Annotated in this window: 118 protein-coding genes and 1 tRNA gene (2 of these 119 only partly in view); 67 read left to right on the plus strand and 52 right to left on the minus strand. The window is 57.5% G+C overall.

Going from position 1 to position 112,261, the window contains the following annotated elements:
* The 3 genes from lptB to WCY31_RS04935 form a co-directional block, all read left to right on the plus strand.
* Window positions 1-695 carry the 3' portion of an LPS export ABC transporter ATP-binding protein gene (gene lptB / locus WCY31_RS04925; RefSeq protein ID WP_345973417.1) on the plus strand. It extends 28 nt beyond the left edge of the window, so 695 of the gene's 723 nt are visible here — the last part of the coding sequence; the start codon falls outside the window, past its left edge; it ends in the stop codon at window positions 693-695.
* Between the two features lie 157 nt (window positions 696-852).
* Window positions 853-1,578, plus strand: coding sequence for a TIGR02757 family protein (locus WCY31_RS04930; RefSeq protein ID WP_345973419.1), 726 nt, complete (start codon window positions 853-855; stop codon window positions 1,576-1,578).
* A 138-nt stretch (window positions 1,579-1,716) separates the two neighbouring features.
* A complete protein-coding gene (locus tag WCY31_RS04935; protein WP_345973421.1) occupies window positions 1,717-2,178 on the plus strand; it encodes a YbjN domain-containing protein in 462 nt (153 codons plus the stop codon).
* 123 nt (window positions 2,179-2,301) lie between these two features.
* Here WCY31_RS04935 and WCY31_RS04940 read toward each other — a convergent pair whose 3' ends face one another.
* Window positions 2,302-2,502, minus strand: coding sequence for a hypothetical protein (locus tag WCY31_RS04940; RefSeq protein WP_345971175.1), 201 nt, complete (start codon window positions 2,500-2,502; stop codon window positions 2,302-2,304).
* A gap of 133 nt (window positions 2,503-2,635) precedes the next feature.
* Here WCY31_RS04940 and WCY31_RS04945 point away from each other — a divergent pair, with 133 nt between their 5' ends.
* From WCY31_RS04945 to lpxD (WCY31_RS04980), 8 genes are all read left to right on the plus strand, one after another.
* Window positions 2,636-2,926, plus strand: a complete 291-nt coding sequence (locus WCY31_RS04945) for a hypothetical protein (RefSeq protein WP_345971177.1) — start codon at window positions 2,636-2,638, stop codon at window positions 2,924-2,926.
* 80 nt (window positions 2,927-3,006) lie between these two features.
* Window positions 3,007-3,438, plus strand: a complete 432-nt coding sequence (locus tag WCY31_RS04950; protein ID WP_345973423.1) for a CoA-binding protein — start codon at window positions 3,007-3,009, stop codon at window positions 3,436-3,438.
* A gap of 5 nt (window positions 3,439-3,443) precedes the next feature.
* The gene (ilvA, locus tag WCY31_RS04955) at window positions 3,444-4,655 is read left to right on the plus strand and encodes a threonine ammonia-lyase (protein ID WP_345971181.1); all 1,212 of its coding nucleotides are present in this window, start codon (window positions 3,444-3,446) and stop codon (window positions 4,653-4,655) included.
* A 5-nt stretch (window positions 4,656-4,660) separates the two neighbouring features.
* Window positions 4,661-5,581, plus strand: a complete 921-nt coding sequence (locus WCY31_RS04960) for a phosphatase (protein ID WP_345973424.1) — start codon at window positions 4,661-4,663, stop codon at window positions 5,579-5,581.
* Between the two features lie 150 nt (window positions 5,582-5,731).
* The gene (locus WCY31_RS04965) at window positions 5,732-7,426 is read left to right on the plus strand and encodes an acetolactate synthase large subunit (RefSeq protein WP_345973426.1); all 1,695 of its coding nucleotides are present in this window, start codon (window positions 5,732-5,734) and stop codon (window positions 7,424-7,426) included.
* Window positions 7,423-7,896, plus strand: a complete 474-nt coding sequence (gene ilvN / locus WCY31_RS04970; RefSeq protein ID WP_231020966.1) for an acetolactate synthase small subunit — start codon at window positions 7,423-7,425, stop codon at window positions 7,894-7,896. Before WCY31_RS04965 ends, ilvN begins: the two co-directional genes overlap by 4 nt.
* Window positions 7,897-8,892 (plus strand): UDP-3-O-(3-hydroxymyristoyl)glucosamine N-acyltransferase, encoded by a 996-nt coding sequence (lpxD, locus tag WCY31_RS04975; protein WP_345973428.1) that lies wholly within the window; start codon window positions 7,897-7,899, stop codon window positions 8,890-8,892.
* Window positions 8,879-9,829, plus strand: a complete 951-nt coding sequence (lpxD, locus tag WCY31_RS04980) for a UDP-3-O-(3-hydroxymyristoyl)glucosamine N-acyltransferase (protein ID WP_345973430.1) — start codon at window positions 8,879-8,881, stop codon at window positions 9,827-9,829. Before lpxD (WCY31_RS04975) ends, lpxD (WCY31_RS04980) begins: the two co-directional genes overlap by 14 nt.
* Window positions 9,830-9,848: 19 nt before the next feature.
* On the opposite strand, the gene WCY31_RS04985 is transcribed toward lpxD (WCY31_RS04980), so the two are convergent.
* The 13 genes from WCY31_RS04985 to mqnF all read right to left on the minus strand — a co-directional run bounded on the left by WCY31_RS04985 (window position 9,849) and on the right by mqnF (window position 21,272).
* Entirely contained in the window at window positions 9,849-10,343 is a 495-nt protein-coding gene (locus tag WCY31_RS04985) for a DUF4395 domain-containing protein (protein WP_345971192.1), read from the minus strand.
* 73 nt (window positions 10,344-10,416) lie between these two features.
* Window positions 10,417-11,235: an AraC family transcriptional regulator gene (locus WCY31_RS04990; protein ID WP_345973432.1), complete on the minus strand. Its 819-nt coding sequence runs from the start codon at window positions 11,233-11,235 to the stop codon at window positions 10,417-10,419.
* A 185-nt stretch (window positions 11,236-11,420) separates the two neighbouring features.
* On the minus strand, window positions 11,421-12,587 hold the full coding sequence (locus tag WCY31_RS04995) for a pyridoxal phosphate-dependent aminotransferase (protein ID WP_345973434.1): 1,167 nt from the start codon (window positions 12,585-12,587) through the stop codon (window positions 11,421-11,423).
* A gap of 98 nt (window positions 12,588-12,685) precedes the next feature.
* Window positions 12,686-13,033 (minus strand): VanZ family protein, encoded by a 348-nt coding sequence (locus WCY31_RS05000; RefSeq protein ID WP_345973435.1) that lies wholly within the window; start codon window positions 13,031-13,033, stop codon window positions 12,686-12,688.
* Window positions 13,030-13,728 carry a serine O-acetyltransferase gene (gene cysE, locus WCY31_RS05005; RefSeq protein WP_345971200.1) on the minus strand — a complete coding sequence of 233 codons (699 nt, stop codon included), beginning with the start codon at window positions 13,726-13,728 and terminating at the stop codon, window positions 13,030-13,032. Before cysE ends, WCY31_RS05000 begins: the two co-directional genes overlap by 4 nt.
* 11 nt (window positions 13,729-13,739) lie before the next feature.
* Entirely contained in the window at window positions 13,740-15,572 is a 1,833-nt protein-coding gene (speA, locus tag WCY31_RS05010; RefSeq protein ID WP_345973437.1) for a biosynthetic arginine decarboxylase, read from the minus strand.
* A gap of 17 nt (window positions 15,573-15,589) precedes the next feature.
* Window positions 15,590-16,801 (minus strand): histidine--tRNA ligase, encoded by a 1,212-nt coding sequence (gene hisS, locus WCY31_RS05015; protein ID WP_345973439.1) that lies wholly within the window; start codon window positions 16,799-16,801, stop codon window positions 15,590-15,592.
* Window positions 16,798-17,385, minus strand: a complete 588-nt coding sequence (tmk, locus tag WCY31_RS05020; RefSeq protein WP_231020974.1) for a dTMP kinase — start codon at window positions 17,383-17,385, stop codon at window positions 16,798-16,800. The genes hisS and tmk overlap by 4 nt, the downstream gene beginning before the upstream one ends.
* Window positions 17,370-17,861 (minus strand): pantetheine-phosphate adenylyltransferase, encoded by a 492-nt coding sequence (gene coaD / locus WCY31_RS05025; RefSeq protein WP_231020975.1) that lies wholly within the window; start codon window positions 17,859-17,861, stop codon window positions 17,370-17,372. The genes tmk and coaD overlap by 16 nt, the downstream gene beginning before the upstream one ends.
* Window positions 17,854-18,381 carry a UbiX family flavin prenyltransferase gene (locus tag WCY31_RS05030; RefSeq protein ID WP_345973441.1) on the minus strand — a complete coding sequence of 176 codons (528 nt, stop codon included), beginning with the start codon at window positions 18,379-18,381 and terminating at the stop codon, window positions 17,854-17,856. Before WCY31_RS05030 ends, coaD begins: the two co-directional genes overlap by 8 nt.
* A gap of 313 nt (window positions 18,382-18,694) precedes the next feature.
* Entirely contained in the window at window positions 18,695-19,111 is a 417-nt protein-coding gene (locus WCY31_RS05035; RefSeq protein ID WP_231020977.1) for a PAS domain-containing protein, read from the minus strand.
* Between the two features lie 71 nt (window positions 19,112-19,182).
* The gene (gene sppA, locus WCY31_RS05040; RefSeq protein WP_345973443.1) at window positions 19,183-20,052 is read right to left on the minus strand and encodes a signal peptide peptidase SppA; all 870 of its coding nucleotides are present in this window, start codon (window positions 20,050-20,052) and stop codon (window positions 19,183-19,185) included.
* 2 nt (window positions 20,053-20,054) lie between these two features.
* Window positions 20,055-21,272 carry an aminofutalosine deaminase family hydrolase gene (gene mqnF, locus WCY31_RS05045; protein ID WP_345973444.1) on the minus strand — a complete coding sequence of 406 codons (1,218 nt, stop codon included), beginning with the start codon at window positions 21,270-21,272 and terminating at the stop codon, window positions 20,055-20,057.
* Window positions 21,273-21,351: 79 nt separating this feature from the next.
* On the opposite strand from mqnF, the gene aroQ reads away from it, so the two are divergent.
* From aroQ to WCY31_RS05155, 22 genes are all read left to right on the plus strand, one after another.
* A complete protein-coding gene (aroQ, locus tag WCY31_RS05050; RefSeq protein WP_345971212.1) occupies window positions 21,352-21,831 on the plus strand; it encodes a type II 3-dehydroquinate dehydratase in 480 nt (159 codons plus the stop codon).
* Between the two features lie 5 nt (window positions 21,832-21,836).
* Window positions 21,837-22,328, plus strand: a complete 492-nt coding sequence (folK, locus tag WCY31_RS05055) for a 2-amino-4-hydroxy-6-hydroxymethyldihydropteridine diphosphokinase (RefSeq protein WP_345973446.1) — start codon at window positions 21,837-21,839, stop codon at window positions 22,326-22,328.
* On the plus strand, window positions 22,325-23,152 hold the full coding sequence (locus WCY31_RS05060) for a P-loop NTPase (protein ID WP_345971216.1): 828 nt from the start codon (window positions 22,325-22,327) through the stop codon (window positions 23,150-23,152). The genes folK and WCY31_RS05060 overlap by 4 nt, the downstream gene beginning before the upstream one ends.
* The gene (locus WCY31_RS05065) at window positions 23,152-23,700 is read left to right on the plus strand and encodes a hypothetical protein (RefSeq protein WP_345973447.1); all 549 of its coding nucleotides are present in this window, start codon (window positions 23,152-23,154) and stop codon (window positions 23,698-23,700) included. The genes WCY31_RS05060 and WCY31_RS05065 overlap by 1 nt, the downstream gene beginning before the upstream one ends.
* Entirely contained in the window at window positions 23,684-23,998 is a 315-nt protein-coding gene (locus WCY31_RS05070) for a cupin domain-containing protein (protein ID WP_345973448.1), read from the plus strand. The genes WCY31_RS05065 and WCY31_RS05070 overlap by 17 nt, the downstream gene beginning before the upstream one ends.
* 20 nt (window positions 23,999-24,018) lie before the next feature.
* On the plus strand, window positions 24,019-24,534 hold the full coding sequence (locus tag WCY31_RS05075; protein WP_345973450.1) for a shikimate kinase: 516 nt from the start codon (window positions 24,019-24,021) through the stop codon (window positions 24,532-24,534).
* On the plus strand, window positions 24,531-24,959 hold the full coding sequence (locus tag WCY31_RS05080; protein WP_345973451.1) for a thioredoxin family protein: 429 nt from the start codon (window positions 24,531-24,533) through the stop codon (window positions 24,957-24,959). Before WCY31_RS05075 ends, WCY31_RS05080 begins: the two co-directional genes overlap by 4 nt.
* Window positions 24,956-26,155, plus strand: coding sequence for an NAD(P)/FAD-dependent oxidoreductase (locus WCY31_RS05085; RefSeq protein WP_345973452.1), 1,200 nt, complete (start codon window positions 24,956-24,958; stop codon window positions 26,153-26,155). The genes WCY31_RS05080 and WCY31_RS05085 overlap by 4 nt, the downstream gene beginning before the upstream one ends.
* A 108-nt stretch (window positions 26,156-26,263) precedes the next feature.
* On the plus strand, window positions 26,264-27,562 hold the full coding sequence (gene hisD, locus WCY31_RS05090; protein WP_345973453.1) for a histidinol dehydrogenase: 1,299 nt from the start codon (window positions 26,264-26,266) through the stop codon (window positions 27,560-27,562).
* Between the two features lie 448 nt (window positions 27,563-28,010).
* A complete protein-coding gene (locus WCY31_RS05095) occupies window positions 28,011-28,529 on the plus strand; it encodes a 4Fe-4S dicluster domain-containing protein (protein ID WP_231020989.1) in 519 nt (172 codons plus the stop codon).
* On the plus strand, window positions 28,529-29,428 hold the full coding sequence (gene nrfD / locus WCY31_RS05100; protein ID WP_231020990.1) for an NrfD/PsrC family molybdoenzyme membrane anchor subunit: 900 nt from the start codon (window positions 28,529-28,531) through the stop codon (window positions 29,426-29,428). The genes WCY31_RS05095 and nrfD overlap by 1 nt, the downstream gene beginning before the upstream one ends.
* A 14-nt stretch (window positions 29,429-29,442) precedes the next feature.
* Entirely contained in the window at window positions 29,443-32,862 is a 3,420-nt protein-coding gene (locus WCY31_RS05105) for a molybdopterin-dependent oxidoreductase (RefSeq protein ID WP_345971232.1), read from the plus strand.
* A 78-nt stretch (window positions 32,863-32,940) separates the two neighbouring features.
* Entirely contained in the window at window positions 32,941-33,558 is a 618-nt protein-coding gene (locus WCY31_RS05110; protein ID WP_231020992.1) for a TorD/DmsD family molecular chaperone, read from the plus strand.
* Complete coding sequence (locus tag WCY31_RS05115) at window positions 33,558-34,661, plus strand: 4Fe-4S binding protein (RefSeq protein WP_345973455.1); 1,104 nt, start codon at window positions 33,558-33,560, stop codon at window positions 34,659-34,661. Before WCY31_RS05110 ends, WCY31_RS05115 begins: the two co-directional genes overlap by 1 nt.
* Window positions 34,662-34,800: 139 nt before the next feature.
* Window positions 34,801-35,562: a hypothetical protein gene (locus WCY31_RS05120; protein WP_345973456.1), complete on the plus strand. Its 762-nt coding sequence runs from the start codon at window positions 34,801-34,803 to the stop codon at window positions 35,560-35,562.
* Window positions 35,559-36,068, plus strand: coding sequence for a hypothetical protein (locus WCY31_RS05125; protein ID WP_345971238.1), 510 nt, complete (start codon window positions 35,559-35,561; stop codon window positions 36,066-36,068). Before WCY31_RS05120 ends, WCY31_RS05125 begins: the two co-directional genes overlap by 4 nt.
* Before the next feature lie 88 nt (window positions 36,069-36,156).
* On the plus strand, window positions 36,157-36,468 hold the full coding sequence (locus WCY31_RS05130) for a hypothetical protein (RefSeq protein WP_345971240.1): 312 nt from the start codon (window positions 36,157-36,159) through the stop codon (window positions 36,466-36,468).
* A 79-nt stretch (window positions 36,469-36,547) separates the two neighbouring features.
* The gene (locus WCY31_RS05135) at window positions 36,548-37,444 is read left to right on the plus strand and encodes a VWA domain-containing protein (RefSeq protein ID WP_345973458.1); all 897 of its coding nucleotides are present in this window, start codon (window positions 36,548-36,550) and stop codon (window positions 37,442-37,444) included.
* On the plus strand, window positions 37,441-38,346 hold the full coding sequence (locus WCY31_RS05140; protein WP_345973460.1) for a VWA domain-containing protein: 906 nt from the start codon (window positions 37,441-37,443) through the stop codon (window positions 38,344-38,346). The genes WCY31_RS05135 and WCY31_RS05140 overlap by 4 nt, the downstream gene beginning before the upstream one ends.
* Window positions 38,339-39,106, plus strand: coding sequence for a tetratricopeptide repeat protein (locus tag WCY31_RS05145; protein ID WP_345973461.1), 768 nt, complete (start codon window positions 38,339-38,341; stop codon window positions 39,104-39,106). Before WCY31_RS05140 ends, WCY31_RS05145 begins: the two co-directional genes overlap by 8 nt.
* A complete protein-coding gene (locus tag WCY31_RS05150; protein ID WP_345973463.1) occupies window positions 39,087-40,205 on the plus strand; it encodes a hypothetical protein in 1,119 nt (372 codons plus the stop codon). Before WCY31_RS05145 ends, WCY31_RS05150 begins: the two co-directional genes overlap by 20 nt.
* A gap of 64 nt (window positions 40,206-40,269) precedes the next feature.
* Window positions 40,270-40,512, plus strand: a complete 243-nt coding sequence (locus WCY31_RS05155; RefSeq protein WP_231021001.1) for a hypothetical protein — start codon at window positions 40,270-40,272, stop codon at window positions 40,510-40,512.
* 1 nt (window position 40,513) lies between these two features.
* Here WCY31_RS05155 and WCY31_RS05160 read toward each other — a convergent pair whose 3' ends face one another.
* Genes WCY31_RS05160 through WCY31_RS05170 form a run of 3 tightly spaced genes read right to left on the minus strand, consistent with a single transcriptional unit; the run spans window position 40,514 to window position 44,259 of the window.
* Window positions 40,514-41,257 (minus strand): CHAD domain-containing protein, encoded by a 744-nt coding sequence (locus WCY31_RS05160; protein ID WP_345973464.1) that lies wholly within the window; start codon window positions 41,255-41,257, stop codon window positions 40,514-40,516.
* Between the two features lie 33 nt (window positions 41,258-41,290).
* Window positions 41,291-42,301 carry an endonuclease/exonuclease/phosphatase family protein gene (locus WCY31_RS05165; RefSeq protein ID WP_345973465.1) on the minus strand — a complete coding sequence of 337 codons (1,011 nt, stop codon included), beginning with the start codon at window positions 42,299-42,301 and terminating at the stop codon, window positions 41,291-41,293.
* On the minus strand, window positions 42,298-44,259 hold the full coding sequence (locus WCY31_RS05170) for a M3 family metallopeptidase (RefSeq protein WP_345973466.1): 1,962 nt from the start codon (window positions 44,257-44,259) through the stop codon (window positions 42,298-42,300). The genes WCY31_RS05165 and WCY31_RS05170 overlap by 4 nt, the downstream gene beginning before the upstream one ends.
* Window positions 44,260-44,363: 104 nt before the next feature.
* Between WCY31_RS05170 and WCY31_RS05175 the strand changes: the two genes are divergently transcribed.
* Together WCY31_RS05175 and WCY31_RS05180 are read left to right on the plus strand one after the other, a co-directional pair.
* A complete protein-coding gene (locus WCY31_RS05175) occupies window positions 44,364-44,933 on the plus strand; it encodes a YceI family protein (protein ID WP_345971256.1) in 570 nt (189 codons plus the stop codon).
* The gene (locus WCY31_RS05180; protein ID WP_231021006.1) at window positions 44,930-45,550 is read left to right on the plus strand and encodes a DUF502 domain-containing protein; all 621 of its coding nucleotides are present in this window, start codon (window positions 44,930-44,932) and stop codon (window positions 45,548-45,550) included. Before WCY31_RS05175 ends, WCY31_RS05180 begins: the two co-directional genes overlap by 4 nt.
* On the opposite strand, the gene WCY31_RS05185 is transcribed toward WCY31_RS05180, so the two are convergent.
* Entirely contained in the window at window positions 45,534-46,007 is a 474-nt protein-coding gene (locus WCY31_RS05185; RefSeq protein WP_345973468.1) for a CYTH domain-containing protein, read from the minus strand. The genes WCY31_RS05180 and WCY31_RS05185 overlap by 17 nt on opposite strands.
* Window positions 46,008-46,275: 268 nt before the next feature.
* Window positions 46,276-46,824, minus strand: a complete 549-nt coding sequence (locus tag WCY31_RS05190; protein ID WP_345973470.1) for a DUF4136 domain-containing protein — start codon at window positions 46,822-46,824, stop codon at window positions 46,276-46,278.
* 87 nt (window positions 46,825-46,911) lie between these two features.
* On the opposite strand from WCY31_RS05190, the gene WCY31_RS05195 reads away from it, so the two are divergent.
* Both WCY31_RS05195 and WCY31_RS05200 read left to right on the plus strand, forming a co-directional pair.
* On the plus strand, window positions 46,912-49,311 hold the full coding sequence (locus WCY31_RS05195) for a fatty acid cis/trans isomerase (protein ID WP_345973471.1): 2,400 nt from the start codon (window positions 46,912-46,914) through the stop codon (window positions 49,309-49,311).
* Window positions 49,312-49,379: 68 nt separating this feature from the next.
* Window positions 49,380-49,667: a hypothetical protein gene (locus WCY31_RS05200; protein WP_231021010.1), complete on the plus strand. Its 288-nt coding sequence runs from the start codon at window positions 49,380-49,382 to the stop codon at window positions 49,665-49,667.
* On the opposite strand, the gene WCY31_RS05205 is transcribed toward WCY31_RS05200, so the two are convergent.
* Window positions 49,664-50,209, minus strand: coding sequence for a macro domain-containing protein (locus tag WCY31_RS05205; protein ID WP_345973473.1), 546 nt, complete (start codon window positions 50,207-50,209; stop codon window positions 49,664-49,666). The genes WCY31_RS05200 and WCY31_RS05205 overlap by 4 nt on opposite strands.
* A 255-nt stretch (window positions 50,210-50,464) precedes the next feature.
* Here WCY31_RS05205 and WCY31_RS05210 point away from each other — a divergent pair, with 255 nt between their 5' ends.
* The gene (locus WCY31_RS05210; RefSeq protein ID WP_345973475.1) at window positions 50,465-52,030 is read left to right on the plus strand and encodes an EAL domain-containing protein; all 1,566 of its coding nucleotides are present in this window, start codon (window positions 50,465-50,467) and stop codon (window positions 52,028-52,030) included.
* The gene (locus WCY31_RS05215) at window positions 52,020-52,694 is read left to right on the plus strand and encodes a hypothetical protein (RefSeq protein ID WP_345973477.1); all 675 of its coding nucleotides are present in this window, start codon (window positions 52,020-52,022) and stop codon (window positions 52,692-52,694) included. The genes WCY31_RS05210 and WCY31_RS05215 overlap by 11 nt, the downstream gene beginning before the upstream one ends.
* On the opposite strand, the gene WCY31_RS05220 is transcribed toward WCY31_RS05215, so the two are convergent.
* Window positions 52,673-52,756 (minus strand) — tRNA-Leu (locus tag WCY31_RS05220). The genes WCY31_RS05215 and WCY31_RS05220 overlap by 22 nt on opposite strands.
* A 146-nt stretch (window positions 52,757-52,902) precedes the next feature.
* Here WCY31_RS05220 and WCY31_RS05225 point away from each other — a divergent pair.
* Window positions 52,903-55,107: a DNA translocase FtsK gene (locus WCY31_RS05225; RefSeq protein ID WP_428837498.1), complete on the plus strand. Its 2,205-nt coding sequence runs from the start codon at window positions 52,903-52,905 to the stop codon at window positions 55,105-55,107.
* A gap of 156 nt (window positions 55,108-55,263) precedes the next feature.
* Entirely contained in the window at window positions 55,264-57,816 is a 2,553-nt protein-coding gene (gene acnB / locus WCY31_RS05230; RefSeq protein WP_345973479.1) for a bifunctional aconitate hydratase 2/2-methylisocitrate dehydratase, read from the plus strand.
* A 53-nt stretch (window positions 57,817-57,869) separates the two neighbouring features.
* Here acnB and WCY31_RS05235 read toward each other — a convergent pair whose 3' ends face one another.
* Both WCY31_RS05235 and WCY31_RS05240 read right to left on the minus strand, forming a co-directional pair.
* Window positions 57,870-58,991, minus strand: coding sequence for a DUF2235 domain-containing protein (locus tag WCY31_RS05235; RefSeq protein WP_345973481.1), 1,122 nt, complete (start codon window positions 58,989-58,991; stop codon window positions 57,870-57,872).
* A 1-nt stretch (window position 58,992) separates the two neighbouring features.
* Window positions 58,993-61,464 (minus strand): EAL domain-containing protein, encoded by a 2,472-nt coding sequence (locus tag WCY31_RS05240; RefSeq protein WP_345973483.1) that lies wholly within the window; start codon window positions 61,462-61,464, stop codon window positions 58,993-58,995.
* Between the two features lie 105 nt (window positions 61,465-61,569).
* On the opposite strand from WCY31_RS05240, the gene WCY31_RS05245 reads away from it, so the two are divergent.
* Window positions 61,570-61,914 carry a zinc ribbon domain-containing protein YjdM gene (locus tag WCY31_RS05245; RefSeq protein ID WP_231021018.1) on the plus strand — a complete coding sequence of 115 codons (345 nt, stop codon included), beginning with the start codon at window positions 61,570-61,572 and terminating at the stop codon, window positions 61,912-61,914.
* Window positions 61,915-61,973: 59 nt separating this feature from the next.
* Here WCY31_RS05245 and WCY31_RS05250 read toward each other — a convergent pair whose 3' ends face one another.
* The 4 genes from WCY31_RS05250 to WCY31_RS05265 all read right to left on the minus strand — a co-directional run bounded on the left by WCY31_RS05250 (window position 61,974) and on the right by WCY31_RS05265 (window position 64,001).
* On the minus strand, window positions 61,974-62,810 hold the full coding sequence (locus WCY31_RS05250) for a transglutaminase-like domain-containing protein (RefSeq protein WP_345973485.1): 837 nt from the start codon (window positions 62,808-62,810) through the stop codon (window positions 61,974-61,976).
* Window positions 62,807-63,037, minus strand: a complete 231-nt coding sequence (locus tag WCY31_RS05255; protein ID WP_231021020.1) for a DUF350 domain-containing protein — start codon at window positions 63,035-63,037, stop codon at window positions 62,807-62,809. The genes WCY31_RS05250 and WCY31_RS05255 overlap by 4 nt, the downstream gene beginning before the upstream one ends.
* Window positions 63,038-63,175: 138 nt before the next feature.
* A complete protein-coding gene (locus WCY31_RS05260; protein ID WP_345973487.1) occupies window positions 63,176-63,829 on the minus strand; it encodes a hypothetical protein in 654 nt (217 codons plus the stop codon).
* A 40-nt stretch (window positions 63,830-63,869) separates the two neighbouring features.
* Window positions 63,870-64,001, minus strand: a complete 132-nt coding sequence (locus tag WCY31_RS05265) for a hypothetical protein (protein ID WP_345973489.1) — start codon at window positions 63,999-64,001, stop codon at window positions 63,870-63,872.
* A gap of 297 nt (window positions 64,002-64,298) precedes the next feature.
* On the opposite strand from WCY31_RS05265, the gene WCY31_RS05270 reads away from it, so the two are divergent.
* A complete protein-coding gene (locus tag WCY31_RS05270) occupies window positions 64,299-65,246 on the plus strand; it encodes a hypothetical protein (RefSeq protein ID WP_345973491.1) in 948 nt (315 codons plus the stop codon).
* Window positions 65,247-65,253: 7 nt separating this feature from the next.
* Here WCY31_RS05270 and WCY31_RS05275 read toward each other — a convergent pair whose 3' ends face one another.
* From WCY31_RS05275 to WCY31_RS05285, 3 genes are all read right to left on the minus strand, one after another.
* Complete coding sequence (locus WCY31_RS05275) at window positions 65,254-66,408, minus strand: DUF2235 domain-containing protein (RefSeq protein WP_345973492.1); 1,155 nt, start codon at window positions 66,406-66,408, stop codon at window positions 65,254-65,256.
* Window positions 66,409-66,500: 92 nt separating this feature from the next.
* On the minus strand, window positions 66,501-67,571 hold the full coding sequence (locus tag WCY31_RS05280; RefSeq protein WP_345973494.1) for an alkene reductase: 1,071 nt from the start codon (window positions 67,569-67,571) through the stop codon (window positions 66,501-66,503).
* A gap of 119 nt (window positions 67,572-67,690) precedes the next feature.
* Window positions 67,691-68,608, minus strand: coding sequence for a DUF3137 domain-containing protein (locus WCY31_RS05285; RefSeq protein ID WP_345973495.1), 918 nt, complete (start codon window positions 68,606-68,608; stop codon window positions 67,691-67,693).
* Window positions 68,609-68,793: 185 nt separating this feature from the next.
* On the opposite strand from WCY31_RS05285, the gene WCY31_RS05290 reads away from it, so the two are divergent.
* Window positions 68,794-69,432 (plus strand): hypothetical protein, encoded by a 639-nt coding sequence (locus WCY31_RS05290; RefSeq protein WP_345973497.1) that lies wholly within the window; start codon window positions 68,794-68,796, stop codon window positions 69,430-69,432.
* Window positions 69,433-69,483: 51 nt separating this feature from the next.
* Here WCY31_RS05290 and WCY31_RS05295 read toward each other — a convergent pair whose 3' ends face one another.
* Window positions 69,484-70,026, minus strand: coding sequence for an ester cyclase (locus WCY31_RS05295; protein ID WP_345973499.1), 543 nt, complete (start codon window positions 70,024-70,026; stop codon window positions 69,484-69,486).
* A 234-nt stretch (window positions 70,027-70,260) separates the two neighbouring features.
* On the opposite strand from WCY31_RS05295, the gene WCY31_RS05300 reads away from it, so the two are divergent.
* Window positions 70,261-71,457, plus strand: coding sequence for an amidohydrolase family protein (locus WCY31_RS05300; protein ID WP_345973501.1), 1,197 nt, complete (start codon window positions 70,261-70,263; stop codon window positions 71,455-71,457).
* Window positions 71,458-71,599: 142 nt separating this feature from the next.
* Here the strand turns inward: WCY31_RS05300 and WCY31_RS05305 are convergent, their stop codons facing one another.
* Window positions 71,600-72,010: a DUF3617 domain-containing protein gene (locus tag WCY31_RS05305; RefSeq protein ID WP_345973503.1), complete on the minus strand. Its 411-nt coding sequence runs from the start codon at window positions 72,008-72,010 to the stop codon at window positions 71,600-71,602.
* A gap of 185 nt (window positions 72,011-72,195) precedes the next feature.
* Here WCY31_RS05305 and WCY31_RS05310 point away from each other — a divergent pair, with 185 nt between their 5' ends.
* Window positions 72,196-73,251, plus strand: a complete 1,056-nt coding sequence (locus tag WCY31_RS05310; RefSeq protein WP_345973505.1) for a hypothetical protein — start codon at window positions 72,196-72,198, stop codon at window positions 73,249-73,251.
* A 263-nt stretch (window positions 73,252-73,514) separates the two neighbouring features.
* Window positions 73,515-73,862, plus strand: coding sequence for a TraR/DksA family transcriptional regulator (locus WCY31_RS05315; protein ID WP_345971283.1), 348 nt, complete (start codon window positions 73,515-73,517; stop codon window positions 73,860-73,862).
* Between the two features lie 9 nt (window positions 73,863-73,871).
* Here the strand turns inward: WCY31_RS05315 and WCY31_RS05320 are convergent, their stop codons facing one another.
* The 6 genes from WCY31_RS05320 to WCY31_RS05345 form a co-directional block, all read right to left on the minus strand.
* The gene (locus WCY31_RS05320; protein ID WP_345973507.1) at window positions 73,872-74,684 is read right to left on the minus strand and encodes a sulfite exporter TauE/SafE family protein; all 813 of its coding nucleotides are present in this window, start codon (window positions 74,682-74,684) and stop codon (window positions 73,872-73,874) included.
* A gap of 165 nt (window positions 74,685-74,849) precedes the next feature.
* On the minus strand, window positions 74,850-75,275 hold the full coding sequence (locus WCY31_RS05325; RefSeq protein ID WP_345973509.1) for a GNAT family N-acetyltransferase: 426 nt from the start codon (window positions 75,273-75,275) through the stop codon (window positions 74,850-74,852).
* A gap of 8 nt (window positions 75,276-75,283) precedes the next feature.
* Complete coding sequence (locus tag WCY31_RS05330) at window positions 75,284-75,907, minus strand: NAD(P)H-dependent oxidoreductase (RefSeq protein ID WP_345973511.1); 624 nt, start codon at window positions 75,905-75,907, stop codon at window positions 75,284-75,286.
* Between the two features lie 3 nt (window positions 75,908-75,910).
* Entirely contained in the window at window positions 75,911-76,363 is a 453-nt protein-coding gene (locus WCY31_RS05335) for a DMT family transporter (protein WP_345973513.1), read from the minus strand.
* A gap of 162 nt (window positions 76,364-76,525) precedes the next feature.
* Window positions 76,526-77,116: a Crp/Fnr family transcriptional regulator gene (locus WCY31_RS05340; protein WP_345973515.1), complete on the minus strand. Its 591-nt coding sequence runs from the start codon at window positions 77,114-77,116 to the stop codon at window positions 76,526-76,528.
* An 81-nt stretch (window positions 77,117-77,197) separates the two neighbouring features.
* Window positions 77,198-77,893, minus strand: coding sequence for a CDGSH iron-sulfur domain-containing protein (locus WCY31_RS05345; RefSeq protein ID WP_345971288.1), 696 nt, complete (start codon window positions 77,891-77,893; stop codon window positions 77,198-77,200).
* 180 nt (window positions 77,894-78,073) lie between these two features.
* Here WCY31_RS05345 and WCY31_RS05350 point away from each other — a divergent pair, with 180 nt between their 5' ends.
* Both WCY31_RS05350 and WCY31_RS05355 read left to right on the plus strand, forming a co-directional pair.
* Complete coding sequence (locus WCY31_RS05350; RefSeq protein ID WP_345973516.1) at window positions 78,074-78,724, plus strand: DUF5671 domain-containing protein; 651 nt, start codon at window positions 78,074-78,076, stop codon at window positions 78,722-78,724.
* A complete protein-coding gene (locus WCY31_RS05355; RefSeq protein WP_345973518.1) occupies window positions 78,721-79,152 on the plus strand; it encodes a hypothetical protein in 432 nt (143 codons plus the stop codon). Before WCY31_RS05350 ends, WCY31_RS05355 begins: the two co-directional genes overlap by 4 nt.
* A 202-nt stretch (window positions 79,153-79,354) precedes the next feature.
* On the opposite strand, the gene WCY31_RS05360 is transcribed toward WCY31_RS05355, so the two are convergent.
* Window positions 79,355-79,585: a hypothetical protein gene (locus WCY31_RS05360; RefSeq protein ID WP_345971291.1), complete on the minus strand. Its 231-nt coding sequence runs from the start codon at window positions 79,583-79,585 to the stop codon at window positions 79,355-79,357.
* Window positions 79,586-79,828: 243 nt separating this feature from the next.
* Between WCY31_RS05360 and WCY31_RS05365 the strand changes: the two genes are divergently transcribed.
* The gene (locus WCY31_RS05365; protein ID WP_345973519.1) at window positions 79,829-80,512 is read left to right on the plus strand and encodes a hypothetical protein; all 684 of its coding nucleotides are present in this window, start codon (window positions 79,829-79,831) and stop codon (window positions 80,510-80,512) included.
* Between the two features lie 10 nt (window positions 80,513-80,522).
* Here WCY31_RS05365 and htpG read toward each other — a convergent pair whose 3' ends face one another.
* The 12 genes from htpG to WCY31_RS05425 all read right to left on the minus strand — a co-directional run bounded on the left by htpG (window position 80,523) and on the right by WCY31_RS05425 (window position 94,064).
* On the minus strand, window positions 80,523-82,421 hold the full coding sequence (gene htpG, locus WCY31_RS05370; RefSeq protein WP_345973521.1) for a molecular chaperone HtpG: 1,899 nt from the start codon (window positions 82,419-82,421) through the stop codon (window positions 80,523-80,525).
* 153 nt (window positions 82,422-82,574) lie between these two features.
* The gene (truA, locus tag WCY31_RS05375) at window positions 82,575-83,300 is read right to left on the minus strand and encodes a tRNA pseudouridine(38-40) synthase TruA (protein WP_345973522.1); all 726 of its coding nucleotides are present in this window, start codon (window positions 83,298-83,300) and stop codon (window positions 82,575-82,577) included.
* A gap of 3 nt (window positions 83,301-83,303) precedes the next feature.
* Window positions 83,304-84,323, minus strand: a complete 1,020-nt coding sequence (locus tag WCY31_RS05380; RefSeq protein ID WP_231021047.1) for an LptF/LptG family permease — start codon at window positions 84,321-84,323, stop codon at window positions 83,304-83,306.
* On the minus strand, window positions 84,316-85,152 hold the full coding sequence (locus WCY31_RS05385) for a prepilin peptidase (RefSeq protein ID WP_345973523.1): 837 nt from the start codon (window positions 85,150-85,152) through the stop codon (window positions 84,316-84,318). Before WCY31_RS05385 ends, WCY31_RS05380 begins: the two co-directional genes overlap by 8 nt.
* On the minus strand, window positions 85,149-85,826 hold the full coding sequence (locus WCY31_RS05390; protein WP_345973525.1) for a di-trans,poly-cis-decaprenylcistransferase: 678 nt from the start codon (window positions 85,824-85,826) through the stop codon (window positions 85,149-85,151). The genes WCY31_RS05385 and WCY31_RS05390 overlap by 4 nt, the downstream gene beginning before the upstream one ends.
* Entirely contained in the window at window positions 85,823-87,091 is a 1,269-nt protein-coding gene (gene coaBC, locus WCY31_RS05395) for a bifunctional phosphopantothenoylcysteine decarboxylase/phosphopantothenate--cysteine ligase CoaBC (RefSeq protein WP_345973527.1), read from the minus strand. The genes WCY31_RS05390 and coaBC overlap by 4 nt, the downstream gene beginning before the upstream one ends.
* A complete protein-coding gene (glmU, locus tag WCY31_RS05400) occupies window positions 87,088-88,398 on the minus strand; it encodes a bifunctional UDP-N-acetylglucosamine diphosphorylase/glucosamine-1-phosphate N-acetyltransferase GlmU (RefSeq protein ID WP_345973528.1) in 1,311 nt (436 codons plus the stop codon). Before glmU ends, coaBC begins: the two co-directional genes overlap by 4 nt.
* A 14-nt stretch (window positions 88,399-88,412) precedes the next feature.
* Window positions 88,413-89,030 carry a phosphatase PAP2 family protein gene (locus tag WCY31_RS05405; protein ID WP_345973529.1) on the minus strand — a complete coding sequence of 206 codons (618 nt, stop codon included), beginning with the start codon at window positions 89,028-89,030 and terminating at the stop codon, window positions 88,413-88,415.
* Window positions 89,027-90,466, minus strand: a complete 1,440-nt coding sequence (locus WCY31_RS05410) for a glycosyltransferase family 39 protein (protein ID WP_345973531.1) — start codon at window positions 90,464-90,466, stop codon at window positions 89,027-89,029. The genes WCY31_RS05405 and WCY31_RS05410 overlap by 4 nt, the downstream gene beginning before the upstream one ends.
* A 14-nt stretch (window positions 90,467-90,480) precedes the next feature.
* The gene (locus tag WCY31_RS05415) at window positions 90,481-91,701 is read right to left on the minus strand and encodes a glycosyltransferase family 9 protein (protein WP_345973533.1); all 1,221 of its coding nucleotides are present in this window, start codon (window positions 91,699-91,701) and stop codon (window positions 90,481-90,483) included.
* On the minus strand, window positions 91,698-92,630 hold the full coding sequence (locus tag WCY31_RS05420; protein WP_345971302.1) for a lysylphosphatidylglycerol synthase transmembrane domain-containing protein: 933 nt from the start codon (window positions 92,628-92,630) through the stop codon (window positions 91,698-91,700). Before WCY31_RS05420 ends, WCY31_RS05415 begins: the two co-directional genes overlap by 4 nt.
* A gap of 54 nt (window positions 92,631-92,684) precedes the next feature.
* Window positions 92,685-94,064 (minus strand): ArnT family glycosyltransferase, encoded by a 1,380-nt coding sequence (locus WCY31_RS05425; protein ID WP_345973535.1) that lies wholly within the window; start codon window positions 94,062-94,064, stop codon window positions 92,685-92,687.
* A 58-nt stretch (window positions 94,065-94,122) separates the two neighbouring features.
* Between WCY31_RS05425 and WCY31_RS05430 the strand changes: the two genes are divergently transcribed.
* The 7 genes from WCY31_RS05430 (at window position 94,123) to WCY31_RS05460 (ending at window position 99,064) form a co-directional block, all read left to right on the plus strand.
* Complete coding sequence (locus WCY31_RS05430) at window positions 94,123-94,803, plus strand: phosphatase PAP2 family protein (RefSeq protein WP_345973536.1); 681 nt, start codon at window positions 94,123-94,125, stop codon at window positions 94,801-94,803.
* A gap of 82 nt (window positions 94,804-94,885) precedes the next feature.
* Window positions 94,886-95,554 carry a phosphatase PAP2 family protein gene (locus WCY31_RS05435; protein WP_345971306.1) on the plus strand — a complete coding sequence of 223 codons (669 nt, stop codon included), beginning with the start codon at window positions 94,886-94,888 and terminating at the stop codon, window positions 95,552-95,554.
* Complete coding sequence (locus WCY31_RS05440) at window positions 95,551-96,180, plus strand: fused DSP-PTPase phosphatase/NAD kinase-like protein (protein ID WP_345973538.1); 630 nt, start codon at window positions 95,551-95,553, stop codon at window positions 96,178-96,180. The genes WCY31_RS05435 and WCY31_RS05440 overlap by 4 nt, the downstream gene beginning before the upstream one ends.
* 2 nt (window positions 96,181-96,182) lie before the next feature.
* Window positions 96,183-97,298 carry a tRNA (uridine(54)-C5)-methyltransferase TrmA gene (gene trmA, locus WCY31_RS05445; RefSeq protein WP_345973540.1) on the plus strand — a complete coding sequence of 372 codons (1,116 nt, stop codon included), beginning with the start codon at window positions 96,183-96,185 and terminating at the stop codon, window positions 97,296-97,298.
* Between the two features lie 131 nt (window positions 97,299-97,429).
* Window positions 97,430-97,867, plus strand: a complete 438-nt coding sequence (locus WCY31_RS05450; RefSeq protein ID WP_345973542.1) for a DUF4395 family protein — start codon at window positions 97,430-97,432, stop codon at window positions 97,865-97,867.
* Window positions 97,867-98,271, plus strand: a complete 405-nt coding sequence (locus WCY31_RS05455; RefSeq protein WP_345971310.1) for an Rrf2 family transcriptional regulator — start codon at window positions 97,867-97,869, stop codon at window positions 98,269-98,271. The genes WCY31_RS05450 and WCY31_RS05455 overlap by 1 nt, the downstream gene beginning before the upstream one ends.
* Before the next feature lie 118 nt (window positions 98,272-98,389).
* Window positions 98,390-99,064 carry a hypothetical protein gene (locus WCY31_RS05460; RefSeq protein WP_345973544.1) on the plus strand — a complete coding sequence of 225 codons (675 nt, stop codon included), beginning with the start codon at window positions 98,390-98,392 and terminating at the stop codon, window positions 99,062-99,064.
* On the opposite strand, the gene recO is transcribed toward WCY31_RS05460, so the two are convergent.
* Window positions 99,061-99,681: a recombination protein RecO gene (recO, locus tag WCY31_RS05465; protein ID WP_345973546.1), complete on the minus strand. Its 621-nt coding sequence runs from the start codon at window positions 99,679-99,681 to the stop codon at window positions 99,061-99,063. The two genes, WCY31_RS05460 and recO, sit on opposite strands and share 4 nt — an antisense overlap.
* A gap of 156 nt (window positions 99,682-99,837) precedes the next feature.
* On the opposite strand from recO, the gene gltB reads away from it, so the two are divergent.
* The 10 genes from gltB to WCY31_RS05515 form a co-directional block, all read left to right on the plus strand.
* Window positions 99,838-104,277: a glutamate synthase large subunit gene (gene gltB, locus WCY31_RS05470; RefSeq protein WP_345973548.1), complete on the plus strand. Its 4,440-nt coding sequence runs from the start codon at window positions 99,838-99,840 to the stop codon at window positions 104,275-104,277.
* A 2-nt stretch (window positions 104,278-104,279) separates the two neighbouring features.
* The gene (locus tag WCY31_RS05475; RefSeq protein ID WP_345973549.1) at window positions 104,280-105,662 is read left to right on the plus strand and encodes a glutamate synthase subunit beta; all 1,383 of its coding nucleotides are present in this window, start codon (window positions 104,280-104,282) and stop codon (window positions 105,660-105,662) included.
* 121 nt (window positions 105,663-105,783) lie between these two features.
* Complete coding sequence (gene accD / locus WCY31_RS05480; RefSeq protein ID WP_345973550.1) at window positions 105,784-106,647, plus strand: acetyl-CoA carboxylase, carboxyltransferase subunit beta; 864 nt, start codon at window positions 105,784-105,786, stop codon at window positions 106,645-106,647.
* Entirely contained in the window at window positions 106,634-107,257 is a 624-nt protein-coding gene (locus tag WCY31_RS05485) for a thiamine phosphate synthase (RefSeq protein WP_345973552.1), read from the plus strand. Before accD ends, WCY31_RS05485 begins: the two co-directional genes overlap by 14 nt.
* On the plus strand, window positions 107,248-107,706 hold the full coding sequence (locus WCY31_RS05490) for a 23S rRNA (pseudouridine(1915)-N(3))-methyltransferase RlmH (protein ID WP_231021069.1): 459 nt from the start codon (window positions 107,248-107,250) through the stop codon (window positions 107,704-107,706). The genes WCY31_RS05485 and WCY31_RS05490 overlap by 10 nt, the downstream gene beginning before the upstream one ends.
* An 8-nt stretch (window positions 107,707-107,714) precedes the next feature.
* Window positions 107,715-108,071, plus strand: a complete 357-nt coding sequence (gene dksA / locus WCY31_RS05495) for an RNA polymerase-binding protein DksA (protein ID WP_231021070.1) — start codon at window positions 107,715-107,717, stop codon at window positions 108,069-108,071.
* Between the two features lie 9 nt (window positions 108,072-108,080).
* Entirely contained in the window at window positions 108,081-109,130 is a 1,050-nt protein-coding gene (locus WCY31_RS05500; protein WP_345973553.1) for a hypothetical protein, read from the plus strand.
* Window positions 109,131-109,385: 255 nt separating this feature from the next.
* Window positions 109,386-110,384 carry a tRNA dihydrouridine synthase DusB gene (gene dusB / locus WCY31_RS05505; protein WP_345973555.1) on the plus strand — a complete coding sequence of 333 codons (999 nt, stop codon included), beginning with the start codon at window positions 109,386-109,388 and terminating at the stop codon, window positions 110,382-110,384.
* 71 nt (window positions 110,385-110,455) lie between these two features.
* On the plus strand, window positions 110,456-111,109 hold the full coding sequence (locus WCY31_RS05510; protein WP_345973557.1) for a response regulator transcription factor: 654 nt from the start codon (window positions 110,456-110,458) through the stop codon (window positions 111,107-111,109).
* Between the two features lie 13 nt (window positions 111,110-111,122).
* On the plus strand, window positions 111,123-112,261 hold the 5' portion of the coding sequence (locus WCY31_RS05515) for a hypothetical protein (protein WP_345973558.1). It continues 85 nt past the right edge of the window; 1,139 of the gene's 1,224 nt are visible here — the first part of the coding sequence; it begins with the start codon at window positions 111,123-111,125; its stop codon lies off the right edge, out of view.

Raw genomic sequence — 112,261 nt, forward strand, 5'->3', positions numbered from 1 at the left:
TCAAGACGATCAAACAGACGGAAATCGTCCGCGGAGTCTCTTTGGAGGTCAACACCGGCGAGGTCGTCGGCCTGCTCGGTCCCAACGGGGCGGGCAAAACCACGACCTTCTATATGATCTGCGGCCTTGTCGAAGCGACGGGCGGCGAAGTCTTCATCGACGAGAAAAACATCTCGAGCTATCCGATGCACGCCCGGGCCCGAGCGGGGATAGGCTACCTGCCGCAGGAAGCCTCCATCTTCAAAGACCTCACCGTCGAGGAGAACCTGATGGTCGCGGCGCAGGCGGTGATCAAGAGCAAGAAGGAGCAGCGCGAGCGTATCGACGAGATGCTCGATATCTTCAACATCGAACCGATCCGCTACCGCAAGGGGATCAGCCTCTCGGGCGGGGAGCGCCGCCGCGCCGAGATCGCCCGCGCCCTCGTTGCCCGTCCCCGCTTCTTATTGCTCGACGAACCCTTTGCCGGCGTCGACCCGCTGGCGGTCCTTGATATCCAGAAGGTCGTCGAGCAGCTGGTCAAGCACGACATCGGCGTGCTGATCACCGACCATAACGTCCGCGAGACCCTCGACGTCTGCGATCGCGCCTACGTCATCAAGAGCGGTACGCTCCTCGCGTCGGGCACAAGCGCCGAGATCATGGTCAACGAAGATGTCCGGCGGCACTACCTTGGCGAGTCGTTTAAATTTTAACGGCATAGGGGCAAAGCTCCTATGCCTACGTTAACACTTAGTTTGTCCTTGCGGAGCTGCGAAATTCCGCTTCGCTACATGCTTCAGCAGCAGGCTCGCGCGCAGGTAAACCGCGCTTTTTTCTTTTCCAATGAACGAATATGATCTAAAAACACTTTTGGATGCGGAGATGGGGCAGCGCAACCATGCGCAGGAGATCTCCTATGAACGTCCCGATCCCATTCTCGTCGCACAGCGTTACCAGGAGCCCTACAGCGCGCTCGTATGCGCGCTGTTCGCTTACGGGCGCGCCGATCTGATCGTCCGTTTCCTCGACGGTCTCGATTTCAGGCTGCTGGATGCGGAGGAGAGCGCTATCCGCAGGGCATTCGAAGGGCAATACTACCGTTTCCAGAATCGGACGGACATCATCGAATTCTTTATCACCCTGCGGCGTCTGAAGCTCGAAGGCGATATCGAAGCGCTGTTCACGGAGGCGTACCGTCCCAATCGTTCCGTGATTGACGGCGTGAATGCCGTGATAGCGAAGATGCAGGCGCTCAACGGTTATGAGAGCCGCGGATACCGCTTTCTCGTCGGCCGTGAAGTGACCAAGTACAAAGGGGGCGCGCCGATGAAGCGGTGGCTGATGTTCCTGCGCTGGATGGTCCGCAGCGACGCCATCGATTTTGGGCTCTGGCAGGGTGTCGGCACCTCCGATCTGCTGATGCCCCTCGATACCCATACGTTTAACGTGTCGCGCCGGCTGGGACTTCTGCAACGAAAGAGCTACGACTTGCAGGCCGTCGCGGAGTTGACGGAGAGCCTCAAACGTTTTGATCCGGATGACCCCGTAAAGTATGACTTCGCCCTCTACCGCCTCGGCCAGGAGAAACAGTACTGATCCCTGCCCATTAATATTGATACAATGTTTATTTATGTTTTTATAAAATTTATTGTGTTTCATTTGCTTTAAGCTCATAAGAGTACAATGCTGCGTATCCGGACGACAAAGGGAACGCAAATGAAACGGAACGAAACAGTGGCTTTGTCACTCCTTACCGCCTGTGTGTTCATGCCAAACATCCAACTGCTGCACGCTGAGGATCTGCTCTGGGCAGAGGGGGCAAAGGCGATCGAAAGCATGGCAAAGGGGTTCGGCAGCGCGACGCTTAAAACGAGCAGTAACGGTGCCCCCTACATTATCGGGCGCATTGACGGGACAAAGTACGGCATCTACTTTTACGGGTGCGAGGATGACGGTTCGGCGTGCAAAAGCATTCAATTTACCGTAGGGTGGAGCGAAGCGAAGATGACGATGGAGACGATTAACCGGTGGAACCGGGATACACGTTTCGGAAAGGCCTATCTCGACGAAGAGGGTGACCCGTGCCTGGAGATGGACGTCAACCTGGATTACGGCGTGACGTCGCGCAACGTCGAAGACTCTTTCGACCTCTGGACGCGTGCGCTCAAAAGTTTTAAAACGGATTACCTGGACTAGGACGGGTACTTTCGTAGGGAAAAGAGGGGAAGGCCTCTGTCGGCAGAGCGCGAACCGTCTGCGCGCTCCGTGCGTCGATGGGCCGTTGGGGTGATGCCGCCGCTTTGTTGCGGCGGAGGGGTGTCAGGCCGCTTTCTTGACCGCTTTTTTGGCCGCTTTCTTGGCGACTTTCATCTTTGCCGGTTTATCCTTCAGGACGATCTTTGTCACTTTTTTTGCGACTTTTTTCATTGCCTTCTTCTTCAGCACTTTTTTCGCCACGGCTTTCTTGGCCGCTTTTTTCGCCACTTTCGCTACCGCTTTTTTCTTCAGGACCTTTGCCATTTTTTTCTCCCTTTGGATTGTTTTTATTACTAAATTTAGTAATAAATTATTACCATCATACATTTTTTATATTATCATGTCAATAGAGCATAGCGAAAGGAAACATTATCATTCGGGATCGAAAGGACGCAAGATGACGTTTATAGAGTTCAAAAAACTGCTGCTGGACGCGGAGATCACGCTGCCGAAATTCAGCAAGCTGATCAAAGTGAGCGAAAAGAACCTGCAGTCGTACAAGAAGAAGGGCGAAGTACCCAATACGATCGCCGTCATCGCCGCCTGTTTCGCCGAGATGAAAAAAAGCGGGATGGCGTATGCATCCGTGGTGGAGGCGTTGGAACTGAAGGCCAAAACAAAGAAAGGGGCGGGGTTCGCCAAGAAGAAAAAATCGGATGCATCGGAAGAGGCGGAAAAGACGGAGTGAATCGTGCCGTACGGCGGGGAAGGGGGCTTTTACCGAAGGGGCAGGAGAAAGTGTTATAATTCCCGAAAAAAAGGAACGATATGGAGTGCGAATTCCCGACGGTAAACGCCAATAACGATGAGATCAAGGCGATGTTCGAAGCGACCAAGACGATCGCCGTTCTCGGGCTCTCCCCCGATGAGAGCAAGGACAGCCACCGTGTAGCGAAATACCTCAAAGAGGCGGGCTATAAGATCGTTCCTGTCTACCCCAAAGAGGAGGAGATCCTCGGCGAAAAGGTCTACCGCTCCCTGGCCGAGATCCCCTTTCCGGTCGATATGGTCGATATCTTCCGCAAGCCGGCAGCACTGGATGCCGTCGCGGACGCCTGCATCGCGCGCGGTGATGTGAAGTTCTTCTGGGCCCAAAAGGGGATCGTCAACAACGCGGCCGCCGAAAAAGCGGAGCAGGCGGGGATGAAAGTTGTTCAGAACCACTGCACGATGGTCGAACACCGCCATCTTTTGGGGTAACACCGTTGTTTCCTTTCAGCAAGATCGAACAGGCCGCCGAACGCATCGGCGGCGTCGTGACGAAAACCCCCTATGCCTTTGCGCCCTATCTCAGTGAAATGAGCGGCTGCGAGGTCTACCTCAAGAAGGAGAACCTCCAGATCACGGGTGCGTTCAAGATCCGGGGTGCTTACAACAAGATCGCTTCGCTGAGCGACACGGAACGCGCACGCGGCGTTGTCGCGGCGAGTGCGGGCAATCATGCCCAGGGGGTTGCCTACTCCGCGTCGCAGTTCGGGATCCGTGCCGTCATCGTCATGCCCGAATCGACGCCGCTGACCAAGGTGGACGGTGTGCGCCATTTCGGGGCGGAAGTCATCCTGCACGGCAACAACTACGACGAAGCCTATGCCCATGCCGTCGCCTACGGTACGGAGCACGGGCTGGAGTTCGTCCACCCCTTTGAAGATGACGAGGTCATCGCCGGACAGGGAACATTGGGCCTGGAACTGTTGGCGGCGGGTGAACGTCCTGACGCGGTGGTCGTCCCCGTCGGCGGCGGCGGCCTGATCAGCGGCGTTGCGGCTGCCATTAAGCATCTAGACCCCTCCATCGAGGTGATCGGCGTCAGCGCGACCGGCGCGCCGGCGATGCGTCAATCTTTTGAAGCAAAGCGGCCGATCGATACGACCTCGGTCCGTACCATTGCCGACGGGATCGCCGTGCGCGACACGTCGCCGAAGACCCTGGCATACATCCTGGAGAGCGTCGACCGTTTTATCGGCGTCGACGACGAAGAGATCGCCAACGCGATCCTCTTTCTGCTGGAAAAACAGAAGCTCTCAGTCGAAGGGGCCGGTGCCGTCGGTGTCGCGGCGCTGCTGCACAAAAAACTGCCGCACCTTGTCGGCAAAAGGGTCGCCGTGGTGCTTTCGGGCGGGAACGTGGACGTCACGCTGCTCTCCGTCATTATCGAGAAGGGTCTGCTCAAATCGTTCCGGAAAATGAAACTGACCGTTACCCTGGTCGACCGTCCGGGATCGCTGATGCAGCTAACAGAACTGCTCAAGTCCCTCAACGCGAACATTGTGCATATCGCTTACGACCGCACCTCGACGGATCTTGACTACGGGGATGCCAACGTGACGATCCATCTGGAGACGAAGGGCGAGGCGCACCAGAACGAGATCCGCGACCTCCTTCACCGCCACGGCTATCTCAGCCAGGAAGGGCACTGACCTCTATGGCCAAAGTCGTTGCGATCGACCTGGGGTCGAACACCTGCCGCGCCATCGAATACGATTGTGCGACGGGCAGCTTCGGCCGCGAATGCGAACGGATCGTCAAGACCGCAGACCGGATGCACGAGACGGGCCTGATAGACGAGGGCGCGGTCGAGCGGGTGATCGCCGCGCTGAAAGAGGCCGATGCGCTGTTCGATCTGAAAAAAACGCCCTACCACGCCGTCACGACCGCGGCGATGCGTATGGCGAAGAACAGTGACGAAGTGCTTGACCGGATTGCCGGGGAGACGGGGGTGCGGTTCGAGGTGATCGATGCCGACCGGGAGGCGTTTTACGCCCTGACGGCGGCCCGTGCCCGCCTGGCGGAACTCGGGATGTCAGCGGAATCGCTCTGCATGATCGACATCGGCGGCGGCTCGACGGAGGTAATCTTCTATCAAAAGGGCGAGACGGTCTCAAAGAGTTTTCCCATCGGCATCGTGACGGTGGCCCAGCAGTGCGAAGATCCCGAGGAGATCAGGACCTTCGTGCAGCTTCAACTGCTGCGTGAGGTGTACATCTTTGTGGATACGTACATCATTACCAAAGGGCGCCCCCTGACCTTCGTGATGACGGCCGGGACCCCGACGACCATTGCCGCGTTTCTGCAGGGAATGACCTACGACAGCTACGACCCGACGAAGATCAACGGCTACAGACTCAGCAGGCCCGATTGCGAGAAGGCGCTGCAGGAACTGCTGGCGCTGGACGAAATGACACGCACGCTTTATGTCGGTGTGGGACGCGAGGCGCTGATCGTCGCGGGGATCGTTATTGTCGAGCTCTTCTACGAAGTGCTTGACTACAATGACGCGATCGTGATCGACGACGGAGTGCGCGAAGGGGTGGCAATCGCTTTTTGCGAAGAGGGGGAGCACTAAATCCCTCTTTCCCCCTTATTTAAGCGAAAAACTTACCCCTGTTTAACGATTAATCGACTATAATTACCCCATTTTTATCTGATTTAGATAGAGTCTCGGAACCGATAGAACACTGTGCTATCTACGGGACGTTTTTACGAGGAGAAAGCCATGCAGATGAGTGGCGCACAGATGGTCATTGAGGCACTGAAACACGAAGGGGTTGATACCGTATTCGGTTACCCCGGCGGTGCCATCATGAACGTCTATGACGAAATATACAAACAAGACGATTTCCAACATATCCTGACCCGGCACGAGCAGGCGGCCGTGCATGCAGCGGAGGGGTATGCGAAGGTAACGGGCAAGGTCGGCGTGGCGATGGTCACCTCCGGACCGGGCTTTACCAACGCCGTGACGGGAATCGCCGATGCGTATATGGACTCCATCCCTCTCGTCGTTATCAGCGGGCAGGTCCCGATGTCGCTGATCGGGACGGATGCGTTCCAGGAGATCGACTCCGTCGGTATCAGCCGCTCGTGTACGAAGCATAACTACCTTGTCACCGACGCGGCGGACCTTCCGCGCGTCCTGAAAGAGGCCTTTTACCTCGCCGCGACCGGGCGGCCGGGACCGGTCCACGTCGACATTCCCAAAGACGTTACGGCACAGATCGCCGAGTTCGACTACAGCAGACCGGTAGAGATGGAGACCTACAAGCCGACGACCAAAGGGAATGCACGCCAGATCAAAAAGGCGATCGAGGCTATTGCCGCGGCCAAGCGTCCGCTGCTCTACCTCGGCGGCGGTATCATCAGCGCCAATGCGGCGGACGAAGTCCGTGCTTTCGCGAAAATGACGGGCATTCCGGCGGTTGAAACCTTCATGGCCCGCGGCACGATGGGGGCGGACAACCCGCTCGTGATCTCCATGCTGGGGATGCACGGCTCCTATGCCGCGAACATGGCGATGAGCGAAACTGACCTGGTCATCGGTCTGGGGGCGCGTTTCGATGACCGCGTGACCGGGAAACTGAGCGAGTTCGCGAAAAATGCCGACGTTATCCATGTCGACATCGACCCCGCGAGCATCTCCAAGCTCGTCAACGCGGAGTACCCGATCGTCGGGGATGTAAAGTACGTCGTCGAAGAGATGACGACCCTGGCCAAGGGTAAAGTCGATCCGGAACGTTATGCACCGTGGCTGGAGACGATCGACCACTTCAACAAACTGCATCCGCTGGGCTATGAAGAGGAAGCGGGTACGATCAAACCGCAGTGGGTCATCGAGCGCATCGGGCAGCTGCTGGGCGAAAAGGCTAATATCAGCACCGACGTCGGCCAGCATCAGATGTGGACGGCCCAGTTCTACCCCTTCACGCGGCCGCGTCAGTTCATCAGCTCCGGCGGACTGGGCACGATGGGCTTTGGTTTCCCGGCGGCGATGGGGGTCAAGCGCGGCGATATGGAGCGCGTCAGCATCAACGTCACGGGCGACGGCTCGATCCTGATGAATATCCAGGAGCTGATGACGTCGGTCGAGTACAAACTGCCGGTCATCAACGTCATCCTGAACAACCATTTCCTGGGGATGGTCCGCCAGTGGCAGACGCTCTTTTACGACAAGCGCTATTCGGAGACGGACCTCTCCATGCAGCCCAACTGGGTCGGGCTCGTCGAGAGCTTCGGCGGAGTCGGCTACAACGTCGAGACGAAAGAGGAGTTCGACGCCGCGCTCAAAGATGCGGTCGAGAAGAACGTCGTGGCGATGATCAACGTCAGCGTTTCGCGTTTCGAGAACGTTCTGCCGATGGTCCCGGCCGGCGGTTCGCTGTTTAATATGATGTTGGAATACAAGGATAAATGATGCAAAACGAAAGAAGAGTTGTATCGGTCATCTTACAGAACGAAGCCAGTGCCCTGTCGCGGATCACGGACCTCTTTTCGGCCCGCGGCTACAATATCGAGTCGTTGACCGTCGCGCCGATCCCGGAATCGAAATATTCCCGCCTGACGATCGCGACCTCCGGCTCCGTCCGGGTGATCGAACAGATCATCAAGCAGCTGCACAAGCTCATCCCCGTTCTGCGGGTCTATGAACACGCCGATCTCGTCGAGAAGGAGATGGCGATGGTCAAGTTCCCGATCGGGGAGAACCTCTCCGATATCGAAACGCTGAGCAAGGCCTACAACGGCAAGATCGTCAATGTCGGCAACGACATGATCATCGCGATGGTCGCCGACGAGCCCAAACGCGTTTCGCACTACCTCGAAGCTGTTAAACGTTTCAATCCCAAAGAGATCGTACGCAGCGGCACCGTGGCCCTGGAGCGCTAGGTGCGACTCTCTCTTATCGCGGAAACACTCGGAACGCCACTGCCGGGTGAAGAGCGCGAGATTCGTGCGATGAATACGCTGGCGGAGGCGTCGGCAGAAGAACTCTCCTACCTTTCGGATAACCGTTACCTCAAATCTCTGGAGACGACAAAGGCCGCGGCGGTGCTGGTCAAAGCGGATGCCGCGGATGCCGTTCCTGCACACTGTATCGCCCTGGTTTGCGAGGACGTCTCCCTTGCGATGGCGAAGGCGACATCCCTCTTTACACCGCCGCTGATCGATCATAATGCCGCCGAACCGATTATCGGGGTTGAGAGTTTCATCGACCCGCGCGCCAATATCGAGAAGGGGACCGTCATCGGCAAAGGCGTCACGGTGATGGCCGGCGCCTATGTCGGATCGGGCGTCGTGATCGGCGATGATACGGTGATCTTCCCCAATGTGACAATCTACCGCGACTGCCGTATCGGTTCGCGTTGCCGTATCCACGGCGGCAGCACCATCGGCGCGGACGGCTTCGGCTACGCGCATACGGCCCAGGGCGAACACGTTAAGATCTACCAAAACGGCAACGTTGTCATCGAAGATGACGTCGAGATCGGGGCAAACTGCTCGATCGACCGGGCGCTGTTCAATTCGACGATTATCCGCCGCGGCGCCAAGATCGACAATAACGTGCATATCGGCCACAACTGCGACATCGGGGAGCACTGTATCTTCGTTGCGCAGGTCGGCGTCGGCGGGTCGACGCATCTGGGCCGCAACTGTGTCGTCAGCGGCCAGACGGCCTTTTCCGATCACCTCGAGATCGCCCCGTTTACGACCTTCACGGCGCGTTCGGGCGTCACGAAGTCCATCAAGGAGAGCGGTAAAATCTTCAGCGGCTACCCGCTGATGGAGCATCGCCTCTGGACCCGGCTGCAGAGCCGGCTGTCGAAACTGGCCAAAGAGGGGATCAGCACCAAACGGAGGACGAAAGCGCATGAAACTGAGTGAGTTCTGCCAAAAACTCGCCATTCCCTTCAGCGGGGAGGAGCGGGAGATCAACGGTCTCAATGCCCTGCAGGAAGCGGGGCAGAATGAAGTGAGCTTTTTGGAAAACCCGAAATACGCTTCACAGCTCTCGGGAACCAATGCCGCAGCCGTGCTGGTGACGGAGGCGATGGCGCAGCATCTGCCCGAACAGTGCACTCCCCTGATCGTCGACGAGCCCTATATCGTGCTGGCGAAAGCCTCCGCCTTTTTCGCTCCTCTTCGCCTTGAACATGATCTGCCTGAGAGTATTATCGGCGAGGGGACGGTGATCGAGGAGGGTGCCTTTGTCGCCAAGGGAAGCCGTATCGGAGAGAACTGTCATATCATGCCGGGTGCTTTTGTCGGCAACAATGTCACGATAGGCGATAACACGATCCTCTATCCCAACGTGACGGTCTACCGCGATTGCAAGCTAGGCAGCGACTGTATCATCCACGCGGGAACGGTCATCGGCAGTGACGGTTTCGGGTTCGCGACGACCAAGCTGGGCGAACATGTCAAAATCTATCAGAACGGAAACGTCGTGATCGAGGATGACGTCGAGATCGGCTCCAATACGACGATTGACCGTGCCGTCTTCAAGAGTACGGTAATCAAAAAAGGGGTGCGCATCGACAACCTTGTCCAGGTGGGCCACAACTGCGTTGTCGGCGAATACAGCGTTCTAGTCTCCCAGGTGGGGCTTGCAGGCTCCTCAAACCTCGGACGCAACGTCGTCATGGGCGGCCAGAGCGCAACGGCCGGCCACCTCTCTATCGCGCCGTTCACGACGATTGCCGCGCGCGGCGGCGTGACGAAAAATGTCGATAAAGCCGGCGTCTACGGCGGGTTCCCGCTGATGGAACACAGACTCTGGTTGAAGCTCCAGGGCAAACTGGCACGGCTGCTTAAGGCGTAAAAAGGGGGGAATCCCCGCCTTACGCAATCTCATCTTTCGTTATCCCCGATCGCATACCCATAAATTTTTTCTTGTCGGTAGGCGAATGCCTGAAAAATCCGCCAAAACCTAAGCGGTTCAATTGAAAATAGAGAAAACAGCCTATACACCAGCCTGCATACGAAACGGCAGTCAGTGTGATCAAGACGACAACGACTCCCCAGGCGGTTAATCGGTAATCGAAGTGCAGCATTGCCAGCACCGATGCCAGACTCAAAGCCCCGATGAGCTGTCCGAATTTGTGCGGCTGTATATTATCGAGCCGGTAATCCGATTTCATAATACCCAACGGTTGTACAACCCATCGGTATAGAAGTGAGAAGGGACTGAGAGACCTTACGGTACCCGATAACAAGAACAGTATGCTCAAGACAATGAGCAGCCTACTGTCTTGTAAAACCAAAGCGATCGACAGGATGCCTATCGTAAGAATCTGTCCCATTTTTATTTCGGCATGATCAATATACGTTGCCATGAAATGCTCCTAGAAAATGATGTAGGAACATGCTACAAAAAATAGAAAATTAAATCTTGTACAAAATGAACATTTATGAAAAAAGATTTTTCTGATACTCTCTGGGAGTGAGTTGAAAGACCCTTTTAAACAGTCTGTTTAAGTGGCTCTGATCAAAAAATCCGCTCATCTGGGCCGCCTCCGAGACCGATAGGTTACGGGACAGCAACTCTTTGGCCAAATGGACCTTTTTATTGATAATGTATGAATGGATAGGCAGACCGAACTCTTTCTTAAACACCCTCAATATATGCGCGATGGAGAGGTGCATGGCGTCAGCAATGTCACCTAATAAAAGTTCGTTTTCAAGGTTTTCAACAATGTATGCTTCGATTTTTAACGCCAATGCCTGACTCTCTATATCGATATTATTGGTTTCGTGATTATCGCAAAAGTTGAGGAAGAGTGGCGTGGCAAAGTTGACGACCTTCTCCTCCTTTTCGAGTAAAGAGCATTCACTTGAAAGCAATGTATCGCACATAGTCATAAAGTGGCAAAAGACGTCTTGATCGTCCAAGAGCGTAATGTTCACAGGCGCATAATCCGCATGACCGTGCAAGAGAGTGTTTTGCAATGATTTGCACCATGCTACACCTAAAAAAAGTACATAGCTCTCTTTTGTTTCAAGCGTTGTCATCGTGGCCCGATGCGCCAGCCCCGGGTTGATAATTGAAATTGAGTTCGGTTTTAACGCTTCTTTCTTCTCATTGAATTCGATATTCAACTGTCCGCTTTTTATGCCGCTTATCGTCAAGGCGTCGTGCTGATGCATTTTGTCACAACTGACAACTTTTGAGACATAGCGCAATTCAATGAAAGGGAGTCTGTCTGATTTGAAAATTTTGCTTTTCATCTGCTCTGCCTGGAAAATATTTTCGATCTTTGTTTATATCTTACCGCATTGATGCATGGCATCGAGAGATCGCTATTCAACCATACAGCAAAGTTTCTAGAATAGGATAGAGAAAGAATGAAGAAGAGGGTAGATTCAGATAGGTGGGAAACGCTGGAAGATGCAGCCGCAAAGGCTGCAAAGGATCAGTAGGTTTTGACGAAGTCGGCGATCCGCGCGATCCCTTCGCGGATATTCTCGATGTCGGTGGCAAAGCTGAAGCGGAAATAGCCGTCCATGCCGAAGCCGAGTCCCGGGACGACGGCGACCTCTTTCTCTTCGAGCAGGCGCTTGCAGAAGGTAAGAGAGTCATCCGTGACCGCTTTGATATTGACAAAGAGGTAGAAGGCCCCGTCCGGGGAGAGGACGGAGAGGCCGTCGACGGCGTTGAAGCGTTCGACCGCTTCGTCACGGCGCGCCATAAAGGCCTGGCGCATCATCTCGATCTCCTCGTCGGCGGAACCGTCGAGCCCTTTGAGCGCGGCATACTGGGTGATGGAGTTGATGTTCGACGTGCTCTGGCTCTGCAGTTTCTTCGTCGCCTTGATCATCTCCGTATCCGCAGAGGCCATGTAGCCGAAACGCCACCCCGTCATCGCGACGGATTTACTCAGACCGTTGATGGTGACGGTCCGCTGGAACATATCGTCGCTGATTGCCGCCGCGGAGGTGAACTCCCCTTTGTAGATGAGTTTTTCGTACATTTCATCGCTGGCGACGATGATGTCGGTGCCTTTGAGGACCTCTGCGAGTCCTTCGAGCTCCGCTTTGGAGTAGACGGCACCCGTCGGGTTGGACGGCGTCGTGAGGATCAGCATCTTCGTGTTCGGCGTGATGGCTGCTTGCAGCTGCTGCGGCGTGATCTTGAAGCCGCTGGCGTCGTCGGTCATGATCTCGACGGGGGTACCGCCGCAGTACTTGACCAGCTCCGGGTAGGTGACCCAGTACGGCGCGGGAATGATCACCTCGTCGCCTTCCTGGATCGTCGCCGAAAAGAGGTTGAAGAGCGAATGCTTGGCACCGTTGTTGACGATGACCTGGTTCATCTCGTAATGCAGGCCGTTATCGCGTTTCAGTTTCTCGATGACGGCACGTTTAAGTTCCGGGATGCCGTCGACGGCCGTATAGCGGGTCTTATCGGTTTCGATGGCCTGGATAGCGGCATCTTTGATGACGCGGGGCGTACCGAAGTCCGGTTCGCCGGCGGAGAAACTCAGCACGTCCTTGCCCTGGGCGCGCAGCTCCTGCGCGAGGGCGGTGACGGCGATCGTGATCGATTCGGAGAGGACATTTACTCTATCGGTCAGTTGCATTCTATGCCTTTTGGCGGGAAAAATCCCTAGTGTTAAATCATGAAATTATACCACTATAAGCATAAGGGCAGTGCTGAAACGGCCTCTCGGAGCGAAATTTAAGCGCGGCGCGCTCTGAGACGATAAACAAGGAGGTGAAGCAGCATTGCAGCCGTCAGGGCGGCGGCATCGACGGCAACATCGGACAGTGAAGCGTACCGGTTCGGGAGAAAGGCCTGCACGGCTTCGATCAGAACGCCGTAGCCGAGCAGGAGCGCGCTGCGCCGGCGCCATGAAAATGCGGGGTAGGCGAAAAGATGGAGCATGTAGAGGGTAAAAAACGCGGCAAAGTGGTTGAGAATGTCACTGAAGGAAACGATCTCCGGGAGCGGTTCGTACGTCGGGATAAAGGCGAGAAGGGTGACGGCAAGCAGTGTTACGGCGAAGAGGAGCTTCGCGGCGTTCATTTCATCGCTTTGAGGAACGAATCGTAGATATGCTCCAGCTCCAGATCCTGTTCGAGGATCTCAGCGTTGTCCTGCATCAGGATATGCTCGAGGACGGCGACCCGCTTGAGCAGGTACTCGAAGAGCTCCTTGTCGATATCGGGGAGTTTGTTGTGGCTGAGGGGGTCTTTGTCACGTCCCTTTTCAATAATCCGAGCCGGGATGCCGACGGCGGTAGAGTTGTCCGGAACCGGTTTGACGACGACGGAGTTCGAACCGATCTTGGCGTTTTCGCCGATAATGATGTCGCCGAGCACCTTCGCACCGGCGCCGATGACGGCGTTGCTTTTGATTGTCGGGTGGCGTTTGCCCGGGGTGAGGCTGACCCCACCCAGGGTCACGCCCTGGTAGACGAGCACGTCATCTTCGATAATACAGGTCTCCCCGATGACGACGCCGATGCCGTGGTCAATGAAGAAACGGCGGCCGATCGTCGCGCCCGGGTGGATGTCAATGTTGGTCAACACCTGGTTAATGGCCATAATAAAACGGGCGGTGCGGCGAAGCCCCTTCCGGTAGAACCGGTTGGCGATGCGGTACCAGGTGACGGCCCAGATACCGGGATAGTTGAAGAAGAGTTCGAAGCGGCTGCTGATCGCGGGGTCGTTGCGGTAGACGTTCGAAAAATCTTCTCTGATCTCAGCAAACAGTCCCAATGCGAACCCCTTTATTTCGTTGTACGCAAGTAGCCGTTTTGCGCCAGAAAGTGTTTAAGTGTGGAAAGTGTATCACGGTTTTCTTCCTTTGTCATAAATTCGGATTCGGCGATACGCGTTTCAAGTTGTTTTAATACGGTGGCCGGGTCATACTCGAGGTTATCGAGGATCTCCAGGATATCTTCGGCTTCGTCGAGGTTGGTGAAGCGGTAACCGTCGTCGTCGATCAGTACCGTTGCCTCGCTGGGATGGCTGAAGAGGTTGTGGTGCATGCCGAGGGTCTCCTGGTAGGCGCCGACGTTGAAAAAGCCGAGGAAATACTCCTCGACGTCCAGGTCGACGTCGTGCAGGTAGAGCGGCGCCTTGGGATCGAAGCCGATCTCCCCGTCGCTGTCGCAGGTGATGTCCCACAGCGACGCGGCACGGATTGCCGGCTGTTCGAGCCGGTCCAGCGGCATGACGGGGAAGTGCTGTTTCAGCCCCCAGTAGTCCGGCATGCTTTGGAAGAAAGAGCTGTTGACAAGGTAGCGCTCCTGCAGCCTCTCCTGCAGCCGTTCGATCTCGGGCAGCTGGTTGCTTTGCTTGAGGTAGAGCGCTCTTTTGATAATCAAATGTACGAGGGTCTCCGCATTCGAGCGGTCCTGGAGGTCGATATAGCCCAGCTCGAAAAGTTTGAGCAGGGATTCGAGGTGGTCAAGCGCGTCGTGCAGATACTCGATACTGTTGCCCGAGGTGAGCATATTGTTCAGTTCGAGCAGCTCCTCGATCAGCGGCGGGTTGACCTCCTTGAGCTTGAGGGAGCGCTCCTGGTAGTCGTGGGAGAAGAGCTCCAGCACCGGCGTGACGAGGACGGCGTGCGACGCGGTGATGAAACGGCCCGACTCGGTGACGATGTTCGGGTGTTCGACCCCTTTGGCCCGCATGATGCCGCCGAGCAGGAAGACAACGTCGTTGGCGAACTCTTTGAGGCTGTAGTTCCGGACACGTTGCGTCGGGTGCTGGGCGTATTCGACGGAGAGGCCGCCGCCGATGTTGATGGCCCGCAGGGCGTCGGCCCCCATCCGTTTGAGTTCGGCGTAGATGTTCCCCGCTTCGCGCAGCGCGCGTTTGAGCGGGGCAATCTCGTCCATCTGCGACCCGATATGGAAATGGAGCATCGTAAAGCGGTCAAGCAGGTTATGGCGCTTGAGCAGGTCGAAGGCTTCGAGCAGTTCGGTCGAGGTGAGGCCGAATTTGGCCTGCATCCCGCCGCTTTTGGCCCAGATACCGCTGCCGCCGCTGTGCAGACGGATACGGATACCGATATTCGGGACACGGAAAGAGGTGTTCTCGGCGACTTCAATGATCGATTCGAGTTCGCCGATCCCCTCGATGGTCAGGGTGATGTTATGTCCCATCTGCGCCGCGAGGAAGCCCATAGTGATCATCTCGACATCTTTGAAGCCGTTGACAGTAATGGGGGAGCCCGTCGGCGTATTGGCCATGGCGAGGATCAGTTCGGCTTTGGAGCCGGCCTCGAGGCCGTAACCGTGTTCCCGGCCCGCCTCCACGATCGATTTGACCACTTCGGGGTACTGGTTGACCTTCAGGGGGAAGACGGCCTTGAAACGCCCCTGGTAGTGGTTCTCTTCGATGGCCCGGGTAAAGTGGCCGTAAAGCGCATCGATCTGTTTGGCAATGAGGTGGGGAAACCGGAGAATGACGGGACCGGTAATCCCCTCCGAACGGATCTGCGTGGTAATATCGATGAGCGCGGGAGAGCTTTTATAGTTGATGTGGGCTTTCCCGTCGCGAATAATGAAGTTTTGGTCACCCCAGATATCGAGTCCGTAGGGCTGTTGCATGTGCGTGCTTCCTGAAGTTAGAGTTGATCGGCCGGAATAACCGATTCGGTTTTGGTTTCGAGGTCTTTGATCCAGACCTTCCCTTCGTTGCGTTCGTTTTCGCCGATCACGACGCAATAGCGTGCGTTGATGCGGTCGGCCCCTTTGAGGTGGGCCTTGAGGCCTTTGGGCGCGTATTCGACGACGACGGTGTCACCGGTGCGTTTGTCACGGGCGAGCTGCATGATCTGGGGCAGGGACTCGGCGTCCATCGCCCCCATGTAGTAGCCGTGACGGAGCGCTTCGGGCATTTTGATCAGCTCCAGCAGACGTTCGATCCCGATGGCGAAACCGACGGCCGGGGTAGCGCGGCCGTCCAGGAACTCGACGAGGCGGTCGTAGCGCCCCCCGCCGGCCACGGCGCTCTGGGCACCGATCTCGTCGCTGACGAACTCGAACGCCGTCTTGGAGTAGTAGTCCAGTCCGCGCACCAGGTGGGTGTCGACCTCGTAGGCGATCCCGCCCTCGTCGAGCAGCTGTTTCAGCGTCGCAAAGTCGCTCTCGCACGCTTCGCAGAGGTTGTCCATCAGTTTCGGAGCCTCTTGGTAGAGGATCTGGCACTTGTCGTTCTTACAGTCGAGCACGCGGATGGGGTTGGTCGCTTTGCGGCGGGCACAATCCTCGCAGATATGCTCTTCGTGCTTGTCGAGGAAACCGACGAGCATCTCGCGGTACTGCGGCATACAGTGCTGGTCGCCGAGGGAGTTGATCTTGAGACGGAAAGAGATCCCAAGGGCCGTGAGAATGTCGGCGATCATCGTGATGATCGTGACGTCCTCGTAGACGGAATCAACGCCGAAGCTTTCGCAGCCGAACTGGTGGAATTCGCGCAGGCGCCCCTTCTGCGGGCGTTCGTAGCGGAACATCGGCCCGTGGTAGAAATAGCGGTGGATCCCCCCGGCGCGGTCAAGCTTGTTCTGCACGAAAGCGCGCACGACGCCGGCGGTCCCTTCGGGGCGGAGACAGACGTCGTTCTCGCCCTTGTCGATGAACTGGTACATCTCCTTGCCGACAATGTCGCTGGACTCGCCGACGGAGCGTTTGAACAGCGTCGTCTCCTCGAGCAGCGGCGTTTCGACGTAGCTGAAGCCGTAACGCCTGGCGATGGCCGTGGCCGTTTCCAAAAAGTATTCAAACCGCACGTTGTCCGGCGGCAGTATGTCATTCATACCACGCAGGGAACGAATCATGACTCTCCTTTGGTGATGATAATTTCTTCGATCTGTTCGGTGATCGTATCGACGTCCAGCGCGGCATCGATGACGAGGGTCGGGATCCCCAGCAGCCGGGCGGCCCGCTCCAGTTCATCCTGAATCGCCAGCAGGTACTCGGTGCCCCGGGACTCGATGGCGTCCTGCTCTTTGCCGGCGAGACGGCGTCTGAGCTCGGGTTCTTCCAGCTTCAATACGACGGCGAAGTCGGGCAGCACCCCTCCCGTGGCAAAGCGGTTGAGGTGGAGCAGTTCGTCGGGCTCGAACGCCTGCTTGACCATGGCGTAGGCCATCCCCGAAATGACCGAACGGTCCGAGACGATCAGTTCGGAGCGGTGGGGAAGGACGACCTCCTCGATATGCTCGCTGCGGTCGGCCAGGAAGAGCAGCATCTCCGCGCGCTCGGACCGGACCCCCGTCTCCAGGAGCAGGGAGCGGATCCGCTCCCCGGCAGGCGTGCCGCCGGGTTCCTTGGTGAAACAGGCATCGGGGAAACGCTCCCTCAGGGCTGCCATCTGGGTCGACTTCCCGGCGGTATCGATCCCCTCTAGGACAAGGTACATGAGTCCATTCCCCGGATGATGGCTTCCACCTCGGCGGGCAGCAGGTGCTCCGTTTTGCCGTTGAAGGTGAGCAGATTGCGCACGATGGAGGAGCTGACAAAGGCGTTTCTCAGACTGGGCATCAGGTAGACCGTTTCGACGTTCGCATCGAGCGAATGGTTCAAATAGCCCAGCTGCAATTCGTATTCGAAATCGCTGACGGCGCGCAGACCGCGGATCAGGATATCAGCACCGTATTCGCGCGCCAGGTCTATGGTGAGATTGTCAAAGCCGATCACCTCGACATGCTCGAGGCCCCCGACGGCGGCATGGGCCATGCTGACGCGCTCATCCAGGGTGAACATCGGCTTTTTCGTGTGCGACTCGGCGACGGCGACGATGACGCGGTCGAAGAGTTTGAGCGCCCGTGCGATGATGTCGTAGTGCCCGTTGGTGATGGGGTCGAAGGTCCCCGGATAGAGTGCTGTTTTAATCATCGCTCCCCCAGCGTCTGTAAAGATCGTTTTCGATACCGATCAGGTCGAACCATTTGCCGATCATAAAGTTCTCCATGGCATCGAGGCTCTCCTGTTGCGAATAATATGCCAGGACCGGCGGGGCGATAAAGACACCCAGGGTTGCCAGTTTGTGCATGTTTTCCAGGGCAATGGCCGAAAAGGGCATCTCCCGGGGTGCGAGCAGCAGGGTCTTATGCTCCTTGATCATCACGCTCGCCGCCCGTGTGGTCAGGTTGTCCGCGATGCCGACGGCCACCTTGGCCAGCGTGTTCATACTGCAGGGGATGATCAGCATCGCATCCGCGCCGAAGGAGCCGGAGGCCAGCGGCGCGGCGATGTCGTCCTCGTCGTGCAGCGTGACATCCTGCTCGTGGCGGAAAACCGTCTTGGCGTTTTCGGAGACAATGAGGTGCTTCTGGACATGATCCGGCAGGGCCCGGAGGGTTTTGAGTCCCAGGGAGGCTCCGCTTGCACCGCTGATGGCTATGATGATCTTCATGCACGCTCGCAAATTGAAATGGGTGCTATTTTACCACGTGGGGACTTAGGTTGCGTATGGGCTCGTAACGGAAGTGTCGGAAAGGGGCGAGAAAGAGGGAAGAAGTACGGCTGTACTCTTCCGTCTCCGAACGAAACTTGAACATGCGGACCATCGTGATCCGCAACGGGGTTAAAACCAAGGTAAAGAGCTTTACCCTGACTCCACTCTAGCAGAGCAAACTTGGCGTTATCCTTAAATCGCCCCTGAAACGGGGGGAAGAGGGGGCAGTGTTCCGGCCCGATCCATAACGTTTGTTAGTGAATCACCAAAACTATTTTTCTTTGGCGATGAGGTCCTGGTACTGCTTGATGACGGTTTTGAGCTTGTCACGGTCCGGCATCTTACGCGAAGCGATATAGCCGATGATATTGCCCGCTTCATCTTTTTTCGGCACGATCGTGACGACGACCCAGTAGTATTTTCCGTCCTTGCGGAGGTTTTTGACGTACCCTTCCCAGGTCTTTCCCTCTTTGATCAGTTTCCACATCCCCTCAAACGCCGCTTTGGGCATGTCGGGATGGCGCAGAATGCTGTGGGGCTCTCCCAGGGCTTCCTCTTTGGAGTAGCCCGTCATCTCCACGAATTTGCGGTTGACGAAGGTAATGACCCCTTTCAGGTCGGTTTCGGAGATCAGGCTTCTGCCGTCGAAAAGAACTTCTTCATCGATAGGTTTCGGTCGTTTGATCATATATTATCTCTTTCTTTCTAGTGCGGATGACAGTGCGCTGTACATCAGTTTTTCACATTATAGCGTGCTCTTTATTTGAGAACCATATGCGGGAAATAAAGTTGCATCATGCTGGTCCCTTCCACGCCGAGGGCGCGGAAAAAACGTTCCATATCGCTCTCTTCGCTCCAGACGGGGTCGGAGACGCCGCTGCGCGCTTCGAGACGCTGCCGCGCATCGTATTCGACACCAACGCTGTCAATAAGGCCAACGGCTTTCGCCTGGCGTGCCGTAAAGATGTGCGCATCGGCATAGACGCTGCTTTTATCGGGGTCAAGGCCGCGCGCATCGGCAACATCGTGAACGAACATCGCATAGGTGTCTTTAATGACTTTTTCGATCTCGGCCCGTTCATAGGGGGTCCAGGTACGGTCCGGCGTGCCGGCCTGTTTGTATTTGCCGGCCTTGACGACCTGGGTGCCGATACCGACTTTTTCCATCAGACCCTGCAGGTTCGCGCCCTGCATAATGACACCGATGGAACCGACCATGGCGCCGGGGTTGGCGATGATCTCGTCGGCCCAGATGGAAGCGTAGTAGCTGCCGCTCGCAAGCATTCCCTTGGCGTAGACGACCACGGGTTTGGTCTCACGCAGCCGTTTGACCGCATAGGCCACTTCGACGGAGGGGGCCACGGCGCCGCCGGGGGAGTCGGCAACGAGCAGTACCCCCTCGATCTGGGGATTGCCCCGGGCCTCCTCCAGGGAACGGACGACCTCGGTCGTATCGATAATAGGGCCGTTCAGTTCGATGCGCTGGAGATTAACGCTTTCAAACCCGTCGTCGGGCATCGGGAAAAAGAGCACGAAAAGCAGCAGCACGAACAGCAGCGCCTTGAAGTGGTTCTGGATATAGTCGATTATCGCGCCCAGGGGGGCAAACAGCATTTTCAAAAAGTGCATGGTTATCCTTTGGGGGAGATCCCGTCGATAAAGATTCGGCGGAAGGGGTAGCGCTGCAGCAGCAGATGCAGCGGCGTGTCGTCGCTGGGGGTATGGTCCAGCTCAAGCCAGAGCATGTCGGCGGCTTTCCCTTCGGCGATTTCGCCGCAGTTGAGGCGCAGGGCCTTCGCCGCATCGACGGTGACGCTGTTGAGCAGGCGGCGGGCCAGGGGAAGCAGCGGGGTCTCCGAATGCATGAAGAGCGCTATTTTCATCTCTTCGAAGAGGTCGAGGGCGTAGTTGGAGCTGAGTCCGTCGGTCCCCGTCAGCCAGGTAAGTTCATGGGCTTCGAGGGCGTCAAGGTCGATGGCGCCGTTGCCCAGAAGCCGGTTGGATACGGGACAGTGGATGACGGTATGGCCTGCGCGGGAGAGGGCTTCGAGCTCTGTGGGCTGTGCCTGGACGACATGGGTCATCAGGGTCGGCGTGTCGGTGAACAGTTCGAGGAAGCCCGCGGCATCGTTGACGGCATACTCTTGCTGGAGCAGCTCGTGGAAGAAGGGTTTGAACTCTCCTTCGTTCCGGTCGAGCCACTCCCGCTCGGCCGGGCTTTCGAGGTAGTGGGCTGTCGTGACGAGCCCTTCGTCCCGTGCAACCCGCAGGGCGCGCTTGATGAGGGCGGGGTGGACAGAGTAGGGGGAGTGGACGGCGACGGCGGAGAAAAAACCGGGGCGTTCGACGCTTTTCGAGGCATCGAGACGCTGCAGGAAATCCCCGTACAGGGCGTCGGCCATCGCCGCCTGCGAGCCGATGACCTCATTGAAAAAGACGACTTTCTGCGGCGCGGCGGCGGCGGCTTCAAGGTCCAGGCCGTGGGAGCTGATGGCCCCGAAGGCCGTGATGCCGTTACTGAGCATCATGGCGATCGTGCGATCGAGGCACTCCCGGCCGCAGGCATTGACGAGCGCTTCGCGCTCCTCGATCACGCTGTAGAGCCAGGTGAGGAAATTGCCGTATTTCAGGGTCGTTTTATTGGCGCTGAATTCGAGATGGACATGGGGATTGATCAGGCCGGGCATCAGCAGCGTCGGCCCCTCCGCTTCGAGGATATCGGCGTCGGGGAAACGCGCTTGGAGCGTATCGGAAGGCGCGACGGCGACGATGGTCTCCTCGAAGGCGACGGCGTGTTCGGTCATGATGCCGGTCGGTGTGAGAATCGCGGAGGGAATGAGAATCGTCATCGGCTGCCCTTAGAAGAACGCTTTAATATAGTCAAGCGTATAATACCCACTCGATTTTAAAACGAGATAAGGAAGATTAATGAAAATTGCAGTCATTCAGGGACCGAACCTCAATATGCTCGGCGTCCGTGAACAGCAGATTTACGGGCCGATGAAGCTTGAACAGATCCACCAGCAGATGAAAGAGTTCGCTGACCAGAACGGCGTGGAAGTCGAGTTTTTCCAGAGCAACCTTGAGGGCGAGATCGTTGACCGCATCCAGGAGTGTTACGGCGACGCGGACGGCATCATCCTCAACGCCGCGGCCTACACCCATACTTCCATCGCGATCCGCGATGCGATCTCCGCCGTCAACCTGCCGACGCTCGAGGTCCATATCAGCAACATTGCACGCCGCGAAGAGTTCAGACAGCAGAACATGATCGCGCCGGTGTGCACCTCTTCCATCGTCGGCTTCGGCCCGTTCGGTTACCACCTCGCCATGGTCGGTATGCTGCAGATCTTCAATGAAATCCGTGTGGCAAAACAGGCGGCGCAGCAGGCGGCGCAGCAGGCCTGACGTAAATGATCGAGCGGCGGCTCTCCTCCGGCCTGGTCCTGATCCGCACAGGTCAGTTTCCCGGCCTCTTCCCCGGTCGCGGTCTGCCGCACAGGGCGGTTGTCGGGATCGGGGGCAACCTGGGAGACGTCGTCAGACGCTTCGAACGGCTGCTCGTCCACCTTCGCCGCGACCCGCTCCTCAACGTGCTTTCCGCTTCAGCGCTGCTGCAGAACCCCCCGTTCGGCTATGCGGACCAACCCGACTTCATCAACGGGGTGCTTCTCATCGAGACGACACTGCCGCCGCGCGCGCTGATGCGTCACCTACTGCGCATCGAGCGCCGATTCCGGCGGGTACGCACCTTTGCCAACGCACCGCGGACCCTGGACCTCGATCTCCTCTTTTATGACCGGAGACAGCTGGATTATCCGGATTTGACCGTTCCCCATCCGCATTGGCGTGAGCGCGAAAGCGTCGTGATCCCGCTCTCTTTGCTGCCGGGGAGGACGCGATGAGCCGCCCGGCCAAGCGCACCCGGTTTATCGCCGTCACCAGTGGCAAGGGCGGGGTCGGCAAAAGCACGATCACCTCCAACCTGGCGCTGCTGCTCTCCATCAGCGGCCTGAAGGTGGCGGTCTTCGACGCCGATATCGGTCTGGCGAACCTGGACGTCATGTTCAACGTGACGGCAAAGCACAATATTCTGCACGTCCTCAAGGGGGAGGCAGCGCTGAAGGATGTCGTCATCCCCATCCGGAAGAACCTGCTGCTGATCCCCGGCGAGAGCGGGGAGGAGATCTTCCGCTACTGCGATGCGGAGATGTTCGAGCGGCTTATCGGCGATGCAGGGGTGCTTGACGACATCGACATCATGCTGATCGACACCGGGGCGGGCATAGGCGAGCACACGCAGCTTTTCCTGCAATCCGCCGATGACGTGATCGTCGTCACGGTACCGGACCCCGCGGCCATTACGGACGCTTATGCCACGATCAAGGTGACGGCGCGCCGCCGCAAGGATATCAAGATGATCCTCAACCAGGTCCACAGCCCCAAAGAGGCCCACAACATCTTCGCGAAGATCAGCAGTGTCGCCAATACGCATATCGGGCCGGATCTTCGCCTCGAGCTGCTCGGAGAGATGACCCGGGATGACAAGGTCGCCTATGCGGTCAAGCGGCGATCGAGTTTTGTACGGGAGTTCCCCACCGCCAGGCCGACCCGGGAGCTGCAGGCGATTGCGCAGAACATCATGGCCGATATCGACCGCAGCGTCACGGTACAGGCAAGCGAAAGCGGCATTGCCGGACTCTTCAAACGTTTGTTGGAGCAGTTCTGATGGCGCGGGGTGTCCTGAACCAGGCGGAGGTCGATGCGCTGATGGAGCTGTTCGGGACGGCGCCGAAAAGCGAACAGAAACCACAGCATGCCGAGAAACCGTCACCGGAAGTCGGGGCGCTGCGCAGCGAATTGGAAGCCACGGCCCGGCGCTGGGAGGCCGCGTTGGCGGCACTGACGGGGGCGCCGGTGACGGTGACACTGCAGAGCATTGTCCGCCGGGGCAGGGCCGCGGAGGAAGCGGACGCAATTCTGCTGATGTGCGCGGAACGGGGACGCTATTTGATCGTTCCCGAACCCCTCGTCAATCTGGTCAATGAAAAAAGCCTGGGCGCCCTGGAACCCGATCCGCTGCTAGGGCATCCGCTCAGTACGATCGACAAGGCGCTTTTCGAATCGACAGGCGCCCTGTTTGCCGAAGGGAAAGGTCTGGCCGGGCTTGATCGTCTCCCGGGGGGCGAAAAGGTGCTCGAAGCGCGTTTCGATATCGCCGTCGCCCCGCTGCTGAAAACGACGGTGCGCCTGCTGCTGGATGAAGAATCTTTTTGAGTATCCCCCTCCGGCGGAGGGAGAAGAGACGCTGGAGCTACTGCTGCGCCGCGGCGCGGTCCGGATCGAGCGGATCGCCTCGAACCGGGCGCGGACGGAGTGGTACGATCAGGATGAGGAGGAGTGGGTCGTGCTGCTCGAAGGGACGGCGGAGCTCGAGATCGAGGCACGGCAGGTCACGCTGAAGCGCGGCGACATGCTGCATCTGCCGGCCCACTGCCGCCACCGGGTGCTTTCGACCTCGGATGACGCCCTATGGCTGGCGGTTTTTATGAGAGATATATCAGCGGTTGGTTAGGATAACCGGAAGGAATTTAGATGGCAAAGAACATTATTTTGATCGGATTCATGGGAGTCGGCAAGGGCAGCATCGCCCGGGAGATCGTGAAACAGCACCCCATGGTTGCCCTCGATACGGACGACGTGATCGAAAGCATGGAGAACCGGAAGATCAAGAAGATCTTTGAGGAGGAGGGTGAAGCGTATTTCCGCGCCATCGAACAGCATGTCGCCGAGTGGCTCGAATCGGATGTGCGCAATACGCTCATCTCGACGGGCGGCGGTTTTTTCAAAGTCAAGAACCTGAAAAAGATCGGTACCGTCGTCCTGCTGCATGCGGATTTCGACACGATACACCGCCGCATCCTCGCCCACCCGAATGCGGAAAAAAAGCTCAAAAAGCGCCCGCTTTTCCAGGATGAAGCCCGTGCCAGGGCCCTGTACGATGAGCGGGAAAAACACTATATGAAGGCGGCCGACATCGTCATCGATGTCGAAGGCAAAAGCCCCGAGAAGATCGCGAAAGAGATCATCAAAAAGGTGATCAGGAAATGAAAAAGCTCCTTTCCCTCCTGATGCTGACAGCCGTGTTGATGGCAGGACAGGGCATCCAGTGGGAAACGGATTATGATGCCGCCCTCGCGAAGGCGAAGACGCTGGACAGACCGATCTTCTTCGTTTTCTCCCGCCACAGCTGCAAATGGTGCCGCCATCTGGAAGAGACGACGTTTCAAAATGCCGAGGTAATCGCACGCCTCAACGGGGAGTTCGTCAACGTTGTCGCGTATACGGATGACGGCGATTTTGTCCCCGGAGCGCTCTGGAGCCCCGGGACACCGGCCCTCTGGTTCCTCGACAGTCGCGGCGAAACGATGTTCCCGGCGATCCCGGGCGCCGTCGGCGCCGCCGATTTTCTGCACGCGACGGACATCGTCTTGGAGGAGTACAAGGCGCGCCGCGCACAGAGGGGGACGCCATGACAAAACGCGTCATCATCGTCGGCGGCGGGTATGCCGGCGTCCGCGCGATGCAGCATTTGAGCGCACGCCCCTATATCCAGGTAACCCTGATCGACAAAAACCCTTTTCACTATCTTCAGACCGAAGCCTACGCGCTGATCGCCCAGCAGGCGACCCTGGTCGATGTCACCGTCGATCTGCCCGCGCTCTGCGAGAGCTATGCCTACGCCGCCTTCGTCAAAGCCGAAGTGACGGGCATCGACTTCGAGGCGAAAAAGGTCGTGACCGAGACGCGCGATTACTACTATGACTACATCATTCTGGCGATGGGGAGCAGAACCTTCTTTCCCGATACGATCCCGGGCCTGCACGACTATGCCCACGGGGTCAAAAGCCTCAAAAACGCCTTCCGCTTCCGGCAGCAGTTCGAACAGCAGCTCTTTGCGCGCATGAACAGCGAGGGGGACGAAGAGTGCCGCCGTTTCAATATCGTCGTCGCCGGGGCAGGACTCAGCGGCGTCGAGATCGCCGCCGAACTGGCGGATTACACCGGCTGGTTCATGCAGAAAAACCGGATGCTCTGCGACAGCATCGACGTCCACCTGATCGCTTCGCGCGATGAAGTACTTGCGGGCATGCACCCCTATTTGCAGGCCAAGGCGAAGGCACGACTGCAGAAACTCGGGGTGAATGTCATTTTCGGCAGCCGCGTCGCTGCGGTGGAGCCGAACGAAGCCGTGCTCGACAGCGGCAGGAGGGTCGCTTTCGATTTCATGATCTACGCCGGCGGCATCATTGCGCCGAGGCTGGTGCATACACTGGACGTCGAACGCAACAAAAAGGGGCAGATCGCCGTGCACCGTACGTTGGCGATCGTCGGGAAAGAGGACGCGTTCGCGATCGGCGACGTGGCGGATATCCGTGCCGAAGACGGCCGTCCGCTGCCCGCGACGGCCAACGGGGCGGAGAAGAGTGCCGCGCTCGCAGTCCTCAATCTGCTGCGCTGCAACCGCAGCGAACCGATGCTGGAACGGTCGATCCGCCTGGAGGGGTACATGGTCGCCCTGGGGCGGTTCAACGCGGCCGTCGTCATCTTCGGACGGATCAAATTCTCCGGCTTCCTTGGCTACGTGATGAAACGGCTCATCACCGACCGCTACAAGTTCCTGCTCGACAGCACGGCCTACAAGGCGTTCCGCCGTCGTCCCAAAGGCTGACCGGACCGCATATGCCTCCCACGAGTCCACGGCGGAAACCCGCCGGGTGACATTCAAGAAACAAACAGGCTATAATTGCGCCAAAGAAGTATAGAAAAGAGACATATTATGGTATTTACATCGACGACCGCCGCCGACTTCGACACGATTTTCTCCACCCTGCTCGAACGCGGGAAAATGGATATCGAGCATGTCACCGCTATCGTCGGCGGGATCATCAAAGAGATCCGCAGCGAGCAGAACACGGCCCTGAAGCGCCACATCGCGAAGTTTGACCAGTGGACACCCGAAAAAGATGAAGAGCTAAAAATTGATGCGGAGGCGATGGCGCAGGCCTACACCCTGCTTGAGCCCGAATTGAAATCGGCACTGCACCTCGCCTATGACCGCATTAAAGCCTACCATGAAAAGCAGCTGCCAAAATCCTGGTTCGATACGGAGAGCAACGGGACGATCCTGGGGCAGAAGGTGACACCGGTCGACCGCGCGGGCCTCTACATCCCCGGCGGGAAGGCAGCCTATCCGAGCTCGCTGCTGATGAACGTTATCCCGGCCCAGGTCGCGGGCGTCGAGGAGATCGTCGTCTGTACGCCGACGCCGGAGAACGAACCCAATGCCCTGCTGCTGGCGGCCTGCCACCTCTGTGGAGTGACGGAGGTCTACAAGGTCGGCGGCGCCTCCGCGATCGCGGCGATGGCCTACGGGACGGAAACGATCCCGAAAGTGGACGTCATCACGGGCCCGGGCAACATCTTCGTCGCCACGGCGAAGAAGCTCGTCTTCGGCGATGTCAACATCGACATGATCGCAGGCCCCAGCGAGATCGGGGTTCTGGCCGATGCGAGTGCGAACGCCAACCACATCGCGATCGACCTGCTGTCGCAGGCGGAGCATGACGAAATGGCGAGTTCCATCCTGATCACCCCCTCGGCCGAACTGGCGGAGCAGGTGAACCTCGAGATCGAGGCCTGGCTGCAAAAACTGCCCCGCGAGCAGATTGCGCGCAAGTCCATCGTCGAGCGGGGTGCCATTATCGTGGCGCGGGATATGGCCGAGGCCGTCGCGCTGATGAACGAGGTGGCGCCCGAGCACCTGGAGGTGTCGACGGACAACCCCTTTGAACTGCTCGCCTCCATCAAGCATGCCGGGGCGATCTTTCTGGGCCACTATACGCCCGAGGCGATCGGGGATTATGTTGCCGGACCGAACCACACGCTTCCGACCGGCGGGACGGCCCGTTTCTACTCACCGTTGGGGGTCGAGAACTTCTTGAAGAAGTCCTCGGTGATCGCCTTTTCCCGGGCGGCCATCAACGAGATCGGCGAAGCCTGCGCCCTGATCGCGCATACGGAGGGGCTGACGGCGCACGAGCAGTCGGTCCGCGTCCGTATGGGGAGCGCCGAGTAAGATAACTCCTGCTTATCCGAAGAAGATGTCAACTTAAATTGAATATCTTCTTCAATCTTTTTTTATATTATTAAAAATAATTTTACCAACACCGCATTTTTTACACATAACAGCCCAATTTTGATAATTCTGTGCCGCCAATTTAGTTTCAGTTAAAGTTAAATCCGATAGCATCCAGATAGCGTAAATGCCTTATAATGCCCTTATTTGCGGGGGTTTTAAATATTATAAGACATGATAATCGTACTGACGCTTTTGCATTTTCCGTTCGAAACGGAGGATACAAAAGCGTCTGTGCCGCTTAAAACTGGTGTAAGGAGAACACATGCAATTAGGCTTCCTGGTTGATCTGCATCTGTGTATGGGATGTAAGGGTTGTGAGATCGCCTGTAAAGTGGAAAACCAAGTTCCGCTTTCCACATGGCGTCTTCGTGTTAAATATGTGGACGTGGGAACGTTCCCGGAGACAAAACGGACGTTTACCCCGCTGCGCTGTAACCACTGTCACAATGCGCCGTGTGAGCGTATCTGTCCGGTCAGCGCGCTGCACTACATTGACAACGGCATCGTGAACATTGACAAAGAGCGTTGTATCGGGTGTGCGGGCTGTGTTATGGCGTGTCCGTACGGCGCGATCTACATCGACCCGGAAACGCAGACGGCTGACAAATGTACGTACTGTGCCCACCGTATCGCTTCGAGCCTTATGCCGGCCTGTGTTGTTGCTTGCCCGGTTGAAGCGAACATCTTCGGTGACCTGGACGATCCGACCTCGAATATCAGCAAGTATATTCAGAACCATCAGGGCGACGTTCAGGTCCGTAAACCGGAAAAAGGAACGGATCCGCACCACTACTACGTCGGCGGCGGCAACGTTCAGCTCAATCCTCTGGCATCGTTCAGAGTCGAAGGTCACCAGCTCTTTAACAAGCTGACGACACATATGCCGGTAGGAGGACACCACTAATGGTACATGAAGCTGTAGCTGCGACAAACGCCGTCGTCACACTCGACGTCGGGCTCCCGGGTATCGTCTGGGGATGGATCATTACAATGAATATGTGGGCGAAAAGCATCGGTACCGGTGTTATTTTCATGCTCTTCTACCTGATGAAGCGTTATCCGGAAGCGGCTGGAAGCCTGCGTTTCCCGGTGACAGTCGTCTCCATCGTCTTCATCCATATTTTCCTGCTGTTCACGGTCATCGACCTGCACCAGATGTTCCGTTTCTGGCACATCTTCTTTACGCCGCACTGGACATCGGCAATTACCGTCGGTGCCTGGATCGTTACGGTCCTCGTCCTCGTGCTCTTCGGTATGGCGTTCGCGACCTTCATCAAGAAGGACAACGCGCTCTTTGACAAGCTGCTTGTCTGGGCGGTGATCCTGGCGATCCCGGTTACCCTCTATACGGCGGCCATCATGGCGGAAGCGACGGCACGCGAACTGTGGCAGATGCCGACGGAAGCGGCACAGATGATCCTGGCGGCGACGCTTACGGGTTCTGCCACGGTCCTGCTGATGGGCGGCAACCTGCCGTACGAAGCGAAGCGTGACCTCGCAGTCATCCTCGGACTCTCCGCACTGGCGGCGTTCATCCTTTACATGTCCGAGCTGGTCTTCGGGCCGATCAAGGCAGAAGAGGTTGCGGCAACACTCGAAGCGGTCAAAGGCCACGGCGAGTACACGACGATGTTCTGGGTTGGACAGGTTCTGGCGTTTATCGCACCGTTCGTTCTGGTCATCCTGAGCGTGACAAACCGCTCTGCCGGCCTGCTGAAGGTCGCGGCCCTCTCCGCGATCGTCGGACTCTGGATCGTCAAGCACGTCTGGCTTGTCATTCCACAACTCTTGCCAATGAGCTAAAAAGGAATTGAAGAATGTATAAAGAAAGCAGAAGAACATTTCTTAAAGGCGCGGCATTTACGGTTGCCGGCGCCGCCGTCGCGAAGGGCGTCTTTACAACAGACGCTATCGCCGACTCGGTAGAAGAAAGCAAATTCACCAACACACCGGACTCCCTCTCCTTCTACCCGCCGCTCGAGCAGTGGGACGATTTCAAAGAACTCGACGGGGACGACTGGAAACGCGGCGGTATCGACCGCAAAGGCGTCCAGAGCGCTGAGAACCCCGAAGGTATCTATGTCAATGATTTCGCCATCGTCCCGACGGCGTGTTCCAACTGTGAGGCCTCCTGTGGTCTGACGGCATGGATCGACAAAAAGAGCTTTACGGTCAAGAAATACATGGGTAACCCGCTGCACCCGGGCTCCCGCGGCCGTAACTGTGCGAAGGGTTACGCGACACAGTCACAGATGTACGATCCGGACCGTCTGGCATTCCCGATCAAACGTGCACCGGGCTCCAAGCGCGGTGAAGGTAAATGGGTCCGTACGACCTGGGACGAAGCCATGAGCACCATCGGTAAGAAGATGAACGACACGCTCAAAACAGGCGACGAGCTCTCCCGCAAATCCCTGATGTTCCACGTCGGCCGTCCGAACGAAAACGGCTTCACGGGCCAGGTCTGGACGACGTTCAAGCAGGACGCGTTCAACTCCCACACCAACATCTGTTCCTCCGGCGGACGTACGCCGACGATCCAGTGGGCGAACGACGACCGTACAAGTCCGGACTGGGCGAACGCGAAGCTCGTCTTCCTGAACTCTTCGCATGCAGCGGATGCCGGTCACTACTTCCAGCAGTCTGCGGGCTTTATCGCCGATGCGCGTAAAAAAGGCGCACGCCTGGTCGTTATGGACCCGCGTCTCTCCAACTCCGCCGGTATGGCGGACCTCTGGATCGCGGCATGGCCTGGTACAGAGCCGGTCATCTACCTCTACCTCGCCAACCGTATCCTCCAGGAGGGTCAGGTTGACAAGCGCTTCGTGAAGAAGTGGTTCAACTGGGAAGTCATGATGAAGAACCGCAACTACCTGCAGTTCATGGTCGACAAGGGCTACATCTCCAAGATGCCGGCGGACAAAAGCTTCGACAGCTTCATCGAGATGCTCAAAGAGCTCTACGCGCCGTATACACTTGAATACGCGGTTAAAGAGACCCGTGTTCCGGCATACAAGCTCGAGAAACTCTACGAGATGTTCATCTGGGCCGGCGACGCGATCGCCTCTTACTTCTGGCGTGCGACGGCTGCGGGTAACCGCGGCGGCTGGATGTCCGGCCGTACGGGTTACCTCGCCATCGCGCTGCGCGGTGCGATTGGTACCGTCGGCGGTACGTTCTTCCACCACTGGCACGTTATCTCCGTCGCCGGCAAGGGCGGTTCCGCAACCGTCGGCCAGGGCCGCAGCGGTTCGAACGTCCCGAAAGTCGATGTCTGGAACGAACTGACGTGGCCGCCGGAGTGGCCGCTCTCTACCTATGAGATGTCCTACCTCCTGCCGCACCTCCTCACCGACGTCGAGTGGCAGGAAAAATGGAAGAAACGCGGCCTGAACGTCCCGCAGAAACTTGCTGTCTGGATCCCGCGTATGTACAACCCGGTCTGGATTAACCCGGACGGTTTCCGCTGGCTGGAAGTCCTCAAGGACGAAAGCAAGATGGAACTGACGTTCAACCTGTCACCGACATGGTCCGAGACGAACTGGCATGTCGACTACGTCCTGCCGGTCGGTCTGGCGGGCGAACGCCACGACCAGCACTCCGAAGCGACGATGCCGGCGCGCTGGACGTCGTTCCGCCAGCCGGTCATGCGCGTTGCGCTTGAAAAAGCGGGCTGGAAACCGAAGAACCCGAACCGTGCGACGCTCGAAGCGCACATCAAAGCGGGCCTCGGCGAAGTTTGGGAAGAGAACGAATTCTGGTTCGAGATGGGCTTCAAGCACGTCGACCCGGACGGCAGCCTCGGCATCAAGAAGATGTGGGAATCCAAGCGCAACCCGGGCCAGGCGGTTACGATCTCCGAGTGGTACGATGCTGCCTTCGGCGACAACCTGCCGAACCTCTACAGCACGGCGACTTCCGACCCGCGCTACAAGAACAGCGAGTTCCCGGTCTACGAATTCATGCGTGACCACGGTGCTTGGCTCGAAGAGAGCAACATCTACAGCGCGCAAGAGCGTGAGATCAAAGAGGACGGCGACGATCTGATCGCGCACGGCCACCGTTACAACAAGCACCACGTCGAGAAAGACGAAGAGACAGGCGTCCTGTACGCAGAAGCTCACGGCGACGCGTGGAAGTACAAAGACGGCAAAAAACCGATCGGTATCGAGATCGACGGTAAGCGCATGGACGGTTTCGAAACCCTGGATAAAAAGCTCGACTTCTTCTCCGAGTGGATGGCGGACGAGTGGAAATGGCCGGAGTACGCAATTCCGTTCTATCCGCGTAACGACGAAGAGAAGAAGGCGATGCCACATATCGTATCCCATGTCAACCACATGTACATGAATGCGGACAACGAGTTTGCGCTCAACACCGTCTTCCGTCTGCCGTACAACATCCATACGCGTTCTGCGAACTCCAAACACCTGATGGAGATCTCACAGAACCACGACCCGATCTGGATCAGTACAGAAGATGCGAAACGCCTCGGCTTCAAGCGCGGCGACGCGATCCGCGTCCGCATCACCGACACCGTTTCCAACCTGGAAAGCGGTTACTTCGTCGCGATGGCGATCCCGACAGAGGGTCAGCGCCCCGGTACGCTTTCGTGTTCACACCACGGCGGCCGCTGGAAGCTGAAAAACGCCATTACGATCCCGAACGGTGTCTCCGACGGTAAAGTCGAGGACATGCCTGCGGGTACGGGCGACCTGAACGATCCGGCATTCCTGCAGTCCTCTCCGGACGCTGCAGGTACTGCAGCCGGCGCGATCAAGATCGCCGATTACGACGGTACGACCGGCATGAACAGCTTCGGTGTTCCGACGGCAGAGATGCAGATGGACGGTAAGACGGGTAAACTCAAGTATGTCGAGGGTATCCATCCGTTCCACGCCAAGCGTTTCGCGGCGTATAACAAAGACAGCGATAACATCTGGTGGGACGGTCTTTCCGGCTCCTGGCAGAATGCCGTCGCTCCGACGCACCCGGACCCGATTTCCGGTATGCACTGCTGGCACCAGAAAGTTATCCTGGAAGCGGCGCAGCCGGGTGACAAGATCGGTGATATCGTTGTTAACTACGAGAACAACTTTAAAACCTATCAGGCATGGCGTGACGAGCTTACGCGCGGTCTGGACGCCGACTCGACGTTCCGCCGCCCGCCGCAGATCAAGCGTCCGTGGGTACCGCTCAACGAAAAAGCGTACCGCGTCGATATCAAAGACGTTTGAGTTTAATCCCTCCCACCAAGCAGGCTTTCAGCCTGTGCGGTTACAATCTCACCACATCAAAATACAATTAGGTCATAAATGGAACAGACACAAGCACGCAGCAATATCTATGCACTTCTTTCAAGAGTGTTGATGCAGGAAGCCGACACGGAACTTATCGACATTATCAACAACGATGACGCCATCTTGGAGATGATGCCGAACTACAAGGTCTGGGACGCGCGCACGACTCTTCAAAGCAGTGAACTGATCGAGAAGCACCTCAGTCCGGACTTTACGAATATCTCTTTGCTGCACCTGATCCCCTACGAGACCTTCTATACCCGCGAGGACCAGATGATCGAGACCGGCGGCGCCAACCCGGTGACCGATATGTATTCCGCATACGACTTTATGGTCGACTTCGCCGAAGCGCGTGTCGTCTCCGCTGATCATATCGGGGTCGAGATGGAGTTTATGCACCACCTCTGCGAAGCGCAGATCAAGGCGATGAACGACAATGACAGCGAAGCGGTCGAGGAACTGATGAATGTCGAGCGGGAGTTCCTGGACAAACACCTTGTCCGTTGGGCACCGCTTTACCTGCTCAATATGAAGCACGAGTCCCGCTCTCCGCTCTATTATGACGCGGCGGACATGGCGCTGGAGTTCATTCTCAGCGACTACCAGTATCTCAGTGAGACAGCGGGAGCCTGATGGCCGGAATTACCTTAAACCCGGGACGCTGCGTACGGCAGCTCAGTACGCTGAGCACCTGCGACAGCTGTATGACGGCATGCCCGACCGAGGCGCTTGTCGCAACGGAGAACGTCCCCGCCGTCAACCAGGCGGCCTGTGTGGGCTGCGGCGGATGTGCCGGGGCGTGTCCGACAGAGGCGATCAGTGTCGACGATTTCAGTGCAACGGAGTTCTTCTTTGCCTTTGCCGGCGATGCGGACAACCTCGTCTCCTGCCGGAAAAACGTCCCCTGTATCGCGGCGCTCAGCGTCGACCACCTCTTTTCGCTTGCCTCCCTGAAGGGGGGGATCCGTCTCGATACGGGCCACTGCGAAGGGTGCGAGATCGCCTCAACCTGCCGCCCGCAGTTCGAGGCGCGCGCCGAAGAGGCTTCCTACCTGCTCGATGCGATGATGAGCAGTGCCGGGATCGTTTTCGAAGATGCGGCCTTTGAAGAGGAAGCGGACGCGGAGGAGAGTGACCGCCGCGGCTTTCTGCGCGCGTTCAACCTGAAGACGCTGGCGGAGGGGAAGGCGAAGTTCGAACGCGAGGTGGAGACGGCGACGGATGAACTGATCCGCCACCAGCTCGATTCGACGGCGATCGCCCAGCTGCGAAGCAAGACGCTGCCGGATAAACGCAAACTGCTCTTTACCGCGATGAAACGGGCCGACCGTCCGTCGGAATACCACGTCGTCGACGCTTCCGAACTGACGCTGGCCTCCCAGAAGCTGATGGACGGCGACAAATGTACGGCGTGCCAGATGTGCTACCGCGTCTGCCCGACGGGGGCGCTCACCAGCGACATCAAGGGGGCGAAGATCGATTTCGACGCGATGATGTGCGTGCGCTGCCATCTCTGCCATGATGTCTGCGAGCCGGACGCGCTGACACTGTCGTCCTCTTTCAACATGAAAGAGCTCTTTGAGCCGACGCAGCAGCGCCTCGTGACTTTCACTGTCCGTAACTGCGACGAGTGCGGCAACCCCTTTACCTCCCTTGCCGGGGAGCGGGTCTGCCACCGCTGCCGTATCGAGGAGGAGGAAGCACGCACCCTCTGGGGCATAGGAGAGGATCAGTGAATAGTGCAAAAAGCGCGGTTTGCTGCGCACGGACCTGCCGCCGAGGCAAACCCAGTGTTAACGTAGGTTCAGGGGCTTTCAAGGAAACATCGCAAGCGAGCGGTACCCTTGTTTTGCTCCGGAACCGAATGGAGCCGAAATGAACGAAGCCAATCAGATAACACAGGTAACGAAGCTGTATGGCTTCATTGCAGAAGAGGCGCAGCAGAACCGCTTTGCCGTCACCCTGAACAAGCGGTTCAAAGCCGCCGGAGACGATGCGATGATGATCCCGATGAACATCCGTCCCGACGACTTTTACTTTACGCTTTCGAATATGAAGCAGTCGCACGTTAACGGTGCGGTCATCGGAGCAGAGTATCAGGATCAGGCGCTCGAAATCGTCGATGAGGCTTCGGAACTGTGCGAACGTACCGGGCTGTGCGATACCGTTGTCGTCGCGAACGGGCAGATGCACGGGGAGCTGCTCATGCCGCTCGCGCTGAAGCAGATGGCGGAGAAAAGCGGTGTGAAACGTCTCGCCCTGATCGGCGCCACGCCGCTCGCGGGGGCGGTGGCGCTGAGTTTTGTAGCCGGTACGGTCGCGATGTTCGATCCGTGGATCGAAGATCTGATGGCACTGCAGCAGCGCCTCGGCACCGAGCTCGACATCAACCGTCTGGCGGAGGGGATGGACATCGACCTTTCCGGGTACGATATGGTGATCAACCTCTCCGAGTTGACGGAGCTTTCGATGATCAGTGCCCTGCCGCCGCTGAACCTCGACCTCAAACAGCCCCGTCAGCCCTCGGCGCTGCAGCTGCGCTGCATTGAACTCGACCGTGCCTACAGCGGCTACGAGAGTCTGCTGGACATCATGACCGGGACGGTCTATAATTATTTGACAAAGGAAAAGAGATGAATCATCATGATCTGGATGACCTGAAAGCGGAATTCGACAAGTTCGTCCGCGAAAAATGTACGACCGACGAGAAAGGCAACCCCGTCGAAAATGAATACGATGCCGGGGACGCCGTCGACGATGAGCCCGTTCCGGCATTCGTTGACGAGCTGGAGAACAAGCTGCTCGCACCGGTCCTCAGCGGTGTCTACCTCTCGCGTATCGACATCAAGCGCATCTCACAGGCCCTGGACGAATCGCTGCCGATTAAAGAGCGCAAGAAGATGATCAAGGCGCTTTTCCGCCATACGACCTCCAAAGAGTGGCTGCGCGGCGCATTCGACGAGATCAACAACCACATGGACGGACGTATTCTCATCTACCGTCAGCTCGGGGAAGCCTTCCCGGCAACAAAAGCGATCTTTGACGAACATATCGCCAAGGCTGAGAAGACGAAGCGGATGTTCGACCAGATCGTCGCGGATTTCGAAGAGATCGAACCGACTGACGAGCCGATGATGGTGTAGGGCGTGCGCGTTACGCCTGTATGAGATACTATAAGGTTATGGTATAGTATATGCCTATAAACGGTGCCTCGCACCGTAAGGAGTTATTATGAACAGAAGAGGTCTTCTTGCCCTTGCATGTATCGGAGCACTCTGTGTCTTCCCGGTCCAGGCGAAAAACGACAAACACGGTGATCTCCCTCCGGGGCTGCAGAAAAAAGCCCGCAGTGGCAAGCCCCTTCCTCCGGGCTGGCAGAAAAAGCTTCAAAGAGGCCAACGGATCGATCGTGCTGTCTTTGAACAGGAAGCCGTGATTATCGCTCCCCGTGACCGTGACGGTCTCCTGACCGTCCGTATCGATGGTAAAGTGGCCCGGGTCGCTGAAAAAACGCTGGAAATCGTCGATATTCTCCAGCGGTAATCATGCGCGGCCTACGCTTTGCCGTGCCGCTCCCGGCGTGTCGGACGGCGCCGATCCCTTTTTCCCGTCCGAGTAACCCATGAGCTTTGAATTTCCCTGGCTGTTTTTACTGCTGCCCCCGCTATGGTACTGCCTCTACCGCTGCCGCGAACGTTTGAGCCCGCGCTATTTCGTCCATCTTGAATTTTTTGCCGTACGGCGGGGTTGGTTCAAATGGCTCTGGCTGCTGCGTTATTTTGCGGTGCTGCTGCTGGTCACTGCAATAGCCTCTCCCGTGACCGTCGACAAAGACGATCCGCTCAACCGCCAGGGGGTCGATGTCGTGCTGGCCCTCGATGCCAGCGGCTCGATGGGCGCCTCGGGCTTTGATCCGCAGAGCCGTGAGAGCCGCTTCGACATCGCCAGAAAGATCGCGAAGCACTTTATCGTTGACCGGATCGGGGATAACGCGGGGGTCGTCATTTTCGGCGATTTCGCTTTTATCGCCTCGCCGGTGACGTACGAAAAAAACGTGGTCGCGGAGATGATGGATTACCTCGTCTACGGTATGGCGGGGCAGAATACGGCCATCGGGGAGGGGATCGCCATGGGCGTCAGGGCTTTTGAAGACTCGCAGGCGACCTCCAAGGTGCTTATCCTTCTGACCGACGGCGAGCACAACAGCGGGCGGGTATCGCCCAAGGAAGCGACGGCCCTGGCCGTCAAACACGGCATTCGTATCTATACCGTCGGGATGGGCCGGGAAGGGGAGTTCGACGAAGCGATGCTCCGCCGCATCGCCGATGAGAGCGGCGGCGCATTTTTCGCCGCCTATGATCCGGAAGCCCTGACCGCGGTCTATGAAGCGATCGACGGTCTGGAGCGCTCCAGAATCAAGTCGGAACGGATCCTGCGGAAAGAGTACTATTACACCTGGCCGCTGGCAATGGGCGTATTGCTGCTCTTCTACCTCTGGCGCAGGGAGGCGCTGGCATGACGTTGCTGACCCCGCTGTGGCTCTGGACGCTGCTCTTCTTGGCTCTTTATTTTGTCTACCTCCGTCAAAGGGGACGCGGTGTCGTCTGGAATCTGCGAAGCGTTTTGCTGATGACGGCGATCGGGCTTGGTATTGTCGCGCTGGCCCGTCCGGTATCGCTGCAGGAGCCGGTCTCGATCGAGCAGCGCGGCAGCGACGTCATCTTCGCCGTCGATATTTCCCACTCCATGCAGGCGGCGGACATCGCCCCGAGCAGGCTGGCGGCGGCGAAAAGCCTGCTCTCTTCGGTGGTGGAAGCCGACGATGCGAACCGTTTCGGCGTGCTGGCCTTTACGACGAACCCGGTGATCCTGTCGCCGCTGACCCGCGACGACGAACTGCTGCTGCATCTTTTCGCAGGGCTGGATACCTCGATGGTGATGACACGCGGGACCGAGATAGGCGGAGCGTTGAAACTGGCGCGGAAGCTTTCGCGCTCCGAGCATCCCATCGTCGTCCTCCTGACGGACGGTGGTGATAGTCTGGGGTACTCCCAGGAGGCGGCACAGGCCCGTGCAGCGGGACTGATTGTCAATGTCGTCATGCTGGCGACGCCGTCGGGGGGAACACTGAAGGCGGAGGACGGCAAACTGTTGCGAGATGAAGAGGGAGGCATTGTCGTGACGGCGCGCAACAGCGCGATCGGCGCCATCGCCGACGCGACCGGAGGCGTCGTCATCGACGGGGCCGATGCCGGGGCGTTGGCGGCGGCCATCAAAGCCCAGGGGATGCAGGATGTTCGGGAGAAACGGAAGATCATCCTCTACCGGGAGTATTTCTATTATCCGCTTGCCCTGGCACTGCTGCTGGCCATGCTGGGAATGACGGATCTACTTTCACGGTTAGGAGGGCGTCGTGCGTAGCCGGCTCAGCCATATCGTCTCCACACCCGCCGTCATGGCATCGCTGCTGGCGCAGGGATGGCGCGGCATGTTGCGATACAGAGGGCATCGTGCACTTCTCCCGGTGCTGCTCGGACTCTTCGCGGCCGTGCTGTCGCTGCTCCTGCTGCTGCTGTGGGAAGCGATACTGCCGTATCGGGCAGAGCAGGCATACCGTGAAGCCGACTACAACCGCAGCGCCGCGCTTTTTGTGCGGATAGAGGGGGCGGCGGCACAGTATGATACGGGCAATGCCTGGTACCGTTCGGGCGAGTACGAACGGGCATTGCAGTATTACAGTGCGCTGGAGAAGGTTGAAGGCGCCTTCGGCGCGTCGGTCTGGTTCAACCGTGGCAATACCCTTGTCCGTCTCAAGGAGTTCGCGAAGGCCCGGGAGGCCTTTGCCCGCTCCCTGGCGCTGCGGTATGACGAGGAGGCCCTTGCGAATATGATGCACATTCTGGCGGCGGAGGAGCAGGACCATATGCTCACCGGGCGGCAGGAAGGCAAAAAGCGCGCCCAGGACCAGGCGGCCGAACGCAGCGAAGGCGGTCCCAAGAAAGAGGGCGGGGGGAGCAACCAGCAAAGCAGTGCCGAACGACGCTCCGGGGCCGGCAGCCAGGGCAAAAAAGTGGAGCGTGAGGAGCAGCTTGAGTTCTCGAACAAAGGCAACAGCCGTCTGAGCTCGAAACAGTATGAACTGATCAATCAAAGGAATGTACATGAAACGAAGCCCTGGTAGCGGAGTGTTGTGGGCGTTGCTGCTGTTGCCGCTGCTCTCCTGGGCGGCGGAGACAGCCTATACCTGGAGCGCCGCGTCGACGAAAAAGAGCGTCGCGCAGCATGAAGCCTTCGCCGTTGAATATACCTGCCGTTTCGATACGGAGGCCTATGCCTATATTATCGCCTTTGATCCGGCGCAGGAGACCGAGGCGTACCGTATCGAACCGCAGAGTACCGATGAGCAGATCGTCGACGGGCGGCGGGTCAACCGCTACCGCTTCACCGTCTTCCCAAAAAAAGCCGGGCGGCTCACCCTGTCATTTAGCGCAATCATGGAGCATACGACGAAGGCTTCCATTGAAAATGCCGTCATCGGCCGGGACAACGTTGAAAAGCTCGATTATACGTCGAGAACCGTTTCGCTGCCTTCGCTTAGCGTGGAGGTCAAGCCGCAGGAGACGGCCTATGCCGGGCATCTGGAGTTGACGCTTGCGGTCGACAGCGAAAAGGTAGACGCCTTTACGCCCGTCCAGGTGGCCGTCAGACTGGAGGGGTACGGCAATCTCGACGTCATGGCGCCCTTTGCCCTTGAGATACCGAATGCCAGCCAGTTCACCGACGGGGAGCAAAAGCAGCTTCGTCTGGGCGATAACGGCTATGAAGGAAGTATCAGCCAGCAGTTTGCCATTGTGGCCGAGCACAACTTTACGGTACCCGCCCTGCAGCTCTCCTATTATGATACGGAGCGGAAGCGGACGGTAACGCTGTCGACACAGGCGCATGCGGTGACGGTGAAGCCTGCCGCCGCAGCCGGGGAGCACAAAGCGACGTCATCGCCGACCGCCGAAGTGCCGGCGCAGTGGAGCGCGTCGTGGCTGCACCTGCTGTTGGCGCTGATCGCCGGGATCGTCATCGGGCGTTTTCTGTTGCCTGTTCGTGTCGAATCGGAGGCGCTGTCGCTGCCGGAAAAGCTGCAGCGCTGCAGGGACCCGAAACGCTTCGTCGCCTACCTGGCCATGGCGGATGCCGAGAAGTACCGCACGATGATCGATGCGATCGAGGCGAAAATGAAGGCGGGGGAGAAGGTCGACCTCTCCTCCTACAAACGGCAGCTTTAGCAGCGCCTCTGGCGATGAGGATAGAATAAGGGTTGCACCTGGCATGGAAAAACAGAGAGCGCATTTGACAAAAATACTCCGTTTCAAAACTGCAGCGGGCATCTTCCATGTTGCCCGCGACGGCGGCGGGCGTTACCATATCCTTTTCAACGACGAGAGCATGGGCGACTACGGCGATATGATCGATGCGATCGAGGGGTTTGTTCACGAGAGCGGGTTTTACATCATCCACCCAGAGATGGCCTATCCCCTTGACACCTTCGATCTCGGCATTCCTGACGATATCAGCGGCTGGGAGCCCTGCTGATTCAGAGTTCGAAAGCCTTTTTGAGTTTTCGGAGAGCTTTTTTTCGTGCTTCGTATAGCGCAGCGCACTCCTGGGAGGGGTGTTTGTCGCAGAAACGGTGCAGCCATGCCAGCTGGTTGGCCGCATCCTGGATGGCGCCGAAATGTTCCAGGTGTTTCTTGGCGTTTTTGATCTTGCGTTTGGCATCGACGAGGCCGGCTTCGTCCAGGAACTCCAGGACGTAGCGCGCCTGTTTGTAACGCAGACGGATCTCATGGATCTCTTCCTCTTTTGAATCCTCTCCGAGAGCCCGCCGCGCTGTTTTTGCCTTTTCGTAAATGGCCTCGCCCCGGCGAATCAGCCTCCCTTTTCGCTGGTCCAGTTTCAGGGCTTGGACATCGGCGATCAGCAGATCGATCGTTTGGGCGAAACGCCGCGGCGTTTCGGGGGGCCACCGCTTTTTATACTGTTTTTCCCGGTAGCGGGTCAGGGCCGCATGCAGGTTCGGATAGGATTCAGAAGAGAGCGCGTCCAGAAAGACATCGGTCTCGCGCAGGGGATTGGTGACTTTGAGCATCGATTTGGCAATAGCGTCCGGGGCGTAAAGATGATGGGTGTAAGCCGAAAGGACGGAGCGGAACCGTCGAAGGGCGACCCGAAAGCGGTGCAGGGCCTCGATATCGGCAGCAGGACCGACAAGGGGGAGCTGCTCGCTGGCGGTTTGGAGCTGCCGGATCAGGTACGATTTTAAAAGCGCGCTTTCCATGGTGGATTATTATAGTGCAATTTTGTTACAGACTCACTTCAAAATGAAATCGGCGTAGATCGGAAGGTGGTCGGAGTACCCCTTTCCGATGTGGTGTTTGGGGTAGGTGCGGCTGCGCTGCCAGCGGTTGGGCGCCCCTTTGTTCGTCACAAGGTACTCCGGCTTGAAGCACGCGAAACTTCCCCTGACATACTCATTACCTTTATGGTCGGCGAGGGCGGGGGAGATGATGATATGGTCCAGGGCCTCATTCTGGCCGTAGAAGCTGTGGCTCCAGCGCTGCAGTGCCGGCAATTCGTACCAGAGGTCGTAGGCGCAGGAGGGGCAGCGGGCCAACTCCTCCAGGGTGATCCCTTTCTCGTCGCGCATGGTCATCAGCACGTCGTTGATGCCGGTGATCCCGTCGGTGTCGTTATGCTTGCGCTTGCGGGCGAACAGGTGCTTTTCGTCGTAGTCGGCGTTGAAGTCCCCCAGCAGGACGTATGAAACGCTTCCCAGCGCATCGAGCCGCGCTTTCAGGGCTTTGGCCGAGAGTATGCGCAGGCTTTCGGGGCCCGATTTGCTTTTCCAATGGTTGACGAAGACGTAGAGCGGTTCGCCGCCGGTCTCAAGGCGCACCTCGAGGATGTTGCGGATCCGGTTGCCGTTGGCGACGGCGATTTCACGTTTGACCTTGACGGGAAGGCGCGAGAGCAGCGCCGTTTTGACGACGCTCGGTTTGGCGTCGGCAATGGCGCGGTGGGGCAGGTACCACCCGGCGCGTTTGACCGCCACCTGCAGATCGCGCAGGGCCCGGTCCGATTCGATCTCCTGGAGGCCGATGACGTCGGGTTTTATCTCGGCGATGACGCGGGCGATATGGTTGAGTTTTTTGCGGTAGTTCTTTTCGTTCCACTGCCAGGGTGTGTCGGGGATATACTCGGCGTACTCGTTGCCGCTGCGTTCGAGGTCAAAGAGGTTCTCGACGTTATAGGTTGCGATGCGCATGGGCTCTCCTGCAAACAGCAGCAGCGGCAGCAGCAGTGCCGCGAGGAATTTGATCACGCCTCAATGCCGCTCAGGCGCAGGAGGCTCTGCGTTTCGGGTTCGCGTTCCATCAGCTTGTAGAAAAGCACCCGCATGCTCTCGGAACCGCCGCGTCCCAGAACGATGTCAAGGTAGCTGCGCCCCAGGGCGGTATCGAAGACCCCCTGGTCAACGATGGCGAAGAAGGCGTCGGCGCTGAGGACCTCCGCCCATTTGTAGCTGTAGTATCCCGCCGCGTATCCGCCGGCGAAGATGTGGGAGAAGCCGTTTTGGAACTTGTTGTACGACGGGGGCGTGAGCAGGGCGGTACGTTCGCGCACGGCGTCGAGGACCGCCTGGACGTCCGGAGTCTCCTCCATGTGGAGGGTGAAGTCGAAAATGGCGAACTCCAGCTGGCGGAGCATGCTCATCGCCGACTGGAAGTTCTTGGCACGGACCAGTTTGTCGATCATCAGGTCGCTGATGACGTCGCCGCTCTCATGGTGTTTGGCAAAGAGCTTCAGTACCTGCGGCTCGTAGGCAAAGTTTTCCAGGAACTGCGAGGGGAACTCCACGGCGTCCCACTCGACCCCGTTGACCCCGCTGACCCCGTTCTCGTTGACGGTGCTGAGGAGATGGTGGATGGCGTGTCCCGTCTCGTGGAAGAGGGTGACGACGTCGTCGTGGCGCAGCAGGGAGGGAGTCGAAGCACTTGAGGGCGGGAAGTTGCAGACAATAAAGGCGGAGGCGAGCTGCTCATTGCCCTCTTCGTCGAGGCAGTGGCTCTGCCAGTTATGCATCCATGCCCCGCCGCGTTTGCTCGGGCGCGCCTCGAGATCGAGGTAGAGGCGGGCACGCAGCTGGCCGTCGACGTAAAGGTCGTGGGCCGTCGCCGTCTCATGCCAGAGTGCAACCCCTTCGGCCGGGCGGATGCTGACGCCGAAGAGGCGGTGGAGGAATTCGAAAAGCCCTTCGACGACGGAGTTCTGTTCGAAGTAGGGGCGGTACTCCTCCTCGTCGATGTCGTAGCGGCTCTTCTTGAGCTGTTCGCCGAAGAAGGCACTGTCATAGCTCTGCAACTCCGCCGCACCGGCGAATTCGCGCAGTTCGGCGAGTTCGCGCTGCCCCTGGGCCATGGAGGCGTCGGCCAGTTCGTTCAGGAAGGCCAGGACGGTGTCGGGGTCCTTCGCCATCTTCGTTGCCAGGGAGCGCTCGGCGTAGGTCTCGAAGCCGATCAGGCGGGAGGCCTCTTTGCGCAGGGCAAGGGTCTCCTCGATGATTTCGGCATTCTCGGGGGCGCGGGTCGTATAGCCCTTGTAAAGCGCTTCGCGGATCTCGCGGTTGGGACCGTAGGTCATGTAGGCGATGTAGGAGGGCATCTGCAGGGTGAACTTCCATGCCGTCTTGCCCTCTTCGGTTTCAAACGCGGCGCTCTCAATGTCGCTCTTGGGCATCCCCTCGACGTCGGCGGGGTCGGTGATGACGTATTCGAAGGCGTTGGTGGCGTCGAGCAGGTTCTGGGTAAAGGTGTTGGAGAGTTCGCTTCGGCGCAGGCTGATCTCAGCCAGGCGTTTTTTGCTAGCCTCGTCCAGGTGGGCGCCGCTCAGCTCGAATCCCTGGATGTTGAGGTCGATGACGCGCTGCTGTTCGGGGGAGAGCAGGTCGTATGCGTTGGCCTTGATCGCTTTGAAAGCCGTATAGATCTCGAGGTTCTGCCCGATCTCGGTGCCGTACTCCGTCAGCAGCGGCAGGGCGGCGGTGTAGACCTCCTGGGTCTTGTCGCTGTTGTTGACGGAGTGCAGGTGCGACATCGGCGTGAAGAAGTGCTCAAGCCGCTCGTCGAGCATCTCGAAGGGTTTGACGAAATTGGCATAGCTCTTTTCCTCGATGGCGAGAAGGGCTGCGATCTGGCTGCGTCCTTCGTCCAGGGTGCGTTGCAGATCGTCGATGAAAGTCTCCAGGTTGACCTCAAAGGGTAAAAAAGGTGCTTTGCTCATTGATATCCTTCCTATCTTTGTTGAAATATTACCTCAAGATGCTGATACGTGATTAAACAATGGCAGTTATAATAGCCGGGAAACTTTGGTTCACCAGGAGAGTAATGATGAAAAAGATTGCATTATCGGTTCTCGTTGCCGCCACCGTCGCGATGGCCGACTGCAGCTACAGCAAGAGCGGCGACGTCAGCGTCAACTGGACGGCGTTCAAGACGCCGATGAAAAAAGGGGTGGGCGGGACCTTCCGTTCCATCGTCTACAAAGGCACCGAGAAAGGCGCGTCGCTGACGCAGCTGCTCAAAGGCGCCAAGGTGATGATCCAGACGAACAATGTCGATTCGGGCAATACCGGACGCGACGCGAAGCTGGTGCAGTTCTTCTTCAACCAGATGGACGGACAGATGCTTGAAGCGCAGATCCTCGATATGGATGAAGAAGCCAAAGTCATCCTGGTGGAAGTCATCATGAACGGCAAGGGCCTCAACGTGCCGATGGCCTACAGCTATGAGAAGGGCGTCTTCACTGCCGGCGGGGTGATCGACCTTGGCGACTTCAAAGCCCTCGACGCGCTGACCTCGATCAACCGCGCCTGCTATGACCTGCATGCCGGCAAAACCTGGCAGGACGTTAATATCGGCTTCAGTGTGAAGGTCGAGGAGAGCTGTACGAAATGATCGCCGCCGCCGTCAAGAAAATGATCCGCTTCCTCTTCGTGGGGGCGCTCTCATTCTTTCCGCTGGTGGTGGTGCTCCTCGTTGTCAATTTCCTTAAAAACATCGGGCTCAGCGCCTATTTCCGCCTCAATACCCTGACCGATTCTACCGGCGCGACGGTCCTGCTGATGCTCGGGGTGTTGTCGGCGCTGATCCTGCTGGGATGGACCATCGAACGCTACGGCCGCTCCGTTCTGCTCTCGGCGATCGACCGGATGTTCGAGAAAATCCCCGCGGTCAATACGATCTACTCCGTTTCCCGGAAAATCTCCAATATGCTCACCGGCAAGGATGATTCGGGCAAGAAAGAGGTTGTGCTCGTCGAATACCCCAAAGACGGCGTCTGGGTGCCGGCCTATGTCCTCAACCGCCATAACGGTATCTGCGTCCTCTTCGTGCCGACGTCGCCGAACCCCACCAGCGGCTACACGGTTCTGGTCAAGGATGAGCTCACCGTTCCGGTATCGCTGACATTGGAGGAGGCCTCCTCCTTTATTATCAGCATGGGGGCGGACTTTGTCAAACGCGACGAAGTGACGGATAAGATTCACGGGGCGGGCGTTACGCCTCGTTCTTGAAGCGCACGTAGGGGAGGGTGCGCAGGTTGGAGTTGTAGTAGCGCCTGTCGTCGGTGACCTCGCGGGTCACCCAGGGCGGCATCGCGAAGGTCTCGTCCGCGCTTTCCAGTTCGATCTCTGCCAGATAGAGCCCCGCGTTTTCCCCCTCGAAGATATCGACCTCCCACAGATGCCCCTCGTAGAGGATCTCGTAGCGTTTTTTTTCGATCAGCGGCGCGGGACAGAGTTCTTGCAGCATCGCGAAGGCATCATCAACGGGGACCTCGTATTCGAATTCGCTCCGAACGATGCCCTCTCTTTTGCCTTTGAGGGTCAGGAACGCTTTCGCGTTCTTTGTACGAACCCTGACGGTCACACCTTCGGCGGGGATGTACCCTTGTGTGATGACAAAGGGTGCGGGCAGCTTGGGAAGCAGCGCGGGGTCGATGAGAAATTTGCGTTCGATTTCGATGGCCATGAAGTATTGTAGCGCAGAAAAAAGAGGATAGGGCGCCGGGGCTCCCCGGCAAGAAAGCTGTTAGTGCTTGCGATCGCCGGTGTTGTGATAGAAATACATGCTGTATCCGATCACTGCGACGCTCGGATAAAAGATGCCAAGCAGTTCGATCATTGTTCACTCCTTATTAATAAGGGGCGTATGCTAGCGAAAAAAGTAGCGCTTTTTCCATTCAAAAGAATTGAATAAAAAGAGCAGTTTTTTTCATGATTGTCGGCACCCCGCCGGGTCAGGGCGCTTTACGCTTTTGGGGGAACGTTTTGAGGCTCTCGGCGACGAGCTCGTTAATGTAGACCGTCCGCTCTTCGGGGGTGTCGAAACTCTTGAGACGGTCGGTCGTGGCGGCCCGCCAGAAGATCTTGTTCCCGTCGGGGTTGAGCGCGTCAATGATGATCTGGGCCTCGTCATATTCGTACTCGCGCTGGATCGGCACCGTCATGGACGCCCCGTACCCGTAGCCGTAATAGGGGAAGAAGCCGACCATCTGGAAATCGGTCGTGACCTCTCTTCTGGTGGTCACATCGGTATGGAAAATGAGGATGAAATCCGCCTGCTCCTTGGCGACGGCTGTATAGCCCTTGCGGGTCATACCGGCGGTAATCGCTTCGGCGATACGGCTTTGCGTGAGGGTCGTTACCCCCTCTTTACGGGGATAGACGACGGCAAAGCGTTCCAGGGGGGTGAAATCGAACTTGGGATCGTAATCGCTCTGAACCTGCAGGCTGGAGCATCCCGCAAGCAGCAACAGCAGTGCGACCGAGAATATACGGATGAACATGGCAGCTCCTTTGAGATCATGGATCACGTTGGGTTTGTCCATATTGTAGCAGGGGTCCGGTAACAGAATACGGTACACTTACACCTGATGAAACCGTTACTCTACTCTTCGATCATCCTGCTGTTTTTGGCGTTGGGCGGCTGTGCCCCGAAACCCGTTCCCCCTGTTGCCGTTGCCGTTTCAGAGCGCACCATCGACTACACCAAAGAGGTTCGCCCCATTCTTGACCGCCGCTGCGTGGTCTGTCATTCGTGTTACAACGCCCCCTGCCAGCTGAAACTCAGCGCCTTCGAAGGGCTTGCACGCGGAGCGACGAAGATGGCCGTTTACGACGCCGAAAGGCTCGGCGCCGCCCATCCGACCCGCCTCTTCGTCGATGCAGACACTGCCGATCAGTGGCACGACAGGTACGACTTCTACTCGGTGACGGCCAACGCCGCTTCGGGCCGTTTCAACGACTCTACGCTGATCAGCCTGCTGGAGGCCAAGCGGCAACTGCCCCATAGCGCCGGGGAGTACCGGCCGGAATCCGACGAACTCACCTGTCCGAAGGACCATGACGAACTTGAAGAGTACCTGGATGAATACCCGGAGCGCGGGATGCCCTACGGCTTCCCACCACTGACGAATGCAGAGATGACGACGCTGGCCCAGTGGGCGCAGCAGGGCGCCAAGGGACCGGGCAGCGCGGAGCAGCGGCGGATGAACGCCCCCGCGGAAACCGACAGGAGCGCGCTGGAAACCTGGGAACGTTTCCTGAACATGCCGGATGCCAAACACGCCATGACGGCCCGTTACCTCTATGAACACCTCTACCTGGCCCATATCCGTTTCGCGACCCCGGACGGCGCTTTTTATGAACTGGTGCGCTCCAAAACGGCTGCGCCGGCTGCGATCAAGATCATTCCGACGATAAGGCCCTACGACGATCCGGGCAAGGGTGCGTTTTATTACCGGTTCCGCCGGATCACATCGACGCTGGTACACAAAACGCACATGGTGTTTACGCTCGATGCGGCCCAACTGGCACGCGTCGAAAAGCATTTTATCGAGGCCCCCTGGAACGAGACGCCGCACCTGATGGGGTACGGGGCGAAACAGTCGGCCAACCCCTTCGCGACCTTCGCCCAGATCCCCGCCGCGGCGCGCTACGCCTTTTTGCTTGACAACAGCGAATACATCGTCCGCACCTTTATCCGCGGTCCGGTCTGCAAGGGGCAGGTGGCGCTGAACGTGATCAACGATCATTTCTGGGTCATGTTCCTCGACCCCAAATATGATTTGAGTCTGCACTACCCGAACCTGCTGCGCTTCAACGAGAAACAGCTCTCCGTGCCGGACGAACAGGGGAGCGATTTCCCGGCGTACCGCTTCCTCAGCGACAAGTACATCAAACGCGCCGTCGATTACTATAAAGCCCGGGCGGATTTCTATTCGCTCATCTATACGGAAGGGCTGGGATATGACGCGATCTGGAAGGGAGAAGAGGCCGACGACGCGCCGCTGCTCACGGTCTATCGCCACTTCGACAGCGCCTCGGTCCATAAAGGAGCCCTTGGGGACCTGCCCAAAACCCTCTGGGTCATCGACTATCCGCTTTTCGAGCGCATCTACTACGCCCTGGTCGCGGGGTTCGACGTCTTCGGCAATGTCGGGCACCAGACCAACGTCCGCCGCTATATGGACCGGCTGCGCGTGGAGGGGGAGAGCAACTACATCGACTTTATGCCTGCGGATGTCCGTCACAAGCTCTTCGACGCGTGGAACAAAAATCTCAACCTTCTCGTAGAGAACAAGCTCTTCTACCGTCCGGCGCGCATGCCTACGGCCGTTGCTTTCAAAACAAACGATCCCAAACGCGAATTCGTCGAGCATATTGTCGATCACGAGCTGCTCGGGGAGACGGACATCTCCTTTGACCCGGTGAACTATTTCCACGTGGGGGACGCGCATCCGCCGCTCCCCGAGCAGTACCGGACGCGCGGGGATTATATCCAGGCGTTCCGTGCCGTTTCGAAACCCGGGACGGCCTTTGTCCGTACGATCGACGGGCAGCAGTCGAACCTGGCGTATGTCCGTGTGCGCATGCCCGAGGGGGAGGAGGATATCCTCTTTTCGGTCGTCGTGAACCGTTGGCACGACAACGTCGCTTTCATGTTTGATGAGAAGGGACGTCTCGACCCTTCCAGGGACAGTGCGGATTTCATCTTTGATTTTATCGGTTCGTATCCGAACATGCTGCTCGAGCTGGATGCGGAGGAGGCTCCGGCTTTTTTCGATATGCTCGCACACTACAAGGATACGCCCGAGTATCGCCGCCGCTTCTTTCATTTCGGCATTACCCGGGACAACCCCCGTTTCTGGGAAGCGTATGACTGGTTCCAGAAACGCTTCGAAGCGATGCACCCCGTTGACGCAGGGCTGTTCGACCTGAACCGCTACTACTACCTTTCGCGCTCCCACGGGAAAAAAGAGGGGGAAGAGTAAAGGGGCGGACGCCGGCGGGCGAAATGTGCTACAATGGTCCCAAGCCACTTGAATAAAAGGAGTCTAGGATGTCAAAATCGATGGTTGAGATCAAAACGCTAAAACTGGCGCATACGCAAAACGGCACGATCAGTATCGCGCATATCGAGGAGCCTTACGGCAAACACAGCAGCCCGGTGGTCAGCATCGCCATCGCATTGGAAGGGGCATCCAGCGACTGGAAGGTCCACCTTCCCTACGAAAACATCGATGAGGTGATCAAGGGACTCCAGGAAGCGAAGGCATCCAACGAGGGGATGCCGCATCACGACAAACATACCGAAGACCTGAATGCCGACACCGGCGGCGGCGCCTAAGAGCGCTCCGCTCCGAAGATGCGCTGCATCAGCATATAGTCGCCTTCGGAGTGCGCATACAGTAATACCTCACACTCAAAATCTACAGCACTCCTGAAAAAATCACGATAGATCTCCAGTACACGCCGCTTGTCCAGCCCGCCGACCCCTGTGCCCATCAGCGGCAGCGCCAGCGTGACGTTCTTGTCGTGCAGCGCGGCAAAGGAAGCCAGAGCGGTCTGAATGTTATGGAGGATGGTTGTGATCTCCCCTAGCCGCGGCAGGGCCTCCGTCGCGCCCGGGTTGTAGTCCATGACAGCGGCATGCAGCACGCTGCCGAAACGCGGGCAGCCGCCGGTGGCGACAACATCCCCTTTCTGCAGCTTTCCCGTTTCCCTTAACGCGCGGGTCATTGCGTTCTGCAGGGCCGGGCCGCAGGCGGCTGCGAACGCGCCCGAAACGCCCGAACCCAATGTCAGTACCGTATTGGACGGATTGACGATGAAATCCGATGCCGGTGCGTTCAGGAGGTTTCCTGTTCTGAGGGTTACGTGATAGGCCATGAAGACATTGTAGCATCATCTGCATGGGGGAGGGGAGGGAGCCGATTCATAGATAACATCCATGTCCAGGCGCGGTACCCCTGAAGATCATCATCTTGGAAAAAATGTAGTAACTTTAACAAATTACTACAATATGCTTGACACAAAAGTAGTAATTGTGCTAGCATGGAAAAATGTGTGAAACCGTCGTTGCAGTGATGACGGTGCCAAAGAGGCCCATATGGCCACAAAGAGGATGACTGGACGGAGGGCGCCATGCCGATTCGGACAATTCAGGACAAACACTACAAAGGGATCAGCGAACTCTACCGTAAGTCTGACGGGAGGGTGACGGGTTACTACGTTACTTACCGCGACGAGGAAGGGAAGCCGGTCAAGCGAAGGGTCACGGCCGATGATAAGGACGAGGCGCTTCGCAAACTGGTCGACATCAAAGATGAAGTTGACCGACTGAAACAGGAGAAGGCGATGAGCGCGCTCCCCCTAACCTCTGAATACCCGGGCTCGAAGCATAACGCGACGGCGGCAGGGGCCGTGGACGTCACGCATGAAGTCCACTCGATGCATGATTGCCAGAAGCAGATCTCCGCGTATGAGGGCAACGCCGTTGTCATGCTGATCGACATTGTCGCTTTCGACGACATCCGTATTCTCTACGGATACGAGAACGCGGAGCGGATGGTGGCGGAGCTTGAAACGCAGGTGCGCGCGACGCTTGGCCGGTTCGAAGAGGACGCCCATTTCCGTGCCCTCGGTTCCGCGCCGTTCGATTTCGACCTCTACCATCTTTATGCCGACCGGCTCTGCCTTTTTGTCAAAAACGACTTTTCGCACCGCCTGCTTGATTTCATTGCCGAAAAACTCCACGCCTGTGTATCGGAATACGCCTTTCATGTCGTAGGGGGGAACAACATCCATATCAATGTCTCAATAGGAGCAAGCAAAGCTGACGGCGCCGTCAGCCTGATGTACGCGGAAAAAGGACTGCAGGAGGCGAAGAGGCTGCACAACAGCTACATCTTCTATGACAGCGGCTCCGCCGAGCGTAACACCCATTTTTCCAATAAAACCTATGAACTGCTTCAGGAGAATATCGAGCACAAAAGGGTGACGCCCTATTTGCAGGGGATCTTCCGTAACGGTGAACTGACGAAACCGGAGAAGTTTGAAAGCCTGATGCGGCTGGTAGACCGGCAGGGGCGGGTGCTTTCGCCGGCGGCTTTCTTGGAGAAGTCCAAAGAATACCGCCTCTACACCGAGCTGATGCTCCAGATGATCGACAAGGTCTTTGACGTGCTGGCGCACTACGACATCGCGGTGACGCTGAACCTCTCTTATGTCGATATCAACAACGTGCTTTTAAGAGAGCGACTGCTTGAGAGGCTGGCGAAGGAGAAGCGCGGCAACAGGCTGACGGTTGAAATCCTCGAGAGCGACCAGATCCGTGACCTGGAAATTGTCAACGAGTTCATTTTCCGGCTGAAAAAGCGCGGTGTTTTGATCGCCATCGATGATTTCGGAAGCGGATTTTCGAACTATGACAACCTGCTGAACCTCGAAATCGATTACGTCAAGCTCGACGGATCGCTGATCTCGAATATTCATGACCGCAAACACCGCATTATCCTCGGCAACATGGTCAATATCTGCCATGAGCTTGGGATCGAGACCGTGGCGGAGTACATCAGCGATAGAGGGGTGCTGCGCATGGCGCAGAGCATCGGTGTGGACTATTTCCAGGGGTACCATCTGCACAAGCCGCAGCAGTGGGATGAGGCGCTGCAGAGCTTTGGTTACAGGGAGGCCGCCTATGCATCATGACGACAAACAGCTGTCGGAGATAACGGACAAGACGATGCGCCGGCTGATGAACGAAGCGATCGTTCTGCCTTCAAAATACCGGGAGACCTTTGAAGAGGAGCAAAAGCGTCTGGATGCGTCCCGAGAAGCGGAGGGTGGAGATGCCACGCGCCGTGAGATCGATCTTCTGCGGACCCATCTCTTTTCCGACGACATCACACCGGCGAAAAACCGTCTCTGGCTCTACAAACAGAAGCTCAATGCACGCCAGGGGTTTAACGATGAGGGCTACCTGGTCAGCCTTCGTATCCAGGATTACGGGACGATTGTCGATGAATACGACAGCATCATCGGTAACCGGGTTCTGATGCTCGTCTGCAGCTATGTGATCGAATTCCTGAAAATGCAGCGGGTGAATTTTGAAATTGCCCGCTATGGCGGAGGGGATTTCCTCCTCTTTATGCATCACATTGATGAGGGGGAAGTTGATGCACTTCTAGTCAATATGCAAAACGGCGCCGCTAACCATACGTTCAAACACCGCAGCAGAATTTTCGGGCTGACTTTTGATGCCGCCTCAATCCGCTATCTCGAAAATGAACCGTTTGCTACCGTCATGGAGCAGCTCGAAGAAAAAAGGTTTGAAAAAAGGGTCAAAGAGGGTGGTACCGCTGGCCGGACTTGAACCGGCACGTCCGAAGACAACGGATTTTGAATCCGTCGTGTCTACCATTCCACCACAGCGGCTTTCGCAGAGCCGAATTGTAATGGATGCATCCTTAAAATAGGCCCGCAGCCATCCCAATGGGCGGCCAAAGCACTTTTTGTTATAATCCCTAACATTACTTGAAAAATGAGGATCGTATTTGCGGCAGGCACTTTTTATTACTGTTTTGGCCATCTTGGTATACGCGGGGATCTCGACGATCATCGCGGACGCGGCAGTTATTGGGACGATCGGGGAAATTATCGCCAAGGCGAACCGGGCGCTGTTCGGCTATGTCTCTTTCGCCTACCTTTTTGCCCTGCTGTACCCGCTGTATACCTACTACAGAGACAGTGAGATCAATGTCGAGCGCACCGAGAAGATCCTGGCGGGGATCCTCCTCTTTTTCTCCCTGCTGATCCTGCAGGCGCTGGTGACGGAGGGAACACTGCGCGGTGCCCTTGGCGCCGGGTTCGTCGACTTCCTCGAACCCTATATCGGGGCGTTCGGACTCTGGGTTTTCTGGGTGATGACGGTCACGATCGCCGCCGTGATCCTGGTTGACGCCGAGAAGTTCCCCTCCATGCCCAAACCGAAACTTCCCTTTTCGTTCAGCAAGTCGGACGAGAAGGACGATGCGGTTACGACATCCGATGCGGCCCCGCTCAAAACGCGTGCCGCCGTGACGGAACAGCCGGGACTCTTTGACGACGACCCATTCGATGCGCCCGCGTACGAGCGGATGAAGATGCCTCTGGAATCGGACGATGCGGCTATCAGACTGGTGCCGAAGGCGCAGCAGGAGAGCCCGTTCGAGGATGCGGAAGCAGAGGCAGAGGTCGTGCCGAAAGCGGTACCTGCAGCGAAAGAGGGGACCATTCTTGCAAAGGCCGAGGGGGTACGGCAGAAAAAAAGCGCGCTGATCGTTGAGGAGCTTGATGAAAACAAGAAGCTGCTCGAGCAGATCGAAAAAGGGAAGTCGGAGAAGCCCAAGAACTTCAAGCTGCCTTCCCTCGACTTTTTTCAAAAGCCGCCGAAACAGGGCAACAGCATCGACGAGCGCGAGCTCGATGACAAGATCCGCGACCTGATCGAGAAACTGGCACAGTTCAAGATCGACGGGGACGTTATCCGCACCTACGCGGGACCGGTCGTTTCGACTTTCGAATTCAAACCGGCCGCGCACATCAAGGTTTCGAAGATCATGAACCTTCAAGACGACCTTGCGATGGCCCTGCGCGCCGAGACGATCCGTATCCAGGCGCCTATCCCGGGCAAGGATGTCGTCGGTATCGAGATTCCGAACCATAGCGTCGAGACGATCTACCTGCGTGAGATCTTCGAGAGCAAACTGTTCCAGGAGGCGAAGTCCCCCCTGACAATAGCCCTGGGCAAGGACATTGTCGGCAAGCCGTTTATCACGGACCTGAAAAAACTGCCCCACCTTCTCATTGCGGGAACAACGGGTTCGGGCAAATCGGTGGGGATTAATGCGATGATCCTCAGCCTGCTTTACAAGAACTCCCCGGACCAACTGCGGCTGCTGATGATCGACCCGAAGATGCTTGAGTTCTCCATCTATAACGACATCCCGCATCTGCTCACCCCGGTGATCACGAAGGCCAAACAGGCGATCGCGGCGCTGAACAACATGGTCGGGGAGATGGAGCGTCGCTACCAGCTCATGAGCGAGTCGCGCACGAAAAACATCGAAAACTATAACGAGAAGATGAAGCGCGAAGGCGGACAGCCCTTTCCTTACATCGTCGTCATCATCGACGAACTCGCTGACCTGATGATGACCTCGGGCAAGGATGTGGAGTACTCCATCGCCCGCCTAGCGCAGATGGCACGAGCGTCGGGGATCCACCTGATCGTCGCGACCCAGCGCCCCTCCGTGGACGTCGTCACGGGACTGATCAAGGCAAACCTCCCTTCACGCATCAGCTACCGCGTCGGCCAGCGTGTCGACAGCAAGATCATTCTGGATGCCCAGGGGGCGGAGTCGCTGCTGGGTCGGGGCGATATGCTCTTTACGCCTCCGGGCGCGACGGGGCTGATCCGTCTGCATGCGCCGTGGAGTACGGAGGAGGAGATCGACCATGTCGTCCAGTTCCTCAAATCCCAGCGCGCGCCGCAGTATGATGAATCCTTCCTCGCCGAGAGCGGCAGCAGCGGCAGTACGGGTGACGAAGGGACGATTGAGGATATGGATGAACTTTACGAGGAGGCGAAGGAGATCGTCCTTGCCGACCGCAAAACCTCCATCAGCTACCTGCAGCGCAAACTCCAGATCGGCTATAACCGTGCCGCGCGTATCATCGAACAGATGGAACAGCGGGGTCTGCTGTCACCTCCCAACGCAAAAGGAAACCGCGATATCATCGGATAAAGGGAGGCCTGGCCCTGCTTGGGCCTCAACTATGTTTCAAAACTAAACACATTGGCAACAAAATCTCAAAAATAGGTTACGGTTTGTAACACTAGAAACCTTCTTGATTCTTTCCTTCGCTATAATCTCTCGAAATCTTATTTACAGGATAAAACGATGGCTTTTATGGACGAATATAAAGCGCATGTAACAGAGCGTGAAGCTCTGGGCGTACCTCCACTTCCTCTGTCTGCGGCGCAGACCGCTGACCTGATCGAAATGATCAAGGCAGGCGAAGGCGATATGGCCGAAAATATCGATCTTCTGAAAAACCGTGTTTCTCCGGGCGTTGACGACGCCGCCTATGTCAAAGCGGCGTTCCTCAATGATGTTGCACAGGAAAACGTGAGCGTTGCGGCAATCGCACCGGACGCGGCGGTCGAAATGCTCGGCATGATGCTGGGCGGCTATAACGTTAAGCCGATCATCGATGCCCTCTCATCTTCCAATGCCGCCGTTGTTGACGCGGCGATCAAGGCGCTGAGCCATACGCTGCTCGTTTATGACGCGTTCAACGATGTCGAAGAACTGCACAGAGCGGGCAATGCCGCCGCAACGAAAGTGCTTGAGTCTTGGGCGAACGCAGAGTGGTTCACGTCCAAAGCCGATCTGCCTGAAAAAATCACCGTGACCGTCTTCAAGGTTCCGGGCGAAACCAACACCGACGACCTCTCCCCGGCGTCCGAAGCCTTTACACGTTCTGATATCCCGCTGCACGCAAACTCCATGCTCACGGCGAAGATGGACGACCCGATGGGTACGATCAAAGCCCTCAAAGAGAAGGGCCACCCGGTTGCCTACGTCGGTGACGTCGTCGGTACGGGCTCTTCCCGTAAATCCGGTATCAACTCCGTGCAGTGGCACATGGGTGAGGATATCCCGGGTGTTCCGAACAAGCGCACCGGCGGTGTCGTTATCGGCGGTATTATCGCACCGATCTTCTTCGCGACTTCCGAAGACTCCGGCGCACTCCCGCTCGAGATGGATGTCACGCAGATGGAAACCGGTGACGTCGTCGACATCTATCCGTTCGAAGGCAAAGCGGAGAAGAACGGCGAAGTGATCGCTACCTTCGGCCTGCGCCCGAACACGATCACGGACGAAGTCCGCGCCGGCGGCCGTATTCCGCTGATCATCGGCCGCGGTCTGACCAAGAAAGCGCGTGAAGTCCTCGGCATGGGCGAGATCGAGCTCTTCCTGAAGCCGGAGCAGCCGGCCGATACGGGCAAAGGGTACACCCTGGCGCAGAAGATGGTCGGTAAAGCGTGCGGCCTCGAGGGCGTCCGCCCGGGCATGTACGTCGAGCCGGTTATGACCACCGTCGGGAGCCAGGATACGACGGGCCCGATGACCCGCGACGAGATCAAAGAGCTGGCGGCGCTGGGCTTCAATGCCGACTTCGTCCTGCAGTCTTTCTGTCACACAGCGGCTTATCCGAAGCCTTCCGACATCAAGATGTACCACACCCTGCCGGACTTCATCTCCAACCGTTCCGGTGTCGCACTGCGCCCGGGCGACGGTGTTATCCACTCCTGGCTCAACCGCATGTGTCTGCCGGACACGGTCGGTACCGGTGCGGACTCGCATACGCGTTTCCCGATCGGTATCTCCTTCCCGGGCGGTTCGGGTATCGTTGCATTCGCGGGCGTTACCGGTTCCATGCCGTTGACGATGCCGGAATCCGTACTGGTCCGCTTCAAGGGCGAACTGCAGCCGGGTGTTACGCTGCGTGACCTAGTCAACGCGATCCCGTATGCTGCCATCCAGAGAGGCGAGCTGACCGTCGAGAAAAAAGGGAAGAAGAACATCTTCGCAGGACGTATCCTCGAAATCGAAGGGCTTCCGGATCTGAAAGTCGAGCAGGCGTTCGAGCTTTCCGATGCCTCTGCAGAGCGTTCTGCCGCGGCCTGTACGGTTCACCTCAACAAAGCGCCGGTCATCGAGTACATCAAATCCAACATCGTTCTGCTCCAGAGCATGATCGATGCGGGCTACCAGGATGCACGCACCCTGGCACGCCGCAAAGAGAAGATGGAAGAGTGGCTGGGGAACCCGGAACTGATGGAAGCGGACAAAGACGCCGAGTACGCAGCGGTTTACGAAATCGACCTGAACGAGATCACGGAGCCGATCCTGGCGTGTCCGAACGATCCGGACGACGTTGCGACCCTCTCTGAGGTTCTCGCAGACGAAAACCGCCCGCACAACATCGACGAGGTCTTCGTCGGTTCGTGTATGACCAACATCGGTCACTACCGCGCCCTGGGTGAAGTCCTCAAGGGCGAAGGCCAGGTTCCGGCGCGTCTGTGGGTTGTCCCGCCGACCCGTATGGATGAGCAGCAGCTCCAGGAAGAGGGCTACTACGCGATGTACGGTGCCGCCGGCGCGCGTACGGAGATCCCGGGCTGTTCCCTCTGTATGGGGAACCAGGCTCGTGTCGCTGACAACGCGGTCGTCTTCTCGACGTCCACGCGTAACTTCGACAACCGTATGGGTAAAGGTGCGCAGGTCTATCTCGGCTCTGCCGAACTGGCAGCCGTCTGTGCGATGCTCGGACGCCTTCCGACAAAAGAGGAGTACCTCGAGATCGTACCGAAGAAGATCGCCGGCAAAGAAGCCGACATCTACAAGTACCTCAACTTCAACCTGCTCGAAGAGTTCGCGCTCTAAGCAGGCTTCCCCTCTGCGGGGAACCGCTCTTTTTTTTTCCGAACTTTCTTTTTTCATCCCTTTACATTACAAGCAGCCGGGCCGTTGCCGTCCACCGTATCGATGTCGCACGCCGTTTGCGCCGTGCAATCAAAGAGGGGTTGTTTTTCTTTGGCGGGCCACTGTTCCCAGGGTTCGACGTCATAGTCCATTTCCAGGATCCAAGGATGGTAAGCCGTCGGATGCTTTGCATGACGTTCGAGCACGCTGGCGTGGACGAGGGGTTTGCCGCGGGTCGCCGCGTCCCAATGGCGCTGCTCGCGGCGGTAGAGACGGGTCAGCCATGTCCCGCGCGAATCGTGCATCTTCCCCTGGGCATCTTCATGGGGATCGACCGTGTGTTTCGGATAGATCAACAGCCCGTGGTTGATCGCCTGCCGGGTGAGCCAGACCAGGGGGATGTCGGAGAGATCCTGCTCCGCATACCCGCCGCCGACGTCGGTATGCATCCCGCTGAACCAGACCTGTTTGACGGTCTGCCACTCTTTGACCTGTTGCTCCCACAGCACCGGGTGGAAGGTTTTGCGTTCGTCGTCGATGGCCAGGGCTTGGTAGGCGTGCGTGATGGTTTCACTGAGCCTGAAATTGTGGAAACGGTGGCGGAACCCCGGAATGCCGTCGAGCAGGACGCTGAGGCTCTTGATGGGAAGGCCGAGTGCGGCGACGGTGTCGTAGCAGCCGATAAACTCCACCTTGGTCCACATATTGTGATGGTCTTTCAAAAAGGCAGCGGCTTTCTCCTTGCGTTTGCCCTCATCCTCGATCATGTAGATATCATAGGCTGTGGCGATCAGTTCGGGACGGGATTTCGGCAGGATGCCGAAGTAGTGCAGGAACCCCGAGAGGCTGCGCACCGTAGCCGCGCCGCGGCTGAACCCGAACAGGAAGATCTTGTCCCCGGCTTCATAATGCTCAAAGAGAAAACGGTAACACTGCTGAATATTGCGGGAAATGCCGAAACCGCCGACGTTCCCGGTCAGCCGGTGGATACCCGTGCCAAGCCCCGGGTCGTAAAAGGCGATCTGCCGCGGGGTGCGGTCCTCGATCATGTTGAAGAGCTTATAGATATTGGTGTTGTTGCCTTTGCCGCCCTCCTGACCGGTCCCGTCGGAGAAGATTACGATATTTTTTGCCATGTCATCCCTTTTTGATTTGATCCCGTACAAAGTATTTGGCGACCAATGCTCCCGCCGTCATCGGTTTGTCAAAATAGTAGCCCTGGAAAATATCGCATTTCATTCTCTTGAGCAGCTGTACCTGGCCTTCCTTCTCGACGCCTTCGATCACGACTTTCATCCCCAGGGCATGCCCGAGTTCGGTCATGGTCTTGACGATCACGGCTGTTTTGGCGTTGAATTCGATTTCGTCGATAAAACTCTTGTCGATTTTAATGGTATCGACCTGGAAGGATTGGAGGTAGGTAAAGGTGGAGTAACCCGTCCCGAAGTCGTCGATGGCGATCTTGATGCCCGCATCGCATAGCGACTTGATGGTTTCGATGTTATCGGTAGAGCTTTCGACGATGATCCTTTCTGTCAATTCGAGTTCGAGGAGGTCTGGATTGAGATTGTACTCGGAGAAAAGGTCCAGAAGGTCCCGGATGAAGTAGGTGTCGTTGATATCGACTGCCGTGACGTTGACGGCGGCAAAGATGCCGTCCCATCCAATCCGCTGCCACTGTTTGAGCGCCTTGCAGGACTCCTCAAGGACCCAATGCGTGATCCGCAGAATCAGCCCGTTCTGTTCGGCAATGCCGATGAAGGTGTCGGGGGTGAGTATCCCCCGTTTGGGGTGACGCCACCGCAGCAGGACTTCGACGCCGGCGAGACTGTTGTCTGTGGCACTGATCTTCGGCTGAAACAGCAGGAAAAACTCGTTGTTATCCAGGGCCTCGAAAAGATCGTTGTGGAGCTTCAGACGTTCGATGGCCATGTTGTCCAAGACGGGGTTGAAGAAATAGAATCGGTTCTTGCCGAGCTCCTTTGCCTTGTGCAGCGCCGTGTCGCTGTTTTTCATCAGGGTGTCGTAGTCATCCCCGTCATTGGGATAGAGCGCTATTCCCACGCTGGCCGTAATATGGATGATGTGGTTGTCGAGGTTAAAGGGTTTGCGGATCTGGACAAGAAGCTGGTCGACGATATGCGTCAGGCTCTCCGTCGACTGGATCCGTTCGAGGATGATGAGAAACTCGTCCTGCCCCATGCGCAAAATGGTGTCAAAACGCCGGAGATGGGCTTTGAGACGGCCACTGAGCTGCATCAGCAGCTGGTCGCCGACCTTGTGGGTCATCGAGTCGTTGATGTTCTTGAAGTCATCGATGTCGATGGAGAGGACGGCAAAGGGGAGTTTGTCTTTTTTCGCATAGCTCATGGACGATGCGAAAATACGCTGCAGGGAGTGACGGTTCCCGATGCCCGTCAGCTGGTCGATGTAGAGCAGCGACTGCAGCTGGTCCCCCAGGGCGTAAGAGAGGACGATGATTTTGAGCAGTACCCCGAACTGCTGGGAGTGCAGGATAAACCAGGTCGACGGCAGTAGACCGAACTTATGCAGTGCCAGCAGGGTGGAACCGGCGAAAAAGAGACTCCAGGCACCAAGGTAGAAACGGGCCCGTCTTTTATTGTGCTTCTGGATGACAAAACCGGCGGAGAGCAGTATGATGGGCGTAATAGCCGCCAGGAGGGTCGTCAGTTTGACCGTCAGGTAGTAGATGTCGAAAAAACTCATGATCATGGGGACGAGGTTGATGATGATGATGACGTTCAAGACGGAGTGCAGTTTCGGCGTATAGAGTTCCGTTTCCAAAAAGCGCTGGCCGAAAAGGATGGCCGACAGGATCGTAAGATCGACAAAGAAGGGGACGCCTTCGTTGTACAGCCAGGGGTGATCGGGGAAAAGCAGCATAGGCGTGAAGCCGTCGAAAGAGAGCTGCATCATCGTATAAAAGACGATAAAGCCGACATAATAGAGATAGATGGCTCTGCGGAAGATCAGGAAGAAAATAAAGTTGTAGAGCGACAAAATAATGAGGATGCCGTAAAAAATGCCGTAAAAGAGGAAGCGTCTCTGGTCGGCATCCTGCAGGGCATCCGGGTCATTGATGGTGATGGGGAGATCGATCGACGATTGGGAACGGATCTTCCAGACCAGTGTCGTGGTCTTGCCCGGAAGCATCGTGATCGGGAAACGAAACGTCAGGCTCGACAAGGGACGTGAAGCGACGGGGCGCTTGTCCCCGCTGGCAAAATGAGCGATGACTTTTTTGTTTTCGATCACGTAGAGATCGACATAATCGAGCAGGGGGTTTTCCAGGTCGACGATCCATGCATTCTCGGTATGGGAGGTGTTCTTCAGTGTCGAACGCAGCCAGATGGTGTCATCGACATAACCGAAGGGGAGCTGGGCCTTGTCAACGGTGTTGCAGATTGCCGGGCTGCTGCCCTCCAAAAACATGTCGACGTTCAGCATATTCAGATGGTCCATGCAGAGCAGGACAGAGTCGGAGAGATCATACTGTTTTCCGCTGGAAGTGACATTGATGACAGGTTCGGCGGAGAGGGGATTCAAAGTGAGAAAAATCAGAATAAAAATATGAAAAACCGTTTGCATGGGTTCATTATACTCCATAGGCATCTAATTTGTATTAATAACGTGATAAATGATTTTGCGCTTGTTAGTTGAACTGGTACAATTAGTTTTTTGAAAAGGATGAATATGGAACAATTGCCCAAATGCCCCCAGTGCGGAAGCGAATACACTTATGAGGATGGTGAGCTTTACGTCTGTCCGGAGTGCGCCCATGAATGGTCAAAAGATGCCGCGGACGCCGGTGCTGAGGATGCGTTTGTCGTGCGTGACGCCAACGGGAACATTCTGCAAGACGGCGATACCGTGACGGTCATCAAGGACCTGAAGGTCAAGGGCGCATCGTCCGACATCAAGGTCGGTACCAAGGTCAAAAATATCAAACTGAACCCTAACAGCGACCACAACATCGACTGTAAGATCCCCGGTGTCGGCGCGATGGGACTCAAGTCCGAATTCGTTAAAAAAGTCTGATTCCTCTTCCGACGGTCGGCGGGAGCACGCCGACCGATTGCTGCGTTTAATTTTCCCGTTTAATGTTCTTCAGCCGGACGGAAGCGTGCGGTTCTGATCCATTGTCCACCCGTGTAAGCCGTTGTGAGCGGCGATCCGTAGTTGTACCAGATGTACCGGTCGTTGAACATCCCCTTGGGATGGTAGTTCGGCAGAGCGGAGGCCAGGGGAAAGCTGCTCTTCACCCGCTTGGCCGTTGCTTCGAGAAGGTAGGTGTTTCCCGCTTCGAATACGACAACCCAGGCATGCCCTTCGTTTTTATAGGTTCCGAAGACGACCCGCGCATCATAGCCGATTCCTTCCAGCCAGTCGGCGAGCAGTATGGCGTGATCTTCGCAGTCGCCGCGCCCGCTTAAGTAAGCCTCCTCGGAACTGAGCCAGATCTCGGCATAGCCCTTGAACTGCTGTTCGTCACGCTCGTAGCGCATATGCCTTGCTATATGGTGCATGGCACTCCATTTCGAATCGACGCTGAAGGGGATGAAGTGCTTGAAAAAACCGTTGGCATAATAGGCTTTGAGATCGCGCCCATAGGCGAAATAGGCTACGGGTTTCTCATGGAAACGCTGGGAACCGGACCCCTGGCCTCGCGACTTGTTGGCGGGCCGGTCCAGCCATGCCGGGATCCTGGCGCTGCGTTTCACCGGCACGGAGAGCAGCTGCATCTCGCCCGCTCTCGGCCCCGGACGGTGACGGGGAAGGGACTGGCCCGGGGAAGTGACGGTCGTCGGCGGCGGCACCGGCAGGGCGGCTTCGTCGTGCCGCTCTTTCAGTGCCGTGATGAAGAAGAGGGGGACATAGAGCAGGATAAGGACCCGCAGCAGGATAAAGAAGGTTCGCAGGTACTTTGCGATCATGTCATCGAAGAGGCGACGATGATGGCGATGAAGATGAGGATGGTCGACGCGAAGATCGCGGCGGCGACGTTGCCTTTTTTGATCTCCTCCTCGAGGGCGATGGATTTAAGCAGTTTGCTGTCGATGTATTTGAGGGCAATGACGGCGATCACGAGCACGGCCACCGTATAAACAAGGTTGACGGAAAGGTTGATCAGGGTGGAGATGAAAAAGTCGCTTTCGGGCACAGGCGCGTCCTTCGTTGGAAATGATGAGGTAGTGTAGCGCACCTTTTCTTTTACGGGCACGAAGGGGGAAGTAAAAGGGGGCCGATAGGGAAGGGACGCGAACGTTAGCGCTGCGGATACCTTAGCATCCGCAGAATGTTATTGAAACTCTTTGACAATGACGCTGTCCGTCGACCAGCATCCTGTATCATACTGAACCCCTGTCGCCCCGCCGCTTGTCGCTCTTGCATACATGCTGACAGTGTGCGATCCGGCGCTTAAACCTGAGAAAAACCCTTCCATCGTCACGGCGACGCCGCTCACACCGACTTCAGCTGTTTTGACACTGCCGCGGATACGGCCGTTGGTTGTTGCCGTGTCATCGATCCTCAGTTCGAAAATCACCCCGGTACTTGTCATGGTAGAAACGGAAAGACGCCCGCTGAATACGACATTCAGAACCGTGCCGTCCTGGGCTTTTGTAAAAGAGCCGATCGTAGCGATTTTCGTATAGGTTGTCGTGACGCTGACCGATGAAGGACAACTGACATTGAGGGTTGTCCACCTGACCAGCCCCGCTTCGGCGATCGCAGTGGCATTGGTCTGTATCGCTGTTGCATTGGCGGTGATACGTGTGTCGTTGTCGTTGATCTGGGTTGTATGCTCCGTAAAGTTGTCATTGACTTCGGAGGCATAAGCGGTCGTACCGGGGGTGAACGTTGTCATCCCGCTGACCTGCCCGGCGTAAAGACTCCCTGATACCATCAATGCCGAAATACCGAGAAGGCGCAATCCAAATTGTCTGATTTTCATGATGAATCCTTTTGAGTTTGTGTTCTACTGGAAACGGTCGTTATCCCCAGTTGTCCTGATCCCAGGTCATCGTGTCCCAGTCACCGGAACCGGACGATGAACCGCCTCCGCCTCCGCATCCGTAAATCGCGATCGCTGTGATCGCGAGGATTGCCAGGAACCAACGTTTCATGTCATCTCCTTTTCGCTCGTATCCTCATAGAGTATGCGTATACGAGAGCAGATATTTACATCATAACTCCACAATACTTAAAATAACAGATTAAAATCAATAATTCAAAATAGATATGGACGGTATGAAAAGGTGCAGCAAGCGCGGAAGCAGTGATATTTTTCATGACAGAATTGGATGTTTTCGATGCGTTGTTTCGTCGCCATCAGCTATAAAATGTGATGTTATTTTGATAATTTGTGGAGAGAATAAGACTCTTTGATTTAGAATGAATGATTGCGATGACGAAGGGGAAAAATGCAACTGCTGATCGTACTGCTGGGCGCGCTGCTCGGCTTTATCTACGGATTCAACACCGACGGCTTTATCTTCAGCTCGAATATCTGTCTTTTCGCGGGTCTGACGATGATTATGCCCTCCTTGTTCAAGGTGAAGCTGACAGATGTCAAGCTGCTGTGGCACCACCGTACCGTCGTGGCCAAAAGCCTCCTGCTCAACTTTGTCCTCCTCCCGATCTTCGCCGTCATTATCGGATTGCTGAGCCGCGACTACGGCATCGCCGCCGGACTCTTTCTGCTCTCGGTGCTCAGCGGCGGCGGGATGGTCATGTACTGGATCAAAAAGTCAGGCGGCGACACGTCGCTGGGCTTTCTCATCCTCTTTATCAACCTGCTGCTGATCTCGCTGTCGTTTTTGATGCTGCACCTCTTCGGCGTCTACACCGAGAGCTATTTCGATACCCTCTACACCGACGACAATAACAACATGGAGAGCTACGCGCGGCTGGTCATCGAACTGCTCATTGTCATTCCCTTTATCGCGAGCCGTTTCGTGGTGCTGTTCAAACCGCTGGAGAAGTTCATCGAGACCTACCGCCCCTACATCAGCAACATCAGCATGTTCATCATCCTCTTCTACCTCTTCGGTCTCCAGAGCACGCAGAACCTCGTCGATCTGTACGATTTCGAACCCGAACTGATTGTTATCGCGCTGGCTGCCGTTATCGCGTTTTACGTCCTGGACCTGCTGTGCGCCTGGTTTATCTTCAAGATGGAGTCTCCGCAGGAGCGTGCCGCTTTCTGGCACAGCGTGACGCGCTATATCACGCTGGCGCTGGTCCTCTCCACCTTCTCCATGAAAGCGTTCGGGGTGTCGATGCTGCTGCCCATCATGATCGCCTATATGATCCAGATCCCCTTTGCGATCCTTACCGACCGGAAACTGGTCGAGAAAGAGACGGCCTAAGCCGTTTTTATCCGGCCCGGCCCGGATCGTTGAAATAGACCCGGCGTTTGCCGCCGGGGTTTTTAAGGTTTGTGATCCAGTCACTCGTTGAGAGCGCATAGCGGTCTCCGACGGCGGAAAGATGCCTGTAGCTTTTGCCGGGATCGGCGGGGGGCTCGAAGAGGCTGTGACCGGCGGCCGTCTCCCCCAGGAGCTCAAGCCCTGCAAGAGCAGGGATCTGTGCAGCGGCCTTCGAATACATCAGCTGCAGGGCACTGTTGCTAAGGCCGAACGCGACCGGTGCATGCTCAACGAAACAGGCATCCAGGGCCCAGTCGGAGAGGGCGGGGAGCTGGGTGAGGGTATGGAGCAATTCGTAGCCTTTCTCCTTGGCCTCCTGCCGCAAGGTATCGACCTGCTGCTCGGCCTGCGCTTTCTTGTGTTTCGGGTAGACCCGGTAAAACTCCGACCCTTTGACCAGTAGATCCTGCCGGTCGTCGAGCTCCCCGTATCCGCCGCCGATATCGGCGTGGACCCCCATCAAGGCGATCTCCTCCGTGTTGGCTTCCGTCGTTCCGTCAGCGCGCCTGAGCGACTCCAGCGGAAAGTTGTGGCGGTGTTCGTCTTTGGCGGTCAGGTGGACGATCTTTTCAGCCGAGTCGTTCGAGAGGTTCAGGTCAAAGCCGATGTTGACCTCGTTGGCAAGGCCTATTGTCGCCACCGTATCGAAAAGCCCGACAAATCCGACGCGTACGTTTGCATCGTGTTTGTACGCGGCATTGATGCGGTTGACGAAGTCCCGCGCCTCCGCAGAACCCCGGCTGAAACCGAAGACATCGATGACGACGGCGTCGCTGCTGCTTTGCCGCACGGCCGAACGGACTTTTTTGAGCTTCCGTTTGACGAAGCTTTTGGCATCGCCCCCGAAGGCCATGTGAAGCGCGTCGTAATAGTCGTTTTTGGCCTTCTTCCTCTGCCGTATCGCCTCGACGGCCTTGGGAGAGAGGGTTTTCCCCTGTTTGTATTTTCCCGTGCCGACCCCCTGGGAATAGTAGGCGGTATAGCCGCTGGCACGGTAGACTTTGTAGAGTTTGGCGACGTTGCTCAGCGACCCGTCACCGATGAGGTCGTCATTATAAAGATTGTTACCGGTACCGTCAAAAAATACGCCAAGCCGCAGCATCGCTTCTCCTTGTGTAAAACTCTTTATAACACCATAAAATATTTTACATATAAAAATGCTTCACGGGAGAGCGGCGACGCGGCGTTGCCGCGCTATGAGAGCGTCGGGTAGTCGAGGTACCCTTTTTCGTCCTGGGTGTAGAAGGTGTCGGGGTCCGGTTCGTTCAGCGGGGCGTCGGCGTTGAAGCGTTCGGGCAGGTCGGGGTTGGCGATGTAGAGCAGCCCGTAAGCGACGGCGTCGGCGAGACCGTCGGCGATGACGGCATTTCCCCTTGCTTTGTCATAGCCGCCGCAGGTGATAAGCACACCCTTGTAGGCGTCGCGCAGGGCGGCGAGTTCGACCACGTTTGCCCCGTGGCGGATATCCCCTTCGAGGGCATCGACGATATGTACATAGGCGAGGTTTGCATCGCTTAGCCGGTTGAGTGCATAGGTAAAGAGCGTTTTGGGGTCGGAGTCGCTCATGTCGTTGAAAGTCCCGCTGGGAGAGAGCCGTACCCCTGTGCGGTCGGCGCCGATGGCGGCGCTGACGCCTTCAACGATTTCGAGTAGGAAGCGTACGCGGTTTTCGACGGAACCGCCGTAGGCGTCTTCGCGCCTGTTCGTGCCGTCGCGCAGGAACTGGTCGATGAGATAGCCGTTGGCACCGTGGATCTCTACGCCGTCGAACCCGGCGGCAATGGCGTTTTTCGCCCCGTCGACATACTGCTCTACAATGCCCGGGATCTCCGCCGTCTCCAGGGGGCGCGGGGTGACATAGTCCTGCATCCCCTCGAAGGTGAAGGTCTGTCCCGCCGGTTGGACTGCCGAAGGGGCGAGGGGAAGCTCACCGCCGAGGAAAGAGGGGTGGGAGATGCGGCCCACATGCCACAGCTGCAGATAGATCTTCCCGCCCTTGTCATGTACGGCCTGCGTCACCTGTTTCCATGATTCCACCTGTTCGGGCGTATAGATGCCCGGCGTCGCGGGGTAGCCCATCCCCATCGGGGAGACCATGGTCGCTTCGCTGATGATCAGGCCGGCGGAGGCACGCTGGGCATAGTAGTCGGCCATCATGGCGTTGGCCCGGTGCTCTTCTACGCTCCGGCAGCGGGTCAGCGGCGCCATAACGATGCGGTTGTTCAGGGTGATATTTCCGACGTTCAGCGGTGAAAAGAGATCCATATTCTGCTCCTGTGTGGTGATGGGCCATTATTTCATGGGCGCCGTAACAGCAATCTTAAAAACCGGGGGCAGTTTTCGGGTATCAGATATGATCTTGGGAGGGGAGTGAAGCTGCGCGCCTAGAGGCGGTGATGATGATGGATCGCCTTGATGGCCTCGCGCGCGAAATTGAGCGCATTGATGCTGTATGTCAGGTCGTTGAAGGTCCATGAGAAAGGCTGGAAGAAACCGCCGTTGAGGACGGCGATGTAGATGGTGTCCCCGACAAAGGAGATGCGGGGAAAGACGCGGTACTTTTGAATCAGCTCTTCGAGTTTTTCCATCACCGTATGCGACAGCAGAAAGTTGGCTTCGATGGGATCGCTGCCGTGGACGACATACTCCTTTTCAAAGCCGCCGCTGTCGAGGCGTATTCTTGCCAGCCCCCGGTACATCGCCGTGGGCTGCAGACCGCTGCCGATAAAGCCGAGATGCTTCTCCGCCAGGTCGAAAGAGACGATCGTCGTGCCCTTTACCGGTCGACGGGCCGCCGTGACACCGAACAGACCGCCCAGTACCGGCACCTTCTCTCCCTTGTCGAGATGTTCGAGCATGACGTGCGACATCCTCACCGGGAGACCGTCGTCGTCATAGGTCAGGAGGTTGTTGGCTTCATAGGTTTTGGCGGGAAAATCCTCCGCCAGTTTCGACGCGAGGATTTCACGGTAGGCGATGCCCCCGTAGGGATTGTATGTGAGCGCGGGGTCGATCGCCCGGAGCAGCGGGGCAACGACGAGACGCTGAAAACGCTTGAGCGTCCGCCGTCTTCTTCCCGGCTTGCGCCTGGTGGCAAGTATGCTGTATATCAGCGCGAAACAGAGAAGAACCAGCACGGCGATCTTTGGCTTTCCCGCGAGGACCAGGACACCCATAACCGCAAGGAGGGTGGTGAAGAGCACGGCTTTGAGCGTGCCGTTCAGGGGGATTGTCTGTTCGGGGGGAATGTTCGGCCGGATCTGTTGTTCGAAGACCTGTTCCAGTTCAGCCAATGTCTTCAAACCGCCGCTCCTTTGTACCGATCTAAACAAGATCTTTTGTAGGAGATTATATCGAAGGTCTGCTGCACCGCTCTGCGGAACATACTGCTTTGGCGGAATCGCTATCATGACGCCATACGAACGGGCGGTGCCGAAGGCGACGGGTTATAATAGGGCAGAACAGATGCAATGGGAGGAAACAATCTATGAACCTCGACAAACTCAAAACGGCCGAAGCGGAATTCTTTGCGATGTACCCCGGCGGTTTCGGGGATGAGGCGCTATTGCCCATCGTCAAACGGCATCACAGCGCGGAAATCGGCCGACAGGTCGAAACACTTTTTGCCGAAAACGCCTTCGGGCAGCCTGATGAGGTGTGCGACAACTTCGCGAAGATCGTCTCCAAATCCTCCATGATCTCCTTTTTCGAGAAACCGCGCGTGCGCGACATGGTCAAAGGGATGAGCCCGGAGCAGAAGGATATGCTCTCCATCGCGCTGTACGAACTGCTGCACGGCAACGAAAAAGAGGGCTTTGAAGGGCTAGTTGAAGTGTTGTCGTACTACAAGCTGGCAAAATGGTCCCTGGTCTCCATGCTGCCTTATTATTACAACCGCCGCAAGGCGTTCTTCATCAAGCCGACGACGACCAAGAACATCCTCAAACATTTCGAAATAGGGGAGCTGGTGTACAAACCGCGCCCGGCGTACGCCTTTTATAAAGGCTATTCAAAAGTGCTCAACGAGATGAAAAAACGCGTAGACCCTTCACTGGGAAAAGACAATGCCGCGTTTACCGGTTTTTTGATGATGGCGATGGGAATGGAGGAGCGAAGGCACGGATGAACGGCTTCGCCCCGGGGGAAACATTATGCGACCCTATGATGCCCTCTGGTGCTATTGCCCCAGTCCGATTTGCCGCATGAACTCCTGATTGTCCCAAAAGAGGTACTCCTCGTCCATCGTTCCCTCATCCGTCCAGTGGCCGAACGTCGACATAGTCAATTTGAATGACTTTCCGGTCGGTTGAATGAACTTGCCATCTCCGATGGGCATCGGGCGTGTAAAGGTGCCTTGGATGACACCGATGACGGCCGTCCACTCTCCCTGCGCGACTTTGATCGGGTGGGTTTCGATCCGGGTGTCCGGGGCCCACACGAACATGCCTTTCAGGTCTTCTATGTGAGTGCCGATCCCTTTCGTCATCCGTCCGTCGGGCCAGTGGACGACAATGTCCTTCGCATGGCTGCGGGAGAGTTCGTCCCATTTCTGGCCGCTGTAGACGTTAAAGTCCAGGTCGTCGAAATTGGACAGGTTGGCCGCAATGCGTTCCTGGTCTTTTTCGCAGGCGACGCTAGGCTGCACTTTTGCACAGCCGCCGAAACCGGCGGTAAACGCCACCATTGCCGCTAATGCGCAAATCTTTATGATCGTTTTCATGGGGAATCCTTCCTCATCTTCCGCAGTCTGCGCTGCCGATGATCCGTGACGCGCTTTCATGCTCAAAGGGAGTAACGGGAGCGCGGCACATGCCTGATTCCTCCATTATGAGGCATCTACATTGAGAGATGAGTGATTGATTTTTCTTATATTTTCTTTTTAAGTGTTCCGCTTGGCAAGGTTGCGGCGTTGCAGCGTGCACGCCACTTGCATATGACGCATAAAGGAGTCACCGTGATCATCAAAGCCAGCGTTCTCTACGACGGCCGTACGCGCCGGGAAGCATGTTATGTCCATATCGAGGGCACACAGATCAAAGCCGTGACGGAAAGGGCGGAACGGTACGATTTCGAAGGGATCGTCACCCCCGCCTTTGTCGATCCGCACTCCCATATCGGGATGTTCCGGGAAGGCGAACCCTCTTCGGAGGCCGAAGGTAACGACATGACCGACCAGATTCAGCCGCTGAACGAGCCGCTGCAGAGCATCTATATGGATGACCCGGCGTTTACCTATGCCACCGATTTCGGCGTGCTCTACAGCTGCATCGTCCCCGGCAGCGGTAACGTCATCGGCGGGAAGACGACCGTTATCCGCCATTTTGCGCCAAACGTCGACGGGGCGCTGGTCAAACACCTTGGCTACAAGATGGCGCTGGGCTACAACCCGACATCGACGCGGCAGTGGAAAGGCACGCGGCCCAATACGCGCATGGGGGTCAATGCCCTCCTCGAAGAGCGTTTTGATACACTGCTGGCCCGGGAGAAAAAAGCGCGTACCGCCCATGACATTGCTCTGCTGGAGCTGGATGAAAGCGCTGACGGAGAGCTCCTTGCCCTCAAACGCGAACAGATTGAGGCGGACTACCATGCCGCTTTTTCGGCGACGGAACATGCGCTGCTGGACCTGCTGCAGGGAAACAAACTCGTCAAGATCCACGTCCACAAGGAGGATGATGCGCTCTATCTGATCGAGTTGGTCAAAAAGTACGGGCTGCGCGCCAGCGCGGAGCACTGCATGGATATCCATCATCGCCATATCTTCGAAGCCCTCGATGCGGCGGGAATCCCTGTCGTCTTCGGACCGCTGGGAAGCGTCGGTTATAAAACCGAGCTCAAACACGCCTCGTATAAAAACGTCTCCGAGCTGGTCGGGGCAAAGGTGCCCATGGCAGTCATGAGCGATCATCCCGTCATCCATGCACATACCCTGCGCGATGCGTCGCAATACTTCATGATCGCCGGTCTCGATGCGACGGATGCGATCAACCTTCTTACCCGGGAAAATGCCCGTGCCATCGATATGGACGCGGAGCTCGGCACTATCGAGCCGGGCAAATGGGCCTCGCTGCTGTTATGGGACCGTGAGCCGATGATGCTCGGCGCCATCCCCCGCGTCGTCATCGGCGAAGGGCGTGTACTGCGGCAATAGGTGCTCGGCAGAACTTGTCGATCTACCGTTAGCAAAACGTGGATGGATCATGCTCACATAGAGAGGCTTGTGCCGATGTCGAACGGAAGATTTTGGGGATCAAACCGTTCCCACACGAGGGTTTGGGAACGGATCTGTAGGGTTATTCGCAGGGGCCGAGGTATTTGCCCGTCATCGTTGTCGTCATAGTCATGGCGCCCATACCCGTATCGGTATGCATATTCATTTTTCCGTGGAAACTCTCCCCCTTATAGGTGATGGTACCGTCCCCTTTGGAGTGGTTGCATTCGATGCGCCAGGATACGGTGTCGCCGTCGACCTTCTGCTCTAAGACTTTACAGCCGTCATTGTCGTTTTGCTGTACCGGAACGCGATCCTCCGCGCTCATGCACTGCTCAAAGGTCGTTGCGGGGATCTGCATCGCCATCCCCTGCATTTCCGTTTTACTGGTGATGGACCATTTTCCCTCTTTGAAGTCCGGTCCTGCCGGTTCTGAAGAGCAGGCGCTGAAGAGGAACCCGGAACAGATTAAAGCGGTAAGTACCGATCGCATATAACATCCTTGTACATGAATTTGAGGGCCATTGTAATATATTATTGTGATATTCGCAAACCAAACGTCATAGGGTGTATAGATGTGTAATGTTGTTAAGGTTACTTGCGTTAGGGTTATCGTATATAGGTAGGTCGGTGCTACCTTGCACCCGCCTGTCAACTCACGTCAACAAAAGGATTCCTATGCTGAAAATAAAATGGGCGCTGATAGCCATAATGCTGCTGGCGGTCGCCAATCCGGCCGGAGCGGCGGGCAACGAGAATGGAGGGCTTTTCCACAAAAAAGTCCAGTTGTACAACGGAAAACGCAGTGATCCCTATACGGTCTTTTACCCCATCGAGATCACCGAACCGGGACGGGTGACGTTCGAGATCAAGGTGACGAACTACACGCATGACCAGGTCGATCAGCAAAAACGGCACTCCCCGTTCCGCTGGTATTTTGTCGATTCGCGTTTTCTTGACGGCAAACAGCCGATGAAAAAGAGCACGTTCCAGGAGTGGGCGCAAAAAGCGAACAAATACAATCCCGTCGAGTACATCGCGGGCGATGAGATCCGGGGCGTCTATAGAAGCCTCAAAAATCTCTCCGACTCCATCTTCGGCAAGAAGAAAAAGAAAAAGCTTCCGGCGTACTACCGCCGCGGCAATGCCCATGTTACGCTTGCCGACGGGCGGTCGACGCCGCCGCACTACGACATTGACCAGATGGAGTTGATGGAGACGCAGGGGATGTACTTCATTGTCCTGGACAACTACGATACGCAGCTGGCACCGGAGTTCGAGGTGAAGATCTCCTACCCCGGCAAACAGCAGTATGTCGACGAGGCGCTGCAGCCCAAACCGATGGACCTCGGTATCCTTCAGATGGGACAGCGCAGGGGAAGCGGGAAACTCTATGTGACGTTGCAAAACTTCGGAGAGGGTGCTATCCCCGACGAGGTGTATGCGCGCAAAGGAAAAAGTGCTTTAACACTGATGCTGACGGTTGACGGCAAATCGTGGGGCGGTGTGACGCTGGCCGGTCTCGATGCGCGCAAGCGCTTGGCCAAGCCCGGCGGTAAGGTGACGTACACCTTCGAGAATCTGACATTGAAAGACGGCATGAAAATCACCGCCGCGTTGAATATGCCGCGTTTTGAAGATACGAACCGCCGCAATAATCGTATGAATACGACCGCCAGCGTTAAACAAGAGCTCAAACCGGTGACGCAGCCGCGCCCTGTACAGGGGCAGTAGGCATCGGATGAGACGCTGGATACAGCCTCCTCTGTCATGGTTTAATACCGCTAGTGCCGGGAGCAATCGTGTGCCCGGAACTGGCGGAGCAAATGGATTCGGAACATACCGGAACCCACGTGCGGCATTCCAGTATTTTTCGTAAACCTTGTCGGCGGGAGCGCGCAGTCGCATTGCGGAACCAGCCGACCAAACTTGTTTTTCCCCTTAATCAATCTTTTACATTGGTACGAATAAGATAGTAAAAAAGAGGAGAAGAAGCAATGAAAAAAAAGCATCTAGAAACGTTTGAAACAACGCTGTTGGCGATGAAATCGGAGCTGGAATCGAGCATCGCGCGTCTTCTCGAGGAGAATGACGCCGTGACCACGACGGACGACGGTGTCGATATGCAGGACGAAGTCGCGCTGGAAAACGAGAGCCGGAACGAAACGGCGCTGATCCAACAGCAGCGGCATGAGCTCGATGAGGTCAATCACGCCCTGGCAAAGATCAAAAACGGGACCTACGGCGTCTGCGAGGCGAGCGGCGACAAGATCCCCCTTGAGCGGCTGCAGGCGATCCCGCATGCCCGATACTGCATCGAGGAGCAGCGCGAAGCGGAACTGTAGCGCTGGGCTTCACGCCGACTGTGTCGAATTTTTTTGCTGATGAGAGAAGATCTTGTATGCCGAGAGCATCAGGACCACCGCCAGCAGGAGGACCAGCATGTCCCCGGGAACAACCCCGAGCAGAGCCGAACCGGCGGCGGCGCCGGCAATGGACCCGACGGCCAGGGCGATGAAGAGCCGCCGCTCTTCGCGCAAGACGATAAAGGCCTGGCTCTGGCTGTACCGTGCAAAACCGACGATCATCGTCGGCAGGCTGATCGCGAGTGAGAGGCTGCCGGCCAGTTTGATGTCGACGCCGTAAAGCAGGACGATCACGGGGATGAGCAGCTCGCCTCCCGCCACACCGAGCATTGATGCGACGACACCGATGCCGAATCCCGCCGCTACTCCCGCGATCATCTGTGCCAGCGGGGCATCAAAAAGCGCCCCGTTCTCTCCCTGGAGGAACCAGTGCTCTCCCATCAGGACGGTAGCGAGAAAGAGCAGGAGTGCGAGCACGATGCGGTCGAGCGTGCGCTCGCTGATCCTCATCGCAATGCCGGCAGCGATCCAGGCGCCCGCCAGGGAGCCTGCGAGAAGGTTGAGCATGATGCTTTTGTACTCCCACAGCTGATCAAAAGGGATTTCAGAAGCGCGGAAGAGCAGTGCGAAAAAGACGACGATGAGCGATGTCGCCTTGTTAAGGATAACGGCCTTGAGCGTGTCGAGCCGGAACAGCCCCTTGAGTACAGGCAGCCGGAATTCCGCGCCGCCCAGCCCGATCAGCCCCGCCAGTGTCGCGACAGCGCCCCCGGCGGCGAATCCCTGGAGGAGACGTTTCATACTGCGCTACATCTTTCGTACGGTTGGATTGACATCAATGCCCTTGGTATATTTGCGGGTATTGTAGCAGACGCTTATCAAAATACCCATTGAATTACACCTATTTAAACGCAAAAGATTTAATTGTCTGTGAAAAACTTGATGCCGCAATACGGGAGGAGGCTTTTATTCCAGCAGTCCCCACGCGATCGCCTGCTCCCGGTTTTCAAAAACCGCCATGGCCGTGCGCATGCGTCTGAAACCGAGCTTTTCGTAAAACGCCTCCTTCCCCGGATTGGCGTAGAGAATGATCTTTTTATGTCCGCGGGCGCGTTCGACGAGCGCGGAGACAATGCCTTTGCCAAGCCCCTGGCCCTGGTAGGCCGGCAGCACGGCGACATCGCAGATATAGGCGCAGTCAACGCCGTCGGCAAGTGCTCGTCCCGCGGCGACCATAGCAGGTCCGTCGAAGACGAAACAGACGAACATACTGTTGCCGAAGACCGTCCGAAGCGCCTCCGGAGGTTTGTCTCCCAGCGGGGCGGCCCTGTAGAGGTCGGAAAGCTGCTCCCAGTCAATGCCGTCGCAGGTATCGTGCCATGTAAGCTGCATAGTGTCTCCTAGTCCACAAAGGTGACGACGTCGTCGAATGCGCGGCGATGGCGATGCTCGGGACGGGAGGTGCCGTACCCCATCGGGAGCACCATCGAGACGCCAAAGGTCGCTGTATCGACCCGCAGCAGGGACATCACCGCTTCCGCGTCGAAGCCTCCGAGGGGACAGGAGTCGATGCCCAGCGCCGCCGCGGCGTTCATCAGGTTCATCGCCGCGAGATAGCACTGTTTGTCAGCATAATCGCCGAGCTGCCCGGGGCTCAGTGCGTCGGTATAGCCCGCATAAAAACCCTTGAGTACGTTTTCATAGAGGTCGTCCCCGTCGCGGCGTAGCAGGGGTTCGACATAACCGTCCTCGATGCGGAGCGTTTTTCTGGCGAGAATGACGATCACCGCCGAGGCCGTCCCCACCTGTTCCTGGCCGTAACAGCAGCTCTGAAGCTGCCGTTTCAGCGGATCGGAGGTGACGACCAGGAACTGCCACGGTTCGATGCCGAAGGAGGAGGGGCTGAGACGCCCGGCCTCGAGAATGTAGTCCAGCTCATCGGCGGCGATCGCTTTATGCTCGTGAAACCGTCGGGCGGCATGCCGGAATTGCAGAATGTCCAGGTAGTGTGCTTTCATATGCATAGATTATCCTTCATAGGTGATGAGTACGACGCCGGAGAGCATGATCGCGAGTCCGGCGAGCTTTTTGTACGTAATGGCCTCCATGGGCAGACCGAACCAGCCGAACGCGCCGGCGATCATGACGAAAACCATCTGGCCGCTCAAGCCGAAGGTGAACATCTTTGCGATGCCGATCTTCGGAATAATGTAGTAATACAGGGCGATGCCGATAACGCTGAAAAATCCCCCGGCAACCCAGAGGTAAAGGGGCACGCTGCCGCCTCCTTTCGGAAGCGACAGTTGCGCCGGATTACCCAAGAGGTAGAGCAGCGCAAAGAGCGTGCTGACCGTGTAGGCAATCAGCGTTGCGAGAAACGGGTTTTTCAGCATGACGCCCAGCTGCGCATTGAAACCGCCTTGCACTGCCAGGGCAATCCCGGCTGCGAATGCAGTGAGGTAGAGTGTCATCGCATACATCGGCGTACCGCGTCATGCGTGCGCGTCCATCTGCTGTGTACCGCGTTCATGATTTTCCTTCAGCGTTATTCTATGGAAACACGTTCCATATGCGGCAATGATAATAAAAAGCCCCCCTTCGTGTCATTTACATATGTTGATGTGCCGTCGATTAAGAAGCGTTTATTTGAGGTTTTTGCGTATGCGGCTCAGCTGGGTCGGCGTGATGCCGAGGTGCGCGGCGATATGGTGCTGGCTGACACGCTTTTCGATCCCGGGGTGCTTTTTGAGAAAGGCGAGATACCGTGAGCGCGCATCTTCGAGCACAAGGGCGATCTCGACGCGCTCTTTCTCGATGACCCACTTCTGTTCAAGGTAGGCGATGTAGAACGCTTTGACGTCGTCATACTTGTCGATGAGACGGCGGTAGTCTCGGTAGGCGATCTCGATGACGGAGGTCTCCTCCAACGTCTCGATACAGAACTCCGAAGGGGAGCCGAGCAGCATGGAGGCCTTTGAACCGGCAAAATCATGTTCCAAAAAGAGGTTTTTGTTGTACATATGTCCCTCTTCGTCCAGAAAATAGGTGCGCAGGAGCCCTTTGCAGATAAAGTAGAGTCTCGTCGCCGTATCGCCGAAATGCAGCAGGGTTTCTCCTTTTTGATAGGTCTGGAAGGTGATGTGCGTCTCGAACGCTTCCCATGAACGTTCGGAAATGGGAGCGTAGGCGTCCATGACGTGTTTTAAAGAGGCGAGGCATTCGTTTTCGATCATTTTCTTCTCTTCTGAAAAGCTACAGCGCTGTTTTGATGTGTTTGACTGATCATTCGGCGTCATTCCAATCGGCAAAGGAAGTTATTTGTCTTCGGTCGCCTTGAAATGCGTCAGCAGGTGCCTGGCATCGCAGAAAGGCTTGTTGTGTGATGCCCCGCAGCGGCAAAGCGTGACGCGGTTCCTGATCTCATAAGGGGTGCCGTCCGCCGAGATGACGGGGATGCCGCCGCGAACCCAAATGGGGCCGCTGCAGTGCTTTTGCGGGTCCTCGATAAGCACGATGGAGGGTTCAAACTTCGGTTCGATCGCCTCCCCGGTCTTTTTGTCCCAGGCCACGAGCCGTCCGGCCGGGCAGTCCCACACCTCCTGGAGGAGCACCGGGCGGATTTCAGGATCGTCCGAAAGTTTTACCATGTTCCATACCCCGCCGTGCGGGTCGCAGAAGCGGGCGAGGGCACAGTAGCATTTGGCATCGGTCAGGTAGATGTCGGGGCCGTCGTAGGTCTTTGAAAGTTCCACGATGGGGAGACGTTCAGCCGTTTCGGTGCCGTCAAAACCGCACTTCGCGTGACTGCCGTCGCAGAAAGGGTGCTTTTTGGACTGTCCGCAGCGGCAGAGGCTGTAAACGGCCTGGAGCGGATACTGCTTTCCCTCGATCCACTTGACCGCTTCGCCCTCATCGTTGACGCCAATGGTCTGTACGGAGAGGGGAATACTGCCCCTGACGATGAGGGGGCCGTTTTTGACGATGGTAATGCTTTGTGCTGTTTCAGTCATAGTGTGCCTTCTTTGGCTACTTTAGCATATTTTAGAACGTCACGGTACATATCGTGCAGAATCTAACAGCCGATTTCCCTGATGGCGATAAGGTTTCATTATAAAATTATGGGACCGATGTCGAATGCTCTATGATACAATCGTACTGCATAGATTCTTGTTATCAAGGAGAACAACGATATGGCGGCTGTCTCTGAAGAACTGTCGAATTTTATCCGGGAGGCCCTGCAGCAGGGGCTCGGGCGCCCGGAGATCGAAAAGGTCCTGCTCGAAGCCGGATGGATGAAGGAGGAGGTCGCGCACGGACTCGGGAAATTCGCCGACGTCGATTTTCCGATCCCGGTGCCGAAACCAAAACCCTATCTCTCGGCGATGGAAGCTTTTCTCTACCTGCTGCTTTTTGCCGCACTCTATATGAGCGCTTACAACCTGGGAAGCCTGCTCTTCAATATCATTGCCCTGGTGCTGCCCGATCCGGCACTGACGGGCAGGGGGGATATGGAAGCGTGGATAGAACGCGGTATCCGCTGGGACATCTCCATGCTGCTCATCGCCTTTCCGCTCTATCTCTATATGAGCTATCTGATCAGCCGCTCCTACCGGCGAGACCCGCTTGGGCGCGCGTCAAAGATACGCAAATGGCTGACCTACGTGACGCTGTTCATCGTTTCCGGGTTTATCGTCGGCGACCTGGCCGTTTTGATCTTCAACCTTCTAGGCGGGGAAATGACGCTGCGTTTCTTCCTGAAATTTCTGGTCGTCGGCATTATTGCCGGGACGATCTTCGGCTACTACCTGTGGGACCTCCGTAAAGAGGAGAAAGAGCAATGAGACGCGGCGAAGCGGCGGGGAGGCTCATCATACTTCTCGCGGTGAGCGCCGTTATTGCCGCCATCGTCGCGGGAATGATGCTGATCGACTCCCCCGCCAAAGAGCGGGCGAAGAAGCTTGATAAAAGGCGTGTCTCTGATCTGGCGGAGATTGCCCTGACGATCGACCGCTACTGGGAACGCTACCACAAACTCCCAGACGACATGAACGCCCTGCAAGAAGGGGTCGTGAGCGAGATAGAGATCGCAGACCCTAAGACCCTGAGGAGCTATGGTTATCGCATCACCGCTGCGTCTGCCTATGAACTGTGCGCCGAATTCGATACAAAACAGAGCAAAGAGAGCTGGATGTATCGGGCTGGAAGAGAGCGGGATTGGTCCCACAATGCGGGGGAGTACTGCTTCAGACTGACACCTTATGAAAAGTAGGGACGTGAATGCGTGAAGCGGCTTTAGGAACGGTCGTTTGGATATTTCGGGCGCTTTTGAGTGTACGGGGATATAGACGTTACAAAGCAAAAATGCGTCTGACGGGTGAGTGATACCGTGAGTGAATCATGTGCGGTGGCGAAGCTTCGGGGGTATCGGGTCTCCAATATAAGACGAGTCTAGTGTACTAACGGCAGGCGCGTCAGCTCTCCTCTTCTCCAACTTCTTCGGACTGTGTCGTCACCATCGCTCTCGTATGATCCCCGTAGACCGGTTTTTCGTTGCGGAGCAGATCGGTGACGATGGCAAAACTTTCTGCGTTGACAGCGCCTGTACGTTTGCGTTCTCCATCAAAATAGGTGAACCAGAAATATCCCGTGTTGGTACTTGAGTCCCACCAAGCCTGGTACTTATTGATCAGTTTGATTGCCATTTCTCTCTCCTTGCTACCGACTGTTCGTATCGCGATATCTCCGATGCCCCAAAACTTCCATGACTATTATAGCTTTGAAAACAAATATATAAAAACATTAAAAAGTATTTTATTGAATATATATGTTGGCGTAGTATCGGGTCGGGAGCGAAAGGATACATAGAAAGCAAAATGTGTATACATTACTATTTAATAATAAAAAATATATAATCGTAAATATTAAAATAAATTGGAGGGTGTAGAATGACGATCAAGCACGTAATTGGGGCTTTGTTGCTGGCTTTGGCTTTCAGCGGGTGTACCGCTGTTCAAAATCATGAAGTTGCAAAATTGGAAACGTTCTCCGATGTGTCACAGTATGAACACAAGCCTTCGGCTTATATCAATATTCATGGTTTTCATGGTGATCCGGAGAGCGGAAGTGCGTCCGAAATAACCCAGGCGACAGAAGAATTAAAGCCTGTCGTACAACGAATCATCGATGAGTCAAAGCTCTTTAGTTCCTATACCTTTGATGCATCCAAACAGCAAGATGTTGATTATACGATTACGCTTAATCTTTATAATCATGGCAACGAAATGTTGGCGATGTTGTCCGGTTTTATCACGGGGTTCAGCTTCTTTATTATTCCCGGAGGCGGTACAGATAACTATACGCTGCAGCTCAAAGCTGTTGCAACTGCCGATAACATTGAAACGACGGTTCAGAACAGAGACTCCGTCACGACATGGGTCGGGATCTGGTTTATCCCGATGATGGGCAATGGCATCCGTGAGGCGACAGATGAAACCTTGGAAAATCAGCTCCGGGATGCTTTGCAGAAGCTTTTCGAAAGCGGTGCGTTGGAATACTCACGGCTGGAAGGCTTTTGGCAGCCATCCCTTTATCAGGGGAATATAGAAAGTAATACGTATTTAGGAGGTTGAGCGGCGCGCTTTACAGCGCTTTGCTCATAATGCGGTTCATCCGGGCGATGAAACCGGCGGTGTCGTCGAGTTCGGCACCTTCGAAGAGTTTCGCCTGGTCCAGCAGGACGAACGCGGCGTCGTTGACGAGGTTGACGTCAGACGTACCGTTGAGTTTTTCGAGCAGCTCGTGTTTCGGGTTGATCTGGAGGATCGGTTTGATATCCGGGATCTCCATCCCCATGCCGCCGCCCATCTGTTTCATCATCTGGGCCATCTGGTAGTTCGGATCCTCTTTGTCGATCTTGAGGCAGACCGGCGAGTCCGTGAGGTCCGTGGTGACTTCGACCTTCGAGACCTTGTCGCCAAGGGCCTCCGTCATCGCACCGACGAGGCTCTCAAAGGCTTTTGCCGTCTCTTCATCCGCTTTTTTCTCCTCTTCACTCTCCTCGAACTGGGCATCGGAGACGTTGACAAACTTGTACTCTTTGTACTCCGTGACCATCGGGAAGACGATAGTGTCGATCTCGTCGTTGAGGATGAGAACGTCGATTCCTTTTGCCTTAAAGCGCTCGAGTTGCGGTGAGTTTTTGAGCATTTGGAGGCTCATTTTGCCGCTGATGTAGTAGATCTCCTTCTTCGTCTCATCGACTTTGGTGACGAAGGATTCGATGTCCGTCTGCTCGTTGGAGTTCAAGGTGTTGAACTTCAGCAGCTCGAGGATCTTTTCACGGTTGCCGAAGTCGCTGTAGAGCCCCTCTTTGATGACGTTGCCGAACTCACTGTAGAAGGCGTCGTATTTCTCGGCGTCTTTCTTCTTCAGTTTGGCAAGCTCGCTGAGCACCTTCTTGACGGAGGCGTTCTGGATCTTGTTCATGACCGGGTTGGACTGCAGGATCTCGCGGCTGACGTTGAGCGGCAGATCGGCACTGTCGATCACCCCGCGCAGGAAGCGCAGATAGGTCGGCATCAGCTCTTTGTCGTCGTCGGTGATGAAGACGCGGTTGATGTAGAGCTTCACGCCCGGCTGGTAGTCGACGCGGTAGAGGTCCATCGGCGCCTTGGACGGGATGTAGAAGAGGGTCGTGTACTCGATCGCACCTTCGGCCTTGTGGTGCAGCCAGGTGATAGGCTCGCCGGAGTCGTGCGACAGTGAACTGTAAAACTCTTTGTACTCGTCATCGCTGATGTCGGATTTGGAGAGCGTCCAGAGCGCAGAGGCCTTGTTGATCTGCTCGTTCTTGATCTCCGTGCTGGACGGTTTGGTTTCGTTGCCTTCGTCGTCGCGTTCGGCCGGAATGAAGTTCTCCTTGTCCATAAAGATTGGGAAAGGGATGTGGTTGGAGTACTTCTTGATGATGTTCTCGATACGGTACGTCTCGAGGAACTCCTCGTCTTCGTCCTTGAGGAAGAGGGTGATGCTGGTACCGTTACCCTCTTTTTCAGCCGGTTCGATATCGAACTCGCCGTCGCCCGCGGAGATCCATTTGTACGCCTGCTCCTCGCCCGCTTTCTTGGTGACGACTTCGATCTTGTCGGCGACCATGAAGGCGGCGTAAAAGCCTACACCGAACTGGCCGATAAGCTGGCTGTCTTTTTTCGCGTCGCCGGAGAGGTTTTCCAGGAAGGCTTTGGTACCGGATTTGGCGATGGTGCCGAGGTGGGCGACGAGGTCCTCGTCGTTCATCCCGATTCCGGTGTCGCTGACGGTCAGGGTCTTGGCCTCTTTATCTATCGCGATATCGACACGCGGCGTGAAGGCGATCCCTTTATAGGCATCGTCGGTCAGGTGCAGCATGTTGAGCTTGTCGAGGGCGTCGGAGGCGTTGGAGACGAGCTCGCGCAGAAAAATCTCTTTGTTGGAATAGAGCGAGTGGATCATCAGCTGAAGCAGCTGGTTGATTTCGGTCTGGAACTGATGTTTTGCCATCGTAAAAACTCCTCAATAGTTGGTCGAATTTTCAGATGTGATTTTAGCGAAAAAAGTTAATGGTCGCAAGTTATATCAATATAGTTTAGTGCAATTGGCTAAACAAAATGGTACGGTCACCCGGGAAAAAGAAGTTGGCGAAAAACGGGAGTGTCAGTAGATGATCTTCGAGAGGTAGAGTCCGGCGGCGGGGGCGAGGTCGGTGCTGTGGCGCGTTTTGACGTCGATCTGCTCCTGCAGCTGTGTGAGGCTCATTTCGCCGCTGTTGACCTTCAGGACGGCGTCGGCCATCATCCGGATCTGCGAGCGGAGGTAGCCGTTGGCCTCGAAGTAGAGGATGGTGTAGCCCCTGCGGCGGTAGGCGAAGGCTTTGTAGACGGTGCGAACATAGTGTTTCACGTCGGAACCGGTCTTTTTGAAATATTCGAAGTCGTGCTCGCCCTCGAAAAGGCGCATGGCGTTATTGATCCGTTCCAGCTCCAGGGGCGGAGTGAAGGTGACGAGCTCCGCTTCAAAGGGGTTGGAAGGAAGGTCGCTCATGATGTAGCGGTAGACGCGCCGGCGTGCGCTGAAACGGGCGTGGAAGTCTTCTTTGGCCGGTTCAAGCCGGCGGATGCCGATGGAGGCGGGAAGCTGGTGGGCGAGGGCGCGGCGGAGTTTGGCCAGATCGCTCCAGTGGCGCGGCAGGTCGAGATGCACGACCTGGCGGAAAGCGTGGACACCCGCGTCGGTACGGCCCGACGCGATCGGTTTGGCAGAGATGCCGAGGCGCGTGAGCGCCTGATGGAGCACCCCCATAACGGTGTTGCCCGTCTCCGTTTGGCTTTGGGAGCCGGAGAAGCGGCTGCCGTTATAGCTGAGAGTCAGTTTGATGCGCATGGGTTAGAATCGTGCCCGGATGCGTCTGCGGTAGATGATGTAGGTGACAAAGAGCCAGCTGAAGAAGACGGCCGGGATCGTGTAAAAGCCCAACGCTTTTTGCAGGCCCGTCGTTCCTGAATAGTAAAAGAGCATGGAGGCGAAGAGCCAGAGGTAGACGAACCCTTTTTGGTGCCGTACGTGGGCGATCCCGATGGAAAGGGCCGCGAAGAGGCCCGCGACGGGGAAGAGGGAGAGCAGGATATCGGTGATGAACATCCGGATCTTGTTCTTGCGCCGCTCGGGGTCGAGCCAGAAGTCGATGGGACTGTTGTAGGGGCGCAACTCCGTCTGCATGACGTTGTTGATCATCATCGCCTCAAACTGCATCTGGGTCAGCTTTTCGTCAGTATAGCTGTAGCCCTGGCCGTTGGTCAGCTTCAGGCGGAGAACGCCTTTGTTGTTGAGAACCTCGGCTTTCTCCGCCTGGATAAGGATCTCCTCTTTCTCCTCTTTGTGGAAGAGAACGACGTCGCCGTAGCTGCGGTCTTTGTGGGCCTTGCCGATGTAGAGCAGCCAGTCGCCGAAATTGTGCCCGAACTCGGAGGCCTGGAGGTTGAAGTTCGCTTCGCTCTGCTTGTAGCGGACGAAATTGGTCGAGAGGACCGTCGTATGGGGGAAGAGGACGAAAAAATCGAAGATCAGCAGCAGGCTCAGCAGCGCCGCCGGCTTCATAAGCGTATAGAGGATAAAGGTGGGTTTTATCCCCAGGGCGAAGACGACGACCATCTCATTGTCGGTCGAGAGGCGGAAGAGCGAGAGGGCCGCGGCGACAAAAAAGGTAATGGGCAGGGTGTAAAAGAGGATTTCGGGGAGGATGAAAAGGTAGAGTTTGAACATCTCCCAGAGGTTGAGCTGGATGACCGCGGTATAGCTGGCGAGCTTGATCAGGAAAATCACCGACGCGATGGAGAAGAGCGGCAGGAAGATCGAGAAAAAGAGCAGGCCGAAGGTGCTCAGGATGTAGCGGCGCAGTTTATGCATAGAAGGCTTCCATCCAGCGCGCGATCGGTGTATCGAAAATGTAGACGATCCAGGTTGCCATCGCCAGGAACGGGATGAACGGCAGCTGCTTGCTGGCGTCGGTCTCGTTGCGTGTCAGCAGCATCGCCGGCAGGGCAAGCAGGGCGGAGAGAAAGACGGCCGCCAGGCCGAGCTGCACTCCCAGCAGCGCCCCCATCGTTGCACCGATCATGATGTCGCCTTCGCCCATCGCCTCGACGACGGCCGGTATGGTGTTGTAGTTCCGGACCCAGGATGCCTTTTTCAGGTTGGGGCTCATGCGCTTGATCTTGATAAAGAGGTAGTAGGAGACGTAAAAGCGCAGCAGAGCGAATCCCCCGGCGAAAATGAGGGCGTTTTTCAGGTTCTCCGCCAGCATCTGCGGCGACCAGGTACTCACGACGGCCAGGGTCAGGGCCAGCAGGTTCAGGCTGTCGGGGACCATCTTGTAGTAAAAGTCGATGACCAGCAGGGCGAGCAGGGTCAGAAAAACCCCCGTAATCCCGATCATGGCAGCGGAGAGACCGAGCTTGAGGTAGAGCGCGGCGGCGATGGCGGCGCTGAGCAGCTCGATCAGCGGGTACTGGGCGCTGATGGGAACACCACAGAAGGCACAGCGGCCGCGCAGCATGAGCCAGGAGAGGACGGGAACGTTATGCCACGGCTTGAGGTTGGTCCCGCAGTGCGGGCAGTGCGATGCGGGAAAGACAACGCTCTCGCCCCGGGGGATGCGGTAGATGACAACGTTGAGAAAAGAGCCGAAGAGCGCTCCGAACAGGGCAACGAGTACGAGGGTGGTCCAAAACATCATAATCCTCCGAAACGGCGCTCGACCGATTTGAACTGGTCGATAATGCTTTGCAGCTCAACGGGCGTGAAATCGGGCCAGAGCGTGCGGGTAAAAAAGAGCTCCGCATAGGCCGCCTGCCACAGCAGAAAGTTGGAGAGGCGGTGGTCGCCCCCGGTGCGGATAAGCAGGTCGACGGGTTCGGGGGCGTCAAGCGCGCCGTTTAGTGTCTCTTCGGTGACTTCAATCCCATCGTCTTGCAGCGCTTTTACGCTTCTGACGATCTCATCCTTCGCACCGTAATTGAGTGCCATAAACTGTGTCAGTCCGGTACAGTGTGCCGTCTCCGTTTCCGTCGTACGGATCTGTGCCTGGAGGGAGGCTGAAAACCCCGAAAGGTCTCCGATCGCCTTGAAACGCACATCGTGTTCAAGGTAGACAGGCAACTCTTTTTTCAGGTACCGGGAGAGCAGCTTCATCAGGAAGCTCACTTCGGCTTTGGGGCGTTTCCAGTTTTCGGTGCTGAAGGCATAGAGCGTGAGCATTGCAATCTCTTCGTGGTGGGCGGCGAAGGTGATGATGTCGCGGATCGTTTCGACGCCGCGCTCATGCCCTTTGATGCGGGCCAGTTTCTGCTGTTGCGCCCAGCGGCCGTTGCCGTCCATAATGATCGCGACGTGGCGGGGCAGATTGCTCATAGCGCTTCCGCCTCGTCAAGCACTCTGAGGGAGATGGCGAGCTTGCTGCTGCGCGGCAGCACGGTTTCGCCCTTTTCGCTGATAAAGGTGATGGCGTTGTCGTCGCTGCCGAACCCCTGGGAAGTCGAGAGCACGTTGAGACAGACGGCGTCGACGTTCTTGGATGAGAGCGCTTTTTTGGCGTTCGCAAGCGCGCTGCTTTCGTCGAATTCCGCTTTGAAGGCGACGCTCTTGATCCCCTCTTTGTCGACGCTGCCGATCAGGTCTCGGTTCTGAACGAGTTCGGGGGACCAGGCCGTCCCGAGGGCCTCTTTTTTCAGTTTGCCCTGCTGGGGGTGGGCCGGGACGTAGTCGCTGACGGCGGCGGCCATGAAAAGGTAGGGGGTCTTCTGGATCAGGTGGATCGGTTCGTCGGTAATAAGCGAGGGTTTGCTCATCAGCCCCTTTTTGGCGACGCGGATGGAGTCGGTGAGGTATTCAGCCATCTCTTCGCTCCCTTCGACGTCGAGGGTGTGCATGCTCGAGGGGAGGCCGTCATCGAAACGGGTCGCGATCAGGTTGACGTCCGCACCGCGAAGGTAGAGCGCCGTGGCCAGGGCGGAGGCCATCTTCCCGCTGGAGAAGTTGGAGAGGTATCGGACGTCGTCGAGGCGCTCGACGGTACCGCCGCCGGTGACGATGACGCGGCGGTTGGTCCAGTAGTCGTTGCGCAGCAGCAGCCGCGCGCTCTGCCAAAAGAGCTCCAGCGGTTCGGCCATCGCCCCGTCCCCGGTTGTCTGGCAGGCAAGCTCCTTGGTCTGGGTTTTGACGATCTCGTAATTGGCGACGCCGAGCATCTTCAGGTTGGCCTGGGTGATGGGGTGCTTGATCATGTTGGTGTTGGCCGAAGGGGCCAGCAGCTTGACGCCCGGGAAGGCCAAGGCGCACTGCAGCAGGAGGTTGTCCGCGATGGCGTTGGCGAGCTTGGCGATGGTGTTGGCGCTGGCGGGGGCGATGACCATCAGGTCCGCATCCTCGGCACTCTGGATATGGTTGTGGCGGCTGGCCCACGATTCGTTTTCGCTGTGCAGCACCTCGTTGCGGCTGAGGGTTTCAAAGCTGAGCGGCGTCACGAACCGTTTCGCGGCATCGGTCATGACGACCTTGACCTCCGCGCCGGCTTTGACGTAGAGGCGCACGAGTTCGAGCGCTTTGTAGGCGGCGATGGAGCCGCTGACGCCGAGGAGGATCCGCTTGCCCGCGAGAAGGTCGGAGGGGATGATCATGATTCTGCCTTGCCGAAGAACTTGTGGTAGAAGTTTTTGACGATCTTCATCGGGGTACGGCTGACGACGAGGACGCCCGAGTCGATCTTCGTCCCTGTGACCGTCGTGCCCGCGGCGATCATGACGTCGTCTTCGATCTCGCACGGCGCCACGATCTGCGTGTCGGAACCGACGAAGACGTTCTTGCCGATTTTCGTTTTGTACTTCGATTTGCCGTCGTAGTTGCAGGTGATGGTGCCCGCGCCGATATTGGTGCCTTCGTCTATTTCCGCGTCGCCGAGGTAGCTCAGATGCCCTGCCTTGACGCCGCGCAGGGTCGCCTTTTTCGTTTCGACGAAGTTGCCGATATGCGTGCCGTAGAGCGCGCTGCCGGGTCGCAGGTGGGCCATCGGCCCGCAGTCGGAGTCGACCATGACCGAATCCTCGACAACGGAGTGCGCCTTGATAAGGGAGTTCTCGATGCTGCTCGTTCCCGTGATTCGGACGCCGTTTTCAACGATACACTCCCCTTTGAAAACGACGCTCTCTTCGATGTAGATCGTATCGGCGAGCTGCATCGTGACCCCGGCTTTCATCCATGCGCTCTTGATGCGGCGCTGCATGATGACGTCGGCGGCTTCGAGGTCGGCCCTGGAGTTGACCCCTTTGAAGTGCTCCTCGTCGATCAGCAGCGGCAGGACCTTACGGTGTTCGTCCCGGGCCATCTCGATGATATCGGTGAGGTAGTACTCCTCCTGGGCGTTATGGTTGTTCAGACGGGGGAGACACTCGGCCAGGACGTCACGCTTGAAGCAGTAAACCCCCGCGTTGACGTGGCTGATGGTGAGCTCCTCGGGGGTGGCGTCTTTCTCCTCGACGATCCGTTCGACCCCGGCGTCGGAGAGGACGACGCGGCCGTAACCGCTGGGGTCCTCCAGGTCGAAAATGGACATAATGATGTCGGCGTCGGCTTCAAGAAAGCCCTTCAGCGCCTCGGCCGTGACGAGGGGCATGTCGCCGTTGAGCACAAGCACCTTTTCGTTTTTCGGTTTGATCCCCATCAGGGCCCCGCCGGTACCGGGGAACTGCTCGATATCCTGGATGGCGAAGGTGATCTCATCAAACAGCGCGCCGATGGTCTCGATGACCTCCTCTTTCTGGTGGGCGACGACGATGGTGACGTCATCACTGATCGCCTTGGCGGCTTTGATGCTGTGGTAGAGCATCGGGCGGCCGCTGAAAGGGTGCAGAACTTTCGCGGTCTGCGACTTCATCCGGCTCCCTTTGCCGGCGGCGAGAATGATAACGGAAAGAGGGTGTGTGCGCATGAAAAATAACCTGATCAGTTTCGTTTGAATGTAATTTTATCGAAATTATAGAGCAGCAGGGTGCTAATCGTTCCGAGCATCGCCCCGGCGACGACGTCACTGGGGTAGTGGAAGAGCACGCCGATGCGCGAAAGCCCCACCATCAGGGCCCCGACAAAGAAGGCCGGGGCGAAACGCGGGACGATCAGCGCCAGGGCCGTCGCGACGGCAAAGGCCGTTGTCGTATGCCCGGAGGGGAAGCCGTGCAGCCCGTAGGCGTTGGGAGCAGCAAACCATTCGAATCCGTAGCGGTTTTCGTCATAGAGCATCCAGGGGCGCGCCTTGCCGAACAGCAGCTTCAGGGGGATGACGGCCAGGCCGCTGGCGGCGACGGCGGCGAAAAAGAAACGCACCCGGTCCGCCCAGTAGCGGTTGCCGGCCCTGTAGCGCAGGTAGAACCAGAGCAGCAGGGCGCCGACGAGCCACCAGGTGATGACGCCGAGTTCGCTGACAGCGACACAGAGCGGTTTGAGCCAGGTGTCGCGGCGATCGTAGGCCCACTGCGAAGCCGCAATGTCCAGCGGCCCGTACAAGAGGATGATCAGGGCGGTCCCGATACCTAAGAGGACGTAGATAAGCGTTTTGGGGTTCATTGGACTCCTTTGAAGTCGCGGCACCAGGTGAGCGTGACGGTGTTGACCTTGCGGCCGTTCAGATCGAGGTCGAAGGTCTCCGCCTGCTCGGTGGATGCGCACCGCATGGCGGGGGTGATCCCTTTTTTGAAATCATGGGTCGTGATGAAGAGCAGATCTTTGCCCTCGGGCGCTTCGGGCTGCCAGAGGTCGAACTGGTCATAGCGGTTGTCGACAAGGTAGGTGTCGATGCCGTAGGGACGGCCGTAGTAGAGCGCGCGCGATGCAAGCGACCAGTTGGTGACCGCCGCCGCCTGGCGTACGGGGTCCGTAATCTGCCCGGCAGCATGCCGCATAATGGTGTCCCATCCGTAAAGGTCGCGGTGCAGGGACTTGTAATCAGGCAGGGGGATAAAGGGCGAACGCAGCTCGGCGTAGAGTACCAATACGAGGAGGCCGGAGATTGTAACGGCACCTTTCGCATAACGCCGCCACCCTATACTCTGCTGCAGCAGCATGACGGTTCCGATGGGGACGAAGAGCATGTAAAAGAGCGCCGTCCAGTGGGGGAGTGCGCGGGCGAAGAAACTGTTGTAGGTGAAAAAAACCATCACAGTGAGCCCGACGATGCCCGAGAGGAAGAGCGGCGGCTTCTGGGGGCTTTTCAATGCCCGGTAGAGGCCGTAGAACGCTAGCGGGAAGAGCAGGGGGCTGTAGGCGCCGAACTGCGCCCCCAGCGACTGGGCAAAGGCGGTGAAACTGATCCCGCCCGAACCGGCGACATGCGCACTCTGGTAGGCGAAGCTGATCCAGCCGTTTTGCATATTCCACAGCACTACCGGGCTGACAACCGCCGCGGCAATCAGCACCGATGCAAGGAACTTCGGCGTCAGGAAAAGGTCCCAGCGGCGCCGGGCGGCAATGTAGAGGATCAGCGCGGGGGCGAAGAGGACGGCTGTGTACTTGGAGAGCCCCGAGAGCCCCAGCAATACTCCCAGCAACAGCCAGTCACCCGTACGGTTTTCCGTTTCGATCCGCATGACGGTGGCCATGATAGGGATCAGGAACAAAAAGAGCAGGGTGTCGGGCATCAGCATCATGAAAAGCGCATTGAAAAGGAACGATGCATTGAGGGCCGCGGCTCCCCACAGCGCGAGGCGCTCCGAGGCAAAGATGCGCAGGAGCCAGAAATAGACGAGCGCCGTCGCGGCAGCGCCGATCAGGACCGCCGGCACGCGCGCCGCGAACTCGTTGACGCCCATCAGCGCGGTAAAGAACCACTCCGTCCACCCCACCAGCGGCGGATGGTCGAAATAGCTCAGTGCCGGGTAGAGGCCGTAGAGGACGTAGTGCGCCTCATCGACGCCGAGGCCGAAACGGCCAATCACGGCAAGCCGCAACAGGGTGAGGAGGGCAATGAGGGCCCAGAGGGGCTTATGCGCGCGCAAAAGATTCACCAGGACCGTCCGGATCAGGCGAGGGCGTCCAGTTTCGGCTTGAGCGTTTCAAAGACCCATTCGGGGGTGATCACTTTGATGCACTGGTTATCCGTACAGGGGGTCTTGCGGTGGTTGGCGGCGCTGACACAGGGGCTGCAGGCCATGCCGGCAAAAATAGGGGTCGTCGGTCCGAGGGAGCCGTAGAGCGCCGGGGTCTCCGGGCCGAAGATGACAAAGGTGTGCATATCGGTAATGGAGGCGAAGTGGGCCGGGCCGGAGTCGTTGGTCAGCATGAAAGCGCAGACGCTGTAGAGGTGCGGCAGCTGCAGGAACTTGACGCCGCCGGCGAAATTGATACAGCGTGCGTCATCAACGCAATCCGCGAGGGCCTGCGCACCGTCATGTTCGGAAGGGGCGCCGGTCAGCAGGACGATCGCCTTGTCGTTGTAGGCGAGGACCTTCTTGATGACCTCGCAGTAGTTTTCCCGGTCCCAGCGGCGCTGGGGCAGCAGGTCCGAGGCGTTGGAGTTGACGAGAATGACGGGATTCACTTCCGGGTCGAAACCGGCATACTTCTCGGCAATGATCTCCAGGACTTCGCGCTTCTGCGTCTCCGTCACCTCCGTTTTCGCGATGGCGATCTCGCTGTCGTCGATGATGCGCTTGGTAAAGGGGAGCTGCTGCTCGCTGCTCATGAGCGCGTCGACGAGGGCGACGAAGTTCTTGGCGATGTGCTGGTGCGGGTTGTAGGCGACCTTGTGGGTCAGGAAGTCGCCGCGGTAGAGTCCCTCGTTGTGGAAGCTGTGGAAGCCGACGCGGTTCGTCGCCCCGGAAAAACCGGTCATCAGCGCGGTAAAGCGGGAGAAGAGCTCGAGGTCGATGACGGAGTCGATCTGCTTCTCGCGGCACCATTTGAAGAAGCGCAGCGTCGAGAGCGCCAGCGGGACCATGCCGCCTTCGTCGATGGTGAAGATGTTCTCCTCTTTGACGGTGTTCAGCAGCTGCAAGGAAACCTTGTTCTTGCTGAAGATGACGAAGTAGAGTTCGCCGTCGATCTGCGAGCGGAGTTTGCGCATCGCCGGGTCGACGAGGATGGCGCTGCCCATCTCCGAGAGTTCTACGAGCAGGACGTTCCGGGGTTTCTGGTAGGGGGCGGAGCGAAACAGCCCCGCCGTTTTCGTCAGCAGTGTTCCCAGAAAGGTGAGAGGGATGCCCGCATAGCGGTCGATGGCACGCATCGTATCGACATTCATGCATTTTCCTTTAGTGAAGTGGTGTGTTTGGCACGGTTCCAGAACCATGCCCCCGGCAGGGCCGTAAGAATGAGGAGGATCCCGTAGAGGATGGAGATGGCGAGGATCTTTGCCTTCGCGAGCCCCACGAGCATCAATATCCCGACCATGGCGCCTTCACGGACCCCCCAGCCCGCCAGGGAGATCGGCACGATAGTAAGGAGGAAGACCGGCGGCACGGCGACGAGGAAGATCCCCAGTCCCGTCCAGACGTCGACGCTGAGCGCCAGGAAATAGATCGCGATGACCGTAAAAAGGTGGACGACGACCGAGATGCCGATGTGCTTGAGCAGCAGCAACCTGGAGTGGTAGAGCCGCGCCATCCGCAGGCCCAGCCGGTGAAAGAGGTCAAGCCCCTTGAGGTTGGCAAGGAAGGTGAACTTATCGAGGTTGAGCATCAGCACGAAGCCCGCGATCCCGCCGAGGGTGATCAGGTTGATCAGGTTGAAGAGCCACTGCGGGAAGGTGCCGTAAAAGAGCAGGTTCGCACCAAGGTTTAGCACGAGCAGCCCGACAAGCCCGACGACCCGGTCGACGAAGATGCCGTAGAAGGCGTCCTTTTTCTCGTAGCCCTTCTGGACAAGGTCGATCATCCGGGTCGCGTCGCCGCCGATGCTGCCGGGCAGCACCTGGTTGAAGAAGGTGCCTTTGAAGTAGCTCTGTACATAAAAAGAGACCCTCTCTTTGAAGCCGAGCTCTTTCATGATGAGACGCCAGCGGTAGGCGGCGAGGAAGGTGCTTGCCATCTGGGCGGCGAAGGCGATCAGGATGTAGCCGCCGTGGGACTTGGCGAGGATCGCAATGAGCTGACCGACGTCGATAAAGGTGAGCAGAAAGTAGAAAATGGCGACGGTAACGACGAACTTGACGGCGGTTTTGAGGTGTTCCATCGACATCCTTTTCAAAAGTGCGGTAATTTTAACCAAAGATGCGTAAAGACCCGTTTAGCGGCTGCCCGAAACCCGGTAGAGATGGTAGGTCTTGGTACGTTTCAGGCCCCGCTGGACAGTGAGGGTATCGAGCAGCGTGACGTGCTCAAAGCGTTCCGCGAGGACCGCCGCTTTCTCCTCAGGGGCAAGGTAGAGACCCTCGCGGTAGGGGGCGCCGTCGTCCCACATGTCGTATTGGCTGTAGCGTGTCGGCGTCGGGATACGCACCGGGGCGTGGTCAGGCGTGTAGTAGGTGACAAGGGCCGCGATAGCCAGGTGGTTGGCGTAGAGGGCGTCATCCGCTTTTCGGTGGCGTTCGAGCATGGCAACGGCCTCTTTATTGCCGTACATCCTGTCCTGCACGACCGGCAGCCAGAAAAGCAGCCCCGCGCGGGCGACGAGGCTCAGCGTCAGGGCGACGGCGAGCCCGGTATAGAAGGTCCGCTTCATCCCGCGCACCGAGAGGATGTAGGCGGTCAGCACCGTCGCGCTGATATAGGCGGGGGCGGTATAGTTGAGTTCGATATGCGTGTGCAGCGATTTATAGAGGAAAAAGAGCAGGGGGGTGACGGTCATCAAGGCGAGAAAAAAGAGAACGTCGTTTTTGGCGAAGAGCTTCTCCTTTCCCAGGAAGTAAAAGAGCACGCCGGCAAAGACCGGGGTGAAAACGGCGAACTGCGATCCGATCAGTTCCGTCGCCCAGTTCCACATAATACGCTGCTTCTCCCCGCCGTGGTGCAGCTGGAAGAGGAGGCTGATCCAGTCATGGGCGTAGTTCCACCAGAGCATCGGCGCGACAACGAGGAGGGCGATGCCGACGGCCATCCAGGTCCGCCATGAGAGGAACAGGTCCCGGCGGCGCAGCAGCATGAAGAGCAGTAGTGCCATCAGGTAGAGGACCGACGTATATTTGCTCAGCATCATCGCCCCGATGAAGAGCCCCGTCAGTACAAAATCCAATGTCCGCCCTCGGGTAATGACACGGTAGGTCGACCAGAGCGCCAGGGACCAGAAAAGGATCAGCGGCGAATCGGTCGTCATGATCGTATAGCCCGCATGCACCAGGACGACGGAGGTGAAGATGAGGACCCCCCAGAGCCCCGTCCGGGCATCGCGCAGCTCCTCCAGCAGTCGGAAGACAACCCACCCGGCGACGCTCATCGCCAGGACGTTGCCCAGCCGTACGCCCCATTCAGCTTCGCTCACAAGGTCGGTGAGGGCGATGAGGAAGGCGATCATCGGGGGGTGGTCGTAGTAGCCTGATTGCAGGTGGTGGCTCCAGAGCCAGTAGTAGGCCTCGTCGCCGTGCAGGGGCACGAAGGCGTTGTACACTGTGGCGAAAAGGCCCGAGAAAAGCAGGATGAGCAGGGCGGTTTGGCGATAGGTTCGGATCATGGGCGGCTTTTTGGGTGCCATTATACTCTATGGGGGTGAAACGGCTATAATGCGGACTATGAATAAGAAGATACTCTGCATTCCGGCGGCCGCGTGGGGCGCGATGGCCGTCACCGCACTGCTCCTTTACTTTTTCCCGCAGATCGACATTGCCGTCAGCAGCCTGTTCTATACCCCCGGTGAGGGGTTCGTGCAGGGGGGCACCCTCTGGGAACGCTTCGTCTACCAGTCCGTGGGGGTAGTCCTCGCTATGGTCTATGTCGCGGCACTGCTGCTGTGGCTCTATAACCGCATCAGTGGGCGGGCGCTGCTGGCATTGAGCGGGAAGAAGCTTCTTTATATACTGCTGGTAGCGGCACTGGGAAGCGGCATCTTCGTCAACCTGGTGCTCAAGCAGAACTGGGGCCGTCCCCGTCCGGACCAGACGACGCTTTTCGGCAGCGACCGCCAGTTCACCCCGGCCTTCGTGATGAGCGATCAGCGGGGAAAATCCTTCAGCAGCGGACACACCTCCGGGGCATTCGCCCTGCTGGCGCTGATTTTCCTGGCGCGGCGGCACCGCAAAACGGTTGCGTTAGCGGTCATCGCCTACGGTACGCTGGTTTCGCTGGCGCGCATCGCTGCGGGCGGCCACTTTTTCAGCGACGTGCTCGTTTCTATTATGATCATGTACATCGTCTCCGGGGTGCTCTACGCGCGCTTCTTCGGATGCGATACTCTCTCCGCCGGACGGGAATAGGGCTTTTCCGGCGGCCTTCTGAGCACACTTCGGTTGCAGCTGGGTAACAGGCGTAGTTCCCTTCCGCCGTTATAATGCCGCCATGATCAAAGTGCTCGCAACTATCCCTCTGTGGGGATGGACGGCCATGGCCGTCCTCTCTTTGCTTTTTTTTCTTTTTCCTCAGATCGATCTTGCGGTCGCAGCGCTCTTTTATGCCGGGCCCGACGGCTTTCCTGCCGCGAAAACCCTCGCCGAACAGGTTATCTACTACTCCGTGCCCTACGGCCTGATGGCGCTCTACGTCGGCGCCGTGCTTCTTTGGCTCTTCAATACCGCATTTGGGCGCAGCGTCTGGCGTTTCACGGGCCGGAAACTGCTCTACGTACTGCTGGTGCTCGGCATCGGTTCCGGACTCATTGTTAACGCCCTTTTCAAGGAGCACTGGGGACGGGCCCGCCCGGCGGAAACGATGGAGTTCGGTGGCAAAAAGCAGTTCTCTCCCGCCTTCGTTCCTGTTGCCGGACAGGTGGGCAACTCCTTTAGCTGCGGGCACGCGTCGGGGGCCTTCGCCCTGCTGGCCTTCGCAAAACTCTCCCGGCGCCGCCGGCTCTGGAGCGCGATTGTCCTCGGCTACGGTCTCATCGTCGGTGCGGCCCGCATGGCGGCGGGCGGCCACTTCCTCAGCGACGTGGCGGTCTCGTTCTTCATTATGTACACGGCGACGGAGCTGCTCTACGCCGTACTGTTTCCCCCGAAGGAGTCCCCATGAAACGTCCGTTACTCTCTCTGTTTGTTCTATTTGTTGCCGCCGCCGGCGGGCTGTATACCTGGTACGTCTACGGACACTACCGTTTTGAGACGATCGACCCGGAGCGCGTCTACAAATCGGCGCTGATCGCCCCCGAACGGCTGGAAGACTTTCTGATCCCGCACCACATCAAAACCGTCGTCGACCTGCTTGATCCGGGCATACAGGATGCCCTCAACCCGGCGCAGCAGAAGGAGATCGACGCCGAGGCGGCCGCGATCGCGCGGATCAACGAGACCTACGGTACGCAGATACGCCATGTCAACATCCCCTCCCGGCAGGTGCCGACAAAGGAGACGCTGACGCAGTTTTTCAAAGTCCTCGACGATAACGCCTCCTACCCGGTACTGATTCACTGTTACCACGGCATGGGACGGGCGGTGATCTACAGCGCGCTCTACCGGATAGAGTACCTGAAGTGGCAGAATGAAAAGGCCCGAGAATGGACGCGTCCACTGCCGATTATGGTAGAATCCCGTCTTTATCACAGCAGCTTTGCCCGGGGACACTCCAAAGGAGATTTCCTGATCCATTATATGCCCAGACGCAAGGGGGAGGCAAGCACGCTGCATCACTTGGAGGGGTAGGCATGGAGTGTAGGCATTTCGGCCGTTGCGGCAGCTGCCGCTGGTATGAAGAGGGGTACGAGGGGCAGCTGACCAAGAAAGCAGAGGAGATCAAAGCTCTGTTCGCACCGCTTTATACGGGGGCATTCGATATCGCGCGTTCGGCGCCGGAAGGGTACCGTGCCCGTGCCGAGTTCAAGGTGTGGCACGTCGGTGACACCATGCACTTCGCCATGAACTCCATTGACCGTGAGGGCGTTGTGCTCCTTGAAGAGTGCCCGATGGTCACCGCACCCATCCAGGCCCTGATGTGGCCGCTGCTCGATGCGCTTAACGCCGCGCCCGGAATGGGGCGCAAACTCTTCGGGATGGATTTCCTGGCCGGCCGCGACGGCGACATCGCCGTCTCCATGCTCTACCATCGCAAACTCGACGATACGTGGAAGGCGCAGGCGGCGGAGCTTGCAACAAAGTTCGGCATCAGTATCATCGGGCGCAGCCGGAAGCAGAAAGAGGTGATCGGACGCGATCATGTCATCGAATCCGTCGACGTCGCTGAAAGGACCTACCGTTTCAAGCAGATCGAGAACAGCTTTACCCAGCCCAATCCGGGGGTCAATGCCCAGATGATCGGATGGGCCCTGCAGCAGTTCGAGGGGCTTGGCGGCGACCTGTTGGAACTCTACTGCGGGGCGGGGAATTTTACAATCCCGTTCGCGTCGCGCTTTGACCGTGTTCTGGCGACGGAGATCTCCAAGTCCTCCATCCACGCGGCGAAAACGAACATGGAGCTCAATGACGTGCACAACATCGATTTTGTGCGCATGAGCGCCGAGGAGTTCGTTCAGGCCCTCGACGGGGTGCGGGAATTCAACCGAATGAAGGGGATTGACCTGCCGAGCTACCGTCTCGATACGATCTTCGTCGACCCGCCGCGTGCAGGGATGGACGAGGCCTCCTGCGATTTCGCCGCCCGGCATGAGCATATTCTCTACATCTCCTGCAATCCCGAAACGCTCAAGCGCGACCTGGAGTACCTGACGCGCACCCACCGCATCGAGGCGATGGCGATGTTCGACCAGTTCCCCTACACACACCATATGGAAATGGGCGTCAAGTTGAAAAAAGCGGCACAATAGAGGAGAGGGCAGCGCCCCCTTCCGGATAAACCATACTATTTTGGTGTGGATACTTGACAATGGCCTCCCGCCGGGAGTAAACTGTGATACTTTTATGATGGAGCCGAAAAGGCCCCGACAAAGGTTTTGCTATGGCACAGGCTTGTCCCATTAACTTCACAGCGGCTGACAACACGGTCAGCCGGATCCTTTCGCTTTTGACGACGGGAATCGTTGCACTCTTTTTCCTGACGGGGGTGGCACCGCTGCTGTTCGCCCTCGGCGCGGACCTGCTGGTGCGCCTCCACGGCAACAAGCACTTCAGTCCGCTCTATCAGAGCGCTGTGCTTCTCAAGCGATTGATGCGCCTGCCGGAGCAGAAGGTCGACGGCGCGGCCAAGAGCGTGGCCGGCCATTTCGGGCTGCTGTTTATCCTGCTGCTGATCGTCGCGGCATCTCTGGGCCTGCAGCCGATGCTGGTGGCGGTCGCCTCTATCTACGTTCTTTGCCTGTTGATGGACGTCCTGTTCAATTTCTGCGTCGGCTGCAAAGTCTATTACCTCTATCGTCTGATCGGCGGGGCGGCGTAATGGCGGGGATCTCGTCAAAAGGGGTCTACGCCCTTGCCGCTATGCACGTGCTCTCCCATGCGCCGCAGCAGCGTCCGATGCAGATACGCGAGATCGCCGCGATGACATCGATCTCCCACGGCTACCTCGAGCAGATCCTCTCCGGGTTGCGGCGCGCCGGTCTCGTGACGAGCATCCGCGGCGCCGCCGGGGGGTACCAGCTCGCCGGCCGGGCGGCGGAGATCACGGTGCTGGAGATCCTGGAAGCCCTGGAAGGGCCGCTGTGCCAGACGGAGGGGAATGTCGGTTCAAGCGTCATCCTCGAGGCATTTTGGGGGAGCATGAATGAAAAAATACGGGCGATTTTCGACATGAAACTCTCCGATATCGACCAGCTTTACCAACCCTATCACTATGCCATTTGATCACAACAACTGCGCTAACGCCCATTAATGGTTTCCGTTTAAGCAGAGGACGACCCTGTTTATATTATGATAGTCTCATTGATTATTACCGCGCCTGTGTGGCCATCAAGGATGACCGATGCCGTACCTCTCCATCATAGTGACCCTTCTGGTTGTAATCGTCCTGGCTGTCGTGGTTTCGGTCGTTGTGACGCGTCTGCGCAACCGCCACCATTTGGAGAACATGCGCGAAGCGGTCGAGCAGTCCAAATACGCTGAAAAAAAGCCGTTGTCCAAACCCAAGGTAATGAAGGGTGCACAGCCGAATGTCGGCATCAAAGTGCTGCAAAGGGATGAAATCGCCGCAACCTCCGAAGCGGGCACACCTCCGGGCGCTGAAACCACGGCAGGGGAGCGCGGGGAGTTAGCGCCGCCCGAACAAGTCCCTGCCGAGGCGGCCGAACCCCTTTTTGTTCCTCGTCCCTATCCTCCTTTTAACAATGCCCGCGCCGTTGAGGAGTTCGGGCTTTCGCAGGAGGAGGCCAACAGCTTTATCGGCGAACTGGTCAGCCAGATCGAATCGGAACTTCCGGCGCTAGTGGCCGCTGTTACCGCGCTGGATATGGTCCGGGTCGAAGAGGCGATCCACAAGCTCAAAGGCTCGACGTCCAATCTCGGGGAAGGGGGGATGACCGACCTGCTGTCTGATTTTAACGACTACGTCAAAAAGGGGCGCGACCCCGATACCCTCGATGAGTACGTGGCGAACCTGAACTATTATCTTGCCGAACTCAAGAAGGTCGTCCCCTCTTAAAACCCTTCCAGGAGCGTCGCCCAGAGGAGATCGATCTCCTCGTCGCTCAGGAAGAGGGCGCTCTGATGTTTGAGCAGTTCGTCCGCGGCGTGCTTGTTGATCGGGGTACGGTGTGCACAATCGGTATGGGCGTACTGGAAAGCGCGGATCATGCAGACAGAGGCTTCGTCGATCGAGTTTTCGCAGAAAAAACAGTGCGTTCGATCCGGGCTGCGCCCCTCATAGTGCAGCAGGCGGGCATAGGCCTCGAGGGCGACGCGCTTGGGGTTCTGCGTGCCCCAGCGCTCCGCGGCGTCTTTGAGCAGGGTGAAATAGAAGCCCCCGGTCTCTTCGGATTCGCGCAGGTGGGGGTAGAAAAGCGAGACGAACGTGTGCCACAACCGTGTCCGCGCCGGATCGAGCAGCCAGGGGAAGCCGAGATGCACGACGTCGTAGAGCCGTCCGATGGAGGATTTGAGGGAGTGCTCGATCTCGAAATCGATCATATGCCCGAGGTTGATCGTCCCGTGGCGCGCCCCGTAGAAACGGTAAAGGGTCTCTAAGCGTTCCTGTGTCAAAATGGCTAAAATAAGATCTTCGTCTTTGACCCGTTGGAGTCGAATGATGAACCCTTGCACTCTGCGTTTCTTCCTGTATCATTTATCATCACTAGTGTATAAAAAATCGGCTTTCAAAATAGAGCTTTAAAGCGTTTTGTAGTACAATATTAGCAATCGGCACTTTTCTAAATACGGGAAATGTGCTTAATATATGCTTAAATAAAGGTGAACCGAGTGGAATATTCTGACCTGTTACGTTCTTTTAAAGACAACTGCGGTTTCGGCCTGATTGCCAATATCGACAACCGGGCGTCCCATGAGACGCTCGAACGTGCCATCACGGCACTTGAGCGGATGATGCACCGCGGTGCGATCGCCGCAGACGGAAAAACCGGGGACGGGAGCGGACTGCTGCTCTCCATGCCGACGGCGTTCATGCGCAAGATCGCGCAGGCCGAGGGTGTGGAGCTCCCGGAGATGTATGCGGTCGCGACCGTATTTACCCGCGTTAAAAAGCACCTCGAAGTGCTCAGCGACACCTGTACGCAAAACGACCTGAAAGTCATCCTCAAGCGTGAGGTCCCGGTCGACGACAACGCGCTCGGTCAGCAGGCGCTGGATACGAAGCCGTACATCTACCACGTCTTCATCGTACCCAACTCCATCATGGCGACACAGCGCTTCGATGCGCTGCTCTACCTGAGCCGCAAAGAGACGGAACACGCCCTGGAGCACGACGAGGATTTCTACATCCCCTCCATGTCGTCGCGGGTCATCTCTTTCAAGGGCCTGGTGATGCCGACGCACATCAAGGAGTTCTACAAGGATTTTCAAGATCCCGATTTCAAGATCTCCTTCTCCCTGTTCCACCAGCGTTTCTCCACCAATACGCTGCCCAAATGGCGCCTGGCCCAGCCCTTCCGCGCCGTCGCCCACAACGGCGAGATCAACTCCGTCGAGGCGAACCGTTTCAACGTCCGCGTCAAATCCGAGTCGATCAAGAGTGAGATCTTCACGAAAAAAGAGCTTGAGCGTCTACTGCCGATCCTGCAGCCGGGCGCATCCGACAGCGCGAGTGCGGACAACTTCTTCGAGTTCCTCATCGCCAACGGCATGGATTTCTTCAAAGCGGCCCGCGCCGTCATCCCGGCACCGTGGCAGAACGCGCCGCACATGGACCCGGACCTGCGCGCCTTCTACGAGTACCACTCCACCGTCTTCGAAGCGTGGGACGGTCCGGCGGCCTTCTCGCTGACCGACGGCCGCTACATCGGCTGTGTCCTCGACCGTAACGGTCTGCGCCCCTCCAAGTACATCATCACCCACGACGACACCCTCCTCATCACGAGCGAGTACGGGGTCATCGACCTGGATGAAGACAACATCAAAGAGCGCGGCCGCCTGCAGTCGGGCGAGATGATCGGTCTCGACCTTAAATTCGGCAAGGTCCTCAAAAACGGGGAGATCAACGACTACCTTAAGGCGTCACAGCCCTATATGAAGTGGCTCAACGAACATATGGTCTACCTCCAGGAGCACGTCGAAGAGCAGTACAGCGGGCACTGTATCCTTGACAAGGATGACCTCGTCCGCCGCCAGCGCTACTTCAACATCACCGAAGAGGTGATCGAGCAGGTCATCGAGCCGATGATCCGCGACGGCAAGGAAGCGGTCGGTTCCATGGGAGACGACACCCCGATGGCGGCGTTCAGTTCCAAACAGCGCCACTTCAGCGACTTCTTCAAGCAGAAGTTTGCCCAGGTCACGAACCCGCCGATCGACCCGATCCGCGAGAAGGTGGTTATGAGCCTCAACACCGGTTTCGGCGAGACACACAACATCCTCGACGAACTGCCGTCGCATGCGCACCGACTCAAGGCGATCTCGCCGATCGTCACCTACGAGAAACTCGAAGTCCTGAAGTCCTACGGCGACGAGAATTCGCCGCGGTTCCAGCCTTTTTACAAGAATGCCACCTTCTCTACGGCCTTCGAAGGCGAGTTGAAGCCGGCCCTCGATGCCCTGGTGAAAACCGTGACCAAAGCGGTCAAGAAAGACGGCGTACGGATCGTCGTCCTTGAAGACAGCGGGCTGGATGCCACCCACCGTACCATCCCGATGCTGATGGCGGTCGGACGCCTCAACAGCGCTCTGCTCGACGCCGGAGTGCGCCACCTGGTCTCCCTCGTCGCCGTCTCCTCCGAAGTGATCGACTCCCACGGTGCGGCGACACTGATCGCCTACGGAGCGAGCGCGGTCTTCCCGGAGCTGCTCTTCTCCACTGCCGTCAATATGGTCGAGACGAGCAAGCCGCTGGAGGATATCCCCTGCAGCGAAGCGCTTAAATCCGTTCACGGCGCCCTGAACGCCGGTCTGCTCAAGATCATGTCCAAAATGGGGATCTCCACGATCGCGTCGTACCGCAACTCGGGTCTCTTCGACGTCCTGGGGCTGAGCCGCGAGATCGTCGACGACTGTTTCGGCGATTCGCACTGCCACATCCCGGGACTGGGCTACGAGGATATCGACGCCCGCCTGCAAAAAGCGCATGAAGAGGCCTATGACAATCTCGGCTTCAACAGCATCTTCCCGCTCAAGATCGGGGGCTTTTACAAGTTCTACAACGGCCAGGAGTACCACGACTTCGGTCCGCAGGTCATCCACGCCATCCATGCGCTCAGCAAGTCGGGCGATCCGAAGGATTTCGAACGCCTCAAAGCGGTCGTCAATAACCGCGGACAGAAGTTCATCCGCGACTTCTTCGAACTCAAGTCCGATCGGGCGGCGATCGATATCAGCGAAGTTGAACCGGTCGAAGCGATCACGAAACGCTTCAGCTCCGCGGCGATGAGCCTCGGCTCCATCTCGCCCGAGGCGCACCAGTGCATCGCCGAGGCAATGAACACCATCGGCGGCCAGTCCAACTCCGGTGAGGGTGGGGAAGATGCCGCGCGCTTCAAAACCGTGCTTAACTCCAAGATCAAGCAGGTCGCTTCGGGCCGCTTCGGCGTCACTCCGGCCTACCTGCGTTCGGCCGAGGAGATCCAGATCAAAGTCGCCCAGGGCGCGAAACCGGGCGAGGGCGGCCAGCTGCCGGGCCACAAGGTCTCGGCACTCATCGCGCGCCTGCGCCACACCGTGCCGGGCGTTACCCTGATCTCGCCGCCGCCGCACCACGACATCTACTCCATCGAGGACCTGGCACAGCTCATCTACGACCTCAAGCAGGTCAACCCGGACGCGAAGATCTCCGTCAAGCTCGTCTCCACGGCGGGCGTCGGTACGATCGCCGCGGGGGTCGCGAAGGCCTATGCGGACAAGATCATCATCTCCGGCGGCGACGGCGGTACCGGTGCGGCACCGCTCACCTCCATCAAGTTTGCCGGTAACCCGTGGGAACTGGGACTCTCCGAGGCGCACAACGCGCTCAAAGCCAACGACCTGCGCAAGATGGTCCACGTCCAGACCGACGGCGGGCTCAAGACCGGGCTTGACGTTATCAAGGCGGCACTGCTCGGCGCGGAAAGCTACGCCTTCGGTACGGGTGTCCTCGCCATCGTCGGTTGTAAGATGCTGCGGATCTGCCACGTCAACAAATGTTCCGTCGGGATCGCAACGCAGAACGAAAAGCTGCGCAAAGAGTACTACAAAGGTACCGTGGCGCAGATCGTCAACTACTTCAAACTGCTCGCCGAGGATATCCGCGGCTACATGGCGCAGCTGGGTTACAAAACGCTTGACGAACTGATCGGCCGCAGCGACCTGCTCAAAGTCATCGACGACGAACTCGCGAAGAAGTTCGACTTCGGCAACGTCCTGCACCGCGAACCGGGCGTCGATACCTGCCAGGTGGAGTCCAACGAACCGTTTGACGACAACGCCTTTGAAAAAGAGGTCCTCGAAGAGGTCCGCAGCGCGATCAAGCACCCGGAGCACCCGGTCCGCATCACCCGCGACATCTGCAACCTCAACCGCAGCTTCGGTGCCCGCGTTTCCGGCGAAGTCGCCCGTTATTACGGCGATGCCGGACTCGCAGACGGTACGATCGACATCCGCCTCAAAGGGGTGGCGGGACAGGCCTTCGGTGCCTTCCTGATCAACGGGGTCAACCTGAGCCTCGAGGGCGTCGCGAACGACTACATCGGTAAAGGGATGCATGGCGGCAAGATCGTCATCAAGTCGGTGCATGAAGGCGGCAGTTTCAGCGGCGGGGGGAACACCTGTCTGTACGGTGCGACGGGCGGTAAGCTCTATGTCAACGCCGCCGTCGGCGAACGCTTCGCCGTTCGTAACTCCGGTGCGCTCGCCATCGTCGAAGGCACCGGCGACAGCCCGTGCGAATACATGACCGGCGGTATCGTCGTCATTCTCGGCAAGACCGGCGTCAACTTCGGTGCGGGGATGACGGGCGGGATCGCCTTCGTCTTCGACGAGGACCACAACTTCATCGAGAACGTTAACCGCGAACTGGTCGAAGCGGTCCGCATCGATACGGATGACGGCGACGAGGCGCGCCACTATCTGAAGCGCCTGCTTAAAGACTATATCAATGAAACGGGCAGCTCGAAGGGGCGCATGATCCTTGACAATTTCCGTACGGAGATCCGCAACTTCTGGCTTGTCCGTCCTAAAAACCTGACCAAACTTCCGCTCAACCAGGAAAAGGGAGACTAAGAATGAGAGAATTTTTAACGATTGGACGTATCGATCCCGCGAAACGCCTGGTGGTCGACCGCGTCAAAGACTTTAAAGAGATCTACGAAGTATTCAACAAGAACGAAGCCGGCGCGCAGAGCGACCGTTGTGTCCAGTGCGGCGATCCCTACTGTCTGAACAAGTGTCCGCTGCACAACTACATCCCGCAGTGGCTCAAAGCCGTCGCCGAAAGCGACCTGGAGTTCGCCTTCAAGCTCTCCAACGAGCCGTCGCCTTTCCCGGAGGTCATGGGGCGGGTCTGCCCGCAGGACCGTCTGTGCGAAGGGGACTGTACCCTCAATGACGGCCACGGCGCCATCACGATCGGTGCGGTCGAGGCGTTCATCAACGAGGAGGGGTTCAAAGCGGGCCTGAAACCGGAGTTCCCGGGGATCACGACGGACAAGAAGGTCGCGATCATCGGTTCCGGCCCGGCGGGCCTCTCCGCCGCCACCTACCTGCTGCGTTCGGGGATCGCCGTTACGATGTACGAGCGTGCCGACCGCGCCGGCGGGCTGATGACCTACGGCATCCCGAACTTCAAGCTCGACAAGAAGATCGTCGACCGCCGCGTCAAACTGCTCGAAGAGGCGGGGATGGAACTGGTCCTGGAGTGCGAAGTCGGCAAAGACATCACCTTCGAGGAGATCGTCAACGGTCACGACGCCATCTTTATCGGGATCGGTGCGACCAAGGGTAAGACGGCTCGCATCACCGGTGAAAAGGCGCCGAACGTCTACATGGCGATGGAGTACCTTACCGCGATCCAGAAGAAGAACTTCAAACGCGCCTACGACAAGCAGTTTGAGTTCAAAGACCTTGACGTTGTTGTCATCGGGGGCGGGGATACGGCGATGGACTGTGTCCGTACCGCCAAGCGCGAAGGCGCGCGCAGCGTCAAGTGTCTCTACCGCCGCGACGCCTACAATATGCCGGGCAGCCAGAAAGAGTACAAAAATGCGATGGAAGAGGGCGTGGATTTCCAATTCCAAGCCTCGCCGAAGCAGATCCTTCTGGACGAGAACGGCCGCGCCGTCGGCGTCGAGATGGTCAAAACCGTCCTGGGTGCCAAAGACGAGAGCGGACGCCAGCGGATGGAAGAGGTCAAAGGGAGCGACTTTACGGTCAATGCCGACGTCGTCATCCTCGCCCTCGGTTTCGATCCGTCCGTTCCCTCGTTCCTGGCGGAGAACGGCATCGAGACAAACGCCTGGGGCGGGATCGTCATCGACGATAACAACCAGACCTCCACGGCGGGCATCTATGCCGGCGGCGACTGCTACCGGGGTGCGGACCTCGTTGTCAACGCCGTCTACGACGGCCGCGAAGCGGCGCGCTCCATCGTCAGAAGCCTGCTGAAATAATGGCGCTTTTCAGCGCCGTTTCTATGCCGCTTCCCCTGAGCTTTTAGGGGAAGTCTGGGCACTTTTTCGCTACAATTCCCCCAATCAATCAAAACTATTTCCGAACCCCGAAGGATACGTGATGAACCTTTTCAACCTTTTCGGCGGCACGTCCCGACAGCAGCCTACCAAGAGCGAGGCGCCGGCACACTGGGTCAAATGTCCCTCATGCAACTCCCTGATGTACTACAAAGAGGTTGAAAACCAGAACTATGTCTGTCCCAAATGCGGCCACCATATGCGTATCAACGTTGACAAACGCATCGAACTGCTCGCGGACGAGGGGAGCTTCGTCGAGTTCGACGCAAACCTCGCGCCGGTCGATCCGCTGAAGTTCGTGGACAAGAAAAGCTACGTCAAACGCCTCGAAGAGGGGGAAAAGAAGACGGGACGCCGCTCCTCCGTCGTCAGCGGCGAGTGTACGATGAACGGCGTGAACGTGCAGCTCTGTGTCTTCGACTTCGCCTTTATGGGGGGCTCGCTGGGCTCCGTCGAAGGGGAGAAGATCACCCGCGCCATCCACCGCGCCATCGAGAAAAAACAGGGTGTCGTCATCATCAGTGCTTCGGGCGGGGCGCGGATGCAGGAGAGTACCTATTCCTTGATGCAGATGAGCAAGACCTCCGCCGCCCTGGCGCGTCTGGGTGAGCACCAGCTCCCCTTTATCTCCGTCCTGACCGACCCGACGATGGGCGGGGTCAGCGCCTCATTCGCGACCCTGGGCGACATCATCATCGCCGAGCCGGGGTCGCTTATCGGTTTCGCCGGCCAGCGCGTTATCAAGCAGACGATCGGTTCGGACCTCCCCGAAGGGTTCCAGCGTTCGGAGTTTCTGCTGGAGCACGGCTCCATCGATATGGTCGTCAACCGGAACGAACTCAAAGGGACCATTGCGGACCTGATCCGTATGATGCTGCCCGCTTCGGCCGACCATGACGCGCAGTGAGATAGACGCCTTCTTCACCTCCCTTCCATCCAACGCCCTCTACGCCCTCTGCGACCAGGCGTTGCTCGATTCCCATGCCCTTGAACTCGAACCCTATGTCGAAGCCTGCCGCAGGCTGGACGTCTCGCTGATCCAGTACCGCAACAAAGCTGCGGAGACCGATGCCGTCACAGCAGCACTGGAGCGCCTTCGGGGGCTGTGGGACGGGATGCTGATCATCAACGACCGCTGGCAGCTTCACGCGCTGTGCGACGGCGTGCACGTGGGCCAGGATGATCTGCTAGGATTCGGTGCAGATGCCGCCGCCGCGGCGCAATCCCTGCGAGGGGAAGTGGGCGGCGATTGCGTCATCGGCCTCTCCACCCATAATGCCACGGAGATCGCGACGGCCAACACGCTCGGGATCGATTACATCGGGCTGGGAGCCTTCCGGGCGACGGGGACCAAAACCGATGCGGCGGTCCTGGGCGAAGACCTGGACACCCTGGCGGCCGCTTCCGTCCACCCGGTGGCGGCCATCGGCGGAGTCGGGTTTGAGGACCGTTTCACTCATGCGCGGATGCGGGTGATGGGAAGCGCGATCATCGCGGAGGCGCAGCGATGGAAGTGACCCTTTACTCCATCGCGAAAAAGGAGCGGTCGATCTACGATCCGTTATACAAAGAACTTATAAAGATGAGTTCGCGCTTCGCCAAGGTCAATGACGTTGAAATTTTCGGCAAAAACGTCACCAAAGCACACACAATAGGCGAAGAGGCCGCAAAACAGGCCTATACGGAGAGTCTTGAGCCCTATTTGAACCGTGGATATTCGATTGCGTTGCATCCTGATGGAAAATTAATCGACAGTTTCGAATTCAGTAAGCTCCTTAGTGATAAAATGTCGGTGCAATTTTATATCGGAGGGGCGTTCGGATTCGAAGACGCGTTTCTTCGGCGCTGCGACAAGGTGATCAGCCTGTCGCCGCTGACGATGAGCCACAAGATCGCCAAGGCGGTCCTGCTGGAACAGATCTACCGCGGATTCACGATCCTGAACAACCACCCCTACCACAAATAAGGACACCCGTGCAAAACAGCGAACTGTCATATTTCGAGGAGATTCTGCGCGCTCGCAAAGCGCAGATCATGAAGAACATTTCCGGCGTCGAGGCGGAACTGGACGGTCTGAGCGACGTTGAAATGAACGATGAAGGCGATTACGCCGCCATCAGCAACGACAATATGGTTGATACCGCGATCGGGACACAGCAGGGGACCGAACTGCTCGAGATCGAACTGGCGCTGAGCAAGATCAGCGCGGGCACCTACGGCATCTGCGAGATGTGCGAGGAGCCGATCAGTTTTGCGCGTCTCAAAGTGAAACCGCATGCGCGTTTTTGCATTGACTGCAGGGAGATTGCCGAGAAGAACAGCGCCAAGTAAGGGGGACGCATGTATATCAAACGCTACAGTATCGCCGCACTACTGCTGATCTTTATGCTCGGATGGTTCGTCTACGGTTTCGTATCGAAAGAGAGCATCCACATCGACCTGCTGGGCATTATGCTCCCGTCACTGCCGGTCGCCGTGTGGGTCGCCCTGGCGATGCTGCTGCTCTATGCCGGGACCCTTGTCCATATGCTTTTCTACTCCGTCGTCGGCAGCGTACGCCTGCGCAAGTATGAAAAGGATTACGCCCACCTGCTCGACGCCGTCGCCGACGCCTTCTTGCAAAAAGAGGACCGACGGCACGCCTTTAAGACGGAGCGCTACGCACTGATGGGCGAGATCGCCGACCACTCACGGATGCTGCCGGAGGAGAACCTCGAAGGGGTCGAGCATCCCAAACTCGGGGCGATCATTCAGGCGATCCAGCTGATCGAGAAGGGCGAAAGCGCCGACCTCAAGCGGTTTAACCTGCCCAGCAACAACCCCCTGGTGCGCCAGAACCATATCAATCAGCTGAGCGAAGGCAAGCTCGATGCCGAAACGGTCCTTTCGAAACCGGAGCGGTTCGATTCGGAGATCCACGCACTGGCCTTCGAGCAGCTCAGTGTCTTCGCGCCGCTGCATATCCTGGAGAAGTACCGCCCCTATATGACCTTCAAGGCGGCCCTCTCCATCGTGAACCGCATCAACGCCGAGGAGAGCACCCTCTCCGTGCCGAATGCGACGGTGGTGGACTTTGTCACCCGCATCGAGGGACTCTCCTCGCTGGATTACCTCTACCTCGGCGTCGTGATGGGCGAGCATATGCTCCCGGAGCAGCGCATCGCCGTCTTCGAGATGCTCTCGGACAACGACGACAAGGCCTTGGATGGCTACCTCTTTACGCTCTTCGACCTCGAGATGGTCGACCGGGCCAAAGAGCTGCTGCACATCACGGCGGAGAACGAATACGTTCTGTTCAAAGCCTACGCCGATCTCAAGGCGTGCAACAAGCATTATGACGTCAAGCGTTTTGCGAACATGATGCTGCAGAACTATTCTCCGAAGGCCTGACAGGCCTTCGGAACTTGTACGGCAGCCGAGCAAAACAAGGGTACCGCTCGCGTAGCGATGTTTCCTTGAAAGCCCGGCTACCTACGTTAACACTGGGTTTGGCGTTGTCCTCACTACGTTGCGGAATTCCGCTACGCTACATCGGCAGCAGGCCCGCACCCCAAGGGCACTTCTTCCAGGGCGCACCCCAAGGGCACTTCTTCGCTTCGCTCAGGGCGCACACTTTCTCACCCCGTTTTTTGCTAAAATACGCGCATGATTCTAAAAGACATCCTTGATTTCTCCAAACCTTTATATGTCCTCGCACCCCTGGCGGGCTATACGGACCTGCCGTTTCGCAGCGTCGTGAAAAAGTTCGGTGCGGACCTCACCGTCAGCGAGATGCTCAGCTCCAACGCGTTGGCCTACGGCTCGCAGAAGACCCTCAAGATGCTCGAGCGCAGCCCCAACGAGGATCCCTATTCGGTCCAGATCGCCGGGGCCGACACGGAGATCGTCCGCCGTGCCGTCGAGATCCTGAACGAACAGGATGATATCGACATCATCGACCTTAACTGCGGCTGCCCCGTTCCCAAGGTCGTCAGCCACGGTTCGGGCAGCTCCCTGCTCAAGGACCTGCCGCAGATGGGCCGCATCATCGAGACGATCAAGCAGACGTCGAACAAACCGCTCACTTCCGTCAAAATCCGCCTGGGCTTTGCGGAGAAGAACCACCTCGAGATCGCAAAGATCGTCGAGGAGAGCGGGGCGGACTTCCTCGCCGTGCACGGCCGTACAAGGGCGGGCAAGTTCAAGGCCGAGGTCGACTACGATGCCATCGCCGAGATCAAGCAGGCGGTCTCCATCCCTGTTATCGCCAACGGCGACATCGACAGCTATGAGAAGGCGCAGTGGGTGCTGGAGCACACCAAGGCCGACGGCGTCATGATCGGCCGCGGCGCCGTCGGCGCGCCGTGGATCTTCCACCAGCTCAAAACGGGCAGCGCGACTATCGACCCGATGATCCGCTACGAGATCATCATGGAGCACTACGACCGCATGATCGAGTTTTACGGGGCGCGCGGGGTCCCGATGTTTCGAAAGCATATCCACACCTACTCCAAGGGGTACGCCGGCGCCTCCGCCCTGCGCAACGACGTCAACCGCATCGACGACGTGGCGACATTTAGGAGCCTTATCGACGGCTTTTTCAAAGAGAGCCGCTACGTCGGTGAGACGACGGAGGCGTCGTCGATCGCCTGCGCTTACGAATAGGCTGAGGGGCTTTTCCTAACACTCCCCTAACACTGGCGTGCTACACTCACTGCAAAGGGGAGGAGAAACGCATGCGAATCCTGATGCTGGAGGACGATACCGTCCTCGCCGAACTGGTCGGCGGCTACCTCTCCCGCCATTTCCGTGTCGATATCGTCTCCGAACTGGGCGATGCGCTGGCGTATATCGAGCGCTACCGCTACAGTGTCGTGCTGCTGGACCGCAATATCAACGGGGTCGACGTAGGCATGTCGCTGATCGAGAAGATCAAGCAGCGCAGCAGCGAAACGGGAGTGATTATTATCAGCGCCTACGATGCCATCGCGGAGAAGATCGCCGGGCTGAACCTCGGGGCGGACGACTACCTCGACAAACCCTTTGACAACGCGGAGCTGCTGGCGAGGGTCCATGCGCTGGCGCGCCGGAACCAGGGAACGCCCCATGTCGAGGTAGGCGGCCTGACCTGCGATATGCTGGGCCGCTCCATCCGCAGCGCGGAGGAGGAGATCGTGCTCAGCCGCAAGGAGAACGACCTCTTCTTCTACCTTCTTTCGAAACAGGGGCAGATCATCTCCAAAGACGAACTGCTTGACGCTCTCTATGTCAATCCGCAGAATATCGCCTCCAATACCATCGACGCAACGGTCAAGAACGTTCGCAAAAAACTGCCCAAAGGGATCATCAAGACCGTCAAGACGCGGGGGTACGTGATTGAAAGGGGGTAGAAGTCTTCAGCGGATGGTCATTTCGTACTTTCTGCTCAGCAGCGTCATCACCTTCGCACTGCTCGGGAGCTATGTCGTCTACCGCTATCACGCCGAGCTCAAACGCAACCTGCGGCAGTCGCTGATCGTCTTGTCCGAGGACGTGGTCCGCCATAAATTCTACCTGAACGATGTCCGGACGATCCGACAGAACTTCCATCTGCTCGAAGCCTACCACAGCGCGCCCTTTGTCGACCACTTTGACGATCTGACCTTCGCCATGACCAAGACTCCGCCGCCGGAAGCGGACGAGGTCGCCGTCATCTCCGTTCTGCCCGACGGCCGCTACCTGACGGTGCGTTCAAATACGCTGCGGATCGAACAGAAGAGTCGCGGGCTCGCCCTGCACCTGGCGGCCGTATTCGGGCTATTCCTGCTGCTGTTCGTCCTGCTTTTCTGGTTTTTTCTGGCGCGGCTGCTTCACCCGCTGCAGTGCCTGGTCCGTTACTGCCGCTCCGGAGCCGAGGCTGAAAAAGCGGTGCCGGCATGCAGCGGTTCGGCGGAAGTGAATGAACTGAAACATGCCATCATCGCCCTGCAGCAGGCAAACCGGTCGCTCTGCCGGGAGAAACAGAACATCTTCAAGGAGGCGGCGCACGAGATCAAGGCCCCCATTGCCGTACTCAAAGCGCGGCTGTCGCTCTTCGCGGAGGATGACGCCTTTGAAAAAACGCGTTTCGTCTCCGAGAGCGAAGCGGACATCGCGACGGTCAGCAGTAAGCTGCGGGAACTGATTTTCCTCAAAGAGATCGAGTGGGATATGCGCAAGGGGAGGGAAGAGGTGGCGATGCAGGAGCAGTGCCGTCTGATGCAGCAGGTCTTCCAGCCGATCCTGGAGAAAAAAGGGCTGACGATCGTCTCGAACTTCGAAGAGGACTTCACCCTCCGCATCCACAAGGCGGCGATACTGAAGGTGATGCAGGCCGTTTTCGAGAACATTTTCATGCATACGAAGAACGACACCGTCATCCGGACGATTGTCGATCCGGGGAAAAAGCGGCTGGAGATCGTCAACGAGATCGGCAGCAAAAGCGACGAGACCCTCTTTAGTTCCCGCATCGGCTCCCGGATGATCAACCGTCTCGCCGACAAACTGGGGTACCGTTACGAGAC

This window comes from Sulfurimonas sp. HSL3-1, from assembly GCF_039645995.1.
In the GTDB taxonomy this organism is placed as follows: Bacteria; Campylobacterota; Campylobacteria; order Campylobacterales; family Sulfurimonadaceae; genus Thiomicrolovo; species Thiomicrolovo diazotrophicus.

Bases quoted from the DNA above. Each gene is read 5' to 3' on its own strand.
- WCY31_RS04940 (WP_345971175.1), bottom strand. From the start codon at position 2,502: ATGGCAAAGGTCCTGAAGAAAAAAGCGGTAGCGAAAGTGGCGAAAAAA.
- WCY31_RS04945 (WP_345971177.1), top strand. From the start codon at position 2,636: ATGACGTTTATAGAGTTCAAAAAACTGCTGCTGGACGCGGAGATCACG.
- WCY31_RS04950 (WP_345973423.1), top strand. From the start codon at position 3,007: ATGGAGTGCGAATTCCCGACGGTAAACGCCAATAACGATGAGATCAAG.
- WCY31_RS04960 (WP_345973424.1), top strand. From the start codon at position 4,661: ATGGCCAAAGTCGTTGCGATCGACCTGGGGTCGAACACCTGCCGCGCC.
- WCY31_RS04965 (WP_345973426.1), top strand. From the start codon at position 5,732: ATGCAGATGAGTGGCGCACAGATGGTCATTGAGGCACTGAAACACGAA.
- ilvN (WP_231020966.1), top strand. From the start codon at position 7,423: ATGATGCAAAACGAAAGAAGAGTTGTATCGGTCATCTTACAGAACGAA.
- lpxD (WP_345973430.1), top strand. From the start codon at position 8,879: ATGAAACTGAGTGAGTTCTGCCAAAAACTCGCCATTCCCTTCAGCGGG.
- WCY31_RS04985 (WP_345971192.1), bottom strand. From the start codon at position 10,343: ATGGCAACGTATATTGATCATGCCGAAATAAAAATGGGACAGATTCTT.
- WCY31_RS04990 (WP_345973432.1), bottom strand. From the start codon at position 11,235: ATGAAAAGCAAAATTTTCAAATCAGACAGACTCCCTTTCATTGAATTG.
- WCY31_RS04995 (WP_345973434.1), bottom strand. From the start codon at position 12,587: ATGCAACTGACCGATAGAGTAAATGTCCTCTCCGAATCGATCACGATC.
- WCY31_RS05000 (WP_345973435.1), bottom strand. From the start codon at position 13,033: ATGAACGCCGCGAAGCTCCTCTTCGCCGTAACACTGCTTGCCGTCACC.
- speA (WP_345973437.1), bottom strand. From the start codon at position 15,572: ATGCAACAGCCCTACGGACTCGATATCTGGGGTGACCAAAACTTCATT.
- hisS (WP_345973439.1), bottom strand. From the start codon at position 16,801: ATGATTCGTTCCCTGCGTGGTATGAATGACATACTGCCGCCGGACAAC.
- tmk (WP_231020974.1), bottom strand. From the start codon at position 17,385: ATGTACCTTGTCCTAGAGGGGATCGATACCGCCGGGAAGTCGACCCAG.
- coaD (WP_231020975.1), bottom strand. From the start codon at position 17,861: ATGATTAAAACAGCACTCTATCCGGGGACCTTCGACCCCATCACCAAC.
- WCY31_RS05030 (WP_345973441.1), bottom strand. From the start codon at position 18,381: ATGAAGATCATCATAGCCATCAGCGGTGCAAGCGGAGCCTCCCTGGGA.
- WCY31_RS05035 (WP_231020977.1), bottom strand. From the start codon at position 19,111: ATGATCAAACGACCGAAACCTATCGATGAAGAAGTTCTTTTCGACGGC.
- sppA (WP_345973443.1), bottom strand. From the start codon at position 20,052: ATGCACTTTTTGAAAATGCTGTTTGCCCCCCTGGGCGCGATAATCGAC.
- mqnF (WP_345973444.1), bottom strand. From the start codon at position 21,272: ATGACGATTCTCATTCCCTCCGCGATTCTCACACCGACCGGCATCATG.
- aroQ (WP_345971212.1), top strand. From the start codon at position 21,352: ATGAAAATTGCAGTCATTCAGGGACCGAACCTCAATATGCTCGGCGTC.
- folK (WP_345973446.1), top strand. From the start codon at position 21,837: ATGATCGAGCGGCGGCTCTCCTCCGGCCTGGTCCTGATCCGCACAGGT.
- WCY31_RS05060 (WP_345971216.1), top strand. From the start codon at position 22,325: ATGAGCCGCCCGGCCAAGCGCACCCGGTTTATCGCCGTCACCAGTGGC.
- WCY31_RS05065 (WP_345973447.1), top strand. From the start codon at position 23,152: ATGGCGCGGGGTGTCCTGAACCAGGCGGAGGTCGATGCGCTGATGGAG.
- WCY31_RS05070 (WP_345973448.1), top strand. From the start codon at position 23,684: ATGAAGAATCTTTTTGAGTATCCCCCTCCGGCGGAGGGAGAAGAGACG.
- WCY31_RS05075 (WP_345973450.1), top strand. From the start codon at position 24,019: ATGGCAAAGAACATTATTTTGATCGGATTCATGGGAGTCGGCAAGGGC.
- WCY31_RS05080 (WP_345973451.1), top strand. From the start codon at position 24,531: ATGAAAAAGCTCCTTTCCCTCCTGATGCTGACAGCCGTGTTGATGGCA.
- WCY31_RS05085 (WP_345973452.1), top strand. From the start codon at position 24,956: ATGACAAAACGCGTCATCATCGTCGGCGGCGGGTATGCCGGCGTCCGC.
- hisD (WP_345973453.1), top strand. From the start codon at position 26,264: ATGGTATTTACATCGACGACCGCCGCCGACTTCGACACGATTTTCTCC.
- nrfD (WP_231020990.1), top strand. From the start codon at position 28,529: ATGGTACATGAAGCTGTAGCTGCGACAAACGCCGTCGTCACACTCGAC.
- WCY31_RS05105 (WP_345971232.1), top strand. From the start codon at position 29,443: ATGTATAAAGAAAGCAGAAGAACATTTCTTAAAGGCGCGGCATTTACG.
- WCY31_RS05110 (WP_231020992.1), top strand. From the start codon at position 32,941: ATGGAACAGACACAAGCACGCAGCAATATCTATGCACTTCTTTCAAGA.
- WCY31_RS05115 (WP_345973455.1), top strand. From the start codon at position 33,558: ATGGCCGGAATTACCTTAAACCCGGGACGCTGCGTACGGCAGCTCAGT.
- WCY31_RS05120 (WP_345973456.1), top strand. From the start codon at position 34,801: ATGAACGAAGCCAATCAGATAACACAGGTAACGAAGCTGTATGGCTTC.
- WCY31_RS05125 (WP_345971238.1), top strand. From the start codon at position 35,559: ATGAATCATCATGATCTGGATGACCTGAAAGCGGAATTCGACAAGTTC.
- WCY31_RS05130 (WP_345971240.1), top strand. From the start codon at position 36,157: ATGAACAGAAGAGGTCTTCTTGCCCTTGCATGTATCGGAGCACTCTGT.
- WCY31_RS05135 (WP_345973458.1), top strand. From the start codon at position 36,548: ATGAGCTTTGAATTTCCCTGGCTGTTTTTACTGCTGCCCCCGCTATGG.
- WCY31_RS05140 (WP_345973460.1), top strand. From the start codon at position 37,441: ATGACGTTGCTGACCCCGCTGTGGCTCTGGACGCTGCTCTTCTTGGCT.
- WCY31_RS05150 (WP_345973463.1), top strand. From the start codon at position 39,087: ATGAAACGAAGCCCTGGTAGCGGAGTGTTGTGGGCGTTGCTGCTGTTG.
- WCY31_RS05160 (WP_345973464.1), bottom strand. From the start codon at position 41,257: ATGGAAAGCGCGCTTTTAAAATCGTACCTGATCCGGCAGCTCCAAACC.
- WCY31_RS05170 (WP_345973466.1), bottom strand. From the start codon at position 44,259: ATGAGCAAAGCACCTTTTTTACCCTTTGAGGTCAACCTGGAGACTTTC.
- WCY31_RS05175 (WP_345971256.1), top strand. From the start codon at position 44,364: ATGATGAAAAAGATTGCATTATCGGTTCTCGTTGCCGCCACCGTCGCG.
- WCY31_RS05180 (WP_231021006.1), top strand. From the start codon at position 44,930: ATGATCGCCGCCGCCGTCAAGAAAATGATCCGCTTCCTCTTCGTGGGG.
- WCY31_RS05185 (WP_345973468.1), bottom strand. From the start codon at position 46,007: ATGGCCATCGAAATCGAACGCAAATTTCTCATCGACCCCGCGCTGCTT.
- WCY31_RS05190 (WP_345973470.1), bottom strand. From the start codon at position 46,824: ATGTTCATCCGTATATTCTCGGTCGCACTGCTGTTGCTGCTTGCGGGA.
- WCY31_RS05195 (WP_345973471.1), top strand. From the start codon at position 46,912: ATGAAACCGTTACTCTACTCTTCGATCATCCTGCTGTTTTTGGCGTTG.
- WCY31_RS05200 (WP_231021010.1), top strand. From the start codon at position 49,380: ATGTCAAAATCGATGGTTGAGATCAAAACGCTAAAACTGGCGCATACG.
- WCY31_RS05205 (WP_345973473.1), bottom strand. From the start codon at position 50,209: ATGGCCTATCACGTAACCCTCAGAACAGGAAACCTCCTGAACGCACCG.
- WCY31_RS05210 (WP_345973475.1), top strand. From the start codon at position 50,465: ATGCCGATTCGGACAATTCAGGACAAACACTACAAAGGGATCAGCGAA.
- WCY31_RS05215 (WP_345973477.1), top strand. From the start codon at position 52,020: ATGCATCATGACGACAAACAGCTGTCGGAGATAACGGACAAGACGATG.
- acnB (WP_345973479.1), top strand. From the start codon at position 55,264: ATGGCTTTTATGGACGAATATAAAGCGCATGTAACAGAGCGTGAAGCT.
- WCY31_RS05235 (WP_345973481.1), bottom strand. From the start codon at position 58,991: ATGGCAAAAAATATCGTAATCTTCTCCGACGGGACCGGTCAGGAGGGC.
- WCY31_RS05240 (WP_345973483.1), bottom strand. From the start codon at position 61,464: ATGCAAACGGTTTTTCATATTTTTATTCTGATTTTTCTCACTTTGAAT.
- WCY31_RS05245 (WP_231021018.1), top strand. From the start codon at position 61,570: ATGGAACAATTGCCCAAATGCCCCCAGTGCGGAAGCGAATACACTTAT.
- WCY31_RS05250 (WP_345973485.1), bottom strand. From the start codon at position 62,810: ATGATCGCAAAGTACCTGCGAACCTTCTTTATCCTGCTGCGGGTCCTT.
- WCY31_RS05260 (WP_345973487.1), bottom strand. From the start codon at position 63,829: ATGAAAATCAGACAATTTGGATTGCGCCTTCTCGGTATTTCGGCATTG.
- WCY31_RS05265 (WP_345973489.1), bottom strand. From the start codon at position 64,001: ATGAAACGTTGGTTCCTGGCAATCCTCGCGATCACAGCGATCGCGATT.
- WCY31_RS05270 (WP_345973491.1), top strand. From the start codon at position 64,299: ATGCAACTGCTGATCGTACTGCTGGGCGCGCTGCTCGGCTTTATCTAC.
- WCY31_RS05275 (WP_345973492.1), bottom strand. From the start codon at position 66,408: ATGCTGCGGCTTGGCGTATTTTTTGACGGTACCGGTAACAATCTTTAT.
- WCY31_RS05280 (WP_345973494.1), bottom strand. From the start codon at position 67,571: ATGGATCTCTTTTCACCGCTGAACGTCGGAAATATCACCCTGAACAAC.
- WCY31_RS05290 (WP_345973497.1), top strand. From the start codon at position 68,794: ATGAACCTCGACAAACTCAAAACGGCCGAAGCGGAATTCTTTGCGATG.
- WCY31_RS05295 (WP_345973499.1), bottom strand. From the start codon at position 70,026: ATGAAAACGATCATAAAGATTTGCGCATTAGCGGCAATGGTGGCGTTT.
- WCY31_RS05305 (WP_345973503.1), bottom strand. From the start codon at position 72,010: ATGCGATCGGTACTTACCGCTTTAATCTGTTCCGGGTTCCTCTTCAGC.
- WCY31_RS05310 (WP_345973505.1), top strand. From the start codon at position 72,196: ATGCTGAAAATAAAATGGGCGCTGATAGCCATAATGCTGCTGGCGGTC.
- WCY31_RS05315 (WP_345971283.1), top strand. From the start codon at position 73,515: ATGAAAAAAAAGCATCTAGAAACGTTTGAAACAACGCTGTTGGCGATG.
- WCY31_RS05320 (WP_345973507.1), bottom strand. From the start codon at position 74,684: ATGAAACGTCTCCTCCAGGGATTCGCCGCCGGGGGCGCTGTCGCGACA.
- WCY31_RS05325 (WP_345973509.1), bottom strand. From the start codon at position 75,275: ATGCAGCTTACATGGCACGATACCTGCGACGGCATTGACTGGGAGCAG.
- WCY31_RS05330 (WP_345973511.1), bottom strand. From the start codon at position 75,907: ATGCATATGAAAGCACACTACCTGGACATTCTGCAATTCCGGCATGCC.
- WCY31_RS05335 (WP_345973513.1), bottom strand. From the start codon at position 76,363: ATGTATGCGATGACACTCTACCTCACTGCATTCGCAGCCGGGATTGCC.
- WCY31_RS05340 (WP_345973515.1), bottom strand. From the start codon at position 77,116: ATGATCGAAAACGAATGCCTCGCCTCTTTAAAACACGTCATGGACGCC.
- WCY31_RS05345 (WP_345971288.1), bottom strand. From the start codon at position 77,893: ATGACTGAAACAGCACAAAGCATTACCATCGTCAAAAACGGCCCCCTC.
- WCY31_RS05350 (WP_345973516.1), top strand. From the start codon at position 78,074: ATGGCGGCTGTCTCTGAAGAACTGTCGAATTTTATCCGGGAGGCCCTG.
- WCY31_RS05355 (WP_345973518.1), top strand. From the start codon at position 78,721: ATGAGACGCGGCGAAGCGGCGGGGAGGCTCATCATACTTCTCGCGGTG.
- WCY31_RS05360 (WP_345971291.1), bottom strand. From the start codon at position 79,585: ATGGCAATCAAACTGATCAATAAGTACCAGGCTTGGTGGGACTCAAGT.
- WCY31_RS05365 (WP_345973519.1), top strand. From the start codon at position 79,829: ATGACGATCAAGCACGTAATTGGGGCTTTGTTGCTGGCTTTGGCTTTC.
- htpG (WP_345973521.1), bottom strand. From the start codon at position 82,421: ATGGCAAAACATCAGTTCCAGACCGAAATCAACCAGCTGCTTCAGCTG.
- truA (WP_345973522.1), bottom strand. From the start codon at position 83,300: ATGCGCATCAAACTGACTCTCAGCTATAACGGCAGCCGCTTCTCCGGC.
- WCY31_RS05380 (WP_231021047.1), bottom strand. From the start codon at position 84,323: ATGCATAAACTGCGCCGCTACATCCTGAGCACCTTCGGCCTGCTCTTT.
- WCY31_RS05385 (WP_345973523.1), bottom strand. From the start codon at position 85,152: ATGATGTTTTGGACCACCCTCGTACTCGTTGCCCTGTTCGGAGCGCTC.
- WCY31_RS05390 (WP_345973525.1), bottom strand. From the start codon at position 85,826: ATGAGCAATCTGCCCCGCCACGTCGCGATCATTATGGACGGCAACGGC.
- coaBC (WP_345973527.1), bottom strand. From the start codon at position 87,091: ATGATCATCCCCTCCGACCTTCTCGCGGGCAAGCGGATCCTCCTCGGC.
- glmU (WP_345973528.1), bottom strand. From the start codon at position 88,398: ATGCGCACACACCCTCTTTCCGTTATCATTCTCGCCGCCGGCAAAGGG.
- WCY31_RS05405 (WP_345973529.1), bottom strand. From the start codon at position 89,030: ATGAACCCCAAAACGCTTATCTACGTCCTCTTAGGTATCGGGACCGCC.
- WCY31_RS05415 (WP_345973533.1), bottom strand. From the start codon at position 91,701: ATGAATGTCGATACGATGCGTGCCATCGACCGCTATGCGGGCATCCCT.
- WCY31_RS05420 (WP_345971302.1), bottom strand. From the start codon at position 92,630: ATGGAACACCTCAAAACCGCCGTCAAGTTCGTCGTTACCGTCGCCATT.
- WCY31_RS05425 (WP_345973535.1), bottom strand. From the start codon at position 94,064: ATGATCCGAACCTATCGCCAAACCGCCCTGCTCATCCTGCTTTTCTCG.
- WCY31_RS05430 (WP_345973536.1), top strand. From the start codon at position 94,123: ATGAATAAGAAGATACTCTGCATTCCGGCGGCCGCGTGGGGCGCGATG.
- WCY31_RS05435 (WP_345971306.1), top strand. From the start codon at position 94,886: ATGATCAAAGTGCTCGCAACTATCCCTCTGTGGGGATGGACGGCCATG.
- WCY31_RS05440 (WP_345973538.1), top strand. From the start codon at position 95,551: ATGAAACGTCCGTTACTCTCTCTGTTTGTTCTATTTGTTGCCGCCGCC.
- trmA (WP_345973540.1), top strand. From the start codon at position 96,183: ATGGAGTGTAGGCATTTCGGCCGTTGCGGCAGCTGCCGCTGGTATGAA.
- WCY31_RS05450 (WP_345973542.1), top strand. From the start codon at position 97,430: ATGGCACAGGCTTGTCCCATTAACTTCACAGCGGCTGACAACACGGTC.
- WCY31_RS05455 (WP_345971310.1), top strand. From the start codon at position 97,867: ATGGCGGGGATCTCGTCAAAAGGGGTCTACGCCCTTGCCGCTATGCAC.
- WCY31_RS05460 (WP_345973544.1), top strand. From the start codon at position 98,390: ATGCCGTACCTCTCCATCATAGTGACCCTTCTGGTTGTAATCGTCCTG.
- WCY31_RS05475 (WP_345973549.1), top strand. From the start codon at position 104,280: ATGAGAGAATTTTTAACGATTGGACGTATCGATCCCGCGAAACGCCTG.
- accD (WP_345973550.1), top strand. From the start codon at position 105,784: ATGAACCTTTTCAACCTTTTCGGCGGCACGTCCCGACAGCAGCCTACC.
- WCY31_RS05485 (WP_345973552.1), top strand. From the start codon at position 106,634: ATGACGCGCAGTGAGATAGACGCCTTCTTCACCTCCCTTCCATCCAAC.
- WCY31_RS05490 (WP_231021069.1), top strand. From the start codon at position 107,248: ATGGAAGTGACCCTTTACTCCATCGCGAAAAAGGAGCGGTCGATCTAC.
- WCY31_RS05500 (WP_345973553.1), top strand. From the start codon at position 108,081: ATGTATATCAAACGCTACAGTATCGCCGCACTACTGCTGATCTTTATG.
- dusB (WP_345973555.1), top strand. From the start codon at position 109,386: ATGATTCTAAAAGACATCCTTGATTTCTCCAAACCTTTATATGTCCTC.
- WCY31_RS05510 (WP_345973557.1), top strand. From the start codon at position 110,456: ATGCGAATCCTGATGCTGGAGGACGATACCGTCCTCGCCGAACTGGTC.